Source organism: Stenotrophomonas sp. YJH_SMC_79, assembly GCF_059367995.1.
Genome location: NZ_JCAFRK010000007.1, coordinates 1 through 112,047 on the forward strand (window position 1 = coordinate 1; position 112,047 = coordinate 112,047).

105 protein-coding genes and 1 tRNA gene (1 of these 106 only partly in view) are annotated in these 112,047 nt (G+C 67.7%); 49 read left to right on the plus strand and 57 right to left on the minus strand.

Features of this window, described 5'->3' with window-relative positions:
- Positions 1-11 precede the first annotated feature (11 nt).
- Positions 12-518 carry an acyl-CoA thioesterase gene (locus AC5P57_RS20930; RefSeq protein ID WP_099553699.1) on the minus strand — a complete coding sequence of 169 codons (507 nt, stop codon included), beginning with the start codon at positions 516-518 and terminating at the stop codon, positions 12-14.
- A 145-nt stretch (positions 519-663) separates the two neighbouring features.
- A complete protein-coding gene (metK, locus tag AC5P57_RS20935) occupies positions 664-1,875 on the minus strand; it encodes a methionine adenosyltransferase (RefSeq protein WP_099553650.1) in 1,212 nt (403 codons plus the stop codon).
- A gap of 324 nt (positions 1,876-2,199) precedes the next feature.
- On the opposite strand from metK, the gene olsF reads away from it, so the two are divergent.
- The 3 genes from olsF to AC5P57_RS20950 all read left to right on the plus strand — a co-directional run bounded on the left by olsF (position 2,200) and on the right by AC5P57_RS20950 (position 5,911).
- Positions 2,200-3,915: a bifunctional ornithine lipid synthase OlsF gene (gene olsF / locus AC5P57_RS20940; protein WP_495219772.1), complete on the plus strand. Its 1,716-nt coding sequence runs from the start codon at positions 2,200-2,202 to the stop codon at positions 3,913-3,915.
- The gene (locus AC5P57_RS20945; RefSeq protein ID WP_099553653.1) at positions 3,912-4,712 is read left to right on the plus strand and encodes a UDP-2,3-diacylglucosamine diphosphatase; all 801 of its coding nucleotides are present in this window, start codon (positions 3,912-3,914) and stop codon (positions 4,710-4,712) included. The genes olsF and AC5P57_RS20945 overlap by 4 nt, the downstream gene beginning before the upstream one ends.
- 140 nt (positions 4,713-4,852) lie before the next feature.
- Complete coding sequence (locus AC5P57_RS20950; protein ID WP_262234566.1) at positions 4,853-5,911, plus strand: metal-dependent hydrolase; 1,059 nt, start codon at positions 4,853-4,855, stop codon at positions 5,909-5,911.
- A gap of 50 nt (positions 5,912-5,961) precedes the next feature.
- Here AC5P57_RS20950 and AC5P57_RS20955 read toward each other — a convergent pair whose 3' ends face one another.
- From AC5P57_RS20955 to AC5P57_RS20980, 6 genes are all read right to left on the minus strand, one after another.
- The gene (locus AC5P57_RS20955) at positions 5,962-6,972 is read right to left on the minus strand and encodes a glycosyltransferase family 2 protein (RefSeq protein WP_099553657.1); all 1,011 of its coding nucleotides are present in this window, start codon (positions 6,970-6,972) and stop codon (positions 5,962-5,964) included.
- Complete coding sequence (locus AC5P57_RS20960) at positions 6,969-8,702, minus strand: DUF7657 domain-containing protein (protein ID WP_495219773.1); 1,734 nt, start codon at positions 8,700-8,702, stop codon at positions 6,969-6,971. The genes AC5P57_RS20955 and AC5P57_RS20960 overlap by 4 nt, the downstream gene beginning before the upstream one ends.
- A gap of 257 nt (positions 8,703-8,959) precedes the next feature.
- A complete protein-coding gene (locus AC5P57_RS20965) occupies positions 8,960-9,787 on the minus strand; it encodes a class I SAM-dependent methyltransferase (RefSeq protein WP_099553661.1) in 828 nt (275 codons plus the stop codon).
- A gap of 60 nt (positions 9,788-9,847) precedes the next feature.
- The gene (gene dusB, locus AC5P57_RS20970) at positions 9,848-10,843 is read right to left on the minus strand and encodes a tRNA dihydrouridine synthase DusB (protein WP_099553702.1); all 996 of its coding nucleotides are present in this window, start codon (positions 10,841-10,843) and stop codon (positions 9,848-9,850) included.
- Between the two features lie 147 nt (positions 10,844-10,990).
- Positions 10,991-11,422, minus strand: coding sequence for a hypothetical protein (locus AC5P57_RS20975; RefSeq protein ID WP_262234572.1), 432 nt, complete (start codon positions 11,420-11,422; stop codon positions 10,991-10,993).
- A gap of 109 nt (positions 11,423-11,531) precedes the next feature.
- Positions 11,532-12,449, minus strand: coding sequence for a LysR family transcriptional regulator (locus AC5P57_RS20980; protein ID WP_262234574.1), 918 nt, complete (start codon positions 12,447-12,449; stop codon positions 11,532-11,534).
- A gap of 92 nt (positions 12,450-12,541) precedes the next feature.
- Here AC5P57_RS20980 and AC5P57_RS20985 point away from each other — a divergent pair, with 92 nt between their 5' ends.
- Positions 12,542-13,762, plus strand: coding sequence for an MFS transporter (locus AC5P57_RS20985; protein ID WP_262234575.1), 1,221 nt, complete (start codon positions 12,542-12,544; stop codon positions 13,760-13,762).
- A gap of 64 nt (positions 13,763-13,826) precedes the next feature.
- Here AC5P57_RS20985 and AC5P57_RS20990 read toward each other — a convergent pair whose 3' ends face one another.
- Together AC5P57_RS20990 and AC5P57_RS20995 are read right to left on the minus strand one after the other, a co-directional pair.
- Positions 13,827-14,792 carry a ribokinase gene (locus tag AC5P57_RS20990; RefSeq protein WP_099553667.1) on the minus strand — a complete coding sequence of 322 codons (966 nt, stop codon included), beginning with the start codon at positions 14,790-14,792 and terminating at the stop codon, positions 13,827-13,829.
- Positions 14,793-14,817: 25 nt separating this feature from the next.
- Positions 14,818-16,116, minus strand: a complete 1,299-nt coding sequence (locus tag AC5P57_RS20995) for a NupC/NupG family nucleoside CNT transporter (RefSeq protein ID WP_099553669.1) — start codon at positions 16,114-16,116, stop codon at positions 14,818-14,820.
- A gap of 193 nt (positions 16,117-16,309) precedes the next feature.
- Between AC5P57_RS20995 and AC5P57_RS21000 the strand changes: the two genes are divergently transcribed.
- The 5 genes from AC5P57_RS21000 (at position 16,310) to AC5P57_RS21020 (ending at position 21,741) form a co-directional block, all read left to right on the plus strand.
- Positions 16,310-17,281, plus strand: a complete 972-nt coding sequence (locus tag AC5P57_RS21000) for an aldo/keto reductase (RefSeq protein WP_099553706.1) — start codon at positions 16,310-16,312, stop codon at positions 17,279-17,281.
- 260 nt (positions 17,282-17,541) lie between these two features.
- Entirely contained in the window at positions 17,542-17,736 is a 195-nt protein-coding gene (gene hemP, locus AC5P57_RS21005; RefSeq protein WP_005412278.1) for a hemin uptake protein HemP, read from the plus strand.
- A 157-nt stretch (positions 17,737-17,893) separates the two neighbouring features.
- Entirely contained in the window at positions 17,894-20,137 is a 2,244-nt protein-coding gene (locus tag AC5P57_RS21010; protein WP_430542852.1) for a TonB-dependent hemoglobin/transferrin/lactoferrin family receptor, read from the plus strand.
- Between the two features lie 4 nt (positions 20,138-20,141).
- Positions 20,142-20,741 carry a ChuX/HutX family heme-like substrate-binding protein gene (locus tag AC5P57_RS21015; protein WP_099553672.1) on the plus strand — a complete coding sequence of 200 codons (600 nt, stop codon included), beginning with the start codon at positions 20,142-20,144 and terminating at the stop codon, positions 20,739-20,741.
- A 73-nt stretch (positions 20,742-20,814) separates the two neighbouring features.
- On the plus strand, positions 20,815-21,741 hold the full coding sequence (locus AC5P57_RS21020; RefSeq protein ID WP_099553674.1) for a DUF6607 family protein: 927 nt from the start codon (positions 20,815-20,817) through the stop codon (positions 21,739-21,741).
- 28 nt (positions 21,742-21,769) lie between these two features.
- Here AC5P57_RS21020 and AC5P57_RS21025 read toward each other — a convergent pair whose 3' ends face one another.
- The 4 genes from AC5P57_RS21025 to AC5P57_RS21040 form a co-directional block, all read right to left on the minus strand.
- Positions 21,770-22,255, minus strand: coding sequence for a hypothetical protein (locus AC5P57_RS21025; RefSeq protein WP_099553676.1), 486 nt, complete (start codon positions 22,253-22,255; stop codon positions 21,770-21,772).
- Between the two features lie 2 nt (positions 22,256-22,257).
- A complete protein-coding gene (locus AC5P57_RS21030; protein ID WP_049444405.1) occupies positions 22,258-22,611 on the minus strand; it encodes a DMT family protein in 354 nt (117 codons plus the stop codon).
- 68 nt (positions 22,612-22,679) lie between these two features.
- On the minus strand, positions 22,680-25,193 hold the full coding sequence (locus AC5P57_RS21035) for an ABC transporter permease (protein WP_099553678.1): 2,514 nt from the start codon (positions 25,191-25,193) through the stop codon (positions 22,680-22,682).
- Positions 25,190-25,837, minus strand: a complete 648-nt coding sequence (locus tag AC5P57_RS21040) for an ABC transporter ATP-binding protein (RefSeq protein ID WP_099553680.1) — start codon at positions 25,835-25,837, stop codon at positions 25,190-25,192. Before AC5P57_RS21040 ends, AC5P57_RS21035 begins: the two co-directional genes overlap by 4 nt.
- A gap of 75 nt (positions 25,838-25,912) precedes the next feature.
- Between AC5P57_RS21040 and AC5P57_RS21045 the strand changes: the two genes are divergently transcribed.
- The 3 genes from AC5P57_RS21045 to AC5P57_RS21055 all read left to right on the plus strand — a co-directional run bounded on the left by AC5P57_RS21045 (position 25,913) and on the right by AC5P57_RS21055 (position 28,786).
- Positions 25,913-26,557 carry an arylesterase gene (locus AC5P57_RS21045; protein WP_049444410.1) on the plus strand — a complete coding sequence of 215 codons (645 nt, stop codon included), beginning with the start codon at positions 25,913-25,915 and terminating at the stop codon, positions 26,555-26,557.
- A gap of 87 nt (positions 26,558-26,644) precedes the next feature.
- A complete protein-coding gene (locus tag AC5P57_RS21050) occupies positions 26,645-27,358 on the plus strand; it encodes a response regulator transcription factor (RefSeq protein WP_002811889.1) in 714 nt (237 codons plus the stop codon).
- A gap of 156 nt (positions 27,359-27,514) precedes the next feature.
- Positions 27,515-28,786 carry a sensor histidine kinase gene (locus AC5P57_RS21055; protein WP_099553682.1) on the plus strand — a complete coding sequence of 424 codons (1,272 nt, stop codon included), beginning with the start codon at positions 27,515-27,517 and terminating at the stop codon, positions 28,784-28,786.
- Between the two features lie 225 nt (positions 28,787-29,011).
- On the opposite strand, the gene AC5P57_RS21060 is transcribed toward AC5P57_RS21055, so the two are convergent.
- Positions 29,012-29,713, minus strand: a complete 702-nt coding sequence (locus AC5P57_RS21060; protein WP_142807277.1) for an SGNH/GDSL hydrolase family protein — start codon at positions 29,711-29,713, stop codon at positions 29,012-29,014.
- Positions 29,714-29,926: 213 nt separating this feature from the next.
- Between AC5P57_RS21060 and AC5P57_RS21065 the strand changes: the two genes are divergently transcribed.
- From AC5P57_RS21065 to AC5P57_RS21105, 9 genes are all read left to right on the plus strand, one after another.
- Positions 29,927-30,322, plus strand: a complete 396-nt coding sequence (locus AC5P57_RS21065; RefSeq protein ID WP_262234578.1) for a diacylglycerol kinase — start codon at positions 29,927-29,929, stop codon at positions 30,320-30,322.
- A 29-nt stretch (positions 30,323-30,351) separates the two neighbouring features.
- Positions 30,352-31,101 (plus strand): TerC family protein, encoded by a 750-nt coding sequence (locus AC5P57_RS21070; protein ID WP_072167878.1) that lies wholly within the window; start codon positions 30,352-30,354, stop codon positions 31,099-31,101.
- A 226-nt stretch (positions 31,102-31,327) separates the two neighbouring features.
- Positions 31,328-32,488 carry an MFS transporter gene (locus AC5P57_RS21075; protein ID WP_262234579.1) on the plus strand — a complete coding sequence of 387 codons (1,161 nt, stop codon included), beginning with the start codon at positions 31,328-31,330 and terminating at the stop codon, positions 32,486-32,488.
- A gap of 615 nt (positions 32,489-33,103) precedes the next feature.
- Positions 33,104-33,721, plus strand: a complete 618-nt coding sequence (locus tag AC5P57_RS21080; RefSeq protein WP_142807279.1) for a LemA family protein — start codon at positions 33,104-33,106, stop codon at positions 33,719-33,721.
- Between the two features lie 3 nt (positions 33,722-33,724).
- Positions 33,725-34,609 carry a TPM domain-containing protein gene (locus AC5P57_RS21085; RefSeq protein WP_262234580.1) on the plus strand — a complete coding sequence of 295 codons (885 nt, stop codon included), beginning with the start codon at positions 33,725-33,727 and terminating at the stop codon, positions 34,607-34,609.
- Positions 34,609-35,103: a TPM domain-containing protein gene (locus AC5P57_RS21090; protein ID WP_099552760.1), complete on the plus strand. Its 495-nt coding sequence runs from the start codon at positions 34,609-34,611 to the stop codon at positions 35,101-35,103. Before AC5P57_RS21085 ends, AC5P57_RS21090 begins: the two co-directional genes overlap by 1 nt.
- Before the next feature lie 51 nt (positions 35,104-35,154).
- The gene (gene lgt / locus AC5P57_RS21095; protein WP_142807282.1) at positions 35,155-36,042 is read left to right on the plus strand and encodes a prolipoprotein diacylglyceryl transferase; all 888 of its coding nucleotides are present in this window, start codon (positions 35,155-35,157) and stop codon (positions 36,040-36,042) included.
- Positions 36,039-36,833, plus strand: coding sequence for a thymidylate synthase (locus AC5P57_RS21100; protein WP_262234581.1), 795 nt, complete (start codon positions 36,039-36,041; stop codon positions 36,831-36,833). Before lgt ends, AC5P57_RS21100 begins: the two co-directional genes overlap by 4 nt.
- A gap of 5 nt (positions 36,834-36,838) precedes the next feature.
- Entirely contained in the window at positions 36,839-37,330 is a 492-nt protein-coding gene (locus AC5P57_RS21105) for a dihydrofolate reductase (RefSeq protein ID WP_262234623.1), read from the plus strand.
- Positions 37,331-37,430: 100 nt separating this feature from the next.
- Here AC5P57_RS21105 and AC5P57_RS21110 read toward each other — a convergent pair whose 3' ends face one another.
- The 10 genes from AC5P57_RS21110 to AC5P57_RS21155 form a co-directional block, all read right to left on the minus strand.
- Positions 37,431-38,075, minus strand: coding sequence for a DUF1287 domain-containing protein (locus tag AC5P57_RS21110; protein ID WP_447386029.1), 645 nt, complete (start codon positions 38,073-38,075; stop codon positions 37,431-37,433).
- A complete protein-coding gene (locus tag AC5P57_RS21115) occupies positions 38,072-39,097 on the minus strand; it encodes a symmetrical bis(5'-nucleosyl)-tetraphosphatase (RefSeq protein ID WP_099552757.1) in 1,026 nt (341 codons plus the stop codon). Before AC5P57_RS21115 ends, AC5P57_RS21110 begins: the two co-directional genes overlap by 4 nt.
- A gap of 15 nt (positions 39,098-39,112) precedes the next feature.
- Positions 39,113-39,496 (minus strand): Co2+/Mg2+ efflux facilitator ApaG/CorD, encoded by a 384-nt coding sequence (gene apaG / locus AC5P57_RS21120; protein ID WP_005412297.1) that lies wholly within the window; start codon positions 39,494-39,496, stop codon positions 39,113-39,115.
- Positions 39,497-39,509: 13 nt separating this feature from the next.
- The gene (rsmA, locus tag AC5P57_RS21125; protein WP_142807285.1) at positions 39,510-40,313 is read right to left on the minus strand and encodes a 16S rRNA (adenine(1518)-N(6)/adenine(1519)-N(6))-dimethyltransferase RsmA; all 804 of its coding nucleotides are present in this window, start codon (positions 40,311-40,313) and stop codon (positions 39,510-39,512) included.
- On the minus strand, positions 40,310-41,290 hold the full coding sequence (gene pdxA, locus AC5P57_RS21130) for a 4-hydroxythreonine-4-phosphate dehydrogenase PdxA (protein WP_262234585.1): 981 nt from the start codon (positions 41,288-41,290) through the stop codon (positions 40,310-40,312). The genes rsmA and pdxA overlap by 4 nt, the downstream gene beginning before the upstream one ends.
- Before the next feature lie 3 nt (positions 41,291-41,293).
- Positions 41,294-42,637: a peptidylprolyl isomerase gene (locus AC5P57_RS21135; protein ID WP_099552754.1), complete on the minus strand. Its 1,344-nt coding sequence runs from the start codon at positions 42,635-42,637 to the stop codon at positions 41,294-41,296.
- Positions 42,634-45,135, minus strand: coding sequence for an LPS-assembly protein LptD (gene lptD, locus AC5P57_RS21140; protein WP_099552764.1), 2,502 nt, complete (start codon positions 45,133-45,135; stop codon positions 42,634-42,636). Before lptD ends, AC5P57_RS21135 begins: the two co-directional genes overlap by 4 nt.
- An 89-nt stretch (positions 45,136-45,224) precedes the next feature.
- On the minus strand, positions 45,225-46,163 hold the full coding sequence (locus AC5P57_RS21145; RefSeq protein WP_106550111.1) for a histone deacetylase family protein: 939 nt from the start codon (positions 46,161-46,163) through the stop codon (positions 45,225-45,227).
- A gap of 9 nt (positions 46,164-46,172) precedes the next feature.
- Positions 46,173-46,727 carry a cob(I)yrinic acid a,c-diamide adenosyltransferase gene (locus AC5P57_RS21150; protein WP_262234589.1) on the minus strand — a complete coding sequence of 185 codons (555 nt, stop codon included), beginning with the start codon at positions 46,725-46,727 and terminating at the stop codon, positions 46,173-46,175.
- A gap of 8 nt (positions 46,728-46,735) precedes the next feature.
- Positions 46,736-47,320: a hypothetical protein gene (locus tag AC5P57_RS21155; RefSeq protein ID WP_049428818.1), complete on the minus strand. Its 585-nt coding sequence runs from the start codon at positions 47,318-47,320 to the stop codon at positions 46,736-46,738.
- Positions 47,321-47,427: 107 nt separating this feature from the next.
- Here AC5P57_RS21155 and ubiH point away from each other — a divergent pair, with 107 nt between their 5' ends.
- Together ubiH and AC5P57_RS21165 are read left to right on the plus strand one after the other, a co-directional pair.
- Complete coding sequence (gene ubiH / locus AC5P57_RS21160) at positions 47,428-48,636, plus strand: 2-octaprenyl-6-methoxyphenyl hydroxylase (RefSeq protein ID WP_262234590.1); 1,209 nt, start codon at positions 47,428-47,430, stop codon at positions 48,634-48,636.
- Positions 48,633-49,814: a UbiH/UbiF family hydroxylase gene (locus tag AC5P57_RS21165; protein ID WP_142807289.1), complete on the plus strand. Its 1,182-nt coding sequence runs from the start codon at positions 48,633-48,635 to the stop codon at positions 49,812-49,814. Before ubiH ends, AC5P57_RS21165 begins: the two co-directional genes overlap by 4 nt.
- Positions 49,815-49,882: 68 nt before the next feature.
- Here the strand turns inward: AC5P57_RS21165 and AC5P57_RS21170 are convergent, their stop codons facing one another.
- The 6 genes from AC5P57_RS21170 to AC5P57_RS21195 all read right to left on the minus strand — a co-directional run bounded on the left by AC5P57_RS21170 (position 49,883) and on the right by AC5P57_RS21195 (position 55,256).
- Positions 49,883-50,278: an EF-hand domain-containing protein gene (locus AC5P57_RS21170; protein ID WP_099552749.1), complete on the minus strand. Its 396-nt coding sequence runs from the start codon at positions 50,276-50,278 to the stop codon at positions 49,883-49,885.
- Between the two features lie 51 nt (positions 50,279-50,329).
- Entirely contained in the window at positions 50,330-51,397 is a 1,068-nt protein-coding gene (gene rlmM, locus AC5P57_RS21175; protein ID WP_495219774.1) for a 23S rRNA (cytidine(2498)-2'-O)-methyltransferase RlmM, read from the minus strand.
- Positions 51,381-51,941 (minus strand): nucleoside deaminase, encoded by a 561-nt coding sequence (locus AC5P57_RS21180; RefSeq protein WP_004154307.1) that lies wholly within the window; start codon positions 51,939-51,941, stop codon positions 51,381-51,383. The genes rlmM and AC5P57_RS21180 overlap by 17 nt, the downstream gene beginning before the upstream one ends.
- Before the next feature lie 98 nt (positions 51,942-52,039).
- On the minus strand, positions 52,040-52,762 hold the full coding sequence (locus AC5P57_RS21185) for a DUF6348 family protein (RefSeq protein ID WP_262234592.1): 723 nt from the start codon (positions 52,760-52,762) through the stop codon (positions 52,040-52,042).
- Positions 52,763-52,810: 48 nt separating this feature from the next.
- Positions 52,811-53,464 (minus strand): hypothetical protein, encoded by a 654-nt coding sequence (locus tag AC5P57_RS21190; protein ID WP_262234594.1) that lies wholly within the window; start codon positions 53,462-53,464, stop codon positions 52,811-52,813.
- A gap of 43 nt (positions 53,465-53,507) precedes the next feature.
- A complete protein-coding gene (locus AC5P57_RS21195) occupies positions 53,508-55,256 on the minus strand; it encodes a glutamine--tRNA ligase/YqeY domain fusion protein (RefSeq protein ID WP_262234596.1) in 1,749 nt (582 codons plus the stop codon).
- A 258-nt stretch (positions 55,257-55,514) separates the two neighbouring features.
- Here AC5P57_RS21195 and AC5P57_RS21200 point away from each other — a divergent pair, with 258 nt between their 5' ends.
- Together AC5P57_RS21200 and msrA are read left to right on the plus strand one after the other, a co-directional pair.
- The gene (locus AC5P57_RS21200; protein WP_099552744.1) at positions 55,515-55,778 is read left to right on the plus strand and encodes a putative signal transducing protein; all 264 of its coding nucleotides are present in this window, start codon (positions 55,515-55,517) and stop codon (positions 55,776-55,778) included.
- 30 nt (positions 55,779-55,808) lie between these two features.
- A complete protein-coding gene (gene msrA / locus AC5P57_RS21205) occupies positions 55,809-56,474 on the plus strand; it encodes a peptide-methionine (S)-S-oxide reductase MsrA (protein WP_165929946.1) in 666 nt (221 codons plus the stop codon).
- A 586-nt stretch (positions 56,475-57,060) separates the two neighbouring features.
- Here msrA and AC5P57_RS21210 read toward each other — a convergent pair.
- The 5 genes from AC5P57_RS21210 to ahpC all read right to left on the minus strand — a co-directional run bounded on the left by AC5P57_RS21210 (position 57,061) and on the right by ahpC (position 62,025).
- Positions 57,061-58,017: a transaldolase gene (locus AC5P57_RS21210; protein WP_099552742.1), complete on the minus strand. Its 957-nt coding sequence runs from the start codon at positions 58,015-58,017 to the stop codon at positions 57,061-57,063.
- 50 nt (positions 58,018-58,067) lie between these two features.
- A complete protein-coding gene (gene rnk, locus AC5P57_RS21215; RefSeq protein WP_005408156.1) occupies positions 58,068-58,472 on the minus strand; it encodes a nucleoside diphosphate kinase regulator in 405 nt (134 codons plus the stop codon).
- A 123-nt stretch (positions 58,473-58,595) separates the two neighbouring features.
- Positions 58,596-59,558 carry a LysR substrate-binding domain-containing protein gene (locus tag AC5P57_RS21220; protein WP_087921594.1) on the minus strand — a complete coding sequence of 321 codons (963 nt, stop codon included), beginning with the start codon at positions 59,556-59,558 and terminating at the stop codon, positions 58,596-58,598.
- An 85-nt stretch (positions 59,559-59,643) separates the two neighbouring features.
- Positions 59,644-61,236, minus strand: a complete 1,593-nt coding sequence (gene ahpF / locus AC5P57_RS21225; protein WP_262234597.1) for an alkyl hydroperoxide reductase subunit F — start codon at positions 61,234-61,236, stop codon at positions 59,644-59,646.
- 225 nt (positions 61,237-61,461) lie between these two features.
- Positions 61,462-62,025 (minus strand): alkyl hydroperoxide reductase subunit C, encoded by a 564-nt coding sequence (gene ahpC / locus AC5P57_RS21230; RefSeq protein ID WP_014036055.1) that lies wholly within the window; start codon positions 62,023-62,025, stop codon positions 61,462-61,464.
- A 322-nt stretch (positions 62,026-62,347) separates the two neighbouring features.
- Between ahpC and prmC the strand changes: the two genes are divergently transcribed.
- Both prmC and pip read left to right on the plus strand, forming a co-directional pair.
- Positions 62,348-63,205, plus strand: a complete 858-nt coding sequence (prmC, locus tag AC5P57_RS21235) for a peptide chain release factor N(5)-glutamine methyltransferase (protein ID WP_099552740.1) — start codon at positions 62,348-62,350, stop codon at positions 63,203-63,205.
- 48 nt (positions 63,206-63,253) lie between these two features.
- Positions 63,254-64,195, plus strand: coding sequence for a prolyl aminopeptidase (gene pip / locus AC5P57_RS21240; protein WP_032130095.1), 942 nt, complete (start codon positions 63,254-63,256; stop codon positions 64,193-64,195).
- 159 nt (positions 64,196-64,354) lie between these two features.
- On the opposite strand, the gene AC5P57_RS21245 is transcribed toward pip, so the two are convergent.
- Positions 64,355-65,239 carry a LysR family transcriptional regulator gene (locus tag AC5P57_RS21245; RefSeq protein WP_262234624.1) on the minus strand — a complete coding sequence of 295 codons (885 nt, stop codon included), beginning with the start codon at positions 65,237-65,239 and terminating at the stop codon, positions 64,355-64,357.
- 105 nt (positions 65,240-65,344) lie between these two features.
- Here AC5P57_RS21245 and AC5P57_RS21250 point away from each other — a divergent pair, with 105 nt between their 5' ends.
- Complete coding sequence (locus tag AC5P57_RS21250) at positions 65,345-66,763, plus strand: MFS transporter (protein ID WP_262234598.1); 1,419 nt, start codon at positions 65,345-65,347, stop codon at positions 66,761-66,763.
- Positions 66,760-67,431, plus strand: coding sequence for a DUF7716 domain-containing protein (locus AC5P57_RS21255; RefSeq protein WP_262234599.1), 672 nt, complete (start codon positions 66,760-66,762; stop codon positions 67,429-67,431). Before AC5P57_RS21250 ends, AC5P57_RS21255 begins: the two co-directional genes overlap by 4 nt.
- A 72-nt stretch (positions 67,432-67,503) precedes the next feature.
- On the opposite strand, the gene AC5P57_RS21260 is transcribed toward AC5P57_RS21255, so the two are convergent.
- Genes AC5P57_RS21260 through AC5P57_RS21275 form a run of 4 tightly spaced genes read right to left on the minus strand, consistent with a single transcriptional unit; the run spans position 67,504 to position 70,358 of the window.
- Positions 67,504-68,301 carry an N-formylglutamate amidohydrolase gene (locus AC5P57_RS21260; protein WP_262234600.1) on the minus strand — a complete coding sequence of 266 codons (798 nt, stop codon included), beginning with the start codon at positions 68,299-68,301 and terminating at the stop codon, positions 67,504-67,506.
- Positions 68,294-68,848, minus strand: a complete 555-nt coding sequence (locus AC5P57_RS21265; RefSeq protein WP_099552737.1) for an NUDIX hydrolase — start codon at positions 68,846-68,848, stop codon at positions 68,294-68,296. Before AC5P57_RS21265 ends, AC5P57_RS21260 begins: the two co-directional genes overlap by 8 nt.
- Positions 68,845-69,780, minus strand: a complete 936-nt coding sequence (locus AC5P57_RS21270) for a 5'-3' exonuclease (protein WP_099552736.1) — start codon at positions 69,778-69,780, stop codon at positions 68,845-68,847. Before AC5P57_RS21270 ends, AC5P57_RS21265 begins: the two co-directional genes overlap by 4 nt.
- Positions 69,777-70,358: a nitroreductase family protein gene (locus tag AC5P57_RS21275; protein WP_106550889.1), complete on the minus strand. Its 582-nt coding sequence runs from the start codon at positions 70,356-70,358 to the stop codon at positions 69,777-69,779. The genes AC5P57_RS21270 and AC5P57_RS21275 overlap by 4 nt, the downstream gene beginning before the upstream one ends.
- A gap of 331 nt (positions 70,359-70,689) precedes the next feature.
- Between AC5P57_RS21275 and pacR the strand changes: the two genes are divergently transcribed.
- The gene (gene pacR, locus AC5P57_RS21280) at positions 70,690-73,011 is read left to right on the plus strand and encodes a PacR family protein (protein WP_142807298.1); all 2,322 of its coding nucleotides are present in this window, start codon (positions 70,690-70,692) and stop codon (positions 73,009-73,011) included.
- Between the two features lie 52 nt (positions 73,012-73,063).
- Complete coding sequence (locus tag AC5P57_RS21285; RefSeq protein ID WP_262234601.1) at positions 73,064-74,143, plus strand: NAD(P) transhydrogenase subunit alpha; 1,080 nt, start codon at positions 73,064-73,066, stop codon at positions 74,141-74,143.
- A 79-nt stretch (positions 74,144-74,222) separates the two neighbouring features.
- Here the strand turns inward: AC5P57_RS21285 and AC5P57_RS21290 are convergent, their stop codons facing one another.
- From AC5P57_RS21290 to AC5P57_RS21300, 3 genes are read right to left on the minus strand one after another with little or no spacing between them, the layout of a single operon-like run.
- Positions 74,223-74,684, minus strand: a complete 462-nt coding sequence (locus AC5P57_RS21290) for a DUF3106 domain-containing protein (RefSeq protein WP_262234602.1) — start codon at positions 74,682-74,684, stop codon at positions 74,223-74,225.
- A gap of 3 nt (positions 74,685-74,687) precedes the next feature.
- On the minus strand, positions 74,688-75,014 hold the full coding sequence (locus tag AC5P57_RS21295) for a DUF3379 domain-containing protein (protein WP_262234603.1): 327 nt from the start codon (positions 75,012-75,014) through the stop codon (positions 74,688-74,690).
- A complete protein-coding gene (locus AC5P57_RS21300; RefSeq protein ID WP_005408172.1) occupies positions 75,011-75,595 on the minus strand; it encodes an RNA polymerase sigma factor in 585 nt (194 codons plus the stop codon). Before AC5P57_RS21300 ends, AC5P57_RS21295 begins: the two co-directional genes overlap by 4 nt.
- A gap of 98 nt (positions 75,596-75,693) precedes the next feature.
- On the opposite strand from AC5P57_RS21300, the gene AC5P57_RS21305 reads away from it, so the two are divergent.
- Positions 75,694-76,014: an NAD(P) transhydrogenase subunit alpha part 2 gene (locus AC5P57_RS21305; protein WP_005408173.1), complete on the plus strand. Its 321-nt coding sequence runs from the start codon at positions 75,694-75,696 to the stop codon at positions 76,012-76,014.
- Positions 76,011-77,471, plus strand: a complete 1,461-nt coding sequence (locus AC5P57_RS21310) for an NAD(P)(+) transhydrogenase (Re/Si-specific) subunit beta (protein WP_262234604.1) — start codon at positions 76,011-76,013, stop codon at positions 77,469-77,471. Before AC5P57_RS21305 ends, AC5P57_RS21310 begins: the two co-directional genes overlap by 4 nt.
- Before the next feature lie 152 nt (positions 77,472-77,623).
- On the opposite strand, the gene AC5P57_RS21315 is transcribed toward AC5P57_RS21310, so the two are convergent.
- Positions 77,624-78,043 carry a hypothetical protein gene (locus tag AC5P57_RS21315; RefSeq protein ID WP_099552730.1) on the minus strand — a complete coding sequence of 140 codons (420 nt, stop codon included), beginning with the start codon at positions 78,041-78,043 and terminating at the stop codon, positions 77,624-77,626.
- 122 nt (positions 78,044-78,165) lie between these two features.
- On the opposite strand from AC5P57_RS21315, the gene sufT reads away from it, so the two are divergent.
- The 6 genes from sufT (at position 78,166) to AC5P57_RS21345 (ending at position 84,179) form a co-directional block, all read left to right on the plus strand.
- Positions 78,166-78,717, plus strand: coding sequence for a putative Fe-S cluster assembly protein SufT (gene sufT / locus AC5P57_RS21320; RefSeq protein WP_012479222.1), 552 nt, complete (start codon positions 78,166-78,168; stop codon positions 78,715-78,717).
- Positions 78,718-78,776: 59 nt separating this feature from the next.
- Positions 78,777-79,871: a branched-chain amino acid aminotransferase gene (locus tag AC5P57_RS21325; protein WP_099552729.1), complete on the plus strand. Its 1,095-nt coding sequence runs from the start codon at positions 78,777-78,779 to the stop codon at positions 79,869-79,871.
- A gap of 175 nt (positions 79,872-80,046) precedes the next feature.
- The gene (locus AC5P57_RS21330) at positions 80,047-80,703 is read left to right on the plus strand and encodes a hypothetical protein (protein WP_099552728.1); all 657 of its coding nucleotides are present in this window, start codon (positions 80,047-80,049) and stop codon (positions 80,701-80,703) included.
- The gene (locus AC5P57_RS21335; protein WP_046985218.1) at positions 80,700-81,035 is read left to right on the plus strand and encodes a transcriptional regulator; all 336 of its coding nucleotides are present in this window, start codon (positions 80,700-80,702) and stop codon (positions 81,033-81,035) included. Before AC5P57_RS21330 ends, AC5P57_RS21335 begins: the two co-directional genes overlap by 4 nt.
- Position 81,036: 1 nt before the next feature.
- On the plus strand, positions 81,037-82,059 hold the full coding sequence (locus AC5P57_RS21340) for a M23 family metallopeptidase (protein WP_262234605.1): 1,023 nt from the start codon (positions 81,037-81,039) through the stop codon (positions 82,057-82,059).
- Positions 82,060-82,436: 377 nt separating this feature from the next.
- The gene (locus tag AC5P57_RS21345; protein ID WP_099552726.1) at positions 82,437-84,179 is read left to right on the plus strand and encodes a S8 family peptidase; all 1,743 of its coding nucleotides are present in this window, start codon (positions 82,437-82,439) and stop codon (positions 84,177-84,179) included.
- A gap of 89 nt (positions 84,180-84,268) precedes the next feature.
- Here AC5P57_RS21345 and AC5P57_RS21350 read toward each other — a convergent pair whose 3' ends face one another.
- The 3 genes from AC5P57_RS21350 to wrbA all read right to left on the minus strand — a co-directional run bounded on the left by AC5P57_RS21350 (position 84,269) and on the right by wrbA (position 85,759).
- The gene (locus AC5P57_RS21350) at positions 84,269-84,754 is read right to left on the minus strand and encodes an asparaginase domain-containing protein (protein ID WP_010481766.1); all 486 of its coding nucleotides are present in this window, start codon (positions 84,752-84,754) and stop codon (positions 84,269-84,271) included.
- A gap of 79 nt (positions 84,755-84,833) precedes the next feature.
- Positions 84,834-85,169 carry a DUF2069 domain-containing protein gene (locus AC5P57_RS21355; protein WP_099552725.1) on the minus strand — a complete coding sequence of 112 codons (336 nt, stop codon included), beginning with the start codon at positions 85,167-85,169 and terminating at the stop codon, positions 84,834-84,836.
- Complete coding sequence (gene wrbA / locus AC5P57_RS21360) at positions 85,166-85,759, minus strand: NAD(P)H:quinone oxidoreductase (protein ID WP_005408181.1); 594 nt, start codon at positions 85,757-85,759, stop codon at positions 85,166-85,168. The genes AC5P57_RS21355 and wrbA overlap by 4 nt, the downstream gene beginning before the upstream one ends.
- A 77-nt stretch (positions 85,760-85,836) precedes the next feature.
- Here wrbA and AC5P57_RS21365 point away from each other — a divergent pair, with 77 nt between their 5' ends.
- Entirely contained in the window at positions 85,837-87,111 is a 1,275-nt protein-coding gene (locus AC5P57_RS21365) for a YihY family inner membrane protein (protein ID WP_262234606.1), read from the plus strand.
- Positions 87,108-87,680 carry a TlpA family protein disulfide reductase gene (locus AC5P57_RS21370; protein ID WP_099552723.1) on the plus strand — a complete coding sequence of 191 codons (573 nt, stop codon included), beginning with the start codon at positions 87,108-87,110 and terminating at the stop codon, positions 87,678-87,680. The genes AC5P57_RS21365 and AC5P57_RS21370 overlap by 4 nt, the downstream gene beginning before the upstream one ends.
- Positions 87,681-88,290: 610 nt before the next feature.
- Here the strand turns inward: AC5P57_RS21370 and ppk2 are convergent.
- The 4 genes from ppk2 to hemA all read right to left on the minus strand — a co-directional run bounded on the left by ppk2 (position 88,291) and on the right by hemA (position 93,351).
- Positions 88,291-89,073, minus strand: coding sequence for a polyphosphate kinase 2 (ppk2, locus tag AC5P57_RS21375; protein ID WP_014036078.1), 783 nt, complete (start codon positions 89,071-89,073; stop codon positions 88,291-88,293).
- A gap of 216 nt (positions 89,074-89,289) precedes the next feature.
- Positions 89,290-91,002, minus strand: coding sequence for an O-linked N-acetylglucosamine transferase, SPINDLY family protein (locus tag AC5P57_RS21380; RefSeq protein WP_099551249.1), 1,713 nt, complete (start codon positions 91,000-91,002; stop codon positions 89,290-89,292).
- 5 nt (positions 91,003-91,007) lie between these two features.
- Positions 91,008-92,090 carry a peptide chain release factor 1 gene (gene prfA, locus AC5P57_RS21385; RefSeq protein WP_099551248.1) on the minus strand — a complete coding sequence of 361 codons (1,083 nt, stop codon included), beginning with the start codon at positions 92,088-92,090 and terminating at the stop codon, positions 91,008-91,010.
- Entirely contained in the window at positions 92,068-93,351 is a 1,284-nt protein-coding gene (gene hemA / locus AC5P57_RS21390) for a glutamyl-tRNA reductase (protein WP_099551247.1), read from the minus strand. Before hemA ends, prfA begins: the two co-directional genes overlap by 23 nt.
- A 63-nt stretch (positions 93,352-93,414) precedes the next feature.
- Here hemA and AC5P57_RS21395 point away from each other — a divergent pair, with 63 nt between their 5' ends.
- The 8 genes from AC5P57_RS21395 to ychF all read left to right on the plus strand — a co-directional run bounded on the left by AC5P57_RS21395 (position 93,415) and on the right by ychF (position 100,357).
- The gene (locus AC5P57_RS21395; protein ID WP_197577790.1) at positions 93,415-95,100 is read left to right on the plus strand and encodes a tetratricopeptide repeat protein; all 1,686 of its coding nucleotides are present in this window, start codon (positions 93,415-93,417) and stop codon (positions 95,098-95,100) included.
- Positions 95,097-95,756, plus strand: a complete 660-nt coding sequence (gene lolB / locus AC5P57_RS21400) for a lipoprotein insertase outer membrane protein LolB (RefSeq protein ID WP_099551245.1) — start codon at positions 95,097-95,099, stop codon at positions 95,754-95,756. Before AC5P57_RS21395 ends, lolB begins: the two co-directional genes overlap by 4 nt.
- Positions 95,753-96,622, plus strand: a complete 870-nt coding sequence (gene ispE / locus AC5P57_RS21405) for a 4-(cytidine 5'-diphospho)-2-C-methyl-D-erythritol kinase (RefSeq protein ID WP_099551244.1) — start codon at positions 95,753-95,755, stop codon at positions 96,620-96,622. Before lolB ends, ispE begins: the two co-directional genes overlap by 4 nt.
- A gap of 11 nt (positions 96,623-96,633) precedes the next feature.
- Positions 96,634-96,710, plus strand: a tRNA-Gln gene (locus tag AC5P57_RS21410).
- A 140-nt stretch (positions 96,711-96,850) separates the two neighbouring features.
- Complete coding sequence (locus tag AC5P57_RS21415) at positions 96,851-97,810, plus strand: ribose-phosphate diphosphokinase (RefSeq protein ID WP_005415400.1); 960 nt, start codon at positions 96,851-96,853, stop codon at positions 97,808-97,810.
- 110 nt (positions 97,811-97,920) lie between these two features.
- On the plus strand, positions 97,921-98,538 hold the full coding sequence (locus AC5P57_RS21420) for a 50S ribosomal protein L25/general stress protein Ctc (RefSeq protein ID WP_099551243.1): 618 nt from the start codon (positions 97,921-97,923) through the stop codon (positions 98,536-98,538).
- Positions 98,539-98,586: 48 nt separating this feature from the next.
- On the plus strand, positions 98,587-99,165 hold the full coding sequence (gene pth, locus AC5P57_RS21425) for an aminoacyl-tRNA hydrolase (RefSeq protein ID WP_134527759.1): 579 nt from the start codon (positions 98,587-98,589) through the stop codon (positions 99,163-99,165).
- A 100-nt stretch (positions 99,166-99,265) separates the two neighbouring features.
- Entirely contained in the window at positions 99,266-100,357 is a 1,092-nt protein-coding gene (gene ychF / locus AC5P57_RS21430) for a redox-regulated ATPase YchF (RefSeq protein ID WP_057501645.1), read from the plus strand.
- A 507-nt stretch (positions 100,358-100,864) separates the two neighbouring features.
- Here the strand turns inward: ychF and AC5P57_RS21435 are convergent.
- The 5 genes from AC5P57_RS21435 to AC5P57_RS21455 form a co-directional block, all read right to left on the minus strand.
- A complete protein-coding gene (locus AC5P57_RS21435; RefSeq protein ID WP_262234607.1) occupies positions 100,865-104,113 on the minus strand; it encodes an autotransporter family protein in 3,249 nt (1,082 codons plus the stop codon).
- A gap of 262 nt (positions 104,114-104,375) precedes the next feature.
- Positions 104,376-105,017, minus strand: coding sequence for a response regulator (locus AC5P57_RS21440; RefSeq protein ID WP_099551239.1), 642 nt, complete (start codon positions 105,015-105,017; stop codon positions 104,376-104,378).
- Complete coding sequence (locus tag AC5P57_RS21445) at positions 105,014-108,241, minus strand: hybrid sensor histidine kinase/response regulator (protein WP_262234608.1); 3,228 nt, start codon at positions 108,239-108,241, stop codon at positions 105,014-105,016. Before AC5P57_RS21445 ends, AC5P57_RS21440 begins: the two co-directional genes overlap by 4 nt.
- Before the next feature lie 124 nt (positions 108,242-108,365).
- Entirely contained in the window at positions 108,366-109,589 is a 1,224-nt protein-coding gene (locus tag AC5P57_RS21450) for an EAL domain-containing response regulator (RefSeq protein ID WP_262234609.1), read from the minus strand.
- Positions 109,586-112,047 carry the 3' portion of a response regulator gene (locus tag AC5P57_RS21455; RefSeq protein ID WP_495219775.1) on the minus strand. The gene runs 310 nt beyond the window's last position, so the window shows 2,462 of its 2,772 coding nt (coding positions 311-2,772); the start codon falls outside the window, past its right edge; its stop codon occupies positions 109,586-109,588. Before AC5P57_RS21455 ends, AC5P57_RS21450 begins: the two co-directional genes overlap by 4 nt.

Here is a 112,047-nt window from a genome sequence, read left to right on the forward strand (position 1 = left end):
CCGGCACTACCTCATTCTTCCGGCGACGGCGGATTCGATGCCAGCAGTTCCAGATGGCGCTGTTCCATTTCCTGACGCAGCTGGCGGCGGATCTGCGCCGCGGCCTGGCGGCGCTTCTCGTCCGACGTCGCCGGCTGCAAGGGCGGGACCGGCGTCGGCCGGCCTTCCTCGTCCACTGCCACCATGGTGAAGAAGCAGCTGTTGGCGTGGCGCACGCTGCGCTTGAGGATGTCCTCGGCCACCACCTTGATGCCGATCTCCATCGACGAGGTGCCGGTGTAGTTCACCGAGGCCAGGAAGGTGACCAGTTCGCCCACTGCGATCGGCTGGCGGAACATCACCTGGTCCACCGACAGGGTGACCACGTAGCTGCCGGCATAGCGGCTGGCACAGGCGTAGGCCACCTGGTCGAGCAGGCGCAGGACGGCGCCGCCGTGGACCTTGCCGGAGAAATTGGCCATCTCCGGCGACATCAGCACGGTCATGGACAGCTGGTGGGTTTTGAGTTCGGTCGACATGCGGCGATTGTATCGGGCGCGCATCGCCCTTGTAGAGTCGAGCCATGCTCGACTGCATTGGCCTGGCCCGGAGGCAAAAAGAAAGCCGAGCATGGCTCGGCTCTACAGAAAGCGGAAGGGCCGCTTGCGCGGCCCTTCGTGTTTCTTACTTCAGCTTCGCATCGGCGCGCAGGGCGGCGGCGCGGTCGGTCTTCTCCCAGGAGAAGGCCGTGGCGCTGACGGTCTCGCCTTCGCCGTTGAGGTAGCTGAACTCCTTCGGCTTGCGGCCGAAGTGGCCATAGGCCGCGGTCTGCTGGTACATCGGGTGCACCAGGTCCAGCATCTTGATGATGCCGTACGGGCGCAGGTCGAAGTGCTTGCGGATCAGCTTCTCGATCTTGTCGTCGCTGATCTTGCCGGTGCCGAAGGTGGTGACCGAGATCGAGGTCGGCTCAGCCACGCCGATGGCGTAGGAGACCTGCACTTCGCAGCGGTCGGCCAGGCCGGCGGCAACCACGTTCTTGGCGACGTAGCGGGCCGCGTAGGCTGCCGAACGGTCGACCTTGGACGGGTCCTTGCCGGAGAAGGCGCCACCACCGTGACGGGCCCAGCCGCCGTAGGTGTCGACGATGATCTTGCGGCCGGTCAGGCCGCAGTCGCCCACCGGGCCGCCGATCTCGAACTTGCCGGTCGGGTTGATGTGGAACTTGGTGCCCTTGTGCAGCCACTTGGCCGGCAGCACCGGCTTGATGATCTCTTCGCGGACGGCCTCGATGAGGTCCTTCTGCTTGATGCCCGGGGCGTGCTGGGTCGACAGGACCACGGCGTCGATGGCCGAGACCACGCCGTTTTCATAGCGCAGGGTGACCTGGCTCTTGGCGTCCGGGCGCAGCCACGACAGCGGCGAGTTCTTCTTCTTGCGGATCTTGGCCTGCTGCTCGACCAGGCGGTGCGACAGGTGGATCGCGGCCGGCATGTAGCTGTCGGTCTCGTTGGTGGCATAGCCGAACATCAGGCCCTGGTCGCCAGCGCCCATTTCTTCCGGCTTCTTGCGATCCACGCCCTGGGCGATGTGCGGCGACTGCTTGCCGATCAGGTTCAGCACGCCGCAGGTGGCGCCGTCGAAGCCGACGTCGGAGCTGTCGTAGCCGATGTCCGTGATGACCTTGCGGGTCAGCGCTTCCAGGTCGATCCAGGCGCTGGTGGTGATTTCACCGGCGACAATGGCAACACCGGTCTTGACCATGGTCTCGCAGGCCACGCGGGCGCGCTGGTCCTGGGTCAGGATCGCGTCCAGCACCGCATCGGAGATCTGGTCGGCAACCTTGTCCGGATGGCCTTCGGAGACCGACTCGGAGGTGAAGAGATAGCTGGACATCAGGCGTAATATCCCTTGATTCGGATGGAAAGATGGGCGCGCATGATACACGGGGTGCGCCGCCTGTGCATTGTGAACCTGTACCGGTTGCCGGTGGTTAAGCCCGCGTAGGCCCGGCAAGGGCCGTCCTGACGGGATTGGGCCCCAGCCTCGAGGCCCAGTGTTCCACCAGCGTGACAACGGGCCGGGTGGCCAGGGGGTCGGTTGCGGCCCCGCTCCGGCAGGGTCGACCGTCATCGTTCTGCCCCAGAACCGCCATCTGGCTGCCGTCTGCCGGGCGCAGGCTGTCGGCCAATCCGGCCGCCGGGCATGAGTGGATCCGCCATGCAGGAACTTGAACAGCGTCTCCAGCAACGCTTTCCCGATTGGTTCCATGGCCGTCGTGGCCAGCTGGCGCGGCCGTTGCTGCGCAGCGTCGGGCGCTGGTCGCGGCTGGACCAGATCGAAGCTTTCCTGCAGCGCAGTGCAGGATTGCGCGGCTTCGGCTTCGTCGCCGCCGGGCTGGAGTTCATCGATGGCCAGTACCAGGTGGACCCGGCCGCGCTGGCGAAGATCCCGGCCACGGGCCGCCTGCTGATTGTTGCCAATCATCCGTCCGGGGCGCTGGATGCGCTGGCGCTGCTGGATGCGGTTGGCCGCATCCGCCGCGATGTGCGGATCGTGGCCAATGACCTGCTGGGAGCCATCGCGCCGCTGCAGGACCTGCTGCTGCCGGTGCGCATCCTCGGCGGCAAGGCACAGCGTGGCAGCCTGCACGCCGTAGAGGAAGCGCTGGCCGCCGAGCAGTGCGTGATCGTGTTCCCGGCCGGCGAGGTCTCGCGCCTCTCGCTGCGCGGTATCCGCGACGGTCGCTGGCAGCGGGGGTTCGTGCGTTTCGCCCGTGCCGCGGGCGCGCCAGTGCTGCCGGTGCGGGTGGAAGCACGCAATTCGGCGCTGTTCTACGGCGCCTCGACCCTGTTCAAGCCGGCCGGCACCGCGCTGCTGGCGCGTGAGATGTTCACCCGACGTGGCCGTCCGCTGCGCCTGTGCATCGGTGAGCCGATGCAGCTGGGCAAGGGCGGCGACCCGGGCGCGCAGCTGTTGGCTGTGCGCCGCGCGCTGTATGCGCTGGGCCGCAATGGCGCGGCGGGCGGTGCCGCTGCCGTTGCAGGCCCCGAGCCGCTGGCCTCCCCGGTGCCACCGTCGCGGGTTGCCGCTGGCATTGCTGCAGCCACCCAGCTGGGCCAGACCGCCGACGGCAAGCAGATCCTGCTGGCCACCTGCAGCGCCGATTCACCGCTGCTGCTGGAACTGGGCCGGCTGCGCGAACTGACCTTCCGCCAGGTAGGCGAGGGCACCGGTCGCAGCCGCGACCTGGACGACTACGACCCGCAGTACGAGCACATCGTGATCTGGGACGCGGCCGCACAGCGCATCGCCGGCGCCTACCGCATCATGCGCGGTGCGCAGGCGCTGGCCCGGCACGGCCTGTCCGGGCTCTACAGCGCATCGTTGTTCCGCTATTCCGACGATGCGATCACCCACATCGCCGAAGGTCTGGAACTGGGCCGCAGCTTCGTGGTGCCCGATTACTGGGGCAGCCGCAGCCTGGACTACCTGTGGCAGGGCATCGGCGCCTACCTGCAGTGCCGGCCCGGCATCCGTTACCTGTTCGGCGCGGTGTCGATCAGCGCGGCGCTGCCGCGCGATGCGCGCGAGCAGCTGGTGGCGTACTACCAGCGCTACTACAGCGGTACCGCTGGCCTGGCTGAATCGAACCGCCCGTTCCAGTACTTCGCCGCACCGCCGAGTTTCGGCGAGCTGGATGCAGGCGCCGCGTTCGATGTGCTGAAAGCCAACCTGGCTGCACTCGGCACCGGCGTGCCCACGCTTTATCGCCAGTACACCGATCTGTGCGAACCGGGGGGAGCGCGCTTCCTCGCCTTCGGCGTGGATCGGGACTTCAGCGATTCGATCGATGGCCTGATCGAAGTGGACCTGTGCGCGATCCGGCCGAACAAGCGCAAGCGCTACCTGCGCGACGCGGGGACGCCGGCATGAGCGCGCTGGCGAACCTGTCGCCACACCGGCGCGCAGTGTTCGTCTCCGATGTGCACCTGGGGTCACGTCACTGCCATGCCACCGAGCTGGCGCGGTTTCTCTCGCAGCTGCGCTGCGAACGGCTGTACCTGGTGGGCGACATCATCGACCTGTGGTGGATGGCCCATCGCCGTGCCAACTGGCGGCAGTCGCACAGCGAAGTCATCCAGGCCCTGCACGCACTGCGCCGTGCCGGCACCGAGATCATCTACATTCCCGGCAACCACGATGCCTCGCTGCGCCAGGTGTGCGGGCTGATGCTGCCGGCGATGCAGGTGCGCCGCCGCGCCATCCACGTGACTGCCGATGGCCGCCGGTTGCTGGTCGCGCACGGCGACGACTACGACGGCGTGACCCACTTCGGCGGCCTGCAGGAGAAGTTCGGCGACTGGCTGTACTACCGCATCCTCACCGGCAACCAGGCGCTGAATGCAGTGCGGCGCCGGCTGGGCATGCGCTACTGGTCGCTGTCGGAATTCCTGAAGAAGCGCAGCGGCGCGGCCGAACGCTACATCGAGCGCTTCGTGCAGGCCGGGCTGGACGACGTGCGCCGGCGCGGACTGGATGGCATCGTCTGTGGCCACATTCACCGCGCTGCGTTGATCGAACGCGATGGCCTGGTCTATGCCAACGACGGCGACTGGGTGGAGAGCCTGACCGCATTGGCCGAAGACCATGATGGCGCGCTGCGCCTGCTGGACCACAACGGCCAGACTCTGGTGGAGCTACCGGGCGCGCGCATGTCGCAGGCGGCGTAACCTGCCTTTTGTAGAGCCGAGCCCACGCTCGGCTTGCTGTTTGTTCTTCGTACAGACCGCGCTGCGCGCGCAAGCCGAGCGTGGGCTCGGCTCTACAAAGAACCCCCACAAACGTGTGGCCATCGCGCTAGCATCGGCCCATGGATTCCCTGACCCAGATCGTACTCGGTGGCGCCGTCGCCGCTGCCATCGCTCCGCCCGGCCATCGCCGTGCGGCCCTGCTTGCCGGTGCCGCGCTCGGCACCCTGCCGGACCTCGACGCGCTGTGGCTTGGCTTCACCGCCGCCGACCCGGTGGCGAACATGATCGAGCATCGCAGCTTCAGCCACTCGTTGCTGGTGCTGCCCTGGGTGGCTGCACTGATCTGGTGGTTGTTCAAGCGCTTCGGCAATGGCCGCGTCGCGCAGTCACCGGTGCGCTGGTTCTGGGCGATCCAGCTGGCGCTGGTCACCCATCCCGTGCTGGATGCGTTCACCGTCTACGGCACCCAGTTGTGGTGGCCGCTGCGGCCACATCCGACCATGGGTTCCAGTGTCTTCATCATCGATCTTGGCTACACGGTGTGGCTGCTGCTGGCCTGCGTGCTGGCCTGGTTTGGCCGCGCCCGCCCCTGGGCTGGCAAGGTGCTGGGTGTGGCGTTGCTGGTCAGCAGCGCCTACCTGGGCTGGGGCCTGATAGCAAAGGCCCAGGTCGACCGTGCTGCCCAGCAGAGCCTGGCGGCGATGGGCCTGGGCGATGCGCCGCGCTTCTCGGTGCCAATGCCGTTCAACACCCTGCTGTGGCGCGTGGTGGCGATGACGCCGAACGGCTACGTGGTGGGCGACCGCTCGCTGGTGGCTGACCATGGGCCGATGCAGTTCGAAGGCCATCCCTCCAACGTGCAGGCATTGCGCGAGGCGCAGGCGATTCCGGCGGTGCAGCAGCTGACGTGGTTCAACCGTGGCTTCATGCGTGCACAGGTGGTGGACGGGCGGCTGGTCCTGAGCGACCTGCGCATGGGGCTGGAGCCCGACTACACCTTCAACTTCGCCGTGGCCCAGCAGGTCGACGGGCAGTGGCGGCCGATCACGCCCGAGCAGGTGCGGACGGATTACAGCAGTCCCGCCGCGCGCGCTGATGCCGGTCGCCGGTTGGTGGCGATGTGGCAGCGGATCTGGCACGAGCCGGCAGCCGCCGCGCCCGGAGCTGCACACCCGTAGATCCACGCCATGCGTGGATGGCGCAAACAACAGCCACGCATGGCGTGGCTCTACTGCGGCTGGCGGTTGAGCTTGATCGAACGGTTCAGCACCTGGCGCGGCACGTTGGCGATGTCAAAGCCAACGAACGCCAGCAGGAACTGCAGCCCGGAGATCAGCGCGACCATCGCGATCATGATGGTACCCACCGGCGTGGCGACATCGGCCTGGGCCGACCGCACCCAGTGGTACAGCCCGAACAGCCCCCCGAAGGCGAGCAGGCTGCTGCCGGCGATCAGCTCCAGTGACGCGATGCTGAGGTCGCGCAGGAAATAGTTGTAGGCAATGCGCTTGAGCGTGTTGCGCAGGTGCTTGAAGGTGAACTCACCCAGGATGCGACCGATGCGCAGGTTGCTGGTTTCGTCGCCGTAGTGGGCATCCATTGCCACATCCTGCACGACCGCGCGCACGGTGTTCAGTCGGAACAGCATGTCGGTCTCGAAGAAATAACGGTCGCTGACCGCCTCGAGTTTCAGGTGGCTGGCGACCTTGGCATGGATGGCGGTGTAGCCGTTGGTCGGATCGAACACCTGCCAGTACCCGGACGAAGCCTTGGTCATGAAGGACAGCAGCAGGTTGCCCAGGCGCCGCACCGGGGGCATGCGGCGGATGTGGGTCAGGTTCCAGAATCGGTTGCCCTTGGTGTAGTCGGCATGGCCGTCGGCGATGGGTGCGACGAAGTCCATCAGCAGCGCCGGGTCCATCTGCCCATCGCCATCGACCTTGACCAGGATATCCATGCCATCGGCGATGGCCGCGCGGTACCCGGTCTTGATCGCGCCGCCGACGCCGAGGTTGTGCTGATGGAACAGCACGGTGATGCGCGGGTCGTTGGCTTCGGCCTGGATCAGGCGGCCGCTGCCGTCGGGGCATGCATCGTCCACGCAGTAGATCGCCGTTACCGCATCATCGATCGCCGCCAGCACGGACAGCACCTGGCGGGTCACTTTGTAGCAGGGGATGATCACGGCGATCCGTGCCGGCGCGGATGCGGAGGGCGTGGTGGTGGTCATCGGATTCATCGGGCTGGGTGGGCCAGCAGGGGTTTTGCCGGCAGTTCCACCAGATCCCCCTGCAGCACCCGTGGTGCGTCGCCCTCAGGCGCTACGGTGATGTGGTGGTAGCGGTTGAAGGTGAAGTTGAACGCCTCGTCGGACATCGATGGGAAGTACCGGCGGAAGTAATCCATCTGTGGCAGGTACAGCACATGGTTCACGGCGGGAATGCCAACACCCGGCAGGAGGCCCCCGAACCCGCCGGGAGCCACCAGCACGCCTTCGGTCGTGGTGGCTGAGCCTCGGGCCTGCAGGGAGTGCAGGACGGCAGTGCGGTCCATCGCGAAGATCGGGCCGGCCGGCTGCACCGGATTGAACAGGCCGTTGCCCAGCAGGTTGGCCAGTGCGGCGGTGGCCAGGACCAGGCTGGCGGCATGCGCCGACAGCTTTGGGCGGCGGGCAGCAACGGCCAGCCCCGCCAGGCACAGATAGGGAATGGCATCGGCAGCGCTGTGCAGGCGGCTGAACTGGCCTTCACCGAACAGGAACTTGGCCAGGCTGCCGACCATCAGCAGCGCCGCCAGAAGCAGCAGGCGCCAGCGCTGCAGGCGCACGCCGCAGTGCACCAGGATCATCGCGCAGGCGATGTTGAGCAACAGGCCGAAGGCCAGCAGCGCGCGCGCGGGGGGCACCATCGACAGGGTGGTCAGCTTGCCAACCACGGCGGGCACAGGCAGGAAGATCCAGCAGGCGATGAACAGCAGGCCGGCGGCCAGGATCAGTAGGGAGCTGCGGTGGCTTTTCGCCCATTCGCGCAGCCGTGTGCCATCGGCCAGCACCAGGGTGAACAGCGGCAGCAGGCTGCCCAGCACCGCGATTTCGCAATCGTTGGACGCCTTGAACAGCGGCAGCGGGGCGAACCGGTAGGTCATCAGGTTCGGAAAGAGGTGCGCGAGCAGGCTGGTCAGGCCGACACCGCCACCGGCGCTCTGGCGCTGGCCGGGGTACACCGTGTTGCGCACGATCGGGATGATGTCGTGGAAGTAGCCGACGAACACCGCCAGTGCAATCGCGCCTGCGATGGCGGCATCGACCAGACGTACAACGGTGATGGCATCGCGCCGGACCGCCAGCACCAGTACCGCCAGGGCCAGCACCGAGGAAATGATGAACGGCGGGTAGGACACTGCGATCAGCCATGCCGCCAGTGCATAGGCGCTGACTGCGATGCGCAGCGCGCGATGGCCGATGCCCAGCCATGCCACCGCAGCCCAGGGCGCCAGCGCGAATGCACCAGCATTGCTGGTCCACCAGACCTGCACGAACGGCGCGAAGAACAGCGTGGCCGAAACCAGTACTGCGGCCGGTGTCGGCATCCGCAGGTGGCGCAGGAGCAGAGCCCATCCGCTCAGGAAGGCCATGGCCATGAACATGAAGAAAAACGAATAGGCGTTCGCTGCAGGCAGCAGGAAGAACGCCCAGTGGTAAGGCTTGAACAGCAGCCCCCAGTCCAGCAGCGGCAGCGCCTGGAAGGTGCGCAGTGACTCGTGGTACGCCGAGTGCGCATTGACCTGCCCGAAGTCGTTGTTGACCGCGATCTGGATGTACGGCGTGAACACCATCCATTCGTCGGTGCGGATGTAGCGGGCGGTGCCGAGCAACGGCTGCTGTGGCGCCAGGCCCAGATACTCGTAGGCCAGCGAGTAGGAAGAAGGCGTCAGCGCGAACGCGACATACAGGATGCACAGCAGCGCCATGATCCCGGCAAGCAGGCGAACCTGGCCAGGTCGAAGCCCGCCCGTCTGGGCCGGGTCCTGGGCAGGGAAAGGCGTTCGGCCGTTGTCGTTCATCATGCTCCCGCAGGTCAGGTCCATCCGCGCGCGACAAGCTCACGCACCGATGCTCTGCTGCCGCACGGGGAGAGGCCCCGGCACGCGCCGTTCCGAGGCCGGGACTGCGGGATTCTAGCCGGTTGCCATCGCAGCCGCTGGCCGCCCTCGGGTGAGACCGGGCCTCAATACACCGTGGCGCGGCCCTGCACGAACGAATAGAAGAACACCGCGTTCGGATCGTTCTGCACCAGGCGGAACTCGCGACGCATGCCTTCCACGGTTTCCTCGTCCACCGAGCCGGCCTGCAGCAGCTGATCAGCGGCCGACAGCAGCAGCTGCTCCCAGAACGCGATCATCGTCTTGCGACGCGCCGGCTCGCGGTTGTCCAGGTGGATGGTCTTGATCTCGGTGTGCACGTCGCGGAAGCCACCGGCCAGCAGCAGGTTGCCCAGCTTGGCGCCGACGAACGGGTCGCCACCATGGTCGTACTGGAAATCGTTGAAGGCCATCCAGTAGCGCCAGATATGCGGCGAATACGGGTCGAGCAGGAACGAGGCGTTCATCACCTCGGTGATGTAGACCGGCGACCCCGGGGCCAGCACGCGGCGCACTTCACTCAGCACGCGTGCCGGTGACGGGACGTGTTCCAGCACCCAGCACAGGAACGCCGAATCGAAGCTGCGCGCCTCGAAGGGCAGTTCGCCGGCGTCAGCCTGTTGCAGGGTGTAGCGGTCGCTGCACCAGGGTGTGCGCGACAGGTTCCCGCGCGCGGTTTCCAGCTGGGTCTCGCTCAGGTCCACGCCGGTCACGTGCAGTTCCGGGAAGCGGCGCAGCAGGATCTCGGTCTGCGCACCCACGCCGCTGCCGACTTCCAGCAGGCGCCGCGCGCCGCTGTAGTCGATCTGGCCGAAGATGCTTGATTCCAGCAGCCGCGCCTGGGTCATCAGGCGCTGCTGCTCGGTGCCGGAGAACCCGTGCAGGTAGGTCGGGGAGGAGATCGGCGGGGTCATGACGGCGGGCTCTTGTAGCGTCGAGCTGGCTCGACTGTTCGGAAACGCGGGGCTGACGGCTCAGGCCGCCGAAGACAGCGCCGGTTCCCCGGCGATCAGGCGGTCGAAGTACTCGGTGGTCAGTGCGATCTGACTCTGCGGGTCTTCGGCACGGTTGACCACTGCGCGGAAAGCGGCGTTCTCTGGCCGGTCCTTGGCATACCAGCCCAGGTGCTTGCGCGCGATGCGCACGCCCTGGGGCTCGCCATAGAACGCATGCAGTGCGTGCAGGTGGCCAAGCAGGATGTCGCGTACTTCCGCCAGCGATGGGGGTGGCAGTTCCTCGCCGGTGGCCAGGTAGTGCGCCACTTCGCGGAAGATCCACGGCCGGCCCTGCGCCGAGCGGCCGATCATCACCGCGTCCACGCCGGTTTCCTTCAGGACGTAAGCGGCCTTCTGCGGCGAATCGATATCGCCGTTGGCGATCACCGGAATGCGCAGCGCGGCCTTGATCTCGGCGATGGTGCCGTACTCGGCCTGGCCGGTGTAGTGCTGGTCGCGGGTACGGCCGTGCACCGCCAGTGCCGCGATACCGCTGTCCTCGGCGATGCGTGCGATCAGCGGGCCATTGCGATGGTCGCAGTCCCAACCGGTGCGGATCTTCAGCGTGACCGGCACGTCCACCGCGTTGACCACGGCCTCGAGGATGCGCGCCACCAGCTGCTCGTCGCGCATCAGTGCCGAACCGGCCCAGGCGTTGCACACCTTCTTGGCCGGGCAGCCCATGTTGATGTCGATGATCTGCGCGCCGTGGTCGACGTTGTAGCGCGCGGCCTCGGCCAGCTGCTGCGGTTCGGTGCCGGCGATCTGCACGCTGATCGGTGCCGGCTCGCCGTCATGGTCCATGCGGTGGATCGACTTGCGCGTATTCCAGAAGCGCGGGTCGCTGATGGTCATTTCCGAGGCGGCCAAGCCTGCGCCCAGCCGTTTGCACAGCAGGCGGAAGGGCTTGTCGGTGACGCCGGCCATGGGCGCCAGCACGACGTTGGGGGCAATGGTGTACGGGCCGATCTGCATGCGCCCATTGTAGGGCGCGCGCGGCGGTACGGCCGTGCCAGGCCGGCCCCGGTTCAGGCCGATCGGCACCGACCTCATGCCGTACCGGCATCAGCAGATGCTTGACGGTTGCTTCCACCGCCCCCAGGGGCGGGCGATGGTGAGCGGCTACCCCAGGTCCTGCCAGGCCTGGCCGGTACCCAACGCGAAGGCCAGCCCCAGGCTGAGGCAGGCCAGTGAACTGACCACCCAGAAGCGCCGGCCGTTGTAGCCGGGACGGAGCAGGGCCAGCGTGAAGCCCATCGCCGCGCGCAGCAGCAACAGCAGGGCGATGCCCGACAGGACCAGACGGCTGGCCGGCAGCGGCGAATGCCAGCCCGCGGCTGCCAGTGCGTACAGCGTCCAGACCACCAGCACGGCAGTGATGCCGGCGGTCATCAGCGGTGGCCACCAATGCCCGGCCTGTGCCAGCCGGACCATGCGCTGGCCAGCACCGAAGTACCTGTACCACGCGGCGCCGAAGGCAATGCAGCCGATATGCAGCAAGGCTGCGATGGCACTGCCGGCGGCGGCAACCAGCAACCAGGGGAATCCGTCCATGTCCTGCCCACGCTGAAACGCTGCGCGGATGGTGGGTGAGGGGCAGGATGCGGGCAATGCGACCGGCAGTCGCAGCCGTTCGATGCGACCGCTGCTGAAGGCGCTGCGCTCAGCGCGGTGGATCGATCTGCAACCCGGCACCGAGACGGTCCAGGGCCACGTCCACGCGTGGCAGCCGTTGCCGACCCTGCAGCCACAGCAGGCGCAGCGGCAGGCCGCGGCAGTCCAGCGACGGCAGGATCGAGACCAGGCTGCCGCGCGCCAGCGCGTCATCGACCAGCCAGGTGGCCAGCTGCGCGATGCCGAAGCCGGCCTCGACCGCCGCCACCTGGGCCTCGGCGCTGCCAACCACCAGGCGCGCGCGGGCCTGCAGCGGTGTACTGCGCTGCCCGCCACCGGCCACCTGCCACGGCCCGATGCTGCCGTCCGCGCGTCCGAACAGCACACCGTCATGTCCGGCCAGCTCGGCGGCCGAGCGGGGCTGGCCATGCCGAAGCAGGTAGGCCGGGGAGGCGCAGAAGCGCAGGCATTCGTAACCGAGCAGGCGGCTGCCCAGAGGGGCGGGCAGCGGCTCGGGACCGCCGATGCGCACGGCGAGGTCGACGCCGTCCTCGGCGAGGTCGCTGAAGCGGTCGCTGAAGGTCACCTGCGGATGCAACTGTGGAAACTCGGCGGCCAGCTGCAGCAGCAACGGCCAGACTTTGAGGCGCCCGAAGGTGGCCGGCGCATCCACCCGCAGGCGGCCCACGGGCGCGTCTGCGTGCGCGACCAGCACCGACTCGGCATCGGCCAGTTCGCCCAGCACCCGCACGCAGGTGCGGTAGAAGCCCTCACCGGCCTCGGTCAGGCGAAGGCGGCGCGTGCTGCGTTCGAACAACCGCGCGCCCAGGCGTGCCTCCAGCCGTGCGATGGTCTTGCCCACCGCCGAACTGGTCAGGTGCAGGCGTTCGGCGGCGGCAGTGAAGCTGCCGGCATCGGCGGTGGCGACGAAGGCCTCGATGCCGCGCAGGCGCTCGGTGGGAAGCACGGGGAATTTCTGTCCGGAATCGATGGAAAACATAGCAGCAATCGGAATCCAGGGAGGAAATAGGCTGATGGCCCCTGTTCTGATGCCCGCTCATGTCCTCCCTCGATTCCGCCGTGGCCGCTGTCCCCGCAAATGCCCGCGCACGCCTTTCGGTCGTCCTGCTGGCGGTGTCCGCCTTCGTCATCGTCACCACCGAGTTCCTGATCGTCGGCCTGCTGCCCGCGCTGGCGCGCGACCTGGGCCTGGGCATCGCCCGTGCCGGGCAGCTGGTTACCTTGTTCGCGTTCACCGTGATGCTGGCCGGGCCACTGTTGACCGCGCTGCTGTCACACGTTGGCCGGCGCCGCCTGTTCGTGGCGATCCTGCTGTTGTTCGCGGGTTCCAACGCGCTGGCCGCGATGTCCACGCAGCCATGGCTGCTGGCGCTGGCGCGGGTGCTGCCGGCGCTGGCGCTGCCGGTGTTCTGGGGCACGGCCAGCGAGACCGCTGCGCAGCTGGCACCTGCGGGGCAGGGGGGGCGTGCGGTGGCACGGGTCTATCTGGGCATCACCGCCGCGATGCTGTTCGGGATTCCGCTGGGCACGTTGGCCGCCGATGCCATCGGTTGGCGTGGCAGCTTCTGGTTGCTGGCAGCGTTGTCACTGCTGATGGCCGCTGCACTGGCGTTGTGGATGCCCGATACCGTTGCCGGACCGCGGCGCGCGCTGGGCGAACAGGCACGAGTGCTGCGCCAGCCGCAGTTGCTGGGCCATGTGCTGCTGTCGGTGCTGGTGTTCACCGCGATGTTCGCTGCCTATACCTACCTGGCCGATGTGCTGGAGCGGCTGATGCAGGTACCGGCGGCACAGGTGGGCTGGTGGCTGATGGGCTTCGGAGCTGTCGGGTTGATCGGCAATGCACTGGGGGGGCGCTGGGTCGATCGTGCGCCGCTGGGCGCGACCCTGGTGTTCTGCGCGGTGCTGGCGCTGGGTATGCTGGCCAGTGTCGGGCTGGCCGGCCACGGCACGTTCGTGCTGATCGCACTGGCCCTGTGGGGTGTGGCGCATACCGCATTGTTCCCGTTGTGCCAGGTGCGGGTGATGCGTGCGGCGCCCCAGGCGCAGGCGCTGGCGGGAACCTTGAATGTGTCCGCGGCCAACGCCGGAATCGGCCTGGGCGCGCTGCTGGGAGGTGGGGCCATCGAACGCTTCGGGCTTGCCTCGCTGGGCGTGGTGGCCGCTGCCGTGGCGCTTCTGGCAATCGTCGCGGGCCTGCTGCTGCGGCGGCTTGCCCGGTCTCGCTCATCCACGCATGGCGTGGATCTGCCTCATTGAAAGGCAAACAAAAAAGCCCGGGTGTCTGCACACCCGGGCTTCTTCATCCACGCATGGCGTGGATCTACTTTGCTTCAGCGTCGGCCGGGGTGAAGCGCGGCATCGCCGCTGCAGCGCCTTCCTTCTCGGTCGAGCGACCGGCGAACTGGTTGGCGAAGCGCACGTGGCGGGCGAACGGGGCATCGGCCACCTGCGCCAGCGACGCGGCCAGCGCACCGTTGAAGGCGTCACCGGCACCGGTGGTGTCGATCGCCTGCACCTGTTCCGCACCCACGCGGTAGTACGGCTGGGTATCGCCGCGCAGGTTCTCGTCGGCATGCGAGACGAACACACCCACCGAACCCAGCGTCACCACCACGGTGCCGTTGCCGACCAGCTTGCGGCACAGTGCATGCAGGCTGGCGCCATCCAGCGCGGCGACGTCGTTGGCATCCACGCGCTCGCCGACATGACGGCCGAGCAGGGCAGCGAACTCGGTCTCGTTCGGGGTGATCACATCGGCCAGCTTGAGCAGGCCGATGGTCGAGGGGGCATCGGCCGGTGCGGTGTTGAGCACGGTGGTGACGCCGGCCTCGCGGGCCGTGGCCAGTGCCGCTTCGATGGTCTGCACCGGCGATTCCAGCTGCACCAGCACCACCTTGGCACGGGTCAGCAGGGCCTGCTGCTGTTGCAGGAAGTCGGTGCTCAGCGCGGCGTTGGCACCCGGGCCGATCACGATGGTGTTGCGGCCACGGGCATCGACGTAGATGCCGGCGGTGCCGGTCGGTTCGCTGCTGGCTTCGGCGATCAGACCGAAGCCGTCCTGTGCGGCCAGTTCACGGGCGGTGGCGCCACCGGCGTCGTCGCCCAGCGCACACACGAAGTGGGTGTCGGCACCGGCGCGGCAGGCTGCCACGGCCTGGTTGAAGCCCTTGCCACCGGGGCCGGTGCTGTAACGGCCGGCAATGGTCGCACCCGGTGCCGGCAGCGACTCGCACCGCCACACGTGATCGACATTGAAGGAACCGACGACAACGACACTGCTGCTCATAGGGAATCTTTTCTCAACCAAGGGTTCAACTGAAGTGCGTCAGCACGCCGGCGATGGTCGCCGTCATGAAGGTGGCAATGGTACCGCCCAGCACCGCGCGCAGGCCGAACTTGGCCAGGTCGTGGCGCCGTTCCGGGGCCAGGCCACCGATGCCGCCAATCTGGATCGCGATCGAGCTGAAGTTGGCGAAGCCGCACAGCGCATAGGTCGCGATCAGGCGACCTTCGCTGGACAGGCTGACGCCAGCCACCTGGCCGTTCACGATCTGCGACAGCTCGGTGTAGGCCACGAACTCGTTGATCACGACCTTCTGGCCGATCAGAGAACCGACGGTGGTGGCATCGGCCCACGGCGTGCCGATCACCCAGGCGATCGGGGCCAGCAGGTAGCCGAAGATGGTCGACAGGTTGGTCGGCTTGCCGATCTGCGCAGCCAGGCCGGTCACTTCACCGATCCAGGTCAGCGGGGCGTTCAGCAGGGCGATCAGGGCGATGAAGGCCAGCAGCATGGCGCCGATGTTCAGCGCCAGCTTCAGGCCGTCGCCGGCGCCGGCCGCAGCCGCGTCGATGATGTTGCTGGAGGTCTTCTCGACTTCCATCTTCACCGTGCCGCGGGTGAGCGGGGTGCCGGTTTCCGGAATCAACAGCTTGGCCACGACCAGAGTGGCCGGCGCGGCCATGATGCTCGCCGCCAGCAGATGCTTGGCGTAGAAGGCCTGCTGCGCCGGGTCGCCGCCGCCGAGCATGCCCACGTAGGCCGCCAGCACGCCGCCGGCGATGTGTGCCATGCCGCCGATCATCATGGTCAGCAGCTCGGACTGGGTCATCTTGGCGATGTACGGGCGCACGGTCAGCGGCGCCTCGGTCTGGCCGATGAAGACGCTGGCGCAGACACTGGTGGTTTCCGCACCGGACACACGCATGACCTTGGTGATCGCCCACGCCATCACGCGCACGATCGCCTGCATGATGTTCAGGTGGTACATCACGCCCATCAGCGCCGAGAAGAAGATGATGGTCGGCAGCACCTGGAAGGCGAAGATGAAGCCGTAGTTCTTGGTGTCCATCAACGAGCCGAAGATGAAACCGGAACCCTCGTTGACGAAGCTCAGCACCTTGACGAAGCCGTGGCCCAGCGCGTCGAACACGTCGCGCCCGCCCGGCACCAGGATCACCAGCGCCGCGAAGGCGATCTGCAGGGTGATACCGGTGGCAACCAGCTTCCAGTCAACCGCACGCTTGTTATTGGAAAACAACCAGGTGATGCCGATCAGCACCGCCAACCCGAACAGGCCGAAGCCGATCCTGCCCAAACCTTCGACCATGTGAGTGACTCCCCTGGGGCGTCGCGAAAAACGGGAAGCCTAGTGCAGGGCCGGGGCCGGGGCAAGGAAAAGCAGCGTGCGCGCACCCATCGGTACCGATCAGGCCAGCAACGGCAAGGGCTTGCGGCCGGCGGCGACAGGTAGAATGGGGATCGATCCCGGCCCGGATGCGGGCCCGCAGCAGGAGATTCGCATGCAATACCGTCGCCTGGGCTCCACCGGCCTGCCGGTTTCCGCCCTTTCCTTCGGCGCCTGGGTGACCTTCGGTGACCAGATCCCGCGCGATGAGGCCCGCAACCTGGTGGCCGCCGCCTGGGATCATGGCGTCAACTTCTTCGACAACGCCGAGGGCTACGCCAACGGCCGCGCCGAACAGGTGATGGGCGATGTGATCAGCGACCTGCGTCTGCCGCGCGACGGCTTCTGCGTGTCCAGCAAGGTGTTCTTCGGTAGCGCCAAGGACCCGCGGCCGACACAGCGCGGCTTGTCGCGCAAGCATGTGACCGATGCCTGCCACGCCGCGCTCAAACGCCTGCGGGTGGATTACCTGGACCTTTATTACTGCCACCGCCCGGATCCGGACGCGCCGATCGCCGAGACCGTGCACGCCATGGATACCCTGGTGAGGCAGGGCAAGATCCTCTACTGGGGCACTTCCGAGTGGTCGGCGATACAGATCCAGCAGGCGCTGGATTTCGCCGAACGACACAACCTGCAGGGCCCGTCGATGGAGCAGCCGCAGTACAACCTGCTGCACCGCGAGCGGGTGGAGGTCGAGTACGCACCGCTGTACGCCCGCGCCGGGCTGGGCACCACCATCTTCTCGCCGCTGGCCTCGGGCCTGCTGACCGGCAAGTACGATCAGGGCATTCCCGCCGATGCGCGACTGGGCCGGGAAGGCATGGAATGGCTGCAGGACCTGGTGCTGGGCGCCGACGCCGAGGCCCGCCTCGGCCAGGTGCGCCGCTTCAGCGAAGTCGCGCGGGCGCTGGGCCAGGCCCCGGCCACGCTGGCCATCGCCTGGTGCCTGCGCAACCCGAATGTCTCCAGCGTGATCCTCGGCGCCAGCCGGGTCAGCCAGCTGCTGCAGAACCTGCAGGCGCTGGAGGTGCTGGAGCAGGTCGATGCCGCCGGCTGGGCCGAGGTCGAGGCCGTCTTCGGCTGAACCCCGGGGCCGACCGGGCCTCGGTGGCCTCGGTCGGGCCTGCTCGGGATCGTGATCGATAGAGTCGACTGCTTCGGATAGTCGACTGCTTCGAGCAGCAGCAGTCGCCTCTACACATCTGTGTCGTCAATTTGATTGACGTTATCTATCGAATTTCAGAATTCGATCATTAATCTCATCAATGAAATTGAGAATGGTTGTTGATTGTCAACTGAGACTCATTATCATTTAACTCGTCCCTCGCACGAGTCCAGATGCTCATGAATGCTCAACCTGTACTGCTGCGCCCCGAAACGCTGACCCTCCGCGATCGTCCGGTCCGCGTCGTTCCGCCGGAAGAGGTCATCGACAGCGAAGCCCTGCTCAAGGGCCGTCGTGAAATCCTGATCCAGCACGGCGACCGCTTCTATCGCCTGCGGCACACCAGCAACGACAAGCTGATCCTGACCAAGTAATCGCGGTCTGGTCGCCCGCCTCCCTCCCTCCCTCCTGCCGGCAGCGCCGACAGGGTGGGCGACCCGTCCGCTCCCGCTCTCTCCCCCTCGGTCTACCGCGTGCACCTTCCGGGTGTGCCGGTAACCGGGGGTTCCCCTGCCTGACCGAACGATCCCGATGACCCGCCATACCGCCCTTTGCCTTGCTGTCTGGATGGCGCTGCCGCTGTCCGCCCACGCTGCTGCCACTGCTGCCCCCGATGCGCGCGAATTCGATCGGGTGCAGGTCACCGCCACCCGCACCGAGCGGGCCGTGAGCGACGTGGCGGCCACCGTGGACGTCATCGACCGTGAGCAGATGGACCGGCACCTGGTGCAGGACATCAAGGATCTGGTGCGCTACGAGCCGGGCCTGTCGGTCACCCGCAGCGCGACCCGCTTCGGCCTGGATGGTTTCCGCATCCGTGGCCTGGACGGCAACCGCGTGCGCATCCAGACCGACGGCATCGTCATGCCGACCCGGTTCGACATCGGTTCGTTCGCCAGTTCCAACCGCAACTTCACCGACCTCGATACGCTCAAGCGCGTCGAGATCGTGCGTGGACCGGCCAGCTCGCTGTACGGCTCCGACGCACTCGGTGGCGTGGTCGCGTTCGTGACCAAGGACCCGGCCGACTACCTCAAGGACGGCAAGAACAGCTACTTCGGCCTGAAGTTCGGCTACGACGGTGAGTGGAAGGGCCTGCTCGGCGGTGCCACGGCCGCCTTCGGTGGCGACCACTGGAGCGGCCTGGTCAACGTCAACCACCACCAGGGCCAGGAAACGGACAACAAGGGCACGGTTCGCAGCGACAACGACACCCGCACCGCGTCCAATCCGCAGGATCGCGACGGCCGCAGCCTGCTCAGCAAGCTGGTCTATGCACCCAGCGAAGACCAGCGCTTCCGCTTGACCGTGGAAGGCAACGAAGACACCACCGATACCAATGTGCTGTCGGCGATCGCCAGCGTCGCGCCGCGTCCGGGCGCACTTGCTGCCGCCACCGGCATGAAGTCCCACGACACCCAGAAGCGCAACCGCGTGTCCTTCGCCCACGAGATGGATGCGCTGGACCAGCCGTTCGCCGACAGCCTGCATTGGCAGGTGTACGCGCAGAACAGCGAAACCCGGCAGCAGACCGACGAGACCCGCACCGACGGCACCCGCCGCCACCGCGTGTTCTCCTTCGACCAACATGCCTATGGCCTGCAGGCGCAGTTCAACAAGGCGTTCACCACCGGCAGCGTCGAGCACGCGTTGACCTACGGTTTTGAAGGCACCCGTACCGAGATCCGCCAGAAGCGCGACGGCTATCAGGTCAGCAAGGCTGGCGTGGTCAGCAACACGGTGCTGCCGGACACCTTCCCGGTGCGTGACTTCCCGATCAGCAAGACCACCGAGCTGGGCCTGTATGCACAGGATGAGATGCGCTTTGCCGATGGCAGGCTGTCGCTGGTGCCGGGCGTGCGCGTGGACCGCTATGAGCTGAAGCCGGAAGTGGACGGTATCTTTGCCGAAGACAACCCGACCACGGCCGTGGCGCAGCTGAAGAAGACCAGCGTGTCGCCGAAGCTGGGCATGGTCTGGCGCTTCACCGACGAATGGTCGCTGTTCGCAGGCTATGCACGTGGCTTCCGTTCGCCGCCGTACAACGACGTCAACATCGGCCTGACCAACGTCGCCTTCCGCTATACCGCCATCGCAAATCCGGACCTGAAGCCGGAAACCAGCGACGGCTACGAACTGGGCCTGCGCTTCATCGCGCCGGCGGTGTATGTCAGCGTCAGCGGCTACTACAACGACTACAAGGATTTCATCCAGTCCAACGTCGATACCGGCCGCAACGCACAGGGTTTGACCGTGTTCCAGTCGCAGAACATCGCCGACGCGCGCATCTATGGCGCGGAAATGAAGGCCGGCATCGAGTTCGGCGAACTCAGCCCGGCGCTGAAGGGCTGGGCGCTGCGCAGTGCGTTGGCATGGTCGCGTGGTGACAACCGGACCGATGACGAGCCGCTGGCCTCGGTCGATCCGTTGCGTGGCACGCTGGGCCTGATGTACGACACCGATACCTGGGGCGTCGAACTGGCCGGTACCTTCGTGCAGCGCAAGAAGCGCCTGCCGCCGCCTGCTGCGCAGACCAATCCGAACGCACCGGCGCCGTTCGTCTACCAGCCGGCCGGCTACGGCGTGCTGGACCTGATGGCGCACTGGAACTTCGCACCGGGTGCCACCTTCAATGTCGGCGTGTTCAACCTGGCCGACAAGCGCTACATCGAATGGTCGTCGATCACCCCGAGCCTGATCACCAATCGCGCACTGAGCGATCGTTTCAGCAGCCCGGGCCGTACCTTCTCCGCCAGCCTTGCCGTTTCCTGGTGACCTCATGAGCCGAGCATTGTCCGCACGCAGGAATGACTCCATCGCCGCGCCACACAGCGCGGCCTGGCCGACCCCGGCACAGCTGGCCACGCTCGGCACCGTGTTGTGCCTGTACCACGCCGACGGCAACGAGTTGGGCGGCTGGCGCCAGGCCGTACGCGTGCACGCCTGCCAGGGCGTGGACAGTGAAGGCCTGCGCGAGAGCCTGTGCTTCCTCGATGGCCGCGGTCGCTGCGTGTGGCGTTTGTACCTGCTGCCCGACAGCGATTTCCTGGCCTGGGACCGTCTGGTCGCGGCGCTGCCGCCGGGACCGGAACACGACAGCGAGGCGAGCGTTGGCGAACGCCTGTGGCGGCGCCTGGCCGGCCATCTCGGCGGCCAGCGCTGGCGCCTGTGCGCGCTGCGCCTGCACGCCGCCGACGACGGCCGCACCCTGGCTGCCAGCCTGTCGACCCTGTCCTCGCTGGGCGCGGCCACCGCGCGCCGCATCGCACGCCTGGAAGGTGCCGAAGGCGAGCTGGCGATCGACGACTGCTGCTGTGCCGACGCTGCGCGGCGCCCGGCGCCGCGGATCCCCGGCGACCTGCCGCTGATCCGTTTGTGACCCTCTCCTGATGGAACGCCCGTTGGCCACGGATGGCCCCTCAATGAATCTGCAACCCCGAAGGAAGACCCCGATGAAGCTCCAGACAGCCAGCGCCATGCTGCTGCTCGCCGCCAGCGGCGTGGCCAGCGCGCAGCCCTCCGATATCGCCCGCGACCACGACAGCATCCTCGCCATGCAGGGTGAGTACACCGTGGACTTCGCCTTCGACGAGACCGTGCTGCTGAAGCCGGGCTACGAGCGCGCGCCGGCGATGCGCAGCGGCGGCAGCGAAGTGGTCATCGTGGTCGAGGACACCCCGAAGCGCATCGTGCTGCAGCACCTGCTGCTGGATGAAAAGAGCGGCCACATCACCAAGCACTGGCGCCAGGACTGGGTGTACGAAGCACCGAACCGTTTCGAGTTCAGTGCCGACCAGACCTGGAACGTACGCAGCATTCCGGCGGCGGTGAACCAGGGCGCCTGGACCCAGTGCGTGTACGAAGTGAGCGACGCACCGCGCTACTGCGGCACCGGCGCCTGGACCTACACCAACAACGTGCCGAGCTGGACCAGCGATCTGAGCTGGCGCCCGCTGCCGCGCCGTGAGTACACCAAGCGCAGCGACTACAACGCGCTGGCCGTGATCAACCGCCATACGCTGACCCCGAACGGCTGGACCCACGAACAGTTCAACACCAAGGTGCAGCGCAACGACGATGGCAGCCAGGTGGAGATCGCACGCGAGTTCGGCTTCAACGACTACGTGAAGACCACCGAGGTCGACTTCACCCCGGCGCGCAACTACTGGAAGGCTACTGCCGGTTACTGGGCCAAGGTGCGCCAGCGCTGGGACGGTTTCCTCGGCCAGGCCCCGGGCGTGCACCTGAAGACCAAGATCGACGGCATGGCGATGATCATTCCGCTGTTCACCCAGGCCGAAGAGATCCAGTCCGGCAAGAAAGTGAAGGACAAGCAGATCGACGAAGTGTTCGCCAAGTACGTGGAAAAGGCCCAGTAGATCCACGCCATGCGTGGATGCACTGCACTCAGGACGTCGGTCCACCCAGCGTGGTCAGGTCCAGCCCTGCATCCTGGAAAGCCTGCAGGGTGACCTGCAGGCTCGCCTCGTCGTCGCGGGTGCGGACGCCCATGACAGCTTCGTGGCAACGCACTTGATCCGTACTGCAGGCACTCCGGTCCGGCAGCAGCAGCGCGGTCTGCGAGACCAGGATCGCCATGTGCGCCACTTCCTTTCTTGGCTTCGGTTGGCCCTGGTAGAACCGGTTGAACTCCGCGCGCAGGTCGGCCATCACCTCGGCATCGGTGCGCGTGCGTGACACGCTGGCCGGAACCAGATAGGTCGGGTGGCCATCGTGGAAGGCGCGCACCTCATCGGCCAGCACCGTTTCCAGTATGAAGGCCTGTACCGGGTCCGGGACAAGGCCCGGTGCAGTGCGGGCAGATACGGCCGGCATCGCCACCAGCAGTGGCACGCCGGCCAGAAGGACGCGCAGGCAGAAGCCGTAGTTCATTCCTATTCCTTGAACATCAGAAACGCCGCCACCACGATCAACCCGAACGCGGCGTAGTGGTTCCACTTCAGCGGCTGGCCCAGGTAGAACGCGGAAAACACCGCAAACACCAACAGCGTGATCACTTCCTGCATGCCCTTCAGCTGCGGCGCCGAATACACCGCGCTGCCCAGCCGGTTGCCCGGCACCTGCAGGCAGTATTCGAAGAAGGCGATGCCCCAGCTGACCAGGATCACCATCATCAACGGCGCGCTCTTGTACTTCAGGTGGCCGTACCAGGCGAAGGTCATGAAGATGTTGCTGCCGAGCAGCAACAACACCGGGTACAGGTAAGCAGCGAACGACGTGCCGGGCATCCGGGCGATCTCATCGGGTGGGGCGCGCAGCATACAGCCGGCCCCACCCGCAGCGTGTCACGAGCGCGTCAGGCTTCGCGCAGGGCGAGTGCCGGCGGCGTATGCAGGATCGCCCGCGTACCCCACCAGCCCGCCAGCAGGCTCAACCCGATGCCGACCACGCCGCCGATCAGCAGGCCCGGCCACGGTGGCAGCAACGGCAGCTCGAACACCTTCTGCGAGACCGCCACGCCGATGGCGGCCGCCGCGCCCACCGCCAGCATCGCCGCCAGCATGCCCAGCGCGCCGAATTCCACCAGCACCGCGCCGCGCAGCTGGCGCCGGGTTGCGCCCAGCGTGCGCAGCACTGCGCTGTCGTAGCGACGCTCGCCCGCCGTGGCCTGCAGCGCGGCCAGCAGCACCAGCACGCCGGCCAGCAGGCTGAACACCATCACCAGCTGCACCGCCTGTGCCACCCGTTCCATCACATCGCGCACCTGCGAGATCACCGCGTCCACGTCCAGCAGCGACAGGTTGGGCTGCGCGCGCACCAGCTCGCCCAGCCCGGCCGCCTTGCCGGCCGGCAGATGGAACGCCGACAGCAGGTTGTGCGGGGTATCGCCCACCGCATTCGGATTCAGCAGCACGAAGAAGTTCGGCCGGAAGGTGTTCCAGTCGGCCTTGCGCACACTGGTGACGGTGAACTCGCGCTCCTGCTCGCCGACTGCAATGGTGATGCGGTCGCCCGGATACACGCCGTAGCGCTTGGCCCAGCCGATTTCAACCGACGCCTCCGCCGCCGTGCTGTCGGGCGTCCAGAAGGTGCCGTTCATCAGCGTGTTGGCCGGCGGGAAGCTGCTGCGCCAGCTGAAGTTCAACGGCCGGTTCTCGTCGTCGTCATCGCGCTGGCCGCCCTGCGCCGGTTGCCCGTCCTGACCGGGCTCGCGGTCCACGCGCAGCGGCGGCTTGCCGTTGATGGCGATCAGGCGCCCGGTGGCCATCGGTTCGATGCTGGCGTCGTTGGCACCCAGCCCGCGCAGCGTTGCCAGCACACTGTCGCGCTGTTCGGGCTGGATGTTGATCAGGAAGTAGTTCGGCGTGTCCGCCGGCAGCCGCTCGCGCCACTGCTGCAGCAGGCCTGGGCCGGTCACCGCCAGCAGCAGCAACGCGCACAGCGACAGCGACAGCCCGACCAGCTGCATCACCGCCAGCAGCCGGCGCCGGGTCAGTGCGGCCAGGCCCAGTCGCCAGTTGCCATGCAGGCGATGCTGCAGGCCGCGCATCAACTGCAGCAGCACGAAGCCGACCACCCCGGCCGCCACCGCCAGCGCGGCCAGGCCGCCCAGCACCCACAGGGCCAGCTTGAGGTCACCGGTGACCTGCACCGCCAGCAACAGGCTTGCCCCCAGCGCGGCCACATAGGCCAGCAGCGAGGCTGGCGGCAGGGCAGCGAAGGAACGGTTGAGTACGCGCATCGGCGGCACCCCGCGCAGACGCAGCAGCGGTGGCAGGCCGAAGCCGAACAGCAGCAACAGGCCGATGCCGGCACCGGTCAGCGCCGGCATCGCTTCCGGCAGCGGCAGGCGCTGCGGCACCAGGCTGCCCAGCACCTGTACCAGCCCTTCCTGCGCAGCCATGCCCAGGCCGATGCCAAGCGCACAGGCCGGTACCGCCAGCATCAGCAGCTGCAGTGCCAGGCCGAGCAGGATGTCGCGCTGGCGCGCACCCAGGCAGCGCAGGATCGCCACCTGGTCGATGCGGCGAAGGGCGAAGCGGTTGGCCGCCAATGCGGTGGCCACGCCTGCCAGCAGCACCGCCAGCAGCGCGCTCAGGCCGAGGAAGCGGCCGGCCAGGTCGAAGGCCTGGCGCACGCCGCGCTGGGTGTCATCCACGTTCAGCAGGCGCAGGCCCTTCACCTGTGGCAGCAGCCACTCGCGCAGAGACGCGACCTGTCCTGCCGGTCCTGCAAACATCAGCCGGTAGTTGATGCGGCTGCCGGGGCCAAGCAGGCCTGTGCCTTCCACATCGGCGCGGTTGACCAGCAGGGTGGGGGAGAGCGTCAGCAGGTCGCCACCGGTATCCGGTTCGGCCTCGATGATGCCGGCGATGCGCAGCGTGCCAGCGCCGAACTCGAGATCATCGCCGGCCTTCAGTCCCAGCCCCTGCAGCAGGCGCGGGTCGGCATAGGCCTGGCCCTTGGGCGGCATGCCGGCGTTGGCGATCAGCGCGCCACCGGGCGTGCTGCGCACCCTCAGCGTGCCACGCAGCGGATAGCCCGCCTGCACCGCCTTGATGCTGGCCATCTGGCTGGCATCACCGTTGAACAGCACACTGCCGAAGCTGGCGATACGGGTGAAGGCCAGTCCACGGCGCTGCGCCTCGTCGGCGAACGCCTGCGGCGGGTCATCGCGCCCGGCGATGCCGAGGTCGCCACCGAGCATTTCCGCTGCGCTGCCGGTCAGTGCCAGGTTGACCCGGTTCACCAGCGTGCCGACCGCGGTCATCACCGCCACGCCCAGCACCAGTGCGGCGAACACGGTCAGCAGGTCGCCGGCCAGGGCCTCGCGACGCAGCGCGCGCCATGCATGGCGCAGCAGGTTCATGCCTGGGCCCCATGTTCAACCGGCAGCAGCCGGCCGTCGTCGATGCGATGGATGTACTGGCAGCGCTGGGCCAGGCGCAGGTCGTGGGTGACCAGCACCAGGGTGGTGCCGCTGCCTGCGTTCAACTCGAACAGCAGGTCGCTGATGTGCTGGCCGGTGGCATGGTCCAGCGAGCCGGTCGGTTCGTCGGCGAACAGGATGCGCGGGCGGGTAACGAAGGCACGTGCCAGCGCCACGCGCTGCTGCTCGCCGCCGGACAGCTGGCGCGGGTAGTGGCGGGCGCGATGAGCCAGGCCCACCTGGGCCAGCACCTCGTCCACCCGCGCGCGGTCCTCGCGCCCGGCCAGCTCCAGTGGCAGCGCGACATTCTCGGCGGCGGTCAGCGCCGGCAGCAGGTGGAAGCTCTGGAACACGAAGCCGACCTCGTGCGCGCGCAGCTGGGCACGTGCTTCCTCGTCAAGGTGGCCCAGGTCCTGGCCCACCAGCGCGATGTGGCCGCGGCTGGGCAGGTCCAGGCCGGCCAGCAGGCCGAGCAGGGTGGTCTTGCCGGAACCGGAGGCGCCGACGATGGCCACGCTGGTGCCTTCATGGACGGTCAGGGTGATGTTGTCCAGTATGTGGACTTCACCCTCCGGGCCCTGCACGGACTTGCCGACCTGGTCGACGGCGATGGCGACGGGCGCGCTGCGGGGGGACAGGCTGTCGATGAGGAGACTCCAATGCGCAAGACGGGATGGAGCCGGCGAGCCGGCGCGATGATGGTGCTGCTGCTAGGGTTCCTGCTGCTGCCCGGGCTGGCCTGTGCCAAAGGTCCGGCCGGCACCGTGCTGGTGCTCGGCGACAGCCTCAGTGCTGCCCACAATATCCCCGCCGACGCCGGCTGGGTCAGCCTGCTGCAGCAGCGGGTCAGGCAGCAGTCGAAAACCCCGGCGCGCATCGTCAACGCCAGCATGAGCGGCGAGACCACCGCGGGCGCGCTGACCCGCCTGCCGGGCCTGCTGGCGAAGGAAAAACCGACCGTGGTGGTGATTGCCCTGGGCGGCAACGACGCACTGCGCGGGCTGACCCCGGCACAGGTGCAGGGCAACCTGGAAAAAATGGTGCAGGCCAGCCAGAAGGCGGGGGCCAAGGTGCTGTTGCTCGGCATCGACGTACCGCCCAACTATGGCCCGGCCTACCGCCAGCGCCTGGCGGCGGCTTACAAGGCGCTGGCCACGCAGTACAAGGTGCCGCTGCTGCCGTTCCTGTTGGAGGGTGTGGCCCTGCAGCCGGGCATGATGCAGGCCGACGGCCTGCACCCCACCGCGCAGGCGCAGCCGAAGGTGCTGGACAACGTCTGGCCGCTGCTCAGGCCGCTGCTCTGAACCGTTTGATTCCCTCTTGACGGAACTTCACATCACGTCCACCGTCGATGCGGCATGTTTCACAAAGCTGAAGTTAGAGGGAATCACATGCGTCAGACGAAGGAGACCTCCGGCTTGGTGCTGGTGGTCGAAGACAACCGCAACATCTCCGAGATGATCGGGGAATACCTGGAAGGTCGCGGCTTCGAAGTCGACTATGCGCAGGACGGCCTGGATGGCTACCGCCTTGCGGCGGAAAACAGCTATGACGTCGTGGTGCTCGACCTGATGTTGCCGCGCCTGGATGGCATCGAAGTGTGCCGTCGCCTGCGCAACGATGCGCGCAAGTCCACCCCGGTGCTGATGCTCACGGCACGCGACACGCTGGACGACAAGCTCACCGGCCTGGGTTTCGGTGCCGATGACTACCTGACCAAGCCGTTCGCGATCCAGGAGCTGGAAGCCCGCCTGCGCGCGCTGATCCGTCGCGAGCGTCGCCAGGTCGGTTCGGAAGTGCTGAAGGTGGCCGACCTGGTGCTCGATCCGGTCAGCATGCGCGCGACCCGTGCCGGCACCGAGCTGCAGCTTTCGCCGATCGGCCTGCGGCTGCTGACCATCCTGATGCGCGAATCGCCGCGCGTGGTCACCCGCCAGGAGATCGAACGCGAGATCTGGGGCAACGGCCTGCCGGATTCGGACACCCTGCGCAGCCACCTGTACAACCTGCGCAAGATCATCGACAAGCCGTTCGACCGTCCGCTGCTGCACACCGTGCAGAGTGCCGGCTACCGCATTGCCGACATCGCCCAGCCGATGGCCTGAGCAGGATACTCGCCGGTGCAGTGGCAGGCCCGGCCGGGTTGTGGCCACGTACGAGGGCGGGGCATGACCGGCCGGCGTTGTCGCCGGTCATCGCCCATGCACCCGCACGGCGTGGCGCGCTGCCTATAATCGCAGCGCTCTGACCGGGACCCCGCAATGCCGCACGGCCTGCCGCGCAAGATCCGTATCGCCTTCATCCTGCAGGCAGTGCTGGCCAGCCTGGGCATCCTGCTGGGTGCGTGGCTGGTCTCGCTGGTGATCAAGCACAGCCTGGTCGGTGCCGCCCTGCGCGAGGAGGCGGCGTACTACTGGACGCTGCACGAAGCGTCGCCGGTGCAGCCACCGCCCAATACCCAGAACATCCGCGGCTACCTGCTGGAAAGCGGGCAGTCGGCACTGTCGTTGCCGGCCAACCTGCGCAATCTGGAGCCCGGCTTCCACGAACTGCCCAAGGATGACCAGCTGGTGCTGGTCGACGTGCGCCCGGCCGGTCGCCTGTACCTGGTGTTCCTGCGCTCGCGCGCGGAGATGCTGGCGTTCTGGTTCGGCATCGTGCCGGTGCTGCTGACCCTGCTGGCGGTGTATGGCGCCAGCTGGGTGACCTACCGCGCGTCCAAGCGCCTGGTGTCGCCGGTGAACTGGCTGGCACGGCGCGTGTCGCGCTGGGACCCGGGGCATCCGGAAGCGGCCGACCTGGAGCCCAACAAGCTGCCCGCCGACATGCAGGGCGAGACCCGGCAGCTGGCGGCCGCACTGCATTCGCTGGCCAACCGGGTCAGCGCGCACGTGGCGCGCGAGCGCAATTTCACCCGCGACGCCAGCCATGAACTGCGCACGCCGTTGACCGTCATCCGCGTCGCCAGCGACATGGCGCTTGGCGATGACAGCCTGGAGCCGCGCCTGCGCCGCAGCCTGCAGCGCATCCAGCGTGCCGGCCGTGACATGGAGGCGGTGATCGATGCGTTCCTGATCCTGGCCCGCGAGGCCGACGTCGAGCCCCAGGTCGAGCTGTTCGACGTCAACGACATCGTCCGCTATGAAGTGGACAACGCCAACGAACTGCTGGGGTCTCGCCCGGTGTCGGTGCACCTGCACAGCGATGGCCCGGTGCAGCTGCATGCGCCGCCGCGGGTGCTGCAGGTGGTGGTCAGCAACCTGGTGCGCAACGCCTGCAGCTACACCGATGAGGGGCGCATCGACGTGCATGTGCACAACGACCGGGTGGTGGTGCGCGATACCGGTATCGGCATGTCGGCCGACGCGCTGTCGCGGGCCTTCGAGCCGTTCTACCGCGCCGAGCCGAGCCGCCCGCAGGGCACCGGCCTGGGCCTGTCGATCGTACGCCGGCTGTGCGACCGCTTCGGCTGGAAGGTCAGCCTGGCCAGCGAGCCGGGCCAGGGCACCGAGGCCACGGTGATCTTCCGGTAGAGGGATTTTGCCGGGCTGCGCCCGGCACCCGCCGAGGCAACATCAAAAGCGGGCATTCCGTGGAATGGCGGGGCGGTGTGGGTTTGCAGGACACGCCGTAAACCCGTCCATGGGGGCTCGATGGCGCCATCCATGGCGCCAACGGTCCTGCAAACCCACACCGCCCCGCCTTCGACAGTTTCCCGCGATCCGCAGTAGATCCACGCCATGCGTGGATGGGGTTGCTCAGTTGCAGTTGACCTTCGGCGCCAGCGCCCTGGTCCAGATCGCATACCCGGCCGGGGTCATGTGCAGCATGTCCTCGCGGAACAGCTTCGCATCCGGCTGGCCATCCGCGCCCAGCATCGGCGTGTAGATGTCGGTGAAACCGGTGTTGGGCAGCTTGGCCAGGGCGGCCTTGATCAGCGAGTTGGCCTCGTTGATCGCCGGCAGCAGGTGCGCGCGCGACGGGCTCGGCTTGATCGACAGGTACTCGACCCTGGTCGTCGGCAGGTCGCGGTGCACGCGCTGCACGAAGGCGACCACGTCATCGCGCACCTGGGTCGCGCTGCGGCCGCTGTTGAGGTCGTTGTCACCGGCGTAGAAGAACACCTTGCACGGCGCATACGGCACCACGATCTGGCCGGCATACCAGGTGCTGTCACGCACTTCCGAACCGCCGAAACCGCGGTTGAATACCGGCTGGCCGGGGAAGTCGGTGGCCAGGCTCTCCCAGAAGCGGATGGAGGAGCTGCCGATGAACTCGATGCCGCCCCGTGGCGGCGGGTTGGCCTGGTCGGCGCTGGCGAAGTGGGCCATGTCGCCGGCCCAGGCCACGTTGGAGACCTGCTCGGGCACGCGCGGCGGCTTGGCCGGGCTCAGCGCCTGGGCCAGGGGGGCGGCGGTCAGCAGGCCCAGCATCAGCAGGCAGGTACGGCGGTGGGACATCAGGCGCTCCAGCGGGGAAGGGGAAAGCCATCATAGAAGCTGGGGCGGCCCGGGGCTTGCCCCTGGCAGTCCATTCACCGGGCCGGTGCCGGGATGCGGCTGGCGGCCTTGTGGCAAAATGGCAGCCATCTGCCTATCCCTGTGCACCCATGATTCCCTGCCGTGCGTCTGAGCGGTCGCTGCGCCGCGCCCCTGTTGCTGGATGTTCCCCCCGTGGCTGATCAGTTCGGCCATCTGCCCCGCGGCCCGCGCCGCATCTTCCAGGCCGCCCGCTGGTCCTGGCAGGGCCTGCGCGCCGCCTGGCTGCACGAATCGTCGTTCCGGCTGGAGGTCTACCTGCTGATCCTGCTGGCCCCGGTCGCGATCTGGCTGGGGCAGACCCCGGTCGAGCGCGCGCTGCTGATCGGCTCGATGCTGCTGGTGCTGGCGATGGAACTGGCCAACTCGGCCATCGAAGCGGTGATCGAACGTTACGGCAGCGAGATCCACGAGCTGGCCGGCCGCGCCAAGGACATGGGCTCGGCGGCGGTCTTCGTGCTGATGATGAACGTGCTTCTGTGCTGGGCGCTGGTCGTGGTCCCGCATGCAATGGCCGGCATTTACGGCTGATCCCCATTCCCCCTTGTTGAAGACTTCCCATGTCCCTTGAGTTTCTTGCCGATCCGAATGTCTGGTTGACCCTGTTCACGCTGAGCGCGCTGGAAATCGTGCTTGGCATCGACAACCTGGTGTTCATCTCCATCGCCGTCAGCAAGCTGCCAGAGCACCGCCGCCCGTTCGCGCGTCGGCTCGGCATCGCAGTGGCCTGTATCACCCGTATCGGCCTGCTGGTATCGCTGGCGTACCTGGCGCACATGCAGGCGAACCTGTTCACCGTAGCCGGCATGGGCATTTCCATCCGCGACCTGGTGCTGATCGTTGGTGGCCTGTTCCTGATCATCAAGGGTTGGATGGAGATCAAGGAAATGATCACCGGTGGCGAGGATGAAGATCCGAGCACGACCAAGACCTCGGCCGTGTTCGGCTACGTGATCGCGCAGATCGCGGTCATCGACATCGTGTTCTCGCTGGACTCGGTGATCACCGCGGTCGGCATCGCTGACCACGTGCCGGTGATGGTCGCCGCGATCCTGCTGTCGGTGGCGGTGATGCTGCTGGCCGCCAACCCGCTGGGCCGCTTCATCGACGCCAACCCGACCGTGAAGATGCTGGCGCTGGCCTTCATCCTGCTGATCGGTGCGGTGCTGATCCTGGATGGCCTGGACGTGCACATTCCCAAGCCTTACATCTACGCCGCCATGGGCTTCTCGGTGCTGGTGGAGTGGCTGAACCTGCTGATGCGCCGCCGCGCACGCGAACACCACGTGCCGGGTGCCGGCGACTGGTAAGCGCGCCGCTGGCGTGTGAGTCCCTCAGAACCCCCGGCCTGGCCGGGGGTTCTGCGTTGTGGGGGCCCGGCTCTGCTACGGCGCTGCGGTTTTTGCACCTGTAGCGGGGTTCTGGCCTCCACTTGTGAACCAGGATCAACAGTGTTTTCCCGGGGCGAGGCTTAATCCGCTACAGCAAAGCGCGCAGGCTACGCACTCCCGATTCCCACCCCCAGGAAACCCTCCCATGAATTCCAGAGCCGCCTTGCTGGCGCTTGCCGTCGGCGCCTTCGCCATCGGAACCACCGAGTTTGCGCCGATGGGACTGTTGCCGGTCATCGCCGACGGCGTGGGCGTGGGCATTCCCACCGCCGGCATGCTGATCACCGCCTACGCCGTGGGCGTGATGCTGGGTGCCCCGGTGATGACCCTGCTGATGGGACGGTTCGGCAAGCGCACCGCGCTGATGCTGCTGATGTCGATCTTCGTGGTGGGCAACCTGCTCTCGGCACTGGCCCCAAACTACGGCCTGCTGTTGCTGTCGCGCCTGGTCACCAGCCTCAATCACGGTGCCTTCTTCGGCATCGGTGCGGTGGTCGCCGCCAGCCTGGTACCAAAGGAAAAGCAGGCCGCCGCCGTGGCGACCATGTTCATGGGCCTGACCATCGCCAACATCGGTGGCGTGCCGCTGGCCACCTGGGTCGGCCAGCAGCTGGGCTGGCGCTTGTCTTTCGCTGGCACGGCAGTGCTGGGCGTGGTGGCGATCACCGCGCTGGGCCTGGCCCTGCCGGCATCGGCACCGGGCCCGCGTCCGGACGTGCGCGGCGAGATGAAGGCCATCCTGCAGCCCCAGGTACTGCTGGCGATGGGCACCACGGTGCTCGGCGCGGGTGCGATGTTCACCCTCTACACCTACGTGGCGCCGGTGCTGACCGAACTGACCGGTGCCTCCAACGCCTTCATCGCGATGTCGCTGGCGCTGATTGGTATCGGCTTCACGTTCGGCAATGGCATCGGTGGGCGCATGGCCGACTGGTCGCTGGACGGTGCCACGCGCATCCTGCTGGCAGTCCTGGCCCTGCTGATGTTCATGTTGCCGCTGGCCTTCATGAGCCACGCCACCGCGGCGCTCGGTGTGCTGCTGTTCGGCGCGGCGACGTTCGCCATCGTGCCGCCGCTGCAGATCCGGGTGATGGAAGCGGCCAGCGAAGCGCCGGGGCTGGCGTCGTCGATCAACGTGGGTGCGTTCAACCTGGGCAATGCCGTAGGCGCGGCGCTGGGTGGTGCGGTGATCAGCTCGGGGCTGGGCTACGCCGCGATTCCGGTGGCCGGTGGCCTGCTGGCGGCGGCGGGGTTGCTGCTGGCATGGTTGGGGCGTCCTCGCACTGCGGTGGCCGAGGCTTGCTGAGTGATGTGGGGTTCCGGCAGGGCTTGCAGCCCTGCACCCGCTGCAATCAACGTCAACGGCAAAAGCCTGCATTCCGTGAGTTGGCGGGGTGGGTCCGGTTGAGGGGGACGCTGCAAGTACGTCCATGTAAGCTCGGTCGCCGCATCCATGCGGCTCACGCCCCCTCAACCGGACCCACCCCGCCTTCGACAGATTGCCGCGATCGGTCGGAACGGCGCTCTGCTCTGGTAGGTGTCGACCTTGGTCGACACGAATGCCTGAAGAACCGGCTTTTGCTTTTGATTTTTCTTTTGATCTTCCCGCGGTGCGCAGGAAATTGTCCGTGGCCGGGAGGGTGGGTTGGCTGGGGGCGTGAGCGCCATGGGCCCGAGGCATGCCACGGGCGGGTTGGGCAGGATGCCCAACCCCGGTCTTGCCGTGTGCGCAGGACAGCGCACACGAGTAAGCGCGACCGAGCCTACATGGACGTATTCACGGCGTCCCCCAGCCAACCCACCCTCCCGGCCAACCCCGATATCCAGCAAACACAACACCGCGGAGGGGGCGGCGCCCGATGGCCGGTCTTTCACCCGAACCATGGCATGCTCGGTGCCCAGTCCACCCGGAACCTCCGCCATGCGCCTGTTCACCCGTGTCCTGCCCCTGATGCTGCTGGCCTCCCTGCTCTCCGGCTGCGGCTACAACGCCATCCAGCAGAAGGATGAAGCGGTCAAGGCCAGCTGGTCGGAGGTCATCAACCAGTACAAGCGCCGCGCCGACCTGGTGCCCAACCTGGTGCAGACCGTGAAGGGCTTCGCCAGCCAGGAAGAGCGCGTGCTGACCGAAGTCACCAACGCCCGTTCGCGTGTCGGCCAGATCAACGTCAATGCCGATGACGAAGCCTCGCTCAAGCAGTTCCAGCAGGCCCAGGGCGAACTTGGCAGCGCGCTGTCGCGGCTGCTGGTGGTCACCGAGAACTACCCGGAGCTGAAGTCCAACCAGAACTTCCGCGACCTGCAGGCGCAGCTGGAAGGTACCGAGAACCGGGTCACCGTCGCCCGCGGCCGCTACATCCAGCAGGTGCAGGACTACAACACCTACATCCGCTCGTTCCCGCAGGTGATCACCGCCAAGCTCTTCGGTTACAAGACCAAGCCGAACTTCACCGTGGACAACGAAGCACAGATTTCCAACGCGCCGGCGGTCGATTTCGGCAACGCGCCGCAGCAGCCGGCACCGCAGCCGGGCCACTGACCGATGCGCCTGGCCACTGCGCTGCTGGCCCTGCTGCTGTGGCTGCCGCTGGCCGCGCAGGCACAGCAGCTGGCGCCGGTTCCTGCGCTGGATTCGCCGGTGGTCGATACCACCGGCACGCTGGATGCCACGCAGAAGCAGGCGCTGGTGCAGCAGGCGATCGAACTGCAGCAGCGCAAGGGCAGCCAGTTGCAGGTGCTGGTGGTGCCCACCACCCAGCCGGAAGACATCGCGCAGTACACCACGCGGGTCTTCGACCAGTGGCAGATCGGCCGCAAGGGTGTGGATGACGGGCTGCTGCTGGTGGTGGCCAAGGACGACCGGCGCGTGCGCATCGAGCCGGGCTACGGCCTGGAAGGCGCAATTCCCGATGCCATCGCCAACCGCGTCATCCAGGAATACCTGGTGCCGCGCTTCCGCAGCGGCGACTACGCCGGTGGCATCACCGACGCCACGGCGGTGCTGGTCAAGCTGATCGACGGCGAAACGCTGCCGGCACCGGTCAGTGGCCATCGCGGGCGTGAGCCCAGCGGTGGCGGCGATACCTGGTTCCTGGCGCTGTTCATCGGCGTGTTCGCCGGCAGCATCCTGCGCGGCGTGTTCTCGCGGGTGCCGCGACCGCTGCGTGGCCTGCTCGGCGGTGCTGGTGCAGCACTGGCGGCGTTCCTGTTCACGTCCACGCTGCTGGCCAGTGGCCTGGCAGGCGTCGTGGGCCTGATCGTTGCCATGCTCTCCGGTCACCCGGGCCGCTTTGCCGGAGGCGGCGGCTGGGGCGGTGGCAGCTGGGGCGGCGGAGGCGGCTTCGGTGGCGGTGGTGGATTCGGCGGCGGCGGTTGGGGCGGTGGTGGTGGCCGCTCCGGCGGTGGCGGTGCTTCGGGGGGCTGGTGATGATCCAACGACTGTGTCGTCATGTGTTTTCACCGTCGGTACGGCGCGCGTTCCCGCCGGCCACGCTGCAGGCGATCACCGAGGCCATCGCGGCCGGTGAGCAGCGCCACGGTGGGCAGGTGATGTTCGCGGTGGAAGCGGACCTGCCGCTGGCGGCGCTGTGGCACAAGGTCACACCGCGCCAGGCTGCCGAACATGCCTTTGCCCGCCTGCGCGCCTGGGATACCACCCACAACAATGGTGTACTGATCTACCTCCTGTTGGCTGACCACGCCATCGAGATCGTTGCCGACCGTGGCCTGCAGGGTCGGGTCAGCCCGGCGCAGTGGCAGCGGGTCTGCACCCACCTGCGCGAGGGCCTGCGCGGGCCCAATCCGGTGGAAGCGCTGCAGGATGCCATCGACGAGGTCTCGAGCCTGATCGAAGGGCACTTTCCGGCCTCGACGCGGTCGAACGATGACGCGTTGCCGAACTCGCCCCAGCTCCTTGGTTGAGCCGGGGCGGCACTGGCCCGAGAATAGGCGTTCAACCGCAAGGCACCTTCCATGATCTATTTCCACGACATCGACCCCATCGCCCTCTCGCTGGGGCCGATCAAGGTGCATTGGTACGGCATCATGTACCTGCTGGGCTTCACCGCGGCCTGGCTGCTGGGCCGCAAGCGCATCGCCGCCGGCCGCCTGCCGGGCGTGGACGCCAATGGTTTCTCCGACCTGCTGTTCTACGCCATGCTCGGCGTGGTGCTGGGCGGGCGCATCGGCTACATGCTGTTCTACGCGCTGGGCGATTTCCTGCACAACCCGCTGCTGCTGTTCAAGGTGTGGGATGGCGGCATGAGTTTCCACGGCGGCCTGCTGGGCGTGATTGCCGCCTGCTGGTGGTGGTCGCGCAAGCACAAGCTGCATTTCTTCGACACCATGGATTTCATGGCGCCGCTGGTGCCGCTGGGCCTGGGCTTCGGACGCATCGGCAACTTCATCGGCGCCGAGCTGTGGGGCAAGTACACCGACGGCAGCTGGGGCGTGGTGTTCCCGTCCGGCCTGCCGGCACCGCTGAACCAGCTCGACCACGCCACCTTGCAGGCGCAGTTCGCCACCGGCGCGCTGAACCAGTTCGCGCGCCATCCGTCGCAGCTGTATGAAGCCTTCCTGGAAGGCCTGGTGATGTTCGTGGTGCTGTGGACGGTGTCGGCCAAGCCGCGCCATCGCTATCTGGTGGGTGGCCTGTTCGCGCTGCTGTACGGCCTGTTCCGTTTCGCGGTGGAGTTCGTGCGCATGCCCGACAATGGCGTCTACGTGGCCTTCGACTGGCTGACCCGTGGCCAGATCCTCAGCCTGCCGTTGATCGTCTTCGGCCTGGTGCTGCTGGTGATGTCGCGCCGCGCGCCGGTACTGCAGCCGCAGCTGCCGGTGGCTGCCGAGGGCAAGGCATGAAGGCTTACCTGGACCTGCTCTCGCACGTGCTGGAACACGGCGCCGAGAAAAGCGACCGCACCGGTACCGGCACCCGCAGCGTGTTCGGCTGGCAGATGCGTTTCAACCTGGCCGACGGCTTCCCGCTGGTCACCACCAAGAAACTGCACCTGCGTTCGATCATCCACGAACTGCTGTGGTTCCTGAAGGGCGACACCAACATCGGCTACCTGAAGGACAACCAGGTACGCATCTGGGACGAGTGGGCCGACGAGAACGGCGATCTCGGCCCGGTGTACGGCAAGCAGTGGCGCAGCTGGGCCACCGCCGATGGTCGCGAGATCGACCAGATGCAGTGGCTGGTGAACGAGATCAAGCGCAACCCCGATTCGCGCCGGTTGGTAGTCAGCGCCTGGAACGTGGGCGAGCTCTCGCAGATGGCGCTGATGCCGTGCCACAACCTGTTCCAGTTCTACGTGGTGGACGGCAAGCTCAGCTGCCAGCTGTACCAGCGCAGCGGCGACATTTTCCTCGGCGTGCCGTTCAACATTGCCAGCTATGCGCTGCTGACCCATATGGTGGCGCAGGCCACCGGCCTGGGTGTGGGCGATTTCGTCCACACGCTGGGCGACGCGCACCTGTATTCGAACCACTTCGAGCAGGCCCGCGAGCAGCTGTCGCGTGAACCGCGCGCGCTGCCGAAGCTGTGGTTGAACCCGGAGGTGACCGACCTGTTCGGCTTCCAGTTCGACGATATCCGCATTGATGGGTATGACCCGCACCCGGCGATCAAGGCGCCGGTGGCGGTATGAGTGCGATGAAGCTCTCGATGATCGTGGCGCTGGACCGCAACCGTGGCATCGGCCAGGGCAATGCCATGCCCTGGCACCTGCCGGACGACTTCAAGCACTTCAAGGCGCTCACCCTGGGCAAGCCGATCCTGATGGGGCGCAAGACCGCCGAGTCGATCGGCCGCGTGCTGCCGGGGCGGACCAACCTGGTGCTGACCCGCAGCGGCCAGGTGCCATTCGAGGGCATGCGCGCGGTGGCGTCGCTGGACGAAGCGAAGTCGATTGCCGAAGGCGAGGGCGCCAGCGAGCTGTGCATCATCGGTGGTGGCGAGATCTTCCGTCAGCTGCTCGACCAGGCCAGTGATCTGTACCTGACCTGGGTGGATGCCGAAGTCCCGGCCGATACCCACTTCCCCGAGGTGGATGCGCAGGACTGGCAGGAAGTGAGCAGCGAGCCACACCCGGCCGATGCGCGCCACGCGTATGCGTTCCGCTTCGTGCACTACGTGCGCCGCTGAGGGCGGTTTCCTGCAGAGCCGAGCCATGCTCGGCTGCTGTTGGTGGACACATGGCGTAGCCGAGCATGGCTCGGCTCTACAGAACCGGCCGTTGCAACGTTCAGGGCATCCGGTAATGCCCGATGATGGCGTGCTGGAACAGCAGGTTCTCTTCGCGCGTGCCGCGCGCGATGTTGTGCAGCACCAGCGGCGTGCCGTCGGCCAGGTAGCGGTCGGAGACGATGCCCACATGCAGCAGGCCGTTGCCGTTGAGCTTCCAGGCAACGATGTCGCCGGCTGCGTAGTCGGCGGCGGCGGCGGTGATCGGCTGCTGCCACCCCTGCCGTTCAAACCAGCGCATCAGGTTCGGCACGCGGCGATGATCGATGTTGCGATCCGGCCGTGACAGGCCCCAGATCGCCGGATAGGCACTGAAGTTGCCGCGCATGTCTTCATGCACGCGCGCCTGCAGGTCCAGGCCCTGGCTGCGCAGGGCGCGCACCACTACGTCGGTGCACACGCCGCGATCAACCGGGACGTCTCCGCCGGGATAGGCCAGCACCTGATAGGCAGGGTCGTAGCGGGTGGTGACACCGATCTGCGCGCGCGCTGCAGCCACCAGTGGCGGCGATGGCGCCTGCGGTTGCGATGGCGTGTGGTCGGCGTTTCCGCCACCGCTGGGGGCAGGGGCCGAAGTGGGCTGGCAGCCGCTGGCCAGGGCCAGCGTCAGCAGCACCATCCATGGTGCCCAGCCGCGCCGCGTCATGCCTGCGGCGGGGGACTGTTGTTGCCGGGGCCCGCAGAGCCACCACCACTACCGCCACCACGGCGGCGGCGACGGCGCGGGCCGCGGTTGCCCGGGTTGGCGGCCGGAGCGTTGCCGCCGCCCTGTTCCTTGCCCTGCGCCGGTGCAGCCGGGCGCTCGTGCGCCGGCCGCGCTGGCGGGCGGGCGTTGGGCACAGGGGCGGGTACATCGCGGCCCGGCACCTGCACCACGCGCAGTTCATCGGTATCGAGCTGGATCGCGGTGAGCTTGCCGCCCCACACCGCGCCAGTGTCGATGGCGTGCACGCCCTGGGTGATGGTCAGGCCCAGCGCCGACCAGTGGCCGCAGACGACCTTGAGGTCACGCTCGACCCGGCCCGGCACCTCGAACCAGGGGTACAGCCCCTGTTCCTGCGTGCCCGGCGTGCCCTTGTCCTCGATGCCGATGCGCCCGCGCGGGGTGCAGTAGCGCATGCGGGTGAGCACGTTGATGATCGCGCGCGAGCGGTCGTAGCCGGACAGGTTCGGTGCCCAGCTCGGCTTGTCGCCGTACATGTTGCGGAACAGCTTGCGGTAGCCGGCGCCGTGCAGCTGTGCCTCGACTTCGGCCGCGTGCTTCTCGGCCATCTGCGTGGTCCACTTCGGCGCCAGGCCGGCGTGCACCATCATCCAGCCCAGCTCGCGGTCCACGTGCACCAGCTTCTGCAGGCGCAGCCAGTCCAGCAGTTCGTCGCGGTCCTCGGCCTGCACGATGCGCAGCAGGTCCGGGTTGACCTTGCGCTGTTCCTCTTCGGTGCGCGCACCGACGGCCAGCAGCGAAAGGTCGTGGTTGCCCAGCACCACCACGCTGTGCTCGCGCAGCGAGTGGACCAACCGCAGTGTTTCCAGTGACTGGCCACCGCGGTTGACCAGGTCGCCGCAGAACCACAGGGTGTCCTGCGCCGGGTCGAAGCGGATCTTCTCCAGCAGTCGCTGGGTGACGTCATAGCAGCCCTGCAGGTCGCCGATCGCCCACACACTCATCGTTCGGCCTCCGTGTCAGTGCAGGGTACGCGGGATGGCCAGCACGAAAGGTGCGACCGGCGCGGCAAATTCGGTGCCGTCGTCGGCGACCATGTCGTAGTGGCCCTGCATGGTCCCGTGATCGGTCCCCAGCATGACACCGGACGTGTAATGGAAGTCTTCACCGGGACGCAGGCGCGGCTGCTCGCCGATCACCCCGTCGCCATCGACATGCTCGACGCGGCCGTTGGCATCGGTGATGCGCCAGTGGCGTGCGACCAGGCGCGCGGCAACACGTCCCTGGTTGTGGATGCGGATCGTGTAGGCGAACGCATAGCGCCCGTCTTCCGGCGCGGATTGATCGTCGAGGAAGCGCGGTGCGACTTCGACGGAGATGGCATAAACGTCAGCGTCTTCCATACCGGCAGTGTAATCAGGAGGCATTGGCCAAAGCGATGAATTCGGCCACGTCCAGCTGTTCGGCGCGGGCATCGGGACGCACGCCGGCGGCAACGAACTGTTCGGCGGACACCACGTTGTTCAGGGCGTTGCGCAGGGTCTTGCGGCGCTGCCCGAAGGCGGCCTTGACCACCTCGGCGAAACGCTTGTGGTCGTTGATGTTGATCGTGGCCGGGTCACGCGGCACCAGCCGCACCACGGCCGAATCGACCTTCGGCGGCGGCCGGAATGCGCCCGGCGGCACCACGAACAGCGAGGTCACCTGGCAGTAGGCCTGCAGCATCACGCTGAGCCGGCCGTACACCTTGCTGCCGGGGCCGGCCGCCATGCGGTCGACCACTTCCTTCTGCAGCATGAAATGCATGTCGCGGATCACCGCGGCGTGCTCCAGTGCATGGAACAGGATCGGCGAGGAGATGTTGTAGGGCAGGTTGCCGACCAGGCGGATCGGCTGGCCATCGGCCAGCTCGGTGAAGTCCACCCGCAGCACGTCGCGGTGGACGATGGTCAGTTCGCCCAGCGGTTCGGCGGCGGCGGTCAGCGGCGCGATCAGATCGCGGTCGAACTCGATCACCGTCAGCTTCGGATGCACGCGCAGCAGCGGCAGGGTGATCGCGCCCTGGCCGGGGCCGATCTCGACCAGCCGGTCGCCGTCTTTCGGGTTGACCGCCATCACGATCTTGTCGATGTAGTGGCGGTCGGCCAGGAAATGCTGGCCAAGCTGCTTCTTGGCCGGGGCGGTGAACACCGGGCCGGAGGGGGAATGCGGGGAATTCATGCGCTCAGTGTACGTTGCCGCGCAAGCTGCGCACACAGCGTTGTTGCCGCCTGCAGGCTGGAAGGATCGGCAATGCCGCGGCCGGCAAGGTCCAGCGCGGTGCCATGGTCCACCGCCACGCGCGGGTAGGGCAGGCCCAGGGTCAGGTTCACTGCCTGCTCGAAGCCGGAATACTTCAGTACCGGCAGGCCCTGGTCGTGGTACATCGCCAGCACGGTGTCGAAGCCGGCCAGCTTGGCCGGCAGGAACGCGGTATCGGCCGGCAGTGGCCCGATCAGGTCCATGCCCTCCGCGCGCAGGCGCTGCATCAGGGGAATGATCAGGTCCAGCTCTTCGCGGCCCAGGTGGCCGTCTTCGCCGGCGTGCGGGTTCAGGCCGAGCACGGCGATGCGGGGTGCTGGCAGGCCGAATTCGCGCCGCAGTGCGGCATGCAGGGTGCGCAGGGTGTGTTCCAGGCGGGGCGCGGTGATCGCGTCGGCCACTTCGCGCAACGGCAGGTGGGTGGTGGCCAGGGCCACGCGCACGATGGGGTTGGCCAGCATCATCACCACCTTCACGCCGGCCTGGTCGGCCAGCAGTTCGGTGGTGCCGCTGTAGGCGATGCCGCCTTCGTTGATGACCGCCTTGTGCACCGGGCCGGTGACCACGCCGTGCAGTTCGCCGGACAGGCAGGCCTGGCCGGCACCCAGCAGGGCGCCGATGACCGCCCCGGCATTGGCCGGGTTGGCCTGGCCGAAGTGGCTCTGGGCGGCATTGGCCACAACGCGCACACGCAGATCGCCGGGGACGCGTGCTTCGGCGTCCTCGGGCAGCAGTTGCAGGGGCAGGTTCAGCGCGGCCGCAGCCGCGCGCAGGGTATCCGGGTCGGCGAAGGCCAGCAGCCGGCAATCTTCACGCGGCTGCTGGACGAGGCGGACACACAGCTCCGGGCCGATCCCGGCGGGCTCGCCCGGTACCAGAGCGAGCTCGGGGCGCATCGATCAGGACTGCGGCGGCGTGGCGGTGTTTTCCGCACGGTCACCGCTGCGGAAGCTGACGTAGGCTTCGCCACGCAGTTCCTGCAGGAAGCGGTTGTACTCGTCTTCCAGCTTGCGGCGGCCAATGGTCTCGCGGACCTGGGCACGCTGGTTGTCGTTGGTCACGTCGGTCTGGCGAGTGGCCACGCGCTGCAGGATGTGCCAACCGGCATCGGTGCGGAACGGCTGGCTGACGCCGCCGTCCTGGATACCGGCCACCTGCTGGCCAAAGGCCGGACCGAATGCATCGGCCGGGAACCAGCCCAGATCGCCGCCCTGGCCCTTGCTGTTGTTGTCCTCGGAGGACTCCTTGGCCACGGTCTCGAAGTCCGCGCCGCCAGCGATGCGGGCACGCAGGGTATCGATCTTGGCTTTGGCGGCCGCGTCGGTCTGATGATCGTCCACGCGCACCAGGATGTGGCGACCGTGGTACTCGGTGACGGTGCTGGCGCCGGCAGCGGCACTGGCATCGCGCACTTCCACCAGCTTCAGCAGCTGGAAGCCGCTGGGGCCGCGGATGGGGCCGACCACTTCGCCGGGCTTCATCTTTTCCATCATCTGCGCGAACGCCTGCGGGATCTCATCCAGGCTGCGCCAGCCCAGGTCGCCGCCTTCCAGCGCGTTGGGGCTGTCCGAATAGCGCACGGCGGCCGCGTTGAAGTCCAGTTCGCCCTTGTCCAGCAGCGCCTTCACACCGTCGGCCTTCTTCTGGCCGGTGGCGATCTGGTCGGCGTTGGCGCCGTCCGGCAGCGCGACCAGGATGTGTGCCAGGTGATACTGGTTGCCGGCAGTGGCCTGCTGCTTCAGCGCGGCATCGACCTCGCCCTCGCTGACGCTGATGCGGCTCTGCGCGAAGCTCTGGCGCAGGCGCTGCACGGTGATCTCATCACGCACCGAGGCGCGGAAATCGTTGAAATCGATGCCGTCGTGCGCCAGGCGCTGGCGCAGGGCATCCAGGTTCGAACCGTTCTGCTGGGCGATGGAGTTCATCGCCTGGTTCAGCTCCTGGTCGCCGACACGGATGCCGCTGCCCTGGGCGCGGGCCACCTGCAGCTTGACCAGCACCAGGCGCTCGAGCACCTGGCGGCTGAGCACGTCTTCCGGCGGCAGCTGGTTTTCCCGGCCGGCGTACTGCGCCTTGATGTTGGCGATCGCACGCTGGAGTTCGCTCTGCAGGATCACGTCCTCATCGACGACGGCGGCGATGCGGTCGAGCGGCTGCGCCTCCTGGGCAAGCACCTGCAGGGGGGCGGACACGCTGGACACCGCCAGCAGCGAGGCGAGTAGAACGGGGAAGCGCTTGGTCATGGGATCAGATTCGGATCGTAGTCATCGCGGGTCGCTCCGGTGTTGCTGGGCGGCACGAGATAGAGGTCGTCGCGGTTGTAGCCGAGGATAGCACGGCGCAGAGTGCGGTCCGTGTCCTGGCCGATGGAGCTCAGGCCCTTCAGGACGAACTCCACCTGGATGGAGTTGTTCATCTCGCCTTCGCGATTGCGGACATAGCGGCGGCCGACCACACGCACGGCCAGGCAGCAGCTGTCCCACTGGACGCCGCCGATGATTTCCAGCGGCTCCTTGTCCTGCAGCGAGTAGTAATAGCGGCCGACCAGGCTCCAGCGCGCATTCAGCGGGTACAGGAACGACAGGTCGGCCTGCTCCAGCAGGGTGCGGTCATGCTTGTTGGCACCCGGCAGGGCACCGGCATTGATGCGGTAGCGGTAGCTCAGATTGACCACGCCGTCGTTGGGCATCAGGTAGCGGGCACGGACGCTGGCCAGATCCTCGCGCTTGTACTTCGGGTCCCACTGGTAGGTGGCGCCCAGGGTCCAGCGGTCGTTGATCATGTAGTTGCCGTCGGCGATCCAGGCCGACTTGCCCTTTTCCACCGGCTCACCGCCGGGGGTGACGGTCACCCGCGACTCATCGAAGTACTGGATCTGGCCGATCGAGGCCGAGAAGCGCTCCTTGCCGGTGCTCTGGTCGATGAAGCGGGTGCTCAGCGCCAGGGTCAGCTGGTTGGCATCGTTCTGGCGGTCGGCGCCGGTATAGCGCGAATCGCGGAACAGCTGGCCCCAGCTGAAGGTGAAGTCACGCGTATCGAAGATCGGCAGCTCGTCCTGGTTGCGGTACGGCGCGCGCAGGTAGAACAGGCGCGGCTCCAGGGTCTGCAGGAACGACTTGCCGCCGATGCGGGTCTCGCGGTCGAAGAACAGACCGGCGTCAATGCTGCCGATCGGCAGGCTGCGGCTGGGCGAGGTATTGCCGCGCAGCTGCTCGGGCGTGGCCGTGGCCGGGTCGATGCCCTGCGAGCGCAGGATCTGGGCCTGGATGCCGTTGACCCCGTCGACCAGGCCGCGATCCAGCTGGTAGGCGGTGTAGCGGTAGGCCAGGGTCGGGGTCACATACCAGGCTGCGCCGCTGATCGGGAACGACACATACGGCTTCACGTCCAGTCGCGAACCACCGCTGACACCAACGCCGGAGGTGAGCTGTTGGCCCGTCCGCGTGTACTGCAGATCCTCGCCGGTGCCGACGGCGTTCTTGAAGTTGATGTCGTCGTGGGTGAAGCGCACGGCTTCGGCGTAGATGCCGGTTTCCAGCCATGAGCGGACCGGCTTGTCCCAGTTGAAGTACAGGCGCGGCTGGCGGTTGTAGGGCAGGGCGCGCTCGTCGAGGGTGTAGTCGGTCAGCTGCCAGCGGTCGGCCATGATGCCGGCCGTCCAGTTCGTGCCGGTGCCATACAGGCCCACCGTGCTTTGCAGGTTGGAGGCGGTCACCCCCACCAGGCGGTTGGCGAAATCCTCGACATAGCGCTCGTCGCTGACCCAGGCCAGGTTGGCACGGGCCTGCCAGTGGCTGTCCACGTTGTGGTAGCCGCTGAACATCACCCGGCCGCGGTCACGGTCGCGCAGGCGGTCGTTGGGCATGAACGAGGTCAACACCTCGCCGCGGCCGCCGTTGTAGAGGTAGCGGAACTCGTTGTCGAGCAGCAGGCCGCGCCGGCTCATGTAGCGCGGGGTCAGCGTGTCGTCGTAGTTCGGCGCCAGGTTGAAGTAGATCGGCTGGGCGTAGTCGAAGCCGTTGCGCCCGGACATGCCCAGCTGCGGGAACAGCAGGCCGGTCTTGCGGCGGTCATCGATCGGGAACTTGAAGTACGGCGCCCACAGCACCGGCACCTTGCCGATGCGCAGCACGGCGTTGCGCGCGGTGCCGAAGCCCTCGTCGTTGTCCACTTCGATCTGCGGTGCCGACAGCTTCCACACCGGCTGCGAGGGGTCGCAGGTGGTGTAGGTGGAGCGGTGCATCTGGCCGACCGCACCCTGCAGGTCGACCGATTCGGCATCGCCGTTGCCGCGGCGCGACACCAGCTGGTACTGGATGTCGGTGATCTTGTGGGTGTCGCTTTCCTGGTTGCCCTCGGCACGCTTGGCGACCATCCGGATCGACCCGTCCTGGTAGCGCACATTGCCGTCGGCGATGTAGTTGCCGGTCTCGGTATCGAAGCTCAGCTTGTCGGTACCGACGAACTGGTCGCCGCGGCGCAGCGCCACGTTGCCTTCGTACTGCGGCACGGTGGTGGTGCCCAGCAGCTGGTCACCCTCGATGTCGGTCGGCTGCTGCTCGCGCGCGGCGGCGGCGCTGGCCTTGTCCTGGCCGGGGACCGGGGTCGGGGCGTCGGTGAACGCGGGGATGACGTCGGTGGCCGGGCACAGGCCCCAGTTGAGCGGCTTTTCATCGGCCATCACCGGCAGGCTGATGGCGATGCTCAGAGGCAGGGGAAGCAGGCGGAGGGCTCGGCGCACGCGGTTCGGATTCGGGCGAAAACGGACGGTAGCTTGCCCCATCCCTTGCATAGGGGCAATGAAGGGCGCCGGAGGTTGCCGGTTCGGGTTCATCCGGCAGCGTTGCCGCCAGCCGCTGAGATCAGGGCCTGGACATGGGCCACACTGCACTCGGCCAGTGCCTGCAGGTCATAGCCGCCCTCCAGCATCGACACCACCCGGCCGGCCCCGTGGCGGCGTGCCAGCGCGTGCAGTTCACCGGTGATCCAGGCGAAATCCTCGGTCTCCAGCATCAGGTCGGCCTGCGGGTCGCGCAGGTGGGCGTCGAAGCCGGCCGAGATCAGCAACAGCTGCGGGCGGAAGTCGTCGATGGCCGGCAGCATCTCGTCGGCCCAGACGTTGCGGAAGCGGAAGCCCCCGCTGCCGGGGGGCAGCAGGATGTTCATCAGGTTGCCTGCGCCGCGGTCACGGCGCAGGCCGGAATTGGGGAACAGGCCGGCCTGGTGCGTGCTGTAGTACGAGACCCGGGCATCGTGCTGGAAGATGTCCTGGGTGCCGTTGCCGTGGTGCACGTCGAAATCGACCACCGCGATCCGCTCCAGGCCATGACGGTCGCGGGCATAGGCGGCGGCGATGGCGATGTTGTTGAGCAGGCAGAAGCCCATCGCCGTGCTGCTGGTGGCGTGGTGGCCGGGGGGGCGCACCGCGCAGAAGGCCAGCGGGTCGTCGCCCAGCATCACCGCATCGACTGCGGCCACGCCGGCACCGGCGGCGTGCACGGCAGCGCTGGCCGAGCCGGGCGAGGTCCAGGTGTCCATGTCCAGCTGGCGCAGCGGCACGGTCTGCGGCTGCAGCACGAAGTCCAGCAGGGCGCTGTCATGGACCCGGGTCAGCTCGCCGAACTTGGCCGGCGGCGCCTCGCGCCATTCGAGCTGCCCAGGGAAGGCCGCATGCAGCGCATCGAGTACGTGCTGCAGGCGTTGCGGGCACTCCGGGTGGCCGGGGCCGGGGTCGTGCAGCAGGCAGGACGGATGGGTGTAGACCAGCATCGTGCCGACTCAGCGCTGGCGCTGCTGCGGTTGCCACAGCGCCTCGCCCTGGCCGTCGGCACGGGCCAGCACCCGGGCCAGCACGAACAGCAGGTCCGACAGCCGGTTGAGGTATTGCAGCGCCTCGCTGCGCACGGCTTCGTGGCGGGCCAGGGTGACCGTCTCGCGCTCGGCGCGGCGGACAATGGTGCGCGCCAGATGGCAGCGCGCTGCCGCCTCGCCCCCGGCCGGCAGGATGAACTCCTTCAGCATCGGCAGGCCGGCGTTGTAGTGGTCCAGCTGCTGTTCCAGTGCCGAGACATCGGCGGCGTGGATCGCGGCGTGGCCGGGGATGCACAGCTCGGCACCCAGGTCGAACAGCTGGTGCTGCAGGTGCACGACCAGTGCGCGTACGTCCTCCGGCAACGGTACCGCCAGCAGCAGGCCGAGCGCGGCGTTGGCTTCGTCGACGGTGCCGTAGGACGCCACCCGGGCGTCATCCTTGGCCACGCGCTGGCCGTCACCGAGGCCGGTACTGCCGTCGTCGCCGGTGCGGGTGTAGATGCGCGAGAGGCGATGACCCATGGCGTGGCTCAGTGCCGGATGTCGCGGCGTGCCTGCTGGAGCTTCAGCACCTGCTCCACGGCCAGCTGCAGCGCGGCGGCCAGCGCCACGTAGATGGCGGTGGTACGCAGGTAGGGGCCGAACCACTGCGCGTAGTTCTGCGCCCAGCCGGCCAGGGTCGGCTCGGCCACGTTGCGGCTGCTCCAGTAGAAACCGCCCTGCGCCAGCAGGTGGCAGACCGCCACCGACGCGACCAGCAGCAGCGCGCCCTTGGCCAGCACCGGCCAGCGCGCGGTCTGGTAGTTGCGGCCCAGCAGCATGCCGCCGGCCCACAGCGAGAAGTACGCCGGCAGCAGCAGCCAGTAACCCGGCGACACGCAGTAGTGCTGCCAGAAATCCAGGCCGCTGCTGCGGATCACGATCCAGTCGACCAGCACCGCGAACACCATCAGCAGCGGGAACGCCCAGCGCGTCCAGCGCGCCAGGTAGAAGCCACCGATGAAGAACACCGCCCACGAGGCATCGGGGATTGCCGCGAAGTGGTTGACCCGGGTCGCTGCCAGCACCAGAACGAGCACGGACAGGACGAAGGCGCGGTTGGCAGTGTCGGACATGGAGGCGGGCCCGGAGCGGATTCAGGTTTCATTCTAGCCCGCCGCGCGGGTTGGCGCAGGTGCCGCCCGTTCGGCGTACAGTCGGGGCGAGCGCGTATCATGAACACATGAGTGAACGACATGACGTGCTGATTGTCGGTGGTGGCCTGGTGGGCGCCAGCCTGGCCATTGCCCTGGACCGCCTCGGCCGCGACGTGGGCCTGCTCGAGGCCAGCCCCGCCGGCGAGCTGCCGGCGGTGTTCGACCAGCGCAACCTCAGTTTCGCCGCAGCCACCGTCAATGCGCTGACCGCGCTGGGGGTGATGCAGAAACTGACGATGGCGCCGGGCCCCATCCGGCGCATCCACGTCAGCCGCGCCGGCGATTTCGGCCGTGTGCAGCTGGAAGCGGCCGATTATGACCGGCCGTGGTTCGGCCAGGTGGTGGTCGCCCGCGACTTCGGCCAAGCGCTGGAAGCGCGCCTGCAGGAGCTGCCGCGGCTGCACCGTTACCGGCCGATGCGGTTCCTGGGCCTGGGCGAGGTGGTCGGCGGCTACCGCCAGGTGCGGGTCGCCGACGAGGCCGGCGAGCGCGTATTGCTGGCACGGCTGGTGGTGGGTGCCGACGGTACGACCAGTGGCGTGCGCGGTGCACTGGGCATCGAGGTCGACCGCCATGATTTCCAGCAGACCCTGTTCGTGGCCCGCGTGCGCAGCCAGCGCGCGCCGGATGGCACCGCGTGGGAGCGGTTCACCGATACCGGCCCGACCGCGCTGCTGCCGCGTGGCGATCGCCACTTCGGCACCGTGCATGGCGTGGCACGGGACCAGGCCGATGCGGTGATGGCGCTGGACGATACGGCGTGGCTGCAACGCCTGCAGAGCGCGATCGGCTGGCGTGCCGGCCGCCTGCTCGAATCTGGCCCGCGTAGCGCCTACCCGCTCATCCAGGTGCTGGCGCGTGCGCTGGCCGGTGAACGCACGGTGCTGCTCGGCAATGCCGCGCAGACCATCCACCCGTTGGGTGCGCAGGGCTTCAACCTGGGCCTGCGCGATGCGCTGACCCTGGCCGAACTGCTGGAAGATTCCATCGATGATGCCGGCAGTGACGCACTGCTGCAGGCCTATGTCGCGCGCCGCGAGGAGGACCGCCGGCAGACCGTGGCGTTTTCCGGAGGGCTGGCGCGCCTGACCAGCAATCCGGCGCCGCTGATGCGGCCGCTGCGCAGTCTCGGCCTGGTGGCCGCACAACGTGCCTCGGTACAGTCGATGCTGGTCGGTGGCGCGATGGGCTTCCGTGGCGAAGTGCCGCGGCTGTGCCGTGGAGAATCGGCATGAGCCGGCGTGCGCGCCTGGACGTGGCCATCGTCGGCGGTGGCGTGGTCGGTGCCGCCTGCGCGCTGGCGTTGGCCGATGCCGGTTTGTCGGTTGCGCTGGTGGAAGGTCGTGAGCCCGCGCCGTGGCAGGCCGCACAGCCCGACCTGCGCGTGTTCGCCTTCGCCGCTGACAACGTACAGCTGTTGAACCGCCTCGGCGTATGGCAGGCGATCGCGCAGGCCCGCGCCTGGCCCTACCGGCGCATGCAGGTGTGGGACGCGGCCGGTGGCGAGGATCTGCTGTTCGACGCCGATCGCTTCGGTCGTCGTGAGCTGGGCTACATCGTCGAGAACGGACTGCTGCAGGACCGCCTGTGGGCGGCGCTGCCCGCGGCGGGCGTGCAGCTGCATTGCCCGGCACGGGTGGAAGCGCTGGAGCAGGACGAGGACGGCGTGCGCCTGCGCCTGGACGACGGTCGTCGCCTCGAAGCGTCGTTGGCGGTGGCCGCCGACGGTGCCGAATCGACCCTGCGCCAGCTGGCCGGGATCGAGGTGGAAAAGCATGACTACCACCAGCGTGGCGTGGTGGCCTATGTCGACAGTGAACTGCCGAACCAGGCCACGGCCTGGCAGCGCTTCCTGCCGACCGGACCGTTGGCGTTGCTGCCGGTGGCCGAGCGCCGCAGCTCGATTGTCTGGACCCTGCCCGAGGACGAGGCTGCGCGCGTGTTGGCCTTGGACGAGGATGCGTTCAACCGCGAACTGACCCGCGCCTTTGCGGCGCGGCTGGGTGACCTGCGGCTGGCCTCACCGCGTGCGGCGTTCCCGCTGCGCCGCCAGCTGGCACGCCATTACGTGGCCGGCCGTGTGCTGGCATTGGGGGATGCAGCGCATGTGGTGCATCCGCTTGCCGGGCAGGGCGTGAACCTGGGCCTGCGCGATGTGGCTGCTCTGCAGCAGTGGCTGGCGCCGTCGGCCGAACGCCGCGGCCAGCCGCGCCTGTCGCCGCAGCGCCTGCAGCGCTGGGCGCGCGAACGCCGTAGCGACAACCAGATCGCCGCCTACAGCTTTGACGCGATCAACCGCCTGTTCTCCAACGACGAAATGCACCTGACCCTGGCCCGCGGCCGCGCGCTGGGCTGCGTCGGCAAATGGCCGCCGCTGGTGCAGGCGTTCTGGAAGCGCGCCGCCGGCGTCTGACGCAAAAAGGGGACGGAGGGGATTAAGTCGTATGTGCACATACGACTTAATCCCCTCCGTCCCCATTTTCAATCAACCAGCCAACCGGCCAGGTCGGCACGATCCAGCTTGCCGCGACGCTTCACGTCCAACGCATTGAACTCATCGGCCAGCGCCGGATTCGCCTGCGCTTCCTCGCGGCTGATGAAACCATCGCCGTTCACATCCAGCGCAGCGAAGTGGATGCGGTACTGGCCGACCACGCTGCTCGGTTCCAGCGAACGTACGGTCACCTGTGCCTCGCCAGCCGGCTGTGCAATCTCGACGCTGCCGCTGACCCGGCCGGCATCCAGCGGTTGCTGGCGGATCGCGCCGCCGGTCGGGCCCAGCGGCTGGCTCTGTGCAGGGGTGTGCGGCAGCTGCTGGGCCATCGCCGTTGTACTCAGCAGCAGGACGGCCAGCAGTGCAATCGAACGACCTTGCATGGGTTCTTCCTCCTTGGTAGCGCCAGGCCATGCCCGGCGGACACCGCAGCGTCAGCGCAGCGGCGAGGCCAGTACCGTGATCTCCTCACGGTCGTGGTACAGCTGCTTGGCGCGTACCACCAGCGGCTTGCCGGCCTGGTCCTGGAACAGGTCCAGGCACAAGCGGGTTTCGTCCCAGCGCTTTTTCATCGGCAGCTTCAGATTGAAGATCGCATGCCTGCACCAGCCTTCGCGGAACCAGGTGGCCATGCGTTCGGCCACGCGGCGCGGCTGCTCGACCATGTCGCAGACCATCCAGTCCAGCGGCTGCTCCGGGTGCCAGTGGAAGCCATCGGCGCGCAGGTGCTCGACCAGGCCGGTGTCCAGCACGTGCTGGCGCAGCGGGCCGTTGTCGATGCTCAGCACGTGCATGTGCTGGCGGGTCAGCACCCAGGTCCAGCCGCCGGGTGCGGCGCCGAGGTCGGCCGCGCGCATGCCGGGCTTGGCCAGCGCTTCGCGTTCTTCCGGCGTCAGCAGGGTCAGCAGCGCTTCGTCCAGCTTCAGTGCCGAACGCGAGGGCGCTTCGGGCAGCAGCTTCAGGCGCGGGATGCCCAATGCCCACGGCGCGCTGTCGGCCGGGTCGGCCACGCAGACGAAGGCGTGGGTGCCGTCGACGAACACCACGTGCAGGCGCGGCAGGCGATTGTTTGGCTTGTCAGTGAGCGTGCCGGCCTTGCGCAGCGCCGGGCGCAGTGCATTGCCGAAGGCACGGGCCAGCCCGGACAGCGGCTTGCCGGCGTCCGAATCGGGGTGCTCCACCCACAGGTCACCGAAGCGCGGCGCATCGGCCAGCACCTCCAGCATCGGGGTGATCCGGTCAGCCGGGTCCAACTGCGGCAGCTCGGCCAGCACGACCAGCTTCTGCCGCGCGAAGATCAGCTCGCGCCAGCGCAGGCGCGGAGCCAGTGCCGCAGCTTCGTCGCACATGAAAAGCACATAGCCGTCATTGCGCTGGGTACGCGCATAACCGGCGAAACCGGCTTCGCCGGCACGGAACTGCAGCTCGCCGGCCAGCTCGGGCTCGAAGCCCTGCCGGCACAGGCACAGCAGGCCGATGCCGGTCTCAGTAACGGGCGCCATCGCTTTCCCCATAGGCACGCAGCACGCTGCGCGCGGCGTCGCGGTTCAGGCCCTGCACCACTTCGATGCCGCGCTTGTTGAGTTCACCCACCCAGTCGGCCGGCAGCGGGCCTTCATCGAACGGGGTCAGCTCTTCGACGTCGGCCGAGTTGGCACCGATCAGCAGGCGGTCGATGCCGGCCCACACGGTAGCGCCATAGCACTGGCAGCACGGCTGCGAACTGGTGGCCAGGGTGACCGGCGACAGCACCGCGTTCAGGCGCGGGGTCTGCAGGCGCTGCTGGGCCAGCATGTAGGCCATGTTCTCGGCGTGCGCCAGCGAGGTCGCATGCGGCATCACCCGGTTCACGCCGGCGGCGATGACCTTGTCGTCCGGTCCGAACACCACCGCGCCGAACGGGCCGCCACTGGCGTGCTCGACGTTCAGCCGCGACAGCTCGATCGCCAGCGCGACCTTGGCCTCATCGCCCGGATATCGACGATCCAGGTCGATCTGGTCGTGGATCCAGGCGGGAAGGGTCAGGTGGACTTGCGCGTACAGCATCGCGGGGGTGCCTCGTAGTGGAATGGAAGAAAGTGCGGTTGCTTGGGAAACCGGCGCGCAGTGTAGCTGCACCGGCCTGTATCGGGTGTGGCGGCGGGTCAGCCCGGCGAGCCGGTGCGGATCACCACGTACTGCTTGCGGAACTCCAGCCCGGCCTGCGGCCAGCTGGCCGCGTAGGCGCGCAGCAGGGGCAGGGCGGCGGCGAAGTCGTGGCCGTTGACCCGGCAATCGGCCTCGCACAGGCCACCGGCATCGCGCGAGGCGAACAGGCGGATGGCGAGGAACTGGCGCGCCTTCAGCAGCTCGTCGAAGGCGTCCATGCTGCGGGTGAACAGGCAGCAGGGGCAGGAGCCATGATCGTCTTCGCTGCAGGTGGAGGCATCCACTTCCTGTGCACGGTAGTGCGCCAACGGCCCCAGCACCACGGTGCGTTCGTGTTCCTCGCCATCGTCACCGGCCGGATAGGTCAGGCCCATCATCGGCAGGCCCTGTGCGCCGTCGGCGCCCACTGCAGTCTGCAGGGTCGCCAGGTCCACCCGCACCCAGGTCTGGAAGCCGGACTGCAGCGAGGTCCGTTCGTCGGCACCGTTGGCGTGCTGGTACTCGAACAGGCCATCAGCGAACAGGATGGGGTGCTGTGCCTCGATGACCGTGGACGTCTGCCAGCCGCCATTGTCGCGCGCGTGCGCGGCCATTGCGTGAGGGGTCAGGCGCAGTCCGCTTTCCAGCAGCAGTGCACCGCCGTCGACGCGGCAGGCGATGCCGGCGTCCTGCAGGACCTGCTGCAGCAGTGGGAGGAGCGCGGTGGAGGAGGTGGTCATGTCAGGCCTGTGGATGGATCGGGTGGGACATCCAGCCTGGGCCGGGTGTCAATGGTCGAGTGCGTCGCGCTCGGCGCGATAGCGCTGCGCGTCGGGCTGCTGCTGCGGATCGTTGCCGTGGTCGCGCAGCCAGGTTTCCAGCTCGCGGCGATAGTCCGCGCGGAAATCGGCATTGCCCGGGCTGAAGTGCAGCTTGCGCGCCGCCACCTCCACGCGCTCGCGCGCGCTGGCCCGGGCCTGGGCGATGCCATGCGGTGATTCGTTGGTGAGGATGACGAAGTTGCGCGGGAAGCCCGGCGTGTACTTCACCACGAACGGCTGGTCCTGCGCCGGGATGCGGATGGCGTTTTCCAGCGGCCACAACGAAGCGGTATTGGTGTGGAACACCACCTCCACATCGCGCCCTTCGGCAGTGCGCAGCACCGCTTCGTAGCGCCAGATGTACTGCTCGTTGAGCGTGGAATTGGTTTCCTCGGCCTTGACGATCACTGTTTCACCACGCTCGCCCACCACGTTGAGGAACGCGGCGTTGAGGAAGTGGCCGAGGAAGATGTTGAGCATCGCCAGCGGGAACACCACGATGGCGTAGCCCGGAAAGCGCCGCCACCACGAGACCAGGCCGGCCAGCACCATCGCCGAAAAGAACGTCAGCAGCGGATGCTGCGAGATGAACCAGAGCAGGGCGGAGAGGGCGGTGATCATGGTCGCGGTCGTGCGGGCGCCGTCCTGGCGCCCGCGCAGATCCTCAGGCCGACCAGGTGTCGCGCAGGGTCACGCTGCGGTTGAACACCGGCTTGGCTTCGGTGTGGTCGCGGCGGTCGGCGACGAAGTAGCCGGTACGCTCGAACTGGAACGACTGCTCCGGCGCGGCGCTGGCCGCGGCCGGCTCGACATAGCCGGTGACGGTGCGGCGCGATTCCGGGTTGAGGTAGTCGCGGTAGGTCTTGCCTTCCGATTCATCGTCCGGGTTCGGCACCGAGAACAGGCGGTCGTACAGGCGGATCTCGGCCGGCACGCCGTGCACGGCGCTGACCCAGTGGATGGTGCCCTTGACCTTGCGGTTGGCGCCTTCCATGCCCGGACGCGATTCCGGATCCAGCCAGCCGCGCAGCTCGGTGATGGTGCCGTTGGCATCCTTGATCACTTCATCGCAGCGGATGATGCCGGCGCCGCGCAGCCGCACTTCGCCACCCGGGACCAGGCGCTTCCAGCCCTTCGGCGGCACTTCGGCGAAGTCCTCGCGGTCGATCCACACTTCGCGTGCGAACGGCACTTCGCGGCTGCCGAAGCTCTCGTTCTTCGGGTGGTTGCTGAAGGTCAACTGCTCTTCGTGGCCTTCCGGCAGGTTGGTCAGCACCAGCTTGACCGGATCGATCACCGCCATGCGGCGCGGCGCTGCACTGTCCAGATCTTCGCGCAGCGCACCTTCCAGCACGCTGAAGTCGATCAGCGAGTTCTGCTTGCTGATGCCCACGCGCTCGGCGAACAGGCGCATCGCGGCCGGGGTGTAGCCACGGCGACGCAGGCCCTGCAGGGTCGGCATGCGCGGGTCTTCCCAGCCATCCACCAGCTGCTCGGTGACCAGCGCCATCAGCTTGCGCTTGCTCATCACCGTGTAGTTGATGTTCAGGCGCGAGAACTCGATCTGGCGCGGCTTGGCCGCTTCGCGTGGCAGGCCGGCGTCGACCAGCGGCTGGGTCAGGGCATCGTCATGGGCGAAATCGACGTTGTCCACGCACCAGTCGTACAGCGGGCGGTGGTCTTCGAATTCCAGCGTGCACAGCGAGTGGGTGATGCCCTCGATCGAATCACCCAGGGCGTGGGCGAAGTCGTACATCGGGTAGATCGGCCACGCGTTGCCGGTGTTCTGGTGCTCGACGTGCTTGATGCGGTACAGCGCCGGATCGCGCAGGTTGATGTTGCCGCTGGCCATGTCGATCTTGGCGCGCACGGTGCGCGCGCCATCCGGGAATTCACCGGCGCGCATGCGGCGGAACAGGTCGAGGTTTTCCTCGACGCTGCGGTCGCGCCACGGCGACGGGCGGCCCGGTTCGGTCAGGGTGCCGCGGTAGGCGCGCACTTCCTCGGCCGACAGGTCGCAGACATAGGCCTTGCCCTGTTCGATCAGCTTCTCGGCGGCCAGGTAATAGGTCTGGAAGTAGTCCGAAGCGTGGCGCAGTTCGTTCCAGCTGAAGCCCAGCCAGCGCACGTCGTCCTGGATCGCGGCCACGTACTCCGGATCTTCCTTGGCCGGGTTGGTGTCGTCGAAGCGCAGGTTGCAGACGCCGCTGAACTCACCGGCGATGCCGAAGTTCAGGCAGATCGACTTGGCATGGCCGATGTGCAGATAGCCGTTCGGCTCCGGCGGGAAGCGGGTCTTGATCGCCTGGTGCTTTCCGCTGGCCAGGTCCTCGCGCACGATCTGGCGGATGAAATCGCGCTTTTCGTGGCTGTCGGCGGGGGTCTCGGGGCTGGCGGGGGTGTGCTCGGACATGAGTCGGCGAAAAGAAAGGCAGAAAGACCAACAGTCTAGCGCGTACGGGGCAGGGCTGCCCGGTGGGGTGTGGGGATGCCGGCCAGCGGCCGGCACTACCCACCCATCTTCCGGTAGCGCCGGCCGCTGGCCGGCGGAACGTGGATCGCCGTACAGATGGGTAGTGCCGGCCGCTGGCCGGCAGAACGGTCATGCGCCGTCACCACCACCATTCAGCCCCCGGGCGTATGCTGGAACCCTGTCCCACGGAGCCGCCGCATGCACATCGTGTACAAGGCCGACAACCTGTTCGACGCCCACCTGGTCAAGCACGCGCTGGAAGATGCCGGCATCCCGGCCTTCGTGTTCGGCGAGTCGCTGCTGGGCGGCATGGGCGAACTGCCGCTGTTTGGCGTGCTGCGGGTGGGAATCCCCGATGCCGCGCGCACCCAGGCCGAGGACATCGTCGCCGCGCTGGACTTGGGCCAAGCCCCATCCGACCCCATTTCAGATGCAGACGACATAGCCGGCCTGCCGGCGTAGGAGCGCATCATGTTGGGAATTGGCCAGGGCATCCTCGGCATCGGCGCCTTCAAGCAGCGCCTGCCGCGCCCGGAAGAGGCGCTGCCGGGGCGCGAGCAGCCATTGCCGCTGCACAGCAACCAGCACTTCGTGAACAGCCATCCGCTGAAGGACCGTTTCGCCGGCCTGCAGCAGATCCGTTTCGCACTGGGTTGCTTCTGGGGCGCCGAGCGCAAGTTCTGGACCGAACCGGGCGTGTACAGCACCTCGGTCGGCTATGCCGGCGGCATCACCCCGAACCCGACCTATGAAGAGGTCTGCTCGGGCCTGACTGGCCACACTGAAGTGGTGCAGGTGGTGTTCGACCCGGCGGTGGTGAGCCTGGAGCGGCTGCTGCAGCTGTTCTGGGAAAGCCACGACCCGACCCAGGGCATGCGCCAGGGCAACGACACCGGCACCCAGTACCGCTCGGCGATCCACGCCACCGACGAGGCGCAGTACGCCGCGGCGCTGGCCAGCCGCGAGGCGTACCAGGCGCAGCTGGATGCGGCCGGCTACGGCCCGATCACCACCGAGATCGTGTATCCGGCACCGGAGTACTACTACGCCGAGGACTATCACCAGCAGTACCTGGCGAAGAACCCGAACGGTTACTGCGGCATCGGCGGCACCGGCGTGAGCTGCCCGATCGGGTTGGATGTGGAGGCGCCGCGCTGACGCGCGGTGGTCCGCCTGCGGCGGGCAACGTCAACGGCTGAAAGCCAAAGCCAAAGCCAAAGCCAAAGCCAAAGCGGCTCTGGTTTGCTGTGAGTTTGGCGGGATGGGTGCAGATGGCGGGACACGCCGTGAACCCGTCCTTGGGGGCTCGGCCACGGCATCCATGCCGTGGACGGTCCCGCCATCTGCACCCGTCCCACCTTCGACAGTTTCCCGGTGACGGTGGGCGAGAGCATGGGTTACTGACGAACTGAAGAAAAACAAAAAGGACGCGGCGTTCGCCGCGTCCTTTTTGTTTGATCCTGCAGTGCTTTCTGTAGAACCGAGTCATGCTCGGCTGCGAGCAAGCGAAGCGCGCGACCCGCTGTTGCTCTTCTTTCTTTCTTCCGTGGCGGGCGGCCACCGGAAACTGTCAGAGGGCGGTCGGGTTGGGTTCGCGGGAGTGTCCGCCGCATGGATGCGGCGGCCAAGCCCCCACGGATGGGTTTACGGCGTCTCCCGCGAACCCAACCCGACCGACCCAGCGCGGCTTTTTGCTCTTCGCGACCAACCGACCCGCCACGAGGGGCTCAGCCGTTGGCCGGAATCACAGTTCCGAACGAATGCGCTCGCGCAGCGCCTGCAGATCCTTGGCAAACGCATCGATACCGGTCGCCAGCTTCTCGGTCGCCATCGGATCGGCGGCCAGATCCGCCGCGAACTTCGCCGCATCAATCGGGGTCACCGCCACGCCGTCGGCGGCACCGGCCACCAGCTTGCGCGGCAGCTCGCCGTGGTCGGCGTCCAGCTTCTCCAGCAGGTCCGGCGAAATCGTCAGGCGGTCGCAGCCGGCCAGCGCTTCGATCTGCGCGGTCGAACGGAACGAGGCGCCCATCACCACCGTCGGCGAACCGCGACGCTTGAATTCGGCGTACACGCCGCGCACGAACTTCACGCCCGGGTCTTCGTCGATGCTGGCCGGGGCCTGGCCGTTGGCCACGTACCAGTCCAGGATGCGGCCGACGAACGGCGAGATCAGGAACGCGCCGGCTTCGCTGCAGGCCAGCGCCTGGGTCGGGTTGAAGATCAGGGTCAGGTTGCAGTCGATGCCTTCGGCCTGCAGGATGCGCGCGGCTTCCACGCCTTCCCAGGTCGCGGCGATCTTGATCAGGATCTTCTCGCGCGGCACGCCGGCATCGGCATACATCTGGATGAACTGGCGGGCCTTGGCCACGGTGGCGGCGGTGTCGTGGGCCTGGTCGGCATCCACTTCGGTGGACACGCGGCCCGGCACCAGCGTGCTCAGCAGCGCGCCGACGCCGATGGTCAGGCGGTCGGCCACGGCATGCACCACGGCTTCGCGGTCGCCCGTCTGCTGCCGGCCCCAGGCCAGTTCGCGTTCGATCAGCTCGGCGTAGACCGGCAGGTCCAGCGCCTTCTTCACCAGGGTCGGATTGGTGGTGCAGTCCACCGGCTGCAGGCGCTTGATGGCCTCGTAGTCACCGGTATCGGCAACGACCACGGACAGTTCGCGCAGCTGGGACAGTTTGGACGGGGTACTCATTACGGCTCCTGGTGCAGGGGGATCGAATCGCGCGCGGTGCGCAGCGGTAATCAGGGGCGGTCGTTGTGGACCGCGGTCACGCGCAGGCGCAGCTTGCGGCCGCCGGGCGCGTTCCAGTCGATGCTCTGGCCGATCGAAAGGCCGAGCAGGGCACTGCCGACCGGGGCCAGCACGGAAACCTTGCCTTCATCGACGTTGGCTTCGCGGGGGAAGACCAGGGTCAGGACGTGCTTCTCGCCCGACACTTCATCTTCGCACTCCACGCGCGAATGCATCATGACGATGCCTTCGGGAATCTGGTCCGGTGCCAGCACGGTGGCACGGTTGAGTTCTTCAGCAAGCGCGAGCGCGGCAGGCGTCTGGCTCAGCGCGGGGGATTCGAGCATGGCGTCCAGGCGGTCCATGTCGAAGGTGGAAACGGTGATCGACGGCGGCAGGCCGCTGGCGGTACTCATGGTGAAGCTCCTTGGTTGAAAGCCATGCAAAAGGCGGCACCTGCTGGCGCCGCCTGTCTGTATTGTGGGGACAAATGCGGCCGGAATCGACTCCTGCCGATTCCAGGCCGGTGCTGCGGGGGTTCAGCCGTTCAGCGCGGGGCCGGGCAGGGCGGCAGTGTCGCCGGCGGCGTTGACCGCCTCCAGGGTGAACAGCGCCTGCGGCAGGCGCTTGAACTGGTCGGCCAGCTCCATCAGGAAGTCGTTCATGGCCGAACTGCGGCGCCAGATCATGGCGATGCGGCGGCTGGGACGGCCTTCGCCGGTGAAGTCGAGCAGGCGGATGTTGTTCGAGCGCGGGACCGGCGGCTGCACTGACAGGCTCGGCAGCAGGGTGATGCCGACGTCGGCGGCGACCATCTGCCGCAGGGTTTCCAGGCTGGTGGCGCGGAACTCGGACTTCTCGTTGGCGCCGAACAGGCGGCAGACCTCCAGTGCCTGGTCGCGCAGGCAATGCCCGTCTTCCAGCAGCAGCAGCTTCTGCGTGGCCAGTTCCTGCACGTCCAGGTGTTCGCGACGGGCCAGCGGGTGGCGCCCGGAAACGGCCAGCAGGAACGGTTCCTCGAACAGGAACTCGGCATGCAGCTGGTCGTCGATCACCGGCAGGGCCAGCAGCGCGGCGTCCAGCTTGCCTTCGCGCAGGCGGTCCAGCAGCACATCGCTCTTTTCCTCGACCAGCAGCAGTTCCAGCTCCGGGAAGCGCTCGCGGATGCGCGGGATCACATGCGGCAGCAGGTACGGGCCGAGGGTCGGGAAGATCCCCAGGCGCACCGTACCGGCTTCCGGGTCGCGGCTGCGTCGCGCCGCTTCCTTCAGCTGTTCCACTTCGGACACGATCACACGCGCCCGTGCCGCCGCTTCCTGGCCGGCCGGGGTCAGCATCACCTTGCGCGGTGCGCGTTCCACCAGTGGCAGGCCCAGCTCTTCTTCCAGCTTGCGGATCTGCGTGGACAGCGTGGGCTGGCTGACGAAGCATGAAGCGGCAGCCCGGCCGAAATGCTTGTGGTCGGCCAGGGCTACCAGGTACTTCAGATCACGTAGGTTCATCCTTACACCCCAGGGGTAACGGACCGGCTGACGGCGTGGTTACCCGACAGGCAGACAAAGTTCCCGGTGATCTGGGAACGGTGGATCAGGCCGCTTCAGCAACGGCACCGCTGCTGTTGCTCACCGACGAGCGGATCAGGTGGTCGAACGCGCTCAGTGCGGCGGTTGAGCCGGCGCCCATGGCGATGATGATCTGCTTGTAGGGTACCGTCGTGCAATCGCCAGCGGCGAACACACCCGGCAGGTTGGTCTGGCCGCGGTCGTCGATGACGACCTCGCCACGCGGCGACAGCGCCACGGTGTCCTTCAGCCACTCGGTGTTGGGCAGCAGGCCGATCTGCACGAAGATGCCTTCCAGCTCGACGCGGTGGGCGTCGCCGCCGACGCGGTCCTTGTGGACCAGGCCGGTGACGCGGCTGCCGTCGCCCAGCACTTCAGTGGTCTGCGCGCTGGTCAGCACGGTGACGTTGCCGAGGCTGCGCAGCTTCTTCTGCAGCACTTCATCGGCGCGCAGGCTGGAATCGAACTCCAGCAGGGTCACATGCGACACGATGCCGGCCAGGTCGATGGCCGCTTCCACGCCGGAGTTGCCGCCGCCGATCACCGCCACGCGCTTGCCCTTGAACAGCGGGCCATCGCAGTGCGGGCAGTAGGCCACACCCTTGTTGCGGTACTGGTCCTCGCCCGGCACATTCATCTGCCGCCAGCGCGCGCCGGTGGACAGGATCACCGAACGCGACTTCAGCACCGCGCCGTTTTCCAGCTGCACCTGCACCAGGCCGTCTTCACCGGCCGGCACCAGCGCACTGGCGCGCTGCAGGTTCATGATGTCCACCTCGTACTCGCGCACGTGCTGTTCCAGCGCCGTGGCCAGCTTCGGGCCTTCGGTCTCCTTCACCGAAATGAAGTTCTCGATCGCCATGGTGTCCAGCACCTGGCCACCGAAACGCTCGGCGGCGATGCCGGTGCGGATGCCCTTGCGTGCGGCGTAGATTGCCGCTGCAGCGCCGGCCGGGCCACCGCCCACCACCAGAACGTCGAAGGCGTCCTTGGCAGCGATCTTCTCGGCATCGCGCTTGCTGGCATTGGTATCCAGCTTGGCCACGATCTGCTCGAGGGTCATGCGGCCCTGGTCGAACACTTCACCGTTGAGGTACACGGTCGGCACCGACATGATCTCGCGCTTCTCGACTTCGTCCTGGAACAGGGCACCGTCGATGGCCACGTGCTGGATGCGCGGGTTGAGCACCGCGGCCAGGTTCAGGGCCTGCACCACGTCCGGGCAGTTCTGGCAGGACAGCGAGAAGTAGGTTTCGAACTTGTACTCGCCTTCCAGGTTCTGCACCTGCTCGATCAGCTCGGCGGTGGCCTTGGACGGATGACCGCCCACCTGCAGCAGCGCCAGCACCAGCGAGGTGAACTCGTGGCCCATCGGCAGGCCGGCGAAGGTCAGGTGGATGTCCTGGCCCGGGGTGCCCAGGTCGAACGAGGGCACGCGGCCCTGGCCGTCGCGCAGCACCTGCAGCGAGATCTTGTCCGACAGGCTGTCCAGGGTCTGCAGCAGTTCCAGCATTTCCTGCGACTTGGCGCCATCGTCGGCGTGCGCGGTGATCTGGATCGGGCGGGTCACGCGCTCCAGATAGGTCTTCAGCTGCGACTGCAGGTTGGCGTCCAACATCGGGTCTTCTCCTGGCTTCAGGCAAACAGGGGGCGTGGCACCGCTGTAGAAGGTAGCGGACCAGCAGGGGGTAGGGGTGAACCCAAGACAGCGACCGTGGAAGGGGCTGGCTGGCCAAAGCGAGCGGGCGTTGGCTGTCTTGGGTTCACCCCCACGCCGGCGGGGGGACCGGCACGGGGATGAAGGGCGCACCGTGGCGTGGGGCCACGGCAGGCCGGTACTGCGTTAGATCTTGCCGACCAGGTCCAGCGACGGGGTCAGGGTCTTCTCGCCTTCCTTCCACTTGGCCGGGCAGACCTGGTTCGGGTTGGCGGCGGTGAACTGGGCAGCCTTCAGCTTGCGCAGGGTCTCGGCGACGTCACGGGCGATCTCGTTGGAGTGGATCTCCAGGGTCTTGATCACGCCTTCCGGGTTGATGATGAAGGTGCCGCGCAGGGCCAGGCCTTCCTCTTCAATGTGCACGCCGAAAGCGCGGGTCAGCTGGTGGGTCGGGTCGCCGACCAGCGGGAACTGGGCCTTGCCGACGGCCGGCGAGGTTTCGTGCCACACCTTGTGCGAGAAGTGGGTGTCGGTGGTGACGATGTAGACCTCGGCGCCGGCCTTCTTGAACTCGGCGTAATGGTCAGCCGCGTCCTCGATCTCGGTCGGGCAGTTGAAGGTGAAGGCGGCCGGCATGAAGATCAGGACGGACCACTGGCCCTTCAGGCTGTTGTCGGAAACCTTGATGAACTCGCCATTGTGGTAAGCGTTGGCTTCGAACGGCTGGATCTGGGTGTTGATGAGGGACATCATTTTTCCTCTGGTGAAGGGGAGTGGGTGAATCGACAGGACCTAGGTTACCGATTCGCTTGCGATAAGAACAATCCATTGATTGCATCTATTTGATAGATGGAGTCTATCAAAGTGCCATGAGCAGACACTGAATCTTGCCGTTCCCATCGTGCAACTGCCTGTGTGACAAGGGAAATCGTCCTGAGCGGGTGAAGAGGGCTGATAGCCCCTCCTTATGCCCTCTGGCGAAACCTGAACGGATTCCAGCTTTTGTAGAGCCGAGCCCATGCTCGGCTGGGGGTGGAGCAGCCGAGCATGGGCTCGGCTCTACAATTGCGGAATGTCTTTCCAAACCGAACCCACCCTGCGCCAGATCGTGGCCGATGCCAGCGCCCGCCTGGGCGGCATCGAAGCCCGCCACGAGGCTGAACTGCTGCTGCTGCACGTGCTGGACCGCCCGCGCAGCTGGCTATTCGCCCACGCCACCGATCCGCTGGCCGCCAATGACCAGGCCGCCTTCGAGGCGTTGCTGGCCCGCCGCGTGGCCGGTGAGCCGGTGGCCTACCTGACCGGCCGCCGCGGATTCTGGACGCTGGACCTGGAGGTCGACCCGGCCACGCTGATCCCGCGCCCGGAAACCGAGCTGCTGGTCGAGCTGGCACTGGAGCGCCTGCCGCAAGACCAGTCGCTGCAGCTGGCCGACCTGGGCACCGGCAGTGGTGCGATTGCACTGGCACTGGCCAGCGAACGGCCGCAGGCGCAGGTGCTGGCCACCGATGCCAGCCCGGGCGCGCTGGCCGTGGCCGCGCGCAACGCGGCCCGCCATGAACTGCGCAACGTCCGCTTCGCCGAGGGCGGGCACGACTGGTATGCGCCGCTGCAGGGCGCGCGCTTCGACCTGATCGCCAGCAACCCGCCGTATATCGCCAGCGACGATCCGCATCTGGAACAGGGCGACCTGCGTTTTGAACCGGCTACCGCGCTGGCCTCCGGCGTGGATGGCCTGGATGACATCCGTCGCATCGTCGACGGTGGCCAGGCCCACCTGCTGCCCGGCGGCTGGTTGCTGATCGAGCACGGTTGGGACCAGGGCGAGGCGATCCGCGCGCTGTTCGACGCTGCTGGTTTCACCGAGGTGCAGACCGTGCAGGATCTGGAGCAGCGCGACCGCATCACCCTGGGTCGGCGTCCGGCCTAGAATGGAGGTTCTCCTGCCCCGGCAGGGCATCACCCTGGAGCTGCAAGCATGCGTACGCTGTACCCCGCCATCACCCCCTACGACGTCGGCACCCTGAAGGTCGACGACCGCCACACGCTGTACTTCGAACAGTGCGGCAACCCGGACGGCAAGCCGGTGGTGATGCTGCACGGTGGCCCGGGCGGCGGCTGCAGCGACAAGATGCGCCAGTTCCATGACCCCTCCAAGTACCGCATCATCCTGTTCGACCAGCGTGGCGCCGGCCGTTCCACCCCGCACGCGGATCTGGTGGACAACACCACCTGGGATCTGGTGGCCGACATCGAAAAACTGCGCGAACACCTGAAGGTGGATCGCTGGCAGGTGTTCGGTGGCAGCTGGGGTTCGACCCTGGCCCTGGCCTATGCCGAAACCCACCCGCAGCGCGTGACCGAACTGGTCCTGCGCGGCATCTTCATGCTGCGTCGCTGGGAGCTGGAATGGTTCTACCAGGAAGGCGCCAACCGCTTGTTCCCGGATGCCTGGGAGCACTACCTCAAGCCGATCCCGTCGGTGGAGCGTCATGACCTGATCTCGGCCTTCCACCGCCGCCTGACCAGCGAAGACGAGACCACCCGCCTGGAAGCAGCCAAGGCCTGGGCGGTGTGGGAAGGCGCGACCAGCTTCCTGCATGTCGATGATGACTTCATCAACAGCCACGAAGACCCGCATTTCGCGCTGGCGTTTGCCCGCATCGAGAACCACTACTTCGTCAACGGCGGTTTCTTCGAAGTGGAAGACCAGCTGCTGCGTGACGCGCACCGCATCGCCGATATTCCCGGCGTGATCGTGCACGGCCGCTACGACGTGGTCTGCCCGCTGGCCAACGCCTGGGACCTGACCAAGGTCTGGCCGAAGGCCAAGCTGGAGATCACCCCGGCCTCGGGCCATTCGGCGTTCGAGGCCGAGAACGTGGACGCGCTGGTGCGCGCCACCGATAGTTTTGCCTGATACCCACGGGGTCAGATCCCTTTCCCACGGAAAGGGCTCTGACCCCGGTCCGGAACCCCATCCACGCATGGCGTGGATCTACCACAGCCTGGTAGTGCCGGCCGCTGGCCGGCAACCGGGAAACGGTTGGATCGCGCAGACGCCGACCAGCGGCCGGCGCTACCAATCGCCGGCCAGCAAGGCGTCAGCCAGCACCTGCAGCTTTGGCGAATGCTGGCGCGACGGCGGGTAGATCAACGACAGTTCGCGGCTGCGGCCTTCGAACGGCTGCAGCACGCGCTGCAGCCGGCCATCGGCCAGCGCGTCGGCCACCGCGAAATCCATCACCTGCACGATGCCGATACCGGCGATGGCCGCTTCCACCAGCGGATCGCCGCTGTCGAACACCATCCGCGTCGGCGGCGTGACTTCGCGCAACTGGCCGTCCTGCAGGAACTGCCAGTCCACCAGCCGCCCACTGCGCAGGTTGCGCACGGCCAGGCACGCGTGATCCTGCAGCGCGGCCACATCGTCCGGCGCGCCACAGCGGGCCAGATAGGTGGGGCTGGCCACCGTTACCCAGCGCAGCGGCCGCAAGGGCCGCGCAACAATGCGCTGGTCGGCGATGACGCCGGTGCGCAGCGCGGCATCGAAGCCTTCCTCGACCAGATCGACCAGGCGGTCGCTGAGCACGGCTTCCACCTGCAGCTGCGGATGCCGTTGCAGCAACGGTGCCAGCATCGGCACCAGCACCTTGCGCCCGAACATCGACGGCGCACTGATCTTCAACGTGCCTGAGGGCGTGCACGGGCGATCGGCCAGCTGCCGCTCGGCATCGTCCAGGCCGGCCAGCAGCGGTGCCACCTGTTCCACGAACTGGCGGCCATCCGGGGTCAGCGCCACGTTGCGGGTGTTCCGCTGCAGCAGCTTCACCCCCAGCGATACTTCCAGCCGCCCGATCGCACGCGACAGGCCGGACTGGCTCAGGCCCAGCTGGCCGGCGGCCACGGTGAAACTGCGGGCTTCGGCCACCTGCACCAGCATGCGCACCGCATTGAGGTCCATCGAGGCTGCATTCATGCGGAAAATCATGACAGAAATGGCGGGTAGGGGGTTTATTGATTCGGCCGCATCAATGAGACTGCGCTCCCCCACCGATCCAGACCGCCGATGCCTCCCCTCAAATACCCGCGCTGGGCGCTGACCCTGCTGGCCACCGCACAGCTGATCATCGCCCTGGATGCCACCATCATCTTCGTCGCCCTGCACGACATGGGGCGCGCGCTGCAGATCAATGCGCAGCAGCTGCAATGGGTGGTCAGTGCCTACACCGTCGCCTTCGGCGGCAGCCTGCTGCTGGGAGGCCGTGCCGCCGACCTGATCGGCCGCCGCCGTTTCTACCGGCTGGGCATGCTGCTGTTCGCACTGGCGTCGCTGCTCGGTGCGCTGGCACCGAATGCCACCCTGCTGATCATCGCGCGCGCCGCGCAGGGCGTCGGTGCGGCCCTGCTGTTCCCCGCCACGCTGGCACTGATCAACACGCTGTACGCCGAAGGCCCGGTGCGCAACCGCGCGCTGGCGATCTGGAGCATGGCCAGCGCGGTGGGCCTGGCGCTGGGCACGCTGCTGGGTGGCGTGCTGACCCAGGCGTTCGGCTGGCCGGCGGTGCTGGCTGTAATCGTGCCGCTGGCCACCGCTTGTGCGGTCGCTGCTGGTGCGTGGCTACCGGCCGATGGCCCGCAGGTGCGAGGCCGCTCCTTCGACCTGGCCGGTTGCCTCACCGTCACCGCCGGCGGCAGCCTGCTGGTCACCACCCTGGTGCAAGGGCCGGAGTGGGGCTGGACGGCGCCGGCCACGCTCATCTGCCTGCTGCTTTCAGCGGTACTGCTCACGGTGTTCGTGCAGATCGAAAAGCGCAGCCGTGACCCGCTGATGCAGTTTTCGCTGTTGCGCCTGCCGGGCCTGCGCGCGGCACTCGGCCTGACCTTCGCCTTCATGAGCAGCTATGGCGTGCAGTACTACTTCCTGGCGCTCTACTTCCAGGATGGCTACGGCTGGAGCCCGCTTCAGGCCGGCATGGCGTTCCTGCTGCCGACATTGGTGTGCACCTTCGGCATCCGTATTGCCGAACGCATGCTGCGGCGCCGTTCGCCACGACAGGTACTGGCCTGGGGCTTCGCCGCTGGTGCCATCGGCATTGCCGCGGTGGCGCTGGCGATGCCGCATGGCGCCAGCTACTGGCCGCTGCTGCCGGGCATCGTGGTGCTGAGCGTGGGCCAGGGCATGAGCTGGACAGCAATGTGGATCGTGGCCGGCCAGGGTGTGCCGGGGCCGCAGCAAGGCGTCGCGTCTGGCATGGCGGCCACCGCCCAGCAGATCGGTGGCGCTTTGGGATTGGCGGTACTGGTGATGATCGCCAACGCCGCGCGTGGCGCGCAGGCGGCAACGAGTCCAGGTGCCCTGCAGGGCATGGTCAATGCACAGTACGGCGCCGCGCTGTTCGCCGCGCTCGGCGTGGTGATCGCGCTGGGCCTGCGCCCGGCGCCGGTAGACTCGGCAGCGACTGCCTGCCTGAGCACCGACGCATGATCGAACTGCTGGACCTGCGACAGACCCTGCATGCCTTCGCTGCCTGCAACGATGACGATGAGGTTTGGAACGCCTTCGGCTGGGTGATGGCCAGCGGCGAGGACCTGCTGGCGGCACGGTTGTGGTTGCCGTCATCCAGTGATGAAGCGCTGGATGACGACGGCGAGCGATCGGCCGCTTCGGCAGCGATGGGGCTGTTCCCGTATCTGGAACCGGCCACGTTTGCCGACGTGCTGGATGTGCAGAAGCGGCAACGCCCGCTGTCGTCGCTGCAGGAGTACGCGCAGGCGCTGGCGTACTACGCCGAGTACGACGCGTTCCAGCAGGTGGAAGGTGTTGACGAGGCACTGGGTGAAGCGGAGGCTGCGGAACAGGTGGCTGCGCGCGAGGCAGGTGTGGGCACAGGCATCTTCGCGTCCTTCGATCTGACGCTGAGGGCGTGCCCGGAGGGGCAGATCAAAGCAGCAGCCCAGCGCGTGGCGCACCTGCTGGAGATTCCGGTGGGCGAGGCGCTGGCGCGCTGCCGCGCGTTGCCGTTGGTGCTGGGTGAAGCGCTGGATCGTCGCCGCGCGCAGGCGATCAAGGATGATTTCGACGCCATCGGTGCGACCGTGCAGGTGCACGGCTTCAAGCCGTTCCCGTGGATGGACGCGCCCGTATTGCGTTGAACAACACCATCCACGCATGGCGTGGATCTACTGGGGTATCGCGAGTAGATCCACGCCATGCGTGGATGACCCTCACCCGGCCGCCAGCAACCCCGGCTGCAACGCGCTGAAGATCCGCGCCAGCCGATCCGCCCACGCGAGCTGCCCAGCCACATCGGCAATCAGGTCCTGGCGGATTTCCAGTTCCACGTGCACCAGCCCACGGCCTTCGCCGTGCACCGGCACCGCGTAGTCGCTGGTGCTGCTTACCGAATACGGTTCGTTGTCACCCACCACCAGGTCGCCCTCGTCGCGCAGTGCGTGCAGCAGCGCATGCGCAAAGCGCGTGTCCTGGTGGTAAAGCACGCCGGCATGCCACGGACGCTGCGTGCCGTTCATCGCCGGGGTGAAGCTGTGCATCATCACCAGCAGGGTGGGGCGGCCGGCATCGCGGCGTGCATCAAGCTCGGCGTCGATGCGCGCGTGGTAGGGTGCGTGGATCGCATCGATGCGCTGCTGGCGCTGCGCTGCCGACAGCCCGGCATTGCCTGGCACCACGGTGTGGTCGCTCACTTCCGGAATCAGCGTTGGCGACACCAGCGGGCGGTTGCAGTCGATCAGCAGCCGCGAATAGGTCTGTTCGATCGCCCAGGCATCCAGCCGTTCGGACAGTGCACGGGTGGTGCCGGCAATGCCGATGTCCCAGCCGATATGGCGGTCCAGTTCGGCCTGCGGCAAGCCCAGGCCTGCAAGGGCACGCGGCACCTGCTGGCCGGCATGATCGGCCAGCAGCAGGAACGGCGAGGCGCCCTGCGGCCGGTGGATCGTGTGGATCGCCGGGTCGTCTTTGCCCAGAAGCGCAGGCAGCGCGTGCAGATCGGCGTCAGCCACGCGGGCGTCCATCCAGGTGGTGCTCGATCATCCACAGTCCGGCCCACAGCTTGGCGTCCAGCTCGTAGCCTTCGCCCATCTTCTGCACCAGCCACGCGGCGGCCTGCGCGCGCGGAATCTCATGCACGATGATGTCTTCGCTGTCGTCACCACCGCCCTCACCAACGCGGCGCAGGCCGGTGGCACGCACGAAGGCGATCTTCTCGCTGCTGGCGCCGGAGGAGGTCGGGCCTATCAGCAGCACTTCGGCGTGATCGGCGGTCCAGCCGGTTTCTTCTTCCAGTTCGCGCACGGCCGAAACTTCGATCGATTCGCCTGCATCGATGTCGCCGACCAGGCCGGCCGGCATCTCGATGGTGGGCGCCTGCAGCGGTACGCGGAACTGTTCGACGAACAGCACGTTGTCGTCAGGGGTGACCGCGATGATGATCGCCGCCAGGCCACCGGCATGGGTACGCTCGCTGTATTCCCAGGTGCCTCGCACCAGCATGCGCTGGTACTTGCCTTCATAGACGACGCGCGGGGCTTCGGTATTGCGCTGGCTCATGCGGGCTCGCTGTGGGTGGGAAGAATATCGGGCACGCCGGCGGCATCGAACAGCCGGCGGCGGGTCATCGGGCCGAAGCGCAGGGTCTGGCAGAGGCCGCCGAGCAGCTCGGGATCGGCGTTCTGGCGCAGCAGGCCGGGCTGGCTGCCTTCCAGCGGCGCGTCCAGCGCGATGGTGGTGAGCTGGCGCCAGAGCAGGGCGTGCTCGCGCTGCTCGCGCAGGCGCACTGCCATTTGTGCGGCGCCGCGCAGGCGCAGGAACGGCACTTCGTCCAGGCGTTCGTACAGCACATCCATGCTGCCGAAATGGGCCAGCAGCACGGCGGCGGACTTGCTGCCGACACCACTGACACCGGGAATGTTGTCCACCGCGTCGCCACACAGCGCCAGGTAATCCGCGATCTGGTGCGCATGCACGCCATGTCGTGCCTTCACCCCGGCCACGTCCCAGCGCTGGTTGCGTGCGTAGTCCCACTGTTCGTCGTGGTCCAGCAGCAGCTGCGACAGGTCCTTGTCGGCGGAGATGATCACACCGCGGTGGCTGCCACGATGCACATGCAGGGCGCTGCCGATCAGGTCATCGGCCTCGTATTCATGGTGGGCCAGAACGGCAAGGCCCAACGCCGCGCACAGCGCCTTGCAGTGCACGAACTGGCGCTTGAGCGCCTCCGGCGCCGGGTCGCGGTTGGCCTTGTAGGCGGGGTACAGACGGTGGCGGAAGCCACTGTCCAGCGCTTCGTCGAAGGCGATGGCGATGTGACGCGGGCGCTCGCGCTCCAGCAGGTCCAGCAGGAAGCGGGCGAAGCCGTGCACGGCATTGGTCGGCCAGCCCTGCGCATCCTGGAACTGATCCGGCAGCGAGTGCCAGGCGCGGAACACGTAGATGCTGGCGTCGACCAGGTACAGCGACGGCGGTGGTACCGGCAGGGTCATGCCGGTGGCGTCCAGTCGCGCAGCAGGGCGGCCGGATCCGGACGCTCGCGCTCGGGCACAGCGGCCTTCGGCGTGCCGATATGGATGAAACCGGCGATGCCTTCGCCCTCGGCCAGGCCCAGGTAGGCGTGCACGGCGGGGTCGAAGGCCATCCAGGCGGTCAGCCACTGCGCGCCGAAGCCCAGCGCCTGTGCGGCCTGCAGCAGGGCGAAGCAGACGCAGCCGGCGGTCATCAGCTGTTCCTGCTCGGGCACCTTCGGGTCCGGGCGCGGGCTGGCCACCACCACGATCACCAGCGGCGCATGGCTGAAACGCTGGCGGTCCTTCTCGAATACCGCCTCGCCGGCATGCGGGTCGCGCTGGCGGCTGCGCTCGGCCAGGAAGTCGCCCAGAGTGTGACGTGCATCGCCGGCGATCTTCAGGAAGCGGAACGGCACGCGCTTGCCGTGATCGGGCACGCGCACTGCCGAAGCCAGCATCCGCTGCAGGGTGGCCGGATCCGGGCCGGGCTCGGCCAGTTGCCGCGAAGGCACGGAGCGGCGGGCATCCAGGGCAAGCAGGGCAGCGGGGTCGGGCATGGAGTCTGAACCGGTCATCACGGGTGTTTGATTATAGTCGGGGTGGTCAATGACGCCGTCTGTGTCGCGTCCTGCCCCTGAATATCAAACTGTGATGAACATCATGCCACTGGCGGGAAAGGGACGACCGCTTCCTCTCGCCTCGTGGGCCTCGCACGGCTTACGATATCTATCTTGCCGGGCCGCCGGTCATGAGGTTTGAAGTGAGGACTGTTTCACTGTCCGTGACGGGCTGGCCGGCCTACCATCGACGTACCGGTACATGGGGTGTACCGGCCGTCGCGATGTCCATGCTGTCTGTCGTACCAGAGAAGGTGGGGAGCCTTCCCGAATGATGAGCGCGCCCACACCGATGGGATCGCCGGGCCGTGACCCGGCCCAGCTTCAGCGTGCCCGGGACATGGTCCTGCCGGCGCTGTGCCAGGCTTTCGGGGCCGCACTGGCGCGTTTCGACGATGCACTGTTCGACCGGGCCGGCAATGCAGGCTCGTCGCAGCTGCTGTTCCTGGATGCGATGCGCGAGCTGCGCCGCCGCCGTGAGGACATCGCCGCCGCCTTCGCTGGCCACCTGCAGCGGGCCTGGGATGCACTGGCCAGTGGCGAGCCGCTGTCGGCCGAAGCCACCCTGTCCGGGCCGGCCGAGGATGGCCTGAGCCTGCTGGCTGAACATGTACTGGAGTCGCGGTTGGCGGTGCGCAATTTCGCCACCGTGCTGCTGCGCGACTTCAAGCCGGTGCTGGCGCGGCTGGACCGGCGCCTGGGCCGCTTGATCGGCGGCGCCGAGCTGGATGCCGACCACAACCCGGTCAGCCCCGAACACCTGGGCGTGGCCATCCATGAGGCCTTTGCCGGCTGCGAGCTGGCGCCGGAAGTGCACCTGGTGCTGATCAAGCTGTGCGAGCGCGACCTGCGCGCGCCGGTGGGCCGTATCTACGAGAAGCTTGACGAGCAGCTGGCCGCCGCTGGCGTGATGTCGCAGATGGGGGCGCCGCGGCGTCCGCTGTCGGCCGCGCCCGACCCGCGCATGGCGCCGGGCGCGGACGATCTGGTCGAGCCGCGCCACGCGGCGGGCTTCGAATCCGACTTCAGCGATGATGAACAGGCCGCACCGGCCTGGGCGCAGCGCTTTGCCGCGCGCTGGTCCGAGCGGCGTGGCCACATGCAGCAGCACCTGGGCGCCGAAGACGGCGACACCGGCGAGGCCCATGCGGGCCAGCAGGGCATGCTGCTGGAGGCGCTGCACGAACTGCTGCAGCAGACCCGCCACGTGCGCGAGGACGCGACGTCGGCCGCACAGGTGGCGATCGGCCAGCAGCGTCCGCTCAGCCAGCGCGAGATGATGTCGGTGCTGTCGCTGCTGCAGGCCACGCCCAGTGCGACGCTGCGTGCGGCCATCGGCGAGGATGGCGAATCCCTGGCGCAGCGGCTGAAGAGTGAAGTGCTGTCCAGCGCCACCCGTCTCGGCGTCGATCCTGGCCAGACCCGGCTGGACCCGCAGGACGAGGACGCGATTGATCTGGTCGGCATGCTGTTCGATGTGATGCTGGACGAACGCGAGCTGGAAGGTCGCTCGCGCGAGCTGATCGGCCGCCTGGTCGTGCCCTTCGTCAAGGTCGCGATGCTCGACCGCCGCATGTTCGTGCAGAAGACCCACCCGGCACGCAAGCTGCTCAACTCGCTGGCCGAAGCCTGCGAGGGCAATACCGGCGAAAGCCAGGCCGAGCGGATGCTGATGGCCAAGGTCGAGGAGATCATCGAGCGGCTGGTGGCCGAGTTCAACGAGAACCTGGCGATCTTCCTGACCCTGGAAGAAGAATTCCGCGAATTCCTCGTGCAGCACCGCCGCCGCGTGGAAATCGCCGAGCGCCGCGCAGCCGAAACGCAGCGCGGCCAGGAAAAGCTGGAAATGGCCCGCAGCCGGGCCGGTGCCGAACTGGACCGCCGCATCGGCGATGCCACCCTGCCGCCGGCCATCGCCGGGTTCCTGCGCCAGCCATGGCAGCACCACCTGACCCTGGCGCTGCTGCGCGAGGGCGAGGAGGGCGCGTCGGTGACCGAGGCACTGAGCCTGGGCGACGGCCTCCTGGAGGAAGTGGCCGAGGCCCGCCGCCAGATCGTCGGCAAGCCGTGGCTGCAGGCCTGGCAGCCGGTGCTGGCCAAGGTGTTCGCCAGCGTGGGCGTGCACGGCGATGCCGCTACCGGTGCCATCGACGCCCTGCATGACACCCTGCAGGGCATTGCCGAATCGCGGCCGGAACTGCAGCGCGCGCTGCCGGAGCTGCCACAGGTTGCCTTGCCGGCGCCGCCGGTGGCTGAATCGCCGGCGGTGGAGTTGAGCGGCCAGATCGATGCCGATGATTTCGACAATGCCGACGCCGATCGCTTCCGCCGCATGGAAATCGGCAACTGGCTGGACTTTGTCGACAAGGACGGCAAGGTGCAGGCAGGCAAGCTGTCCTGGGTCAGCCCGATTTCCTCGCGCCTGCTGTTCGTCAACCGCCGCGGCGTGCGCTTCTGCGTGGCTTCGCCGGAGGAGCTGGCGGTGATGGTGCGGCTGGGACGGCTGCGTGCGCACGTGGATGACGGTGCCTTCGACAGCGCGATGCAGGGTGTGATCGATCGGCTGGACCCGGGCAGCGCAACACTGCACTGAGCCGTGGCCGCCTGCTAGGATCGGGAAAACTCACCGATCAGCGGGGACCTGCATGGCCGTGGCGTTGCTGGGGATCAAAGAGACCGCGCCGGGCGAACGGCGCGTGGCGTTGACGCCGGAAACCGCGCGCAAGCTCGGCGCCCTGGGCATCACTGTCTGGTACGAGCCCGGTGCTGGACTGGCCGCGGGTTTCACCAATGCAGCGTATGACGATGCTGGTGCCCGCGCGTTCGATGCCAGCCGCTGGGCCGAAATCGACATCCTGTTGTGCGTGCAGGCGCCGGCGGCGGCGCTGCTGGAACAGCTCAAGCCGGGTGCCACCGTGGTTGGCCTGTTGACTCCTGCCAGTGATCCGGCCCTGGCGGCATTGGCTGCCGATGACCGCCTGCACTTGTTCCCGCTGCAGCAGCTGCCGCGCACCACCCGTGCGCAGGCGATGGACGTGCTCAGTTCGCAGGCCGGCATGGCCGGTTACAAGGCCGCGCTGATCGCCGCCGAACGCGCACCACGCTTCTTCCCGATGCTGACCACCGCTGCCGGCACCGTGCGGCCGGCCAAGGTGCTGGTGATCGGTGCTGGCGTGGCCGGACTGCAGGCCATTGCCACCGCGCGCCGGTTGGGCGCACAGGTGGAAGGTTTCGACGTGCGCCCGGAAACCCGCGAGCAGATCCAGTCGCTGGGCGCGCGCTTCCTGGACCTGGGGGTGAGCGCGGCCGGCGAGGGCGGCTATGCGCGCGCGCTGACCGACGAGGAGCGCGCCGAGCAGCAGCGTCGGCTGGCCGACCACCTGCGCGGTGTGGATGTGGTGATCTGCACGGCGGCGGTACCGGGGCGCCCGGCACCCACCATCGTCACTGCCGCAATGGTGGAAGGCATGGCCACCGGCAGCGTGATCGTGGACTTGGCGGCCGAGAGCGGCGGCAACTGCGCACTGACCCAGCCGGGGCAGTGCATCGAGCATCAGGGTGTGACCATCGATGGCCCGCTGGGCCTGGCCAGCCGCGGCGCGACCCAGGCCAGCGAGATGTATGCGCGCAACCTGCTGAACTTCGTCGCGCTGTTCGTGCACGAGGGGCAGCTGGCGTTCGACTGGGACGACGAGTTGCTGGCCAAGACACGCTGGCTGGCGTGAGTCGGTAGATCCACGCCATGCGTGGATTAACGGCCCCGTGTGCGGACCAAGGTCCGCACCCACCCTGCGGATGCCAGCGTTACCGCGGCTTCGTCGGCGGTGGGTTGTCGCGCACCCAGTCCTTTCGCTGTTCCGGCGTCATCTGCGACCAGCGCTCGCGCAGTGCGTCGCGCTGCGCGGGGGGCAGTTCCCGCATCTGGCCGAACAGGGCCCGGGCCTGCTCACGCTGTTCCGGGCTCATGTGCTCGAAGCGGCGCAGGCCACGGCGGGCCTTGTCGCGTTCCTCAGGGCTCATCGTCTGCCAGCGCTGGCCGTGCGAGAGCATGCGCTGGCGCTGGCCGGCATCGGCGCTGTTCCAGCGGTCGCGCAGCGGCGCCAGCAGCGATTCCCGCTGAGCTTCGCTCAACTGTTCCCAGGCCGGCAGCGGCGTGGCCGGCGCAGGGCGTGCCGCAGGGGCGGGCGCGGCGCTCTGCGCCAGCGCCGGGAGGGCCGGCAGCAGCAACAGAGTCATCAGCAGGGGCAGGGTGTGCAGTCGGGACATGATTCACTCCATCGCCAGGTCGGTATCGCCCAGCCACAGGTACAGATCGGGATTTTCGTCGTAGAGCGCGCTGTTGTCTTCCACCGAGGCAAGCACAGGTGCCGGCGCCGGGCCCGTCAGCGTGCCATGGCCAGTGAACTGCAGGCCGATACCCAGCGCCACCACCAGCGAACAGGCACTGGCCAACCACCAGCGCCAGCGCCCGCGATGGGCGGCCGTGGCGCCGTGGCGAGCCTGGCGCAGCCGGGCTAGCGTTGCCGGCGACAGCGCGTGCAGCGACTGCGCGTGCAGGCTGCGCAGGGTGTCATCGGAAGGCAGGGAGCGGTTCACGGGTGGATCTCCAGGTAATCCTGCAGCGCTTGGCGGGCGCGTGCCAGATGGGTTTTTACCGCGCCTTCGCTGCAGCCCATGGCGCGGGCGGTGGTGGCCCCGTCCAGGTCCTGCAGCACGCGCAGGGTGAAGGCCTCGCGCTGGCGGGCGGGCAGGCGGCGCAACGCGTCCACCAGCTGCTGGTACTGCTGGCGCTGTTCATGCGCCTGTGCCGGGTCCGGGCCGGGATCGGCCCAGTCGATCTCGCCGCCTTCCGCATCCTGGTTGTCGCGCCAGAACGGCAGGCGGAAGCGGCGCCGGCGCTGCACGTCGATCACGCGCCGGCGCAGGATGCTCCAGAACAGCGGCGCCCATTCGGCAGCCGGCTTGTCGGCGTAGTCCAGCATGCGCAGCAGCGCGTCCTGCACCGCGTCCATGGCGTCTTCGCGCTGGCGCAGGCCGGCCTCGGCGAAGCGGAACGCACGCGGGCCAACACTGGCCAGGAACGCTTCCAGCGATGCTGGCAGTGCATCGGTCTCGGCGCTCGGGGGGACGGGGCTGCTCACCAGCACAGGGTACGGTTCCTCGCTCGGGGTCACCATCGACAACGCGTGAGTGCGGCTTCGGTTGACGCCGGGTGCGCACCGGGTTCAGCCCATGGTTATGATGGGACGACGAAGACAGAGCAGGAGCGTTGCCAGTGAGTGACGGGTTCGTGGCGCTGTACATCTTCATGCTGGCGGCCATCGCCGGCCACGTGATCATTTCGCGGGTGCCGGTGATCCTGCATACCCCGCTGATGTCGGGCTCCAACTTCATCCACGGCATCGTGCTGATCGGCGCGATGGTGGTGCTGGGGCACGCGCAGACACCGCTGGAAAAAGCCCTGGGCTTCCTCGCCGTGGTGCTCGGTGCCGGCAACGCCGCCGGTGGCTACGTGGTCACCGCGCGCATGCTGGAAATGTTCAAGCCGAGCGCGCCCAAGGGCGGCAAGGACGAGCCGAAGGAGCCGCAGGCTTGAACATCAGCACCGTCGAACTGCTCGATTGGCTGGTCAAGGCCAGCTACCTCGTCGCCGCCACGCTGTTCCTGCTGGGCCTGCAGCGCATGGCCTCGCCATTGACTGCGCGCAGCGGCATCCGCTGGGCCGGGCTGGGCATGCTGCTGGCCACGGTGGCGACCTTCTTCCTGCCTGAACTGCACAACGTACCGCTGATCCTGGTGGCGCTGCTGCTGGGTGCCGGCCTGGCCTGGTGGTCGGCCGGCAAGGTGGCCATCACCGACATGCCGCAGATGGTGGCGCTGTACAACGGCATGGGCGGTGGCTCGGCGGCGGCCATCGGTGCAGTGGAACTGCTGCGCTACGCCTTCCTTGCCAATCGCGATACCAGCCACTGGAGTGCGCAGGCGCTGGCCGACCTGGCCGCGCGCCAGCCGTCGGGCATGGTGCTGCTGCTGGCGGTGGTCGGCGCGGCGATCGGTGCGGTGTCGCTGTCCGGCTCGGTGATTGCCTGGGCCAAGCTGGATGGCCGGCTGGACAAGCGCGTGACCTGGCCCGGCCAGCAGGTGATGAACCTGCTGGTGGCACTGGCGGTGGTGGTGCTGGCGATCATCGCGGCCAGCACGCTCAACACCTGGGCGATCGTTGCCTTCTTCGTGCTGGCGCTGGCGCTGGGCGTGCTGATGACGCTGCCGATCGGTGGCGCCGACATGCCAGTGGTGATCTCGCTGTACAACGCCTTCACCGGCCTGGCGGTGTCGTTCGAAGGCTACGTGCTGGGCAACGAGGCGTTGATCATCGCCGGCATGATGGTCGGCGCGGCCGGCATCCTGCTGACCCGGTTGATGGCCAAGGCGATGAACCGGCCGATCCGTAACGTGTTGTTCTCCAACTTCGGCGGTGGTGCTGGCGGGGAAGCGCAGGCGATCAGCGGTTCGCAGAAGCCGATCGAGGCGTCGGATGTCGCGGCGATGATGGCCTACGCCGAGCGCGTGGTGATCGTGCCTGGATACGGCATGGCCGTGGCGCAGGCCCAGCACAAGATCTGGGAACTGGCGCAGCGGCTGGGCCAGCGCGGGGTCAAGGTGAAGTTCGCGATCCACCCGGTGGCCGGGCGCATGCCTGGGCACATGAACGTGCTTCTGGCCGAGGCGGGCGTGCCCTACGACCTGATCGCCGACATGGACGACATCAACCCGGAGTTCGCCAACACCGACGTGGTGCTGGTGATCGGTGCCAACGACGTGGTCAATCCGGTGGCACGCACCGACCCGGCCAGCCCGATCTACGGCATGCCGGTGCTGGACGTGGTCAACGCGCGCAACGTGGTGGTGATCAAGCGCGGCAAGGGCACTGGTTTTGCCGGCATCGAGAATGCGCTGTTCTATGCCGACAACACCCGCATGCTGTACGGCGATGGTGCGGAAGCGGCAGCGTCGCTGGTGAGCGAACTGAAGGCGCTCGACGGCGGGCATTGAGGTCCGGCTGCATCCGGTGGGTGCGGACCTTGGTCCGCACGCTCTTGCCGGCCAGCGGCCGGCACTACCCTCCCATCCACGCATGGCATGGATCTACCCGCGCATCCCCGGTAGCGCCGGGCCATGCCCGGCGGGCGCAGCAAGCGGCACGCTCAGCGCGCCAGCCAGGCACCCACGGCGACACCCACGGCCAGCCAAAGCCATTCCACGGCGCCATTGGCCAGGGTGATCAGGGTCCAGGCCAGGTGCGGGCCCATGCGCAGGCTGGCGTCCCACAGGTCCAGCCCGATCGAGCCGCCCATCCAGGCGCTGGCGATGGCCCAGTTGGCCGCGGCGGCCACCAGCAGGGTGCCCAGTACGACCAGGGCAATGCGCAGCCGGCCCGGGCCCAGCGTGCCCATGCGCAGCATGAACACCAGTTCCAGGGCGGTCAGTACCGCCATCCAGCCGACCTGCCGGCCGGTCATCAGCGCCAGCACCATCCAGGCAAGGGGAGCAACAACCAGACCCAGCAACAGCATGATGGGCCAGAGCCAGGTCACGGTCCTGGCACGCGCGGCATTGGAGGACATCGAAGCTCCCTGAAGATCAGCCACAGGATACTGTGGTTTGCCGCAGTGCACCGGCGGCCGCAGGGCGGCTGGGCTAGAATGCCGTCTTGCGTGGCCCCGGCCACGGCCCCATATCGGTACCCATGTATTCCCGTAGCAGCGAACCTGTCCACTTCGAACGCGATTGCGAGGCCGTGATGGTCCCGCAGGGCGACACCGTGACCCTGCCCGCCGGCAGCTATGGGTACATCACCCAGGCGCTGGGCGGCAGTTATTCGGTGTTCGTCGAGGGCAACCTGTTCCGCATCGCCGGCAAGGATGGCGACGCCATCGGCAAGGAGGCGCCGGCACCGCTGGAACTGCCGGCCGACGCCACTGATGAACAGGTGGAACAGCTGGTATGGCAGCAGCTGCGCACCTGCTTCGATCCGGAAATTCCGGTCAATATCGTCGAACTCGGCCTGGTTTACGAGGTCGAGATCAAGCACCTGGATGAAGGCCAGCGCGAGATCGACGTGAAGATGACCCTGACCGCACCGGGCTGCGGCATGGGCGACATCCTGGTCGACGACGTGCGCAGCAAGCTTGAAATGATCCCGACGGTGGCCGAGGCCGACGTCGACCTGGTGTTCGACCCGCCGTGGAACCAGCACATGATGTCCGAGGCGGCCCGGCTCGAGACCGGCATGCTTTGACCCAGGGCCCGCAGTGACGCGGGCCCGGCACTACCCGCAACCAGAACAGGAATCCTCCGGTGTCCCAGTCCATCCCCAGCTTCGCCGTCACCCGTTCGGACCACCCGCGCAGCGCTGAAGAGCGCGCCCAGATCCTGGAGAAGCCGGGCTTCGGCCTGCATTTCACCGATCACATGGTGGAGGTGCGCTGGGACAAGGATGCCGGCTGGCACAACGCCAACGTGCGTGCCTACGGTCCGCTGCAGCTGGATCCGGCCGCAGCCGTGCTGCACTACGGTCAGGAAATCTTCGAAGGCATCAAGGCCTACCGCCATGCCGATGGCTCGATCTGGACCTTCCGTCCGGATGCCAACGGCCGCCGCCTGCAGCGTTCGGCACAGCGCCTGGCGCTGCCGGAACTGCCGGTGGAGATCTTCGTCGAATCGCTGAAGCAGCTGATCGCCGTGGACAGTGCCTGGGTGCCGTCGGCTGATGAGTCCAGCCTGTATTTCCGTCCGTTCATGATTGGCGATGAAGCCTTCCTTGGCGTGCGCGGCGCGCACAAGGCCGGTTACTACGTCATCGCCAGCCCGGCCGGCCCGTACTTCGCCAAGGGCGTCGCCCCGGTGTCGATCTGGCTGTCCACCGAATACGCGCGCGCGGCCAAGGGCGGCACCGGCGCCGCCAAGTGCGGTGGCAACTATGCTGCCTCGCTGCTGCCGCAGCAGAAGGCGCAGGCGCAGGGCTGCTCGCAGGTGCTGTTCCTCGACCCGGTGGAAGGCAAGTACCTGGAAGAGCTGGGTGGCATGAACGTGTTCCTGGTCTACAAGGACGGCACGCTGGTGACCCCGGAACTGTCCGGCAGCATCCTCGAGGGCATCACCCGCGAGAGCATCCTGCAGCTGGCCCGCGACCGCGGCATGAAGGTCGAAGAGCGCAAGGTCACCATCGACGAGTGGAAGAACGGCGTGGCCTCCGGTGACATCGCCGAAGTGTTCGCCTGCGGTACCGCCGCGGTGGTCACCCCGATCGGCCAGCTGAAGGGCGAGGGCTTCTCGGTGGGCGATATCAACGCCCCGGCCGGCGAGGTGACCATGTCGCTGCGCAAGGAACTGACCGACATCCAGTACGGCCGCCTGCCGGACCGCCACAACTGGCTGGTCAAGCTGGGCTGATCGCCCGCGGTCAACGGTAGAGCCGAGCCCACGCTCGGCCGGCTTTCCGGAAAGCCCGTCCCAGTGACGGGCTTTCTGCGTTGTGGACCCGCCCGCCAGACCGCAGCAGGTGATTGCTTGACGCAAATAGGTTTGCGATGCAAACTGAATTCAAGCGACCCCGGTGGAGCGTGTCATGCAGCAGCCGTCCGTCATTGATCCTTCCTCGCGCCTGCAGGCGCTGACCCGTGAGTACTCCCGGTACTCGCGAAGTGCCGGGGGCCTGTCGGCGATGGCAGGCGGCTTCGCCTGCCTGGCCTCGTTCCTTGCCGGCGCCCTGTTGCCGACCACCCTGGCGCTGCGCATCGTGCTCATTGCCCTGCCGGTGTTGTGGATCGTCGGCAAGCAATGGCTGGCACGCCGTTACTACCAGCGGCTGGGCCAGGTCGAGGAGCAGGTCACGCCGGTTGAACGCAATTTCCAGCGCTTCTTCATCGCCTTCACCGCGCTGGTAAGCGTGCTGGTGATCGGCAGCGTGCTGCCCCGGATGGTGCCGATGGGCGAGTTGCCCTGGGATCTGCGCGCCATCGGCTATCTGGTCGTGGTGGCACTGTTGCCCTGGATGGTGTGGCGCTGGCTGCGTACGCCGCTGGAGTTCATCGTGGGCGTGTTCCTGCTGTGCCAGGCCGCGCTGGCCTTCACCGGACAGGCGTATGGCTTCGGCCCGAGCACCGCCGTGTTCCCGTTGGCATCCATCGCGCTGATCGTGGTCGGTTGGCGTGACCACCAGCGCTTCCAGCGGCTGCAGGTGGAGATGCGCGCGTTCATGGCGGCGCGGACGAACGTCGAATGACCCAGCTGCCTGATTCCAGAGCGTTGCTCCAGCTCGACCGCTTGATCCATGAGCCGGCACGGCTGCTGATCCTGTCGATCCTGGCAGGTGCCGAATCCGCCGAGTTCGGTTTTGTCGAGCATCTCAGCGGGTTGAGCAAGGGCAACCTCTCCAGCCATTTGAGCAAGCTTGAAGCGGCAGGGCTGGTCGCCATCGACAAGTCGTTCCGTGGCAAGCGCCCATTGACCACCTTGCAGTTGACGCCGATGGGCCGCACTGCCCTGGCCGAGTACCGCACGCAGCTGGCGGCGATCGTTGCCGGCATTCCCGATCCGGATCGAAAGGACTCCTGAAATGACATTGCTCCCGCGCCTGTTTGCAGTTCTGGTTGTTTCCTTCTCTGCCCTCACCGGCGTGGCCGCGGCCGCAGATCCGCGCCAGCAGGGAGCCGCGCTGACCGCGCAGTTCTACGAAGGGCACATCGATGCCCTGTGGGAACGGATGACCCCGCAGATGCAGGCGGGGCTGCAGTCCCCGCAGAGCCTGGTGGCGCTTCGCGAGCAGGTGCTGGCGGGCTGGGGCACGGAAACCGAGCTGGTCAGTGAGAAGGTCGAGAAGGTTGATGGGTTCGACACCTATCTGCGGCAGGCGCGCTTCGCCAGGAGCCCGGCCATCATCCAGGTGCTGTGGGCCATCGATGCCGACGGGCGGATCGGCGGCTTCTACATCCGCCCGCTGCAGACCGCGCCGCCGCAGGCCGCGGCGAGCGGGTTCCTCGACTACCAGACCCGCACACGGCTGCAACTGCCGTTCGACGATGAATACTTCGTGTTCTGGGGCGGGCGTACTGTCGAACAGAACTACCATGCGGCCCATGCCGGCCAGCGCTTCGCGCTGGATCTGCTGATGATCCGCGATGGCCGTTCGCACCGTGGCGATGGCCTGCGCAACGATGACTACTACTGCTTCGGTCGCCCGATTCTCGCACCGGCCGACGGCACGGTGGTGGAGGTGATCGAGGGGGTCGCCGACAACGTGCCGGGCCAGATGAATGCCGCCCAGCTCACCGGCAACCGCGTCATTCTCGATCACGGCAATGAGGAGTACTCGGTGCTGGCGCACCTGCGCCAGGGTAGTGTGCGCGTCGCCCAGGGACAGGTGGTCCGCAGTGGCGCGCACCTCGGTGACTGTGGCAACAGCGGCAACTCGTCCGAGCCGCACCTGCACTATCAGCTGCAGGCCGGGCCCGTGTTCGGTGTCGGCGAAGCGCTGCCGGCACAGTTCTCCGGCTACGTGGCCGATGGCCAGCCGGTTGTACGCGGTGAACCGGTCAAGGGGCAGCGTATCCGGCCTGCCGGCGTTGCGCAGGCGAAATAGCCAGCGCGTCCAACGCAGCGGGCAGGGCACCGTGCGGATGCTGCGCGACCGCTGGTGTGGGCAGTCGACGCCGATGTCGGCAAAGTCATTCCAGGACACGTGACGACCCAGTCAGGTCTGTGCAGGACACGAGAAAGTTCCTTCACCTTCACAAACCCTCGACCCGAAAAGTCTCAGAACGAACATTTCATCTTGCTGAAAAGACGCTGAAAATCTTGTGGTGTCCGGTTTCGGCCTTTAGCGTCATCTGCACGGCGGATCGTTAGGGGGATCCGCTGACTCACCGGACTTCGAACCTCGCCAATGCAAGCCAGCCCATGGTTCGGGCCGGTGCTTCTGCCGATTCCGGCATTCACACCACAAGAAAGGGAAATACGATGTCCCAGGTAACGCAACCGCGTGTGCGTCGAGTGTGGGTGGTCCTTGGTGCGTCCGTTCTGTCATCGCTGCTGCTGGCCACGCCTGCGCTGGCCGGTGATGTCCAGCTCAGCGGCCTGCAGTCCGCGCCGACGCACCAGCGTTTCATCGTGAAGTACCGCGACGGCAGCGCCGCCGTGGCCAGCACCACTGCGCTGGCTTCGTCGCTGAAGACGGCCGCCGCTGGCCTGGCCAGCAGCCAGGGCCGCGCGCTGGGCCTGCAGGAGGTCCGCAAGCTGGCCGTTGGCCCGACCCTGGTCAGGACCGATCGTCCGCTGGACCGGGCCGAATCCGAGCAGCTGATGCGCAAGCTGGCCGCCGACCCGAACGTGGAATACGTCGAGGTCGATCAGATCATGCGTGCGACCCTGACCCCGAATGACACCCGCTTCAGTGAGCAGTGGGGCTTCGGCACCACCAATGCCGGCATCAACATCCGGCCGGCCTGGGACAAGGCCACCGGCACCGGTGTCGTTGTCGCGGTGATCGATACCGGCATCACCAACCACCCGGACCTCAACGCCAACATCCTGCCCGGCTATGACTTCATCAGCGATGCGGCGATGGCGCGCGATGGCAACGGCCGCGACAACAACCCGAACGATGAGGGCGACTGGTACGGCGACAACGAGTGCCAGGCCGGTTACCCGGGTTCGAACTCCAGCTGGCACGGTACCCACGTCGCCGGCACCGTGGCGGCAGTGACCAACAACAGCACCGGCGTGGCCGGTACCGCGTTCAACGCCAAGGTCGTGCCGGTGCGTGTGCTCGGCAAGTGCGGCGGCTACACCTCCGACATCGCCGATGCGATCGTGTGGGCTTCCGGCGGCACCGTCAGCGGCGTACCGGCCAACGCCAACCCGGCCGAGGTCATCAACCTCTCGCTCGGTGGCGGTGGCAGCTGCTCGACCACCTACCAGAATGCGATCAATGGTGCGGTCGGCCGTGGCACCACCGTGGTGGTTGCCGCTGGCAACAGCAACACCAACGTGTCCTCGTCGGTGCCGGCCAACTGCCCGAACGTGATCGCGGTGGCGGCCACCACCTCGGCCGGTGCGCGTGCCAGCTTCTCCAACTATGGCAATGGCATCGATATCTCGGCACCGGGCCAGGGCATCCTCTCGACCCTCAACAGCGGCACCACCACGCCGGGCAGCGCCAGTTACGCCTCGTACAACGGCACCTCGATGGCGGCACCGCACGTGGCCGGCGTGGTCGCGCTGATGCAGTCGGTCGCTCCGAGCCCACTGAGCCCGGCGCAGGTCGAAAGCATCATCAAGAGCACCGCACGTCCGCTGCCGGGCGCCTGCTCGGGTGGCTGCGGCGCCGGCATCATCGACGCCAATGCCGCCGTGGCTGCGGCGATCAACGGTGGCGGCAATCCGAACCCGGGTGGCAATGTGCTGCAGAACAACGTGCCGGTGACCGGCCTGGGTGCTGCGACCGGTGCCGAGTTGAACTACACCGTTGCGGTTCCGGCTGGCAGCACCCAGCTGCGCGTGGCGATCAGTGGCGGCAGCGGTGATGCCGACCTGTATGTGCGCCAGGGCAGTGCCCCGACCGATACCACCTACACCTGCCGTCCGTACCTGAGCGGCAACAGCGAGACCTGCACCATCAACAGTCCTGCCGCCGGCACCTGGTACGTGCGGGTGAAGGCGTACAGCACTTTCTCGGGCCTGACCCTCAACGCCCAGTACTGAGCCCAAGCCCCTCTCCATGGGCACGCCCCGGCCTAGGCCGGGGCGTTTTTGCTTTGGGCAGGTGCCGACCTTGGCCGGCACGCTGTTCCTCAGACCGACTCGAAGCGGTTCGCGGCCACGTTCTTGCGCACGTGCTGAGGGTCGAAGATCCGGCCGTTCATGGCGATGTACACGCCGCTCGGCAGCGACTGCACCGCACCGATCGCGCAGCCGATGTTGAACTCCGCATCCGAACCTCGGAAACGCGCCGGGCTGAGTGCGCCGGTCATCACGATGGTCTTGTCCGGGATCGTCGCCAGCACCTTGCCGGTCTGCACCATCGAATCGGTGCCGTGAGTCACCAGCACGTGGCGGGTCGGCTGCGCGGCGATGGTGGCGCGGATCAGTTCGCGGTCCTCATCGTTGATGTGCAGCGAATCCTTGCGCAGGATCGGAATCACGTTGAAGCGGAACGTCACGCCCAGCTCGCGCAGGATCATGCCGATCTGGGGGTCGCCGATCTGGTAGTCCGACTTGTCGTCGAAGTAGATCTTGTCGATCGTGCCACCGGTGGTGACGACCAGGAGCTCTTCCATCATGTGCATGCGCGAAACCAGGACAGGTACAGCGGCGCGGGGCCAGGAACACAGATGATACGGCCCGGCGGGCGCAGCGTCAGCGTCGCTTGCCGAAGCGGGCGCGCAGCCCTGGCAGGCTGGCGCTGAAGATCACCAGCAGGGCCAGCGCGATCTCGATCAGCGCCAGCCAGCGCGTCTCCGGGTGGCTCCAGGCGCTCATCACGCCGTGGCTGAACCAGCCCAGCGCCAGCACCGAGGCCCAGAAACCCGCCTTGCGCCAGCCCAGGCGCAGTGCGATGGCCAGCGCCAGCGGTGGCGCGGTGAACACCAGCTGGGTGGCCAGCCAGTGCTTGTCATTGATGAACCAGCCGGCGAACAGCGCGGCCAGCCCCATCAGGGCCAGCAGCAGGACCGTGCGCGGCGGCCGGTTCATCGGGCCAACCGCTGCGCGATGTCGGCCACCCGGCGGCCCAGCGCACGGGCCAGCACGGCCTCGTCGTCGGTCGGCTGCGGATCGTCGGCGGCACCGGCCACGTGGCTGGCGCCATAGGGCGTGCCGCCACTGGTGGTATGGCTCAGCGCCGGTTCGGTAAACGGAATGCCGACGATCACGCAGCCGTGGTGCAGCAGCGGTACCTGCATCGACAGCAGGGTCGATTCCTGGCCGCCATGCATCGAGGCGGTCGAGGTGAACACCCCGGCCGGCTTGCCCGAGAGGGTGCCGTTGACCCATTCGGCGCCGAGACCGTCGAGGAAATGCTTCACCGGCGCGGCCATGTTGCCGAAGCGGGTCGGGCTGCCGAGCAGCAGGCCCTGGCACTCGACCAGGTCCTGCACGCTCACATAGGGGGCGCCATCGTCGGGTACAGGCGGCTGCGCGGTCTGGGTCACCGCGGCCACCGGCGGCACCGTGCGCAGGCGCGCGCTCATGCCCGGCACTTCGCCGATGCCCCGCGCGATCTGGCGCGCCAGCCGTGCCACCGAACCGCCCCGGCTGTAGTACAGCACCAGAATCTCGCCCATCGTGCCCGCTTCTCCTCGTCGTGTGGCCACCAGTATGGCTATCCTGCCAGCATTCCGCATCGGGTACCCTTCCACCGATGGAACCTCTGGATACGCTCAACCTGTGGATGGAGCGCGCGCGGGATCGCGCACGGGCCATCAGTTTCGGCCGCTTCCTGTGGCATCGCTTCCTCGACGACCGCCTGTTCCAGGCAGCGGCGGCGCTGGCGTACACCACGGTGTTCGCGCTGGTGCCGCTGGCCATCGTGGTGTTCGGCGTGCTCTCGGCCTTCCCTGTCTTCGACCGCTGGAGCGACCAGCTCAGCGATTACGTCTTCTCCAACTTCGTGCCCAATGCCGCGCGCGCGGCGGAGGGCTACCTGCGGCAGTTCTCGGCCAGTGCCGGCCAGCTCACCGCCGCCGGCTTCATTGCGCTGGTGGTGTCACTGCTGATCACCCTCAACAGTGTTGAAGAGACCTTCAACCAGATCTGGCGGGTTGGGTCGACCCGGCCCAAGCTGACCCGTTTCCTGGTCTACTGGACCGTACTCACCCTGGGCGCGATGCTCGCCGCCGCTTCGCTGGCGGTGTCGGCGCGGGTGTTCGCGATGCCACTGTTCGGGACCCAGGAAGGTCGTTGGCTGGCCGAGTTCGCATTGCGGCTGGCGCCGATCCTGATCGAGTTCGTCTGCATCACGCTGATGTTCCGGGTGGTGCCGCACCACACCGTGAAATGGCGGCACGCGGTGCCCGGCGCGATCCTGGCGGCGGTCATCCTGGAAGTGGTGAAATGGGGCATCGGTGCCTACCTGGGCAGTTTCCAGTCCTACCAGAAGCTGTATGGCACGGTGGCCTTCGTGCCGATCCTGCTGCTGTGGATCTACCTGTGCTGGGTGGCAGTGCTGCTGGGGGCATCGTTGTCTTCGTCGATGGCCGCCTTCCGCTACCAGCCGGTGGAACTGCGCCTGCCGCAGGGTTACGAGTTCTATGGCCTGCTGCGCCTGCTGGGCCGCTTCCACCATGCACGTGCCAAGGGCAAGGGCCTGGCCGATGATGAAATCCTGCGGCTCGAGCCGATGCTGACCGATTCGCTGCTGCAGGACCTGGCCTGCAACCTGCAGGAGATCGGCCTGCTGCGCCGCGATGAACGTGGTGAATGGCTCTTGTCGCGTGACCTGGACCAGGTCAGCCTGGCCGATCTGTACGAATGCACCCAGCTGCGCATCCCGGTGGCCGAGCAGCATCTGCCGTACCGGGACGACAGCCTGGGTCGCGCCGCATTGGCGGCACTGGACGACCTGCGACTGCCCCTGCGCGAACGCCTCAAGCGCAAGGTCAGCGATATCTACACCGAATCTGGAGACATGCCATGACCCGCAAGACCCCGTTGCTGCTGCTCCCGCTGGCCCTCCTGTTGGCCCTGGCGGCCTGCAAGCCGGCACAGGAGCCGACCCCGGCCAGCAGCCAGCCGCCGGCGCAGGCACCGACACCGAGCACGCCGGCACCGGTCGAGGAGACCCCGGCCGAACGCATCACCGCCGAGTTCCCGACGCTGAAGATGAAGGCGGTCGATGGCAGCGACTACGACCTGGCCGCGCACCGCGGCAAGTGGGTGGTGGTGAATTTCTGGGCGACCTGGTGCGCGCCGTGCCGCAAGGAAATGCCGGAGTTGTCGGCGCTGCATGCGATGCGCAGCAACATCGAAGTGGTCGGCCTGGCCTATGAGGACATCGAAGCGCCGGAAATGCAGGCGTTCCTGACCAAGCATCCGGTGACCTATCCGATCGTGATCGTCGACCCGTTCGATCCGCCCGCCGATTTCGCCACGCCGCGCGGCCTGCCGCTGACGCATCTCATCGATCCGCAGGGCAAGCTGGCGCACAGCTTCCTCGGCCCGGTGACTGCCGCCGACATCGAAAAGCAGATCGCGGCTGCCAAGTAGTGGGTGGGTCGGCAGGGCCTGCGGCCCTGCACCCCGCGGTAGTGCCGGCCGCTGGCCGGCAGTAACAGCAACAGCGTGCATTCCGTGGGTGGGCGGGGCGGTGTCGGAGTGCGGGGACGCCGCAAGTACGTCCCTGTAGGCTTGGCAGCCGCTTGCTCGTGTGCGCTTTCCTGCGCACACGGCAAGACCGGGGTTGGGCGTCCTGCCCAACCCGCCCGAGGCGTGCCTCGGGCCCATGCGGCTGACACCCCGCACTCCGACACCGCCCCACCTCTGACAGATTTCTGCGATCTGGTAGATCCACGCCATGCGTGGATGAATCTCCATCGAGTTCGAATACTTCGACAATCGAACAAAGAGCATCCACGCATGGCGTGGATCTACAGAATGCAATGCCGACAGATCGCGGAGATCTGTCGAAGGCGGGGTGGGTCCGGTTGCGGGGGCGTGAGCCGCATGGATGCGGCGACCGAGCTTACATGGACGTACTTGCAGCGTCCCCCGAAACCGGACCCACCCCGCCATCCCTCAGGAAGCCCGCCGTTGCTGTTGCTGTTGCCGTTGCTCTGGCTTCGGCAGGTGCAGGGCCGCAGGCCCTGCCGAACAACCCCTATTCCTCGACCGGGAAGTCCTCGATCGGCTTCAGCACATCGTAGTGCTCGCGGTGCAGCTTGCCCTTCAGCTTCGGCAGCTCCGGCAACGGCGCATCCACGCGCGTATCCGGCAGCCGGTCCAGCAGGTTGCGCACCAGCGTCAGCCGGCCCAGGCGCTGGTCGTTGAAATCCACCAGCGTCCACGGCGCCGCTTCGCGGTGGGTGGCGCGCAGCATCGCCTCGCGTGCCTCGGTGTAGGCGCTGTACTTGCTGCGTGATTTCAGGTCCACCGGAGAGAGCTTCCAGCCCTTCAGCGGGTCGATATGACGCTCGGCGAAGCGCTTTTCCTGCTGCTCCTGGTCAACGCACAGCCAGTACTTGAACAGCAGGATGCCGTCGTCCACCAGCAGCTGCTCGAACACCGGCGCCTGGCGCAGGAACTGCTGGTACTCGGTCTCGCTGCAGTAGCCCATCACCCGCTCCACGCCGGCACGGTTGTACCAGCTGCGGTCCATCAGCACGATCTCGCCGGCGGCCGGAAGGTGCGACGCGTAGCGCTGGAAGTACCACTGCGTGGCTTCTCGGTCGGTAGGCTTGGGCAGTGCCACCACCCGGCACTGGCGAGGGTTGAGGTGCTGGCTGATGGCCTGGATCGCGCCGCCCTTGCCCGCCGTGTCACGCCCTTCGAACAGCACCAGCAGGCGTTGCCCGCTGTGCTGCACCCAGCGCGCCATCGCGGTCAGTTCCAGCTGCAGTGGCAGCAGCAGTTCGTCGTAGTCCTTGCGCTTGAGCTTGGCCATCGTCACACCACGCGGGAAGGAAGCCCGAGCGTAGCGCACCGTCGCGTCACCGCATGTAGAGGCAGGGCGACCGCCGCTGGGATGAGATCGATTGGGTATCGATTGGGTGCCGACTGGGTAGAGTCGACTATCGCGCGCAGCGCGGGGTTTTCGGCTTCCGGCCGAGAGCAGTCGACTGACAGTCGACTCTACCCAGCAGGCATTTTCCAGTAGACATTACCCGGTCTGTTCCGCTGTTCCCAGCCAGCCGTGCTCGCGCGCCAGCTGCTGCACCAACGCCGACAGATCATGGGCAAACCCGCCCATGTCGAACAGCCCGCTGCGCTCGCGTGCCTGCGCCAGTTCAGCACGCAACGCGGCCAGCGCAGCCGGGTCGTTGCCCAGTGCACTGGCGGTGGCGATGAACGCGGCATCGTCGGCGACGTTCAGCCGGGCCAGGCCAAGGTGATGGTTGAGGCTGCCGGCCACGCGCGCGGCGAAAGTGTCGCCCGGGCAGGTCAGCACCGGGCAGCCGGCCCACAGCGCATCGGAGGCGGTGGTGTGGGCGTTGTACGGATGCGTGTCCAGGAACAGGTCGGCCAGCTGATAACGGGCCAGGTACTGCGGATGCGGCAGCTTGTCCATGAACACCAGGCGCGCCGGGTCCAGGCCCGCGGCCTCTGCGGCGGCACGCAGGCGCGCGTCGGCCTGGCCGGGCCCGGACAGCAGCCACAGCACGCTGCAGGGCACCGCCTGCAGCACTGCAAAGGCACGGCCCATGCTGCGCGGGTTGAGCTTGTAGCTGTTGTTGAAACAGCAGAACACCACGCCCTGCACGGGCAGACCGCAGTCGGCACGCGTCGGCGCAGGCTCCAGCACGCGCGTGTTGTCCGACGGCTGGAAGGCTCGCGGCAGGCGCAGCGCGCGTTCGTTGTAGTGCGGCTCCAGTGCGGGCGGCAGCGCGAAGGCATCGCCGATCACCGCATCCATCCACGGCCCCCCCGACGTGCCCGGATAGGCCAGCCAGTTCAGCTGCAGCGGGGCAGGGCGCATCGCCAGCACTTCCGGCGCGCCACCACCGCCCCAGCCACGCAGGTCGAACAGCAGGTCGATGCCCTGTGCGCGGATGCGTGCGGCGGTATCGGCATGACGCAGGCCGGCCACATCATGCAGCTGCGTCGCTGTCTGCAGGCGCTGGCGGATGCGGCTGCCATCGTCGCGGTTCAGTGCGAACAGATGCAGTTGCAGTGCGGGGTCGTGACGCAGCTGCTCGAACAGCGCCACGGTCAGCAATCCGGTCGGATGTGCGCCGAACCCATTGGAGAGGAAACCGACGCGCAGCGGGCCGTGCGGGCGCACCGTTGCCGGCGGCAATGGCCGCACCGAGGCAGCCACAGCCACCGCACGGGTGCGTGCGCAGGCCAACTGCTCGGCAGCGCTGGCGTCCTCGCTGAGGAAGGCAAACGGCTCGACCACGCCCTGGCCGCTGGCCACGGCGGCGCGCACCTGTGCGGCCAGCGAGTCCACGTCCTGCCAATCGCACAGGCGACGCTGCCAGGCCAGGCGCTGGGCGGCGATGTAAGGTTCGGCCGGCATCAACCCATGTGCGCGTCGATAGGCCGCCGACGCACCTTCGGCATCATCGGCATCTTCCAGTGCGTGGCCCAGCCACAGCGCAATGCCGGGATGTTGCGGTGCCAGTGCCGAGGCCTGGCCGAGCAGCTTGGCTGCATCGCCATGTGCACCGGCCATCCACGCCACGCGGCCGAGCCGCGCCAGTGCTTCGGGGTGGTTCGGGCGCAGCTGCAGGGCACGTCGCGCGGCCTGTTCGCCGGCAGCGATGTCGCCGGCTTCCAGTTCCACGTCGGCCAGCATCACCCAGGCGACGAAGTCGTCGGGCTGGCGGGCAATCGCTTGCTGCAGGTGCTGTCGCTGCTGCCAGGCCGACATCGTGCTCAGCCTGCCGACAGCTGGGCCAGGGCGTCGACCTGGTGTTCGTGGCTGAGCCGCTGCAGCAGCGGGTCGAGGTCACCGGCCAGGATGTTGGGCAGGTCGTACAGGGTCAGTCCTTCCACACGGTGATCGGTGATGCGCCCCTGCGGGAAGTTGTAGGTTCGGATGCGCTGGCTGCGGTCACCACTGCCCACCTGCAGGCGCCTCGACTCGGCCTGCGCGGCATCCTGGCGCTGGCGCTCGGCGTCCAGCAGCTGCGCCTTCAGGCGCTTCATCGCCTTGTCGCGGTTGGCGTGCTGGCTGCGCTCGGTCTGGCATTCCACCACCACGCCGGTTGGCACATGGGTGATGCGGATGGCCGATTCGGTCTTGTTGACGTGCTGGCCGCCGGCGCCGGAGGAGCGGAACGTATCCACCTTCAGGTCGGCCGGGTTGATGACGATGTCATCGACTTCGTCGGCTTCGGGAATGATCGCCACGGTAGCCGCCGAGGTATGGATGCGGCCCTGCGATTCGGTGGCCGGCACGCGCTGCACGCGGTGCGTGCCCGATTCGAACTTCAGGCGCGAGAACGCGCCACGCCCGACCACGCGTGCCACCACTTCCTTGTAGCCGCCGTGCTCACCGGGATTGTCCGATTCGATCTCGACTTTCCAGCCCTGGCGTTCGGCATAGCGGGCGTACATGCGGAACAGATCGCCGGCGAAGATCGCTGCTTCGTCGCCGCCGGTACCGGCGCGCACTTCCAGGAACAGGTTGCCCTCATCGCGCGGGTCGCGCGGTACCAGCAGCAGGGCAAGCTCCTGTTCCAGTTCCTGCAGGCGGGCCTGGGCCGCGGCGATTTCCTCGTCGGCCAGTTCGCGCAGGTCGGGGTCGGCGCGCATGCCTTCGGCCGCGGCCAGGTCGGCCTTGGCGCGGGTTTCGTCGGCCAGTGCGGTGGCGACCGGCTCAAGTTGGGCGAATTCGCGCGAAAGATCGCGGAAACGGGTGTTGTCGGCGACCACATCGGGTTCGGCGAGCAGGCGTTCCAGTTCTTCGCGGCGCTCGGCCAGCGCTTCCAGCTTACGGCGCAGGGTCGGCGTCATCGGGTCTCACGGGTGGGTGGCGGTAACCCGGCGTGGCCGGGAACAGGCGCTCGGCGGCGCGGGTCAGGTCGGCATCGCCACTGAGCGCGGCTGCGCGCAGGGCGGCGGTCGGCGGATGCAGCAGGCGGTTGGTCAGGCCGTGGGCCAGCAGTTCCAGCACTTCATCGGCCGGCTTGCCGTTGGCCAGTTGCTGGCGCGCGCGCTCCAGCAGCTCGGCGCGGGTGGCCTCGCCGAAGGCGCGCAGCTGCCGCAGCGGCGCCTGGTGGGCGCTGGCCTGCAGGGTTTCGACGAAACGCGAGACCTGCAGGTCGATGATCGCCTCGGCCTCGGCGGCCGCTTCGCGGCGGCCGCGGCGGTTGTCTTCCACCGCGCGCTCCAGGTCGTCGACGGTGTAGAGGAAGGCGTCGTTGAGCGTGCCGACCTCTGCCTCGATGTCACGCGGCACGGCCAGGTCGAACAGCAGCATCGGTTTGTGCCGGCGCGCGCGCAGGGCATTGGCCACCATCTCGCGGTGGATCACCGGTTCGCGTGCGGCGGTGGCCGAGAACACCACGTCGGCCTCGCCGAGGTGGCGGTCCAGTTCAGTCAACGGCAGGGCCACGCCGCCGTGGCGGCTGGCCAGCTCCTGCGCGTGGGCGAGGGTGCGGTTGGCGATCAGCAATCGCCGCACCTTGCCTTCACTCAGGTGGCGTGCAGCCAGCTCGATGGTCTCGCCCGCGCCCACCAGCAGCACGGTGGAATCGTCCAGGCGTGCGAAGGCGTTCTGCGCCAGGCGAACTGCGGCCGAGGCGACCGACACCGGATTGGCGCCGACCTGGGTGTCGGTGCGCGCACGCTTGGCGACCGAGAAGGTCTGCTGGAACAGGCGGTCCAGGCGCTGGCCGAGCAGGCCGTGGTCACGCGCGGTCGACCAGGCATCCTTCACCTGGCCGAGGATCTGCGGTTCACCCAGCACCATCGAGTCCAGGCCGGTGGCGACCCGGAACAGGTGGCGCACGGCCTCGGCATCGGCGTGCTGATACAGGTAGCCCTGCAGGTCGCCGGCCTGGGTGTGCAGCCACTGGTCCAGCGCCTGTGCCGAATCGGCCACGGCATACAGCTCGGTGCGGTTGCAGGTGGACAGCAGCACCGCCTCGGCGATCTGCGGAGTATCGCGCAGCGAACCGAGCGCGCGCGGCAACGCCTCACCGGCGAAGGCCGCGCGCTCGCGCAGCTCCACCGGTGCGGTCTGGTGATTCAGTCCGAGCACCCACAGGGTCATTGTTCAGTTGCTTGCGATAAGCTGCTGGCCATTGGACGACATTTTAAGGCCCCGATGCCGACGATGCCCGCATTGATTCGCATCCCCAGTGTTCTGCTGCTGTCCCTGGCCTGCAGCCAGGCCCTGGCGGCGGTGCCGGCCAAGGCCCCCGTACGGGCCCCGGCCACTGAGGAACTGGCGCTGGAACCGGTGATGGCCGGTGAGTTCGCCCTGCAGGCCGGCAAGCTGGCCGAGGCCGCGCGCTGGTACCTGCAGGCCGCCCAGCAGACCGACGGCGACGCCGGCCTGGCCGAGCGCGCGACCCGCATTTCCATGCTCGCCAACGATGATGCCAGCGCCGCCAAGGGCCTGGCCCTGTGGCAGCAGCGGGCCCCGCGCTCGTTGACCCTGCGCAGTGCGGCCGGTGCGCTGGCCATGCGCCAGGGCGATGTGAAGGCTGCCCGCACCGAACTGCAGGGCCTGCTGGCCGACCCCGACGAGCGCGGCTGGAAGTTCGCCCTGGCGGCCCTGATCGGCGGTGGCCGCGATCCGGCGGTGCCCGCGCAGGTGCTGGGCGAGCTGGTCGAGGTCAACGCCATTCCGCCGAAGATCGAGGCCTGGCAGGAGTTCGGTCGCCTTGCCCTGCGCATGGACAAGCCCGACCTGGCGCGGCGCATGATCGATGAAGTGGTCAAGCGTTTCCCGGAAGAACCGCGCGTGGCGCTGCTGCGTGCCAGCCAGCTGCAGCAGGCCGGGGAGACCGGCAAGGCGCTGTCGCTGCTGCACGATGTGGAGCCGAAGACCCGCCAGGACCCGGAACTGCGCAATGCGGTGGCCATTGCCTATGACAGCCTCGGCCAGCCGTCCGCCGCCGAGCGCGTGCTGGCGTTCGGCCCGCAGGACGTGCAGACCTGGGGCATGCGTGCCTCGCTGCTGGCCAAGCAGGGTGACAAGGCCGCGCTGTCCAACCTCTACAACGAGCTGTCGCGGCAGGCGGCCAAGCCGGACCCGGCGCAGCGCCTGCTGCTGGGCAAGATCGCCGAGTACCTGAAGCGTTACGCCGAGGCCGTGCAGTGGTACCACAGCGTGCCCGGTGGCGATGAGTTGAGTGAGGCGCGCCTGCGCGCGGCCAACGCCCAGGCCCTGGCCGGGCGCCTGCCGCAGGCATTGGATGAAGTGCACGCGATCCAGTCCGATGCGGTGGTTGACGACGACGTGCGCCGCGACGCCTACCTGCTGGAAGCCGAACTGCGCCAGCGCGCCGACGACACTGCCGGGGAGTTGGATGCGCTGGCCCGCGGCCTGGCCGCTTACCCGGATGACAACGGCCTGCTGTACGCCCGTGCGCTCACCTGGGAACGCCGCGACGACATTCCGCGCGCCGAGGCCGATCTGCGCAAGATCCTGGTGACCGACCCGGAGAACGTGCCGGCTTTGAACGCGCTGGGTTACACCCTGGCCGATCGCACCGGTCGCCTGCAGGAAGCGCTGGAGCTGATCGACCGCGCCCGCGTGGCCGAACCGGACAACGCCGCCATCGTCGACAGCTATGGCTGGGTGCTGTATCGCCTGGGTCGCAAGGAAGAAGCACTGGTGCAGCTGCGTCGGGCATGGACCCTGGCCAAGGACCCGGAGATCGCTTCCCACGTAGGCGAAGTGCTGTGGGTGCTGGGCAAGCATGACGAGGCCCGCCATTTCTTCGAGGAAGCGGCCAAGCTCGATCCTGAAAACCGCGCGCTGCTGCGCGCCCGCGAGAAATTCAATCCATGAGTGTTTCCCTGATCCGGCCGCTGCTGTTGGCGGCCGTGACCCTGGCGGTGACTGCCTGTACCAGCGTGGGCACGCAGAAGACCCCGGCGCCGGCGGTGGTCGAGGTTGTTTCGGCCGAAGCGGCGCAGGTCGAGGCGGCGCGCGTGGCCGTGCTGCACGCGCAGCCGGACTGGGCTTTCCAGGGCCGGGTCGCGGTCAGCAAGGGCAAGGACGGCGGCAGCGGTCGCATCGACTGGAAGCAGGAAGGGCGCCGCTATGTGGTCGAGCTGAGCGCGCCGGTGACCCGGCAGAGCTGGAAGCTGACCGGCGATACCCATTCCGAAGCCGGTCGCCTGGAGGGACTGGCCGGCGGGCCGCGTGACGGCGAGGACGCCCAGCAGCTGCTGCTGGAAGCGACTGGCTGGGACATTCCGGTCAACCAGCTGCCGGCGTGGATCCGTGGCCTGGTGGCCGGTGATGCTGCTGGTCCGGAAAAGGTCGAACGCGACGGTGAAGGCCGGCCGCGTCGCATGCAGCAAATGGGCTGGCAGGTGCAGTATCTGGACTGGTACCCGGCCGAGGCTGGGCGCCCGGCGGTGCCACGCCGGATCGAGGCCAGCAATGGCGACGCCAAGGTACGCCTGCTGGTGGACCAGTGGGGGCAGGGCACCCCATGAGTGGGGCAGTCGACGGCGCGGGCTGGTCCTGGTGGCCGGCCCCGGCCAAGCTGAACCTGTTCCTGCACATCACCGGCCGCCGGGCCGACGGCTACCACGAACTGCAGACCGTATTCCGCCTGCTGGACTGGGGGGATCGCATCGGCCTGCGCCTGCGTGAGGACGGCCAGGTGCGCCGGCAGGGGGACGGCCTGGCGGGCGTGGCCGAGGCCGACGATCTGGCCGTGCGCGCAGCGAAGCTGCTGAAAGAGGCGGTCAATGTCGCGCAAGGTGTCGACATCATCGTCGAAAAAAACGTTTCTGCAGGTGGTGGTTTTGGCGGCGGTTCCTCCGATGCGGCCACCGTGCTGGTTGTGCTGAACCGGCTCTGGCGGGCCGGTCTGGACGAGGATGCGCTGGCCGCGCTGGGCCTGCGTCTGGGCGCGGACGTGCCGGTGTTCGTGCGCGGCCGCAATGCCTGGGCCGAAGGCGTGGGCGAGCGCCTGCAGCCGATCACCCTGGGCCCGGCTTGGTACGTGGTGGTCGAACCGGGTGTTCATGTTCCCACCCCGGCCCTGTTCGCAGACCCGGATTTGACGCGCGACAGCCCAGTTGCGAAAATAGAGGACTTCGCTTCCGGGACCCTGGTCGGGAACGCGTTCGAACCGGTGCTGCGCCGCCGCGAGCCTGCCGTAGAGGCGGCGCTTGTCGCGTTGAGCAAGATCGGGTCCGCGCGGCTGACCGGTTCGGGAAGTGGTTGTTTCGTCGAGTTCGCATCGCAGTCTGCCGCAGAGCAGGGACGGTCGAAGTTGCCGAAGGAGTTGCGGGCAAGGGTGGCAGCGGGCGTTGCGCGTTCGCCACTGCTGGATGCACTCGAGCAACACTGATTTATCAATGCAGGGGCGTCGCCAAGAGGCCCAAGGCACCAGGTTTTGATCCTGGCATTCGTAGGTTCGAATCCTACCGCCCCTGCCAATAGCGGCTGTGTCCGCGCCTTCCAGCGCATTGCCTGCGCGGGACGTGGAAACAGCCGCGGTGTTGTCAGCAGCAAGGGTCCATCAGGGTCCTTGCCGACTCCGGATCCCCGCCACTCGTCCCCGCCCGAGACAATCATGATGCAAGAGTCCCCGAACCTGCTGGTCTTTTCCGGCAACGCCAACAAACGTCTGGCGCAGAACATCTGCAAGGAACTGGGGGTTCGCCCGGGCAAGGCGCTGGTCTCGCACTTCTCCGATGGTGAAGTGCAGGTGGAGATCGAAGAGAACGTCCGCAAGCAGGACGTGTTCGTGATCCAGCCGACCTGCGCGCCGAGCGCGGAAAACCTGATGGAACTGCTGGTGCTGATCGACGCGCTCAAGCGCGCATCGGTGGCCAGCGTGACCGCCGTGGTGCCGTACTTCGGCTACTCGCGCCAGGATCGCCGCATGCGTTCCTCGCGCGTGCCGATCACCGCCAAGCTGGCGGCCAAGATGTTCAGCACCGCTGGCGCTGATCGCGTGCTGACCGTCGACCTGCACGCCGACCAGATCCAGGGCTTCTTCGATATTCCGGTGGACAACGTGTATGCGTCCCCGCTGCTGCTGGCCGACATCTGGCGCGCCTACGGCACCGAGAACCTGATCGTCGTCTCGCCGGACGTGGGCGGCGTGGTCCGCGCCCGTGCCGTGGCCAAGCGCCTGGATGACGCCGACCTGGCGATCATCGACAAGCGCCGCCCGCGCGCCAACGTCTCCACCGTGATGAACATCATCGGTGACGTCGAAGGCAAGACCTGCGTGATGGTCGATGACATCGTCGACACCGCCGGCACCCTGTGCGCCGCTGCCGCTGCCCTGAAGGCGCGCGGTGCGCTCAAGGTCGCCGCCTACTGCACCCACGCGGTGCTGTCGGGCCCGGCAGTGGACAACATCACCAATTCCCAGCTCGACGAGCTGGTGGTGACCGACACCATCCCGCTGAAGGACGCCGCGCGGGTGTGCAGCAAGATCCGCCAGCTGAGCGTGGCGGAAATGCTGGCCGAAACGATGCGCCGCATCGCCTTCGGCGAGTCGGTCAGCTCGCTGTACGTCGACTGAGTTTTTCGCCCCCGCCGGCAACGGTGGGGGCATACCCCGGGTGCTTCTGGTCGCGGAAGCATCTTCAACCGCCACGCCGCAAGGCGAGGCAACAACCTGAGTAGTCGAAAATGTCGAAGACCCATGAAATCAAGGTCACCAAGCGTGAACTGCAGCGTAAGGGTGCGAGCCGCCGCCTGCGTCACGCTGGTGTGATCCCGGCCATCGTGTACGGCGGCAACGCCGAGCCGGTCGCCATCAGCCTGGACCACAACGAAATCTGGCTGGCCCAGCAGAACGAGTGGTTCTATGCCTCGATCCTGGACCTGAACCTGGACGGCCAGGTGCAGAAGGTGCTGCTGCGTGACATGCAGCGCCACCCGTACAAGCAGCTGATCATGCACCTGGACTTCCAGCGCGTGAACGAGAACGAAGCCCTGACCGCTTCGGTCCCGCTGCACTTCATCAACGAAGACACCTCGCCGGCTGGCAAGGCTGCCGACGTCGTGGTCGCCCACGAACTGAAGGAAGTGACCATCAGCTGCCTGCCGAAGGACCTGCCGGAGTCGATCGAAGTCGACCTGGGCGAGCTGAAGGCCGGTGACATCGTCTACCTGTCCGACATCAAGCTGCCGAAGGGCGTGGAAATCCCGGCCCTGGCGCTGGGCAAGGACCACGACGACGCCATCGTCACCGCCAAGGCCGGCAAGGTCGACGCGGCTGACGAAGAAGCGGCTGCCGCCGAGTAATACCGCTACGGTGCCTGCCTCCGGGCAGGCACCGTGTTGGAAGGAACCATGGCAGGACTGCGACTGATCGTCGGTCTGGGCAATCCCGGATCGGAACACGCCCGGACCCGGCACAATGCCGGGTTTCATTTCGTTGAGGCCCTGGCGGAAAAAGCCGGTGCGCGATGGAATGTGGACAGCAAGCTGTTCGGCGAGACCGCCAAGGTCGAGATCGCCGGGCAGACGGTGTGGCTGCTCAAGCCCGCCACCTTCATGAATCTCAGCGGCAAGTCGGTCACCGCCGCACAGCGGTTCTGGAAGATCGAGCCGGAAGAAACCCTGCTGGCCCACGACGAACTGGACCTGGCGCCCGGCGTGGCGCGGCTGAAGTTCGACGGTGGCCACGGCGGACAGAACGGCCTGCGCGACACCATCCGCCTGCTCGGCCACGGCAAGTTCCACCGCCTGCGCGTGGGCATCGGCCACCCCGGCCACAAGGACCGCGTGGTGGGTTGGGTGCTCGGCCGCCCGTCGAAGGACGACGACGTGCTGATCGCGCGCGCCATCGACGATGCGATCGACGTGCTGCCGCTGGCAGTGCAGGGCGATTTCAACGAAGCGATGAAGCGGCTGCATACCCCGAAATGAATGGTAGGTACCGACCGTTGGTCGGTACGGAGAATGATTGGAAAAGCAGCGCCCAGGTCGCTGTTTCCCCAATCACTTTCACCCCAGAGAGCTGTCACCCATGGGTATCAAATGCGGCATCGTCGGCCTGCCCAACGTCGGCAAGTCGACCCTGTTCAATGCGCTGACCAAGGCGGGTATCGCCGCGGCGAACTTCCCGTTCTGCACCATCGAGCCGAACGTCGGCATCGTGCCGGTGCCGGATCCGCGCCTGAACGAGCTGGCAGCGATCATCAACCCGCAGAAGGTCATCCCGACCGCGGTCGAGTTCGTCGACATCGCCGGCCTGGTCGCCGGTGCCGCCAGCGGTGAAGGCCTGGGCAACAAGTTCCTGGCGCACATCCGCGAAGTCGATGCGATCACCCACGTGGTGCGCTGCTTCGAGAATGCCGACGTCATCCACGTCAACAACAAGGTCGACCCGATCTCGGATATCGAAACCATCGATACCGAGCTGGCGCTGGCCGACCTGGACAGCGTCGAGAAGGCGCTGAACCGTGCCGAGCGCGCTGCCAAGGGTGGTGACAAGGACGCCGCGGCGCGCAAGCCGGTGCTGGCCAAGCTGCAGGCCGCGCTGTCGGATGGCAAGGCCGGTCGCTCGGCGGGCCTGGACGAGGAAGAGAAGGCGCTGGTACGCGATCTGTTCCTGCTGACCCTGAAGCCGGTGATGTACATCGCCAACGTGCTGGAAGACGGTTTCGAGAACAACCCGCACCTGGACGCCGTGCGCGCGCACGCCGCCGCTGAAGGCGCGCAGGTGGTGCCGGTGTCGGCCGCGATTGAAGAAGAGCTGTCGCAGCTGGACGACGAAGACCGCGATACCTTCCTGGCCGACCTGGGCCTGAGCGAGCCGGGCCTGAACCGCGTGATCAACGCGGCCTACAGCCTGCTCGGCCTGCAGACCTACTTCACCGCTGGCGTGAAGGAAGTCCGCGCGTGGACCGTGCGCAAGGGCGCTACCGCCCCGCAGGCCGCCGCGGTCATCCACACCGACTTCGAGAAGGGCTTCATCCGCGCCGAGACCATCGCGTATGACGACTTCATCAAGTACAAGGGCGAAGCTGGCGCCAAGGAAGCCGGTCGCCTGCGCCTGGAAGGCAAGGAATACCGCGTGCAGGAAGGCGACATCCTGCACTTCCGCTTCAACGTCTGATCCTGCGGCAGCGGATCGACCCTGGACGCCCCGCCTTGCGCGGGGCGTTCGCGTTTCCGCGGGTGGACAAAAAAACACCACGTTGCGAAACGCTTGCGGTGTGACGCTCGCCGGCACTTGTCCACAGCAAACTCCCATTGCTTTCCACGCCGGGTGTGGAAAACCGGCGAACCTGATGTAGAGCCGAACTCACGCTCGGCTTAGGGGGGGGCATCAGCCGAGTGCGGGCTCGGCTCTACCCGGCTTGCCCGAGCAACGTGGGTAAATATTCGCCATGCTTCGAAACGCTTGCGTGGTAATGCTCCCACCCACTTGTCCACATCAAATCCCAACCACTCTCCACGCCGGGTGTGGAAAACCACGGGTGGGTATGGACAAAAATTCACCACTCCCTGAAATGCCTGGTGCGTGGCGCTCGCCGCCACTTGTCCACATCAAACCCCCACCGCTTTCCACGACGTGTGTGGAAAAAAGAACCCGGCACTCCCTTGCCGGGTTCTTCCCGCATCACCAGTTGTACGAGATGCCCAGCTGGGCGCCGACATCGCGGAAGCCCATGCCACCGCTCTGCCGACTGATCTCTCCCCAGCCGCGCCATCCGCCGGACAGGTTCAGCTGCATGCCGGCCTTGGCCTCGTAGATGTCACGCGGCAGCTGGCGGCGCAGTTGCTCGCCGTCCATCGCCAGCCCCGCGCCATTTCCGCCGGACCACCAGTTCACCGCCACGTACGGGTGCACCTGGCCCTGCGCCGGGCTCAACCCACGGCTGTACAGGCGCAGGCCGAGACGGGTGCTGGTCTCGCCACCACCGCGGTCCTCGACCACCGTGCCGTTGGCCTCGACCACGCGGTCGCTGTCATAGCGGCTGTGCACCACCTGCAGCTGCGGTTCCAGGTAGATGCCGCGCTGCGCGGTGCGCCGCAGGGGCAGTACATAGCCGGCCTCGGCCGACGCACTCCAGTTGCGGGCGTCATAGCGCTCCTTCTGCAGGCCTTCGCCCTGCACGCTGTTGCGGAAGCGGCCGTACTGCAGCCAACCATCCACATAGGCACCGCCCTGCATGCGCGCATCCTGCAGCCAGGTGGCATAGGCACCCACGCTGGTGCCAGTGACCACGCCACGCGCGGCGTAGCCGGTCACCTGCGAGCGGCTGTCATTGCGCGCGCGGCCGTGGCCGAGCATCGCACCCGCCTGCAGCTCGCCGGTGCCACCCACCTCGAAGCGGTGGCCGACGCCGACCAGCACGCTGCTGATCTGGCCATCGACCTGGACCTGGCGGGTGCGGCCGTGGCTGTCAGGCTGCGCGCTGCGAAGGTGCATCCAGGCCACGGCATCGCCGCTGGCGCCGGCCTCGGCGGCGGGATCACCGGCGCGGTCATGCAGGCTGTGCCGGAACATGTCCAGTGCGGCGCTGCGGTTGGCCAGGTAGGCCGCCGGTTCCGGGCGTTCCACCTGCGGGCGCGGCGGATCGATCGGCGGCTCCGGCGGTAACGGCGGATCGATCGGCGGTTCCGGCGGTGACGGCGGATCGACCGGCGGTTCCGGCGGCTGCGGCGGATCAACCGGGGGCTCCGGCGGTTCCGGCGGATCGACCGGCGGTACGTACTCCGAACGCAGGTACCAGTTGCCATCATCCGGGGTCGACACGCCACCCTTGAACAGGAAGTAGTCGTAGGCGCCCGCAACCGCGCGCCCCTGCAGGCTGAACTGTGCATCCGACTGGCCAGCCACGGTGATCAGGCGGATGCCCTCCTGGGTCAGTGCACCGGCGCCGCCGGCGTTGCGCACGCTCACGTTGGCAGTGCCGCTGCTGTTGCCGTTGATCACCAGCTGGTCGCCCAGCGAAGTGTCGTCACCCAGCGCGCGGTTGAAGATCCACTGGCCACCGTTGCCCACATAGTCGCCGCTGACGGTGACGGTCTTGAAGCCGCCCGCCGCCGGCGCATCGAAGGCGATGGTGCCGGCGTGTTCGAGCGCGCCGACGCTGGAACTGGCACGCACGTTCCACTGGCTGCTGCCATCCAGCGCCAGCTGTGCGACCTGATAGCCCGAGTCGTTGCGCAGGGCACCGCTGAACGTGGTGCCGTTGCCCAGCACCATGTGCACGTCAGCCGTTGCGCTGTCGACCACCACGTCACCGCGCAGCGTGCTGGCGTCGGCGCTGAAGTCGATGCGGCTGGTCGCCACGCTGCTGCCATCGGTGAATACCGTGTCGCTGACCCGCAGCAGGCGGCCACTGCCGTCGCCTGCAGTCACATCGCTGCTATTGACGGCCAACGCATGGTTGCTGCCCTGCAGCCAGAACGCGGCGCCGCTGGCGGTCTCGATGTGGCTGTCATTGAAGGTGGCACGGTTCCAGTACGGGCCGAACGCGGTCAGGTAGGAGCGGTAGCCGCCGCTGTTGCTGCCGGTCATGCGGATGTCCAGGCGATCGGCCTGGGTCAGCCGCGCCGTGTTCATGTGCACGATGCCGAACACGTTCTCGCCGTCGCTGCGGATCGCAACGGTGTCGAGCAGCGCGGTGGCGGTGGAGCCACCGATGAACACACCACCGCCGCCATTGCCGCGCACGTCGATCACGTTGCCGCTGGCTTCAATGCGGCTGGCGGTGCTGCCGGTGGAGCCGGTCACGCGTACGCCATAGGTTGCATCGCCGTGCGTGGTGATCCGGCCGCCCTGCACGGTGGCGACGCCGCCGGCGATCTCAACGCCGTAGCCGTAGGTGTCGGTCCAGGTGTCGATGCTGCTGTCGGTCAGCTGCAGGCGCGACTCATCGCTGGCCAGCCAGAATCCGGAGTAGCCGTCGCGGACATCGAACGCGGCATCGCGGGCGGTCAGCTGGCCCCAGCTGTTGATGTTCACGCCATAGCCGCCCACGGTGTAGAAGCTGCCGCCGTTGATCACCGCGCTGGAATAGGTCTTGTTGATGCGGCTGCCAAGCAGGCGCATGCTGCCGCCCACCGAGTGCGCTTCGACGTTCTCCAGCAGCACGCTGCCACCGCTGTCGATGTCGAACCAACCGTTCTGCAGGTAGGTGTCGTACAGCTCGGCGCGGCTGCCCACGCCATCGACGGCGACGCCGGCGAGGGTGCCGCCGGGGGCGAGGGTGATCCGGCTGTTGCGGATCGTCAGCAGGCCAGCGCTGTCGGCGCGCAGGCGGGCACCGCTGTCAGCGCTCATCTGCAGGTTGTCCAGGTGCACTTCACTGCCCTTGCCGTTGGCACCGACCAGGGTGCCGACGCCGCCGGTCATCGCGATGCGGCCGCCGGTGTAGCGGATCACGCCGCCGTTGTAGGCCTGCACGCTGCCGTATCCGCTGGCGTTGCGCGTGGTCTCAATGTCGACATCACGCGCATCGATCACACTGCCGGCACCATTGGCATACAACGCATAGACGCCCACGCCGGTGGCCGGTGCGATCGACAGCGTCGCCCCGCGCAGCTGTACCTGGCCGCCATTGGCGGCAGACACGGCACTGCCATTGCCGGTCACGTTGATGCGGCTGCCGTCGATCAGTGCGTTGCTGCCAGCACCGGTGACGGTCAGTGCGAAGCCGCCCGCGCTATGGGTGAGGACATCATCGGCACCCAGCTGCAGGCTGTTGCCGTCGCTGATCTGCACGGGGCCGGTCAGATCGGCGGCATGGGCGGGTAGTGCCGCCCACAGGGCGGTCGCCAGCAGGCTGGGAAGGAGGGGGGCAGGCGTGAGGCGCGTGCGCGCGGACGCACGGCGGCGCCGAGTGGGGGAGGCGTACATGCTGTTGGACTTCCTGTGGCAGGGCGCAGCGCGGCTGCGCGAACTGGCGCGGCAGGGCCGCGTCGCTGCGGAAGCCACTCGCAATGGCGGCTGCAGGCGCCATCGGACTTCCGTCCCCCACGGCGACGCAGCAACGGCCGGCAGGCGCACCATGGCGGGATGCGTCCAGCCTAGAAATCGGCACCGTCCTATGGAATCAGGCGTTTCCTAAAGCCACGACAGGCCCTGTGCAGGCCCGGCAGGGTTCAGCCCGGAGTCGGCCTCAGGCGAACAACGAGGCCTGCAGGCAGTACTCGATCAGCGCCTGGTCACTGTCCACGCCGAGCTTGCGCATCGCACTGATCTTCTGCGTGCTGACCGTCTTGGCGCTGCGCTGCAGCTGGCGAGCGATGTCGCCCACGCTCATGCCGCCGGTGAACAGCCGGATCACTTCCAGCTCGCGCGGCGACAGGCGTGCACGGACCGCATCGGCATCGGCCGGCTCGCTCGCCGCTACCGGCAGCAGGCCCGGGGGCCGGTAGACGCGGTCGGCCAGCACCACCCGCAGGGCCTGCACCAGGCTGCCCAAGCCATGGCTCTTGAGCACCACGCCCCGCGCGCCAGCGGCATACATCGCCGCAACCAGCGACGGATTGGACACCATCGTCAGCACCAGCAGGCGCGTCTCCGGGAAGCTGCGGCGCAGGAACGAGATCAGCTTGATACCGTCCCCGAAGCGGTCACCGCCGGGCATGCTGTAGTCGGTGATCACCGCCTGTGGCCGGGTCCGGGTCATCAGCTCGATCAGCGTGGCCGGGTCGGCGGCTTCACCCACGACGTCCAGGTCCAGCTCCCCGGCCAGTACGTCGCGGATGCCGGCAAGCACGATCGGGTGGTCGTCGGCGATGAGGATCCGTGTGGTCATGGCAGGGTCGGGTCGTCGGAAAGGGAGGAGGAGGCTGTCTCGAGCAACGGGCGCAGCAGCTGTTCGAGGTGTCGCTGGAAGCCGGTCAGGGCGGTGGCCTGGGTGGCCAGATCGTCGCCGCCATCAAGGCATTGTTCGATCTGCAGGCCGCTGTCCACAAGCGCAGGCGCACCGACGATGACCAGCGCGCCGCGAATGCGATGCAGCACCTGAACCACCCGTGCCGGATCGGCTGCAGTGATCGCCTGGCGCAGGCTGTCCAGGTCGGCCTGCATGGTCTGCACGAACAGCGCCTGCATCTTCACCGGAACCTGCAGCGGGAGATCACCGTCGTGCGTAGCGGTGGATACAGGAGCTTCCTGCACTGCGGCTGCCGGTGCATCGCCGTGGGCGATCCGGGTCAGCAGGCGTTGCAGCGCTTCCAGCGTGATCGGCTTGACCAGCACGCCCTGCATGCCGGATTCCTGGCAGCGCTGGCGCTCGGCGGGGTCGGCGTTGGCGGTGGCACCGTGAATCGGCACGCTGACACCACGTGCCCGCAAGGCACGGGCCAGGCCGTAACCATCCAGCCCGGGCATGTTCAGGTCGGTCAGCACCAGCGCGAACGTGTCTTGCTGCCAGTAGCCCAGCGCTTCGTTGCCATCGCTGGCGACCACGCCGCGGCAGCCGAGCTGTTCCAGCTGGTCGCGCAGGATCGCCTGGTTGATCGGGTTGTCCTCGGCCACCAGCACCTGCAGGCCGAAACGGCGCGTCGCCGGCAGGCGCCCTTCGGCGCTTGCCGCCAGCGGCTGGCCACTGGCCGCGGCCAAGGCGAGCACGATCGCATCGAACCGGTGCAGGCCAACCTGCCAGAAACCATCAATGTGCCGGGGCCGCACGCCGCCTTCGCGGCAGGCGATCACGCGCGCGCCATTGGCACCGTCCGGCAGCGGGCCGTCCAGGACCAGGTCGAGCAGCACGGCGACCGCGGGCGAGTCCGCCGCGCTGTCTTCCCGGTACACGCTGGCGTGTGCACCGCGCCGCTGCAGGCGTTCGCACAGCGATTGCACCAGCTCGCGCACATTGCCCCGCACCTGGACCTGCAGGCCCGCAGGCAGCTGCGGCGCAGGGGATTGCAGCGGATCCTCCGGCGCCGGTGGCAGCGGCAGTTCGACGCTGAAACTGCTGCCCAGGCCGCTCTCGCTGACCACGCGCAGCTGGCCTTCCATCAACGCCACAAGATGCGCGCAGATGGCCAGGCCCAGGCCGGTGCCGCGCATCGCGTCGGTGCCCGGGTTGGCCTGGAAGAACGGCTCGAACAGGTGCGCCTGGTGTTCGCTGGCAATGCCAATACCCGTATCGGCGACCTGCCACTGCAGCCAGCAGTGCTGCTCCTGCCAGCGTGCCGAAACGCGCACCACCACGCGCCCGCTGTCGGTGAACTTCAGTGCATTGCTTATCAGGTTGTTGAGTACCTGGCGGATCCGTGCGGCATCACCGCACACCACGGGTGGCACGTCGGCATCGATGCAGGCGTAGAACTGCAGCCCCTTGTTGGCGGCCGCGGCAGCATACGAGTCGAGTGCATCCTCAGTCAGCCGCACCGGGTCGAACGGGCTGGGTTCCAGGCTCAGTTGCCCGGCCTCGGCCTTGCTGACGTCGAGGATGTCGCTGATCAGCTGCATCAGGGTCGAGGAGGAACGTTGGATCGTCGCCAGATAGTCCTGCTGCCGCGCATCCAGTGGCGTGAGTCCGAGCAGTTCGAGGGTGCCGAGCACGCCGTACAGCGGCGTGCGGATTTCATGGCTCATGGTGGCCAGGAACTGGCTCTTGGCCCGGTTGGCCTGGTCGGCGGCACGGCGCGCCTGCTGCAGCACCTGTTCGGCTTCGTGCTGGCTGCTGAGGTCGATGAACAGGCACAGCACCGCCGGTTCTCCGCGGTAGCGCGCCGGCGTCGCCGTCACCAGCAGGTGGCGGTCCTCGGGTGTGGTGTAGGCCAGCCCATCGCCGAGCGTGGTTCCCCCGGCGGCCAGCACGCTGCGCCGCCAGGGGCCATGCCAACCTCCGCTGTGATGGTCTTCGCCCAGCCAGCGGCGGGCGAGGGCGTTGTCCAGCAGCACATTGCCATCGGTACGGCGCAGCAGGCACAGCCCGATCGGTGCGTTGTCCAGGATGGTACGGCTGAAGGCTTCGCTTTCCAGCAGGCGCGCGTGATTGCTGCGCAGCGGCTCGATGACCGAACGCCGATACGCGCGCAGCACCAGCGTGCCACCCAACGCCAGCAGCAGGGCCACCACGGTCGCGCCGAGCAAGGGCCCCTGGGGATGCTGGAACACCTGCCGCCAGCTGACGTGGTAGACCGCCAGCCAGCCGCGCTCGCTGCGCATGCGGAACTGCAGGCCTTCCAGGCCAGCCCGCCAGGAGGTGCCCGCGTCACTGGCGTCTGCAGCATCGCCCAGCAGGCGCTGGCCGTTGGCATCGAACAGCGACAACCGCTGGAACACCGGCACACCCAGCACCTGACGGTAGTCATCGACACGTGCCGGATCGAGCAGGCAGGCCAGGGCGGCCAGCGAGCCATCGCTGGGCTCGCCCCACAGGCGCGCGTCCTGTGGCGCATGCGCAATCGCCAGCAGACGGGTCTGGCCATCGCGCCAGGGCACGTCAACCCAGACGATTCCACCGCGCTGCAGGGCTGGCTGCGTGGCCAGCACCCGGTGGATGTCGCTGATCGCAGGGCGCAGGTGGTGCGGACTGTTCTGGCTGGCGTCAGCGCCGGTCATCTGCACCGGCGCCAGCACGCCGCGCGTGCCTTGGCCATCGACCAGCAGGCATTGCGGTGGTGGGTAGCGCGAGGCTGACCAGAATGTGCCGTAGAAGCGCAGGAAACGGTCGCCCAGCTCGGTCGGTGGCGAAAGGCTGGCGCCCTCGCTTCCGATCACCGCGAAGTTGGCGAACAACGGCCCGCGTTGCAGCTCCACGCTGGCATCGGCAACCGGCTGCCCACGCGCGCCGACATCATGCAGCCGCCACTGGCGCAGGAAACGCTCCTGTTCGCGCAGCGTGCCGTCCAGGCGGCGGAAGTGGTACTCGATCTTGCTGCGCTCTTCGTTCAACAGCTGCGAGCCGGCAGACAGCAGCAGTCCGGCCTGCAGGGTCGCCAGCACCACCACGCCGATCAGCAGGGCGTGGACACGCAGCGAGCGGCGAGCGAGTCGGCGTACAGGAGCGGCCTCGGCCGGCATGGCAGGTCTCGGAGCAGGGGGCGGGCAGCGGTGCCGGTGGCGGCAGCGCAAAGTCCGCCGCCACTGCACAGACAGGATCGTCAATGCCACTTGATGATTTTGTGAAGCCGTTGTGGAATCCGTGTCAGCGCAGGGCGGCCCGCGGTCTTTCGTCCAGTTGCGGTGCTTCCTCGTCAAGCAGGTGGGTGAACTCGTCCGACGGCAGCGCCTGCGAGATCAGGAAGCCCTGCACCTGGCTGCACCCCAGCTGCCGCAGTGCGGCCAGGTCGGCGTCACTTTCCACGCCTTCGGCCACGATGGTCAGGCCCAGCTGGTTGGCCAGCGCGATCACCGTCGACAGGGTCAGGTGCAGGGCCGGGTCACGGGCGCAGCCGCTGACCAGCGCGCGGTCGATCTTGACCTCGGTGAAGGGGGTATTGACCAGGTTGTGGACCGAGCTCAGTCCCTGCCCGAAATCATCCTGGGCCAGGCCGAAGCCCTTCATGCGCAGGCGGCAGGCACCGGCATAGAAGTCGCTGACGTGCCGCGTGGTGCTGTTCTCCATCAGTTCGAAGCACAACTCGCCGGGCGTACCGCCGTGGGCCAGGGTCAGCGCCAGCAGCTCATCGGGCAGGTCCGACTGCTCCAGAAGATGAGGCGGCAGGTTGATCGATACCGGTACCCGGAAGCCTTGCTTGCGCCAACGGGCCTGTGCGCTGATGCTGGCCTTGAGCATCATCCGCAGCAGGTCGCCTTCCAGCCCGTAGCGGCAGATCGCCGGCAGGAAGCTGCCTGCGGCCAGCGTACCCAGCTGCGGGTGGCGCCAGCGCACCAGTGCTTCGGCCGCCACCACCCGCCCGGACTGCAGGGACTTCTTCGGTTGGAACCAGGCCGTCAGGCTGCCATCGGCCATGGCCTGGCGCAGCTGCGACGCGTCCGGTTCGGGGGCTGCCGCCGCCGCGCCTGACGGTGTCTTGCCGGTGACCGGACGCGCCTGCGCCAGGGCTTCGAACAGCGCGTCCACGTCGGCGGCCGCCACCGGCTTGGGTAGCAGGCCGACCACATCCAGCCCCAGCGATTCGGCCATCAGCCGCGCCGAGGTCATCATCCGCCGCGGTGCTGCGCTGACCACGGCGAGGCGGGGCGGGCGTGGCTGTGCCGCCAGCGCCTGGATGAACTGGATGCCGTCCTGCCCAGGCATCAGCAGGTCACTGACCACCAGGTCGTAGGGCTGGCAGGCACACAGTGCGATGGCGGCATCCACGTCTTCGCAGGCGTCGACCTGGACGCCGGCGTGGCTGCCGAACAGATTGGCCAGGAAACCACGCTGGAAGGGCTGGTCTTCCAGGATCAGGACACGCAGGGTCATGCGGGGTCTCCTTGGCGCAAAGCGGTGAGCGCCTTGCGCAGGCGGGCGATGTCGATGGGTTTGCTCAGGTAGCCCTGCATGCCGCTGGCCAGGCAGCGCTCGCGCTCCTCGGCGGTGGCATTGGCGGTGGCGCCGATCACCGGCACCGGGTTGCCGTCATCGCGCAGCTGGCGGGCCAGCGCATGGCCGTCCATGCGCGGCATGTTGATGTCGGTCACCACCAGATCGAAGGACTGCTCGCGGCACCGCTGCAGGGCTTCCACGCCGTCCTGTGCCAGCTCCACATCGCAGCCGAGGGTGCGCAGCTGCTCGGCCAGGATCACCCGGTTGATCGGATTGTCTTCAACGGCCAGCACGCGCAGGCCCAGCGGCATCGGCGTTGCCACGCGGGTGGTCTCCGGCTGCGCCGCGCGTTGCTTCTGCACGTTGGCCAGTGCATTGCCGATCGCAGTCATGCCATGCAGGGTCACCACCAGGCTGCCATCGGCGGCGAGGATGGGCTGGTCTCCGCCCTCGATCGATGCCACCACGCGCGGGCCCGCCCAGGCCAGCGGTATTCCGGCTTCGCCATCCATCAGGATCGCGCCGTCATGGTCCAGCAGCGTCGGGTCGCCCAGCAAGGGCTGCGCATTGGCACCCCATCGACACAGCCAGCCACAGGCGCTGTCGACCAGCTCGCGGTCGCGGCCACGCACCAGGATCGGCGGCTCCGGCAGCAGCGCGGGACCATCCTCGGCAGCGGCCAGCACCGGCAAGGGCAGGCGGACGCTGAAGCTGCTGCCCAGGCCGGGCTCGCTCACCACCTGCAACTCGCCGCTCATCAGGCGCACCAGGCGGTCGCTGATGGACAGGCCCAGGCCGGTGCCCTGCGCACTGGCCGCGCCGCGGACCTGGCGGAACGGTTCGAACAACCGTGCCTGTTCCTCCGCAGCGATGCCCACGCCGGTATCGGTCACCTGCCAGGCCAGCACGCTCGATTCACCTTCGCGCTGCACCTGGCGCACGCGCAGCACCACCCGGCCATGCTCGGTGAACTTGATCGCGTTGCTGAGCAGGTTGCCCAGCACCTGGCGGATGCGGTCGGCATCACCGAGCACGCGCGTGGGCAGGCGCGGATCGGTACAGACCAGGATCTGCAGGCCCTTGCAGGTGGCCGACGCGGCGAAGCTGCGCAGCACGCTCTCGGTCAGCTCGCGCGGCGAGAACGCCGCCGGCTCCAGGCTGAGCTGCCCCGACTCGATCTTGGAAACATCCAGCACATCGCTGATCAACTGCAGCAGGACCGACGAGGAACTCTCGATCGTGCGCAGGTACTGCGACTGCCGGGCATCCAGCGAGGTGTGGCCCAGCAGCTCCAGCGTGCCGAGCACACCGTACAGCGGGGTGCGGATTTCATGGCTCATGGTGGCCAGGAATGCACTCTTGGCCTGGTTGGCCGCATCGGCGGCCTGGCGTGCCGACGACAGTGCGGCCTGTGCCTGGCGGTGCCGGGAAATGTCATGGAAGACGCATAGCAGGACGTCGTCGCCCTGATAGCGGCAGGCTGCGTGCAGCACCTGCAGCTGGCGCCCGTCGCGGGTGGTGAATTCCAGTCCACGCCCGCGCTCGCCGGCATGTCCGCGCCATGGCGCCTGCCAGTCGCTGTGCTCGCCTTCTTCGCCAAGCCAGTCGCGAAGCAACTGGTTGGAGAGCAGCAGCGCGCGGTCGCTGCGGCGCAGGACGCAGATGCCGACCGGCGCCATGTCGATCACCGTCGAGCTGAAATCCAGATTCTCCAGCAGGCGGCGGTGTTGCTGCAGGGCCGGCTGGATCAGCTGGAGGTCCACGCGATGCCGCAGCAGGCGCAGTGCGATGGCAGCGAGCAGCAGCGACAACATGCAGGCCAGCAGGGACACCGCCAGGTCGCCCAGCAGAAGCTGCGGTGGCAGGTGGTAGACCAGCCGCCAGCCATCAGTGCCGACACTTTTCACCAGCGCCACCCCACGCGGCAGCCCGCCGCTCCACAACATGCCGAAGCTGTCGTCCTGGCGCTCCCGCAGGGTCTTCCAGCCCGCACCATCCAGCCGCGGGGCCTGGCTGGACAATGCGGGCTGCCCGGCACGGTCGAGCAGCGCATAACCGCCAATGCCCTGGCCGTCGATCATGTTCGCCGCTGCCGCGCCATCGAGCAGCAGCACCAGCCACTGTGTCGGATGGGGGCCTGCCTGTACCGGCTGCGCCAGTGCAACGCCCCTGTCGCCCGGACGCAGCCAGTACACCGGATCGGCCCCGTCGAGGCTGCCGCTGCGTGCCTGCAGCGCACGCAGCGATGGCAGGTGGGCCAGGTCCACGTCGACCTCGCCGCCGGCCAGCCAGTGCGCGCCGTGCGCATCGACCAGCAGCAGATGCGTCTGCAGTGCCTGCAGCGTGTGGTCGGCGCGCGCTGACAGCAGCAGCCGTTGGCCCGGCTGGCCACCGG

Bases quoted from the DNA above. Each gene is read 5' to 3' on its own strand.
- AC5P57_RS20930 (WP_099553699.1), bottom strand. From the start codon at position 518: ATGTCGACCGAACTCAAAACCCACCAGCTGTCCATGACCGTGCTGATG.
- metK (WP_099553650.1), bottom strand. From the start codon at position 1,875: ATGTCCAGCTATCTCTTCACCTCCGAGTCGGTCTCCGAAGGCCATCCG.
- olsF (WP_495219772.1), top strand. From the start codon at position 2,200: ATGCAGGAACTTGAACAGCGTCTCCAGCAACGCTTTCCCGATTGGTTC.
- AC5P57_RS20945 (WP_099553653.1), top strand. From the start codon at position 3,912: ATGAGCGCGCTGGCGAACCTGTCGCCACACCGGCGCGCAGTGTTCGTC.
- AC5P57_RS20950 (WP_262234566.1), top strand. From the start codon at position 4,853: ATGGATTCCCTGACCCAGATCGTACTCGGTGGCGCCGTCGCCGCTGCC.
- AC5P57_RS20955 (WP_099553657.1), bottom strand. From the start codon at position 6,972: ATGAATCCGATGACCACCACCACGCCCTCCGCATCCGCGCCGGCACGG.
- AC5P57_RS20960 (WP_495219773.1), bottom strand. From the start codon at position 8,702: ATGGCGCTGCTGTGCATCCTGTATGTCGCGTTCGCGCTGACGCCTTCT.
- AC5P57_RS20965 (WP_099553661.1), bottom strand. From the start codon at position 9,787: ATGACCCCGCCGATCTCCTCCCCGACCTACCTGCACGGGTTCTCCGGC.
- dusB (WP_099553702.1), bottom strand. From the start codon at position 10,843: ATGCAGATCGGCCCGTACACCATTGCCCCCAACGTCGTGCTGGCGCCC.
- AC5P57_RS20975 (WP_262234572.1), bottom strand. From the start codon at position 11,422: ATGGACGGATTCCCCTGGTTGCTGGTTGCCGCCGCCGGCAGTGCCATC.
- AC5P57_RS20985 (WP_262234575.1), top strand. From the start codon at position 12,542: ATGTCCTCCCTCGATTCCGCCGTGGCCGCTGTCCCCGCAAATGCCCGC.
- AC5P57_RS20990 (WP_099553667.1), bottom strand. From the start codon at position 14,792: ATGAGCAGCAGTGTCGTTGTCGTCGGTTCCTTCAATGTCGATCACGTG.
- AC5P57_RS20995 (WP_099553669.1), bottom strand. From the start codon at position 16,116: ATGGTCGAAGGTTTGGGCAGGATCGGCTTCGGCCTGTTCGGGTTGGCG.
- AC5P57_RS21000 (WP_099553706.1), top strand. From the start codon at position 16,310: ATGCAATACCGTCGCCTGGGCTCCACCGGCCTGCCGGTTTCCGCCCTT.
- hemP (WP_005412278.1), top strand. From the start codon at position 17,542: ATGAATGCTCAACCTGTACTGCTGCGCCCCGAAACGCTGACCCTCCGC.
- AC5P57_RS21010 (WP_430542852.1), top strand. From the start codon at position 17,894: ATGACCCGCCATACCGCCCTTTGCCTTGCTGTCTGGATGGCGCTGCCG.
- AC5P57_RS21015 (WP_099553672.1), top strand. From the start codon at position 20,142: ATGAGCCGAGCATTGTCCGCACGCAGGAATGACTCCATCGCCGCGCCA.
- AC5P57_RS21020 (WP_099553674.1), top strand. From the start codon at position 20,815: ATGAAGCTCCAGACAGCCAGCGCCATGCTGCTGCTCGCCGCCAGCGGC.
- AC5P57_RS21025 (WP_099553676.1), bottom strand. From the start codon at position 22,255: ATGAACTACGGCTTCTGCCTGCGCGTCCTTCTGGCCGGCGTGCCACTG.
- AC5P57_RS21030 (WP_049444405.1), bottom strand. From the start codon at position 22,611: ATGCCCGGCACGTCGTTCGCTGCTTACCTGTACCCGGTGTTGTTGCTG.
- AC5P57_RS21035 (WP_099553678.1), bottom strand. From the start codon at position 25,193: ATGAACCTGCTGCGCCATGCATGGCGCGCGCTGCGTCGCGAGGCCCTG.
- AC5P57_RS21045 (WP_049444410.1), top strand. From the start codon at position 25,913: ATGCGCAAGACGGGATGGAGCCGGCGAGCCGGCGCGATGATGGTGCTG.
- AC5P57_RS21050 (WP_002811889.1), top strand. From the start codon at position 26,645: ATGCGTCAGACGAAGGAGACCTCCGGCTTGGTGCTGGTGGTCGAAGAC.
- AC5P57_RS21055 (WP_099553682.1), top strand. From the start codon at position 27,515: ATGCCGCACGGCCTGCCGCGCAAGATCCGTATCGCCTTCATCCTGCAG.
- AC5P57_RS21060 (WP_142807277.1), bottom strand. From the start codon at position 29,713: ATGTCCCACCGCCGTACCTGCCTGCTGATGCTGGGCCTGCTGACCGCC.
- AC5P57_RS21070 (WP_072167878.1), top strand. From the start codon at position 30,352: ATGTCCCTTGAGTTTCTTGCCGATCCGAATGTCTGGTTGACCCTGTTC.
- AC5P57_RS21075 (WP_262234579.1), top strand. From the start codon at position 31,328: ATGAATTCCAGAGCCGCCTTGCTGGCGCTTGCCGTCGGCGCCTTCGCC.
- AC5P57_RS21080 (WP_142807279.1), top strand. From the start codon at position 33,104: ATGCGCCTGTTCACCCGTGTCCTGCCCCTGATGCTGCTGGCCTCCCTG.
- AC5P57_RS21085 (WP_262234580.1), top strand. From the start codon at position 33,725: ATGCGCCTGGCCACTGCGCTGCTGGCCCTGCTGCTGTGGCTGCCGCTG.
- AC5P57_RS21090 (WP_099552760.1), top strand. From the start codon at position 34,609: ATGATCCAACGACTGTGTCGTCATGTGTTTTCACCGTCGGTACGGCGC.
- lgt (WP_142807282.1), top strand. From the start codon at position 35,155: ATGATCTATTTCCACGACATCGACCCCATCGCCCTCTCGCTGGGGCCG.
- AC5P57_RS21100 (WP_262234581.1), top strand. From the start codon at position 36,039: ATGAAGGCTTACCTGGACCTGCTCTCGCACGTGCTGGAACACGGCGCC.
- AC5P57_RS21105 (WP_262234623.1), top strand. From the start codon at position 36,839: ATGAAGCTCTCGATGATCGTGGCGCTGGACCGCAACCGTGGCATCGGC.
- AC5P57_RS21110 (WP_447386029.1), bottom strand. From the start codon at position 38,075: ATGACGCGGCGCGGCTGGGCACCATGGATGGTGCTGCTGACGCTGGCC.
- AC5P57_RS21115 (WP_099552757.1), bottom strand. From the start codon at position 39,097: ATGAGTGTGTGGGCGATCGGCGACCTGCAGGGCTGCTATGACGTCACC.
- apaG (WP_005412297.1), bottom strand. From the start codon at position 39,496: ATGGAAGACGCTGACGTTTATGCCATCTCCGTCGAAGTCGCACCGCGC.
- rsmA (WP_142807285.1), bottom strand. From the start codon at position 40,313: ATGAATTCCCCGCATTCCCCCTCCGGCCCGGTGTTCACCGCCCCGGCC.
- pdxA (WP_262234585.1), bottom strand. From the start codon at position 41,290: ATGCGCCCCGAGCTCGCTCTGGTACCGGGCGAGCCCGCCGGGATCGGC.
- AC5P57_RS21135 (WP_099552754.1), bottom strand. From the start codon at position 42,637: ATGACCAAGCGCTTCCCCGTTCTACTCGCCTCGCTGCTGGCGGTGTCC.
- AC5P57_RS21145 (WP_106550111.1), bottom strand. From the start codon at position 46,163: ATGCTGGTCTACACCCATCCGTCCTGCCTGCTGCACGACCCCGGCCCC.
- AC5P57_RS21150 (WP_262234589.1), bottom strand. From the start codon at position 46,727: ATGGGTCATCGCCTCTCGCGCATCTACACCCGCACCGGCGACGACGGC.
- AC5P57_RS21155 (WP_049428818.1), bottom strand. From the start codon at position 47,320: ATGTCCGACACTGCCAACCGCGCCTTCGTCCTGTCCGTGCTCGTTCTG.
- ubiH (WP_262234590.1), top strand. From the start codon at position 47,428: ATGAGTGAACGACATGACGTGCTGATTGTCGGTGGTGGCCTGGTGGGC.
- AC5P57_RS21165 (WP_142807289.1), top strand. From the start codon at position 48,633: ATGAGCCGGCGTGCGCGCCTGGACGTGGCCATCGTCGGCGGTGGCGTG.
- AC5P57_RS21170 (WP_099552749.1), bottom strand. From the start codon at position 50,278: ATGCAAGGTCGTTCGATTGCACTGCTGGCCGTCCTGCTGCTGAGTACA.
- rlmM (WP_495219774.1), bottom strand. From the start codon at position 51,397: ATGGCGCCCGTTACTGAGACCGGCATCGGCCTGCTGTGCCTGTGCCGG.
- AC5P57_RS21180 (WP_004154307.1), bottom strand. From the start codon at position 51,941: ATGCTGTACGCGCAAGTCCACCTGACCCTTCCCGCCTGGATCCACGAC.
- AC5P57_RS21185 (WP_262234592.1), bottom strand. From the start codon at position 52,762: ATGACCACCTCCTCCACCGCGCTCCTCCCACTGCTGCAGCAGGTCCTG.
- AC5P57_RS21190 (WP_262234594.1), bottom strand. From the start codon at position 53,464: ATGATCACCGCCCTCTCCGCCCTGCTCTGGTTCATCTCGCAGCATCCG.
- AC5P57_RS21195 (WP_262234596.1), bottom strand. From the start codon at position 55,256: ATGTCCGAGCACACCCCCGCCAGCCCCGAGACCCCCGCCGACAGCCAC.
- AC5P57_RS21200 (WP_099552744.1), top strand. From the start codon at position 55,515: ATGCACATCGTGTACAAGGCCGACAACCTGTTCGACGCCCACCTGGTC.
- AC5P57_RS21210 (WP_099552742.1), bottom strand. From the start codon at position 58,017: ATGAGTACCCCGTCCAAACTGTCCCAGCTGCGCGAACTGTCCGTGGTC.
- rnk (WP_005408156.1), bottom strand. From the start codon at position 58,472: ATGAGTACCGCCAGCGGCCTGCCGCCGTCGATCACCGTTTCCACCTTC.
- AC5P57_RS21220 (WP_087921594.1), bottom strand. From the start codon at position 59,558: ATGAACCTACGTGATCTGAAGTACCTGGTAGCCCTGGCCGACCACAAG.
- ahpF (WP_262234597.1), bottom strand. From the start codon at position 61,236: ATGTTGGACGCCAACCTGCAGTCGCAGCTGAAGACCTATCTGGAGCGC.
- ahpC (WP_014036055.1), bottom strand. From the start codon at position 62,025: ATGTCCCTCATCAACACCCAGATCCAGCCGTTCGAAGCCAACGCTTAC.
- prmC (WP_099552740.1), top strand. From the start codon at position 62,348: ATGTCTTTCCAAACCGAACCCACCCTGCGCCAGATCGTGGCCGATGCC.
- pip (WP_032130095.1), top strand. From the start codon at position 63,254: ATGCGTACGCTGTACCCCGCCATCACCCCCTACGACGTCGGCACCCTG.
- AC5P57_RS21245 (WP_262234624.1), bottom strand. From the start codon at position 65,239: ATGGACCTCAATGCGGTGCGCATGCTGGTGCAGGTGGCCGAAGCCCGC.
- AC5P57_RS21250 (WP_262234598.1), top strand. From the start codon at position 65,345: ATGCCTCCCCTCAAATACCCGCGCTGGGCGCTGACCCTGCTGGCCACC.
- AC5P57_RS21255 (WP_262234599.1), top strand. From the start codon at position 66,760: ATGATCGAACTGCTGGACCTGCGACAGACCCTGCATGCCTTCGCTGCC.
- AC5P57_RS21265 (WP_099552737.1), bottom strand. From the start codon at position 68,848: ATGAGCCAGCGCAATACCGAAGCCCCGCGCGTCGTCTATGAAGGCAAG.
- AC5P57_RS21270 (WP_099552736.1), bottom strand. From the start codon at position 69,780: ATGACCCTGCCGGTACCACCGCCGTCGCTGTACCTGGTCGACGCCAGC.
- AC5P57_RS21275 (WP_106550889.1), bottom strand. From the start codon at position 70,358: ATGCCCGACCCCGCTGCCCTGCTTGCCCTGGATGCCCGCCGCTCCGTG.
- pacR (WP_142807298.1), top strand. From the start codon at position 70,690: ATGATGAGCGCGCCCACACCGATGGGATCGCCGGGCCGTGACCCGGCC.
- AC5P57_RS21285 (WP_262234601.1), top strand. From the start codon at position 73,064: ATGGCCGTGGCGTTGCTGGGGATCAAAGAGACCGCGCCGGGCGAACGG.
- AC5P57_RS21290 (WP_262234602.1), bottom strand. From the start codon at position 74,684: ATGTCCCGACTGCACACCCTGCCCCTGCTGATGACTCTGTTGCTGCTG.
- AC5P57_RS21300 (WP_005408172.1), bottom strand. From the start codon at position 75,595: ATGGTGACCCCGAGCGAGGAACCGTACCCTGTGCTGGTGAGCAGCCCC.
- AC5P57_RS21315 (WP_099552730.1), bottom strand. From the start codon at position 78,043: ATGTCCTCCAATGCCGCGCGTGCCAGGACCGTGACCTGGCTCTGGCCC.
- sufT (WP_012479222.1), top strand. From the start codon at position 78,166: ATGTATTCCCGTAGCAGCGAACCTGTCCACTTCGAACGCGATTGCGAG.
- AC5P57_RS21330 (WP_099552728.1), top strand. From the start codon at position 80,047: ATGCAGCAGCCGTCCGTCATTGATCCTTCCTCGCGCCTGCAGGCGCTG.
- AC5P57_RS21335 (WP_046985218.1), top strand. From the start codon at position 80,700: ATGACCCAGCTGCCTGATTCCAGAGCGTTGCTCCAGCTCGACCGCTTG.
- AC5P57_RS21340 (WP_262234605.1), top strand. From the start codon at position 81,037: ATGACATTGCTCCCGCGCCTGTTTGCAGTTCTGGTTGTTTCCTTCTCT.
- AC5P57_RS21345 (WP_099552726.1), top strand. From the start codon at position 82,437: ATGTCCCAGGTAACGCAACCGCGTGTGCGTCGAGTGTGGGTGGTCCTT.
- AC5P57_RS21350 (WP_010481766.1), bottom strand. From the start codon at position 84,754: ATGGAAGAGCTCCTGGTCGTCACCACCGGTGGCACGATCGACAAGATC.
- AC5P57_RS21355 (WP_099552725.1), bottom strand. From the start codon at position 85,169: ATGAACCGGCCGCCGCGCACGGTCCTGCTGCTGGCCCTGATGGGGCTG.
- wrbA (WP_005408181.1), bottom strand. From the start codon at position 85,759: ATGGGCGAGATTCTGGTGCTGTACTACAGCCGGGGCGGTTCGGTGGCA.
- AC5P57_RS21365 (WP_262234606.1), top strand. From the start codon at position 85,837: ATGGAACCTCTGGATACGCTCAACCTGTGGATGGAGCGCGCGCGGGAT.
- AC5P57_RS21370 (WP_099552723.1), top strand. From the start codon at position 87,108: ATGACCCGCAAGACCCCGTTGCTGCTGCTCCCGCTGGCCCTCCTGTTG.
- ppk2 (WP_014036078.1), bottom strand. From the start codon at position 89,073: ATGGCCAAGCTCAAGCGCAAGGACTACGACGAACTGCTGCTGCCACTG.
- AC5P57_RS21380 (WP_099551249.1), bottom strand. From the start codon at position 91,002: ATGTCGGCCTGGCAGCAGCGACAGCACCTGCAGCAAGCGATTGCCCGC.
- prfA (WP_099551248.1), bottom strand. From the start codon at position 92,090: ATGACGCCGACCCTGCGCCGTAAGCTGGAAGCGCTGGCCGAGCGCCGC.
- hemA (WP_099551247.1), bottom strand. From the start codon at position 93,351: ATGACCCTGTGGGTGCTCGGACTGAATCACCAGACCGCACCGGTGGAG.
- AC5P57_RS21395 (WP_197577790.1), top strand. From the start codon at position 93,415: ATGCCCGCATTGATTCGCATCCCCAGTGTTCTGCTGCTGTCCCTGGCC.
- lolB (WP_099551245.1), top strand. From the start codon at position 95,097: ATGAGTGTTTCCCTGATCCGGCCGCTGCTGTTGGCGGCCGTGACCCTG.
- ispE (WP_099551244.1), top strand. From the start codon at position 95,753: ATGAGTGGGGCAGTCGACGGCGCGGGCTGGTCCTGGTGGCCGGCCCCG.
- AC5P57_RS21415 (WP_005415400.1), top strand. From the start codon at position 96,851: ATGCAAGAGTCCCCGAACCTGCTGGTCTTTTCCGGCAACGCCAACAAA.
- AC5P57_RS21420 (WP_099551243.1), top strand. From the start codon at position 97,921: ATGTCGAAGACCCATGAAATCAAGGTCACCAAGCGTGAACTGCAGCGT.
- pth (WP_134527759.1), top strand. From the start codon at position 98,587: ATGGCAGGACTGCGACTGATCGTCGGTCTGGGCAATCCCGGATCGGAA.
- ychF (WP_057501645.1), top strand. From the start codon at position 99,266: ATGGGTATCAAATGCGGCATCGTCGGCCTGCCCAACGTCGGCAAGTCG.
- AC5P57_RS21435 (WP_262234607.1), bottom strand. From the start codon at position 104,113: ATGTACGCCTCCCCCACTCGGCGCCGCCGTGCGTCCGCGCGCACGCGC.
- AC5P57_RS21440 (WP_099551239.1), bottom strand. From the start codon at position 105,017: ATGACCACACGGATCCTCATCGCCGACGACCACCCGATCGTGCTTGCC.
- AC5P57_RS21445 (WP_262234608.1), bottom strand. From the start codon at position 108,241: ATGCCGGCCGAGGCCGCTCCTGTACGCCGACTCGCTCGCCGCTCGCTG.
- AC5P57_RS21450 (WP_262234609.1), bottom strand. From the start codon at position 109,589: ATGACCCTGCGTGTCCTGATCCTGGAAGACCAGCCCTTCCAGCGTGGT.